Source organism: Rahnella sp. EDr1-12 (assembly GCF_049206505.1).
Classification (GTDB): domain Bacteria; phylum Pseudomonadota; class Gammaproteobacteria; order Enterobacterales; family Enterobacteriaceae; genus Rahnella; species Rahnella rivi.
The window spans coordinates 1-115,343 of the sequence record NZ_JBLZNY010000001.1 but is presented as its reverse complement, the minus strand read 5'-3'; the positions used below and the strand labels follow the sequence as shown (position 1 = coordinate 115,343).

Sequence of the window (115,343 nt, the reverse complement as noted above, 5' to 3'; positions counted from 1 at the left end):
GCTGGTGCTGCACATGGCGAAACGTTCATCCGCGCGGTAAAGCGTCTGCGTGTTACTGGCCGTGTCTATCATCGCCACGCCTAACCGCCCGCCGGTGCTTTTTTCCAGTTCAGCGAGTTTTTGTTGTACGGCTTTTGCTTGTGCGGGCGTCTGAGCCCACAGCGGTGCACTGGAAAATAACAAAGGCATCAGCGCCACGGTGAGGCACGCTTTCTGACGAAATGTATTCATGAACATAGAAATCCTTATCGGTGTTGGTGTGGAAGCCGGCAATATCCTTGTTTGGTGCAGGATTGACAAGCGAGAATAATTTCGCGCAGGATAAAGAAAAACTTATGGATAAGTCATTATGCGTACCTCGCTGCCTCTCAATGCATTGCGTGCTTTTGAAGCCTCGGCCAGACATCTCAACTTTACCCGTGCCGCACTTGAACTGAGCGTCACGCAGGCGGCGGTCAGCCAGCAGGTACGTTTGCTGGAAGATCAGCTGGGCACTGCCTTGTTCAAACGGTTGCCGCGCGGGCTGGAACTGACCGATGAAGCGCTGGTGTTATTGCCGGTGTTATCCGAAGCGTTCAGCCAGATTCAAACCGTGCTCAAGCGCTTTGAGGGCGGGTATTTTCATGAAGTGCTGACTATCGCGGTGGTGGGTACCTTTGCCGTAGGCTGGTTATTGCCGCGGCTGAAAGCCTTCCGGGAGCAGCATCCTTTTATCGAACTCAAAATTCTGACCAACAATAACGTGGTTAATTTGGCGTCCGAAGGGCTGGATTACGCGATCCGTTTTGGAACCGGCAACTGGGCGGCGACGGAAAACCGGCTGTTGTTTGACGCGCCGCACACGGTGTTATGTTCTGCGGACATTGCCCGCAGACTTTCGACACCGGATGCGCTGACCAAAGAAATACTATTGCGTTCGTACAGGCCGGATGAATGGGATCAATGGATGATCGCCGCCGGTCTGGATCCCTGGCGTGCTGCCGGGGCGGTGTTTGATTCTTCGCGGCTGATGGCCGAAGCGGCGATGCAGGGGGAAGGCGTGGCGCTGGTTCCCGTGTCGATGTTTACCCGCGAAATGGAGGCCGGATGTCTGGTTCGTCCGTTTGCCACTGAAATCACGCTCGGCAGTTACTGGCTGACCCGGCTTAAATCGAAACGCATGTCTGCCGCGATGCAGGTGTTCGAGGAATGGCTGTTCAGCCAGCTGGTCGAAAGGTCTGAAGAATAAGCGCGCAGTGCAGTGGGCACCGGCAAACTCCCGGTGCCCGCAGCGCTAAAGGGATGGTTTCAGCAGGAAACTGTGATCAAAGGTGCCACTGACATTGAGCGCCACCGGGAGCAATCCCTGAGCATGATAAAAATCAGCGGTTTGCTGTTGCTGCGTCTCAGTTGCCGCATCGATCTGCTGCCAGTAGGATTTGCGGCGCTCAAAAGAGAGTTTCGCCGCATCCAGCGGGAAGCCGATAATCTTCGCCAGTTTTTCACTGTACGCATCCAGATTTTTATACGCCCAGATCTGCGCATCGCTCAGCCGTTGCAGATAATCAGCAATCGCCTGACGTTTACCCTGATCTTTCAGCGCCGTCTCCGTGGCGGCGAGAAAACTGTTCCCTGACCACAACCCCCGGCCATTAATCAGCACGCGCAGATGATCCTGCGTTTCGGCGAATGCCGTGTAAGGTTCCCATGTCGCCCAGACATCCACCGAACCTTGCGTCAGCGCGAGTTTGGCATCGCTGGGTGGCAGGAAGCGGAAGGTGACATCTTTGGCACTCAGCCCGGCAGAGGCCAGTGCTTTCAGCGCCACAAAATGCCCGATAGATCCCCGGTTGGTGGCGATACTCTTGCCTTTCAGATCGGCAGCCGTTTTGATCGGGCTGTCGGGCCTGACCAGCAGCGCCGTGCCGTAAGCATCAGATTTATCCACCGCAATGGCTTTCACCTGCGCACCCGCCGCTTCGGCAAACAGCAGCGGCGCATCGCCGATAATCCCGACATCCACGGCCTGCGCGTTGAGCGCTTCTGCCAGCGGAGCCGCAGCCGGGAACTCCGACCATTCAATTTTGTAGGGCAGATTATCCAGTTTGCCCGCTGCTTCCAGCTGGGCACGCATATTCCCTTTCTGATCGGCCACGCGCAGGGTGACGGAGTCGGCGAATGCCGCAGACGTGCTGGCGATAAGAGACACCATCAACAGCAGATTTTTTACATTGACTCGCATTGCAATTCCTCAGACCAGGCTGGCACGGGCAGGGTGGTGAGCGGCCTGACGTGCAGCGATTTTCTGCTTCGTCAGCGGGATCAGGGATTTACCGTATTCGACGGCATCATTGAGCGGGTCAAAACCGCGGATCAGGAAAGTGGTGATGCCCAGGTCATAATATTTCAGCAGCGCGTCAGACACCTGTTCAGGCGTACCGACCAGCGCAGTGGAGTTCGATCCCCCGCCGATGAGCCCGGCAATACCGGTCCACAGGCAGCTGTCGAGACGATCGCCTTGCGCCACGGCATTCAGTAACCGCTGAGCCCCGACGCTCTGTGGTTTTGCTGCCAGAGTCTGGCCGCTGGTCGCCCGTTGTGCAGTGGCTTTCGCCAGGATCTCGTCGGCCTTTGCCCAGGCTTCTTGTTCCGTTTTACCGAGGATCGGGCGGAATGAGATGCTGAAGTCGATGTCACGCTGATGCTGTGCTGCCGAGGCTTTCACCGCGGCCACGGTTTCTGCCGCGCTTGCCAGCGGTTCGCCCCACAGCGCGAAGACATCGGCATGTTTACCGGCAACACGGATGGCATCTTCAGACGACCCACCGAAGAACACAGGCAGCCGTTGCTGAGAGGGTTTGATGGCTGAGAAGGCTTTCTCCGCCTGATAAAACGCACCCTGATGGTCGAAATCTTTTTCCGAGTACCAGCTTTTTTTCAGAACATCAATGTATTCATCCGTGCGCTGATAGCGGCCTGACTTTGGCACGAAATCCCCGTCGCGACGCTGTTCTGCATCGCTGCCGCCGCTGATGATATGCACTGCCACGCGGCCATCCAGCAAGTGATCGAGCGTGGCGAGTTTACGTGCCGCCAGCGTCGGGGCAACAAAGCCGGGGCGATGGGCCAGCAGGAAATGAATACGGGACGTGTTTGCGCCAGCATGCGCGGTGACCAGAAAGGCATCCGGCTGGTCGGAGGCATAGGCCACCAGAATGCGGTCGAAACCGGCGTTTTCGTGGGCTTTGGCGAAATCGGCGATGTATTTTTTATCAAAAACAGGGCCAGTTGGCGGAATGATTTCAGACGCCAGCCGATGGCCGATCATACCAATAAATTGCACGCTCATGAGCTGTCACTCCTCAGGTCAGAGGCCAGCGAACCAAGACTGCGCTGGCAGGAGTTATCACCATAAACGGGTTTTTACTATGTTAGAAATTCATTATGTGGATAAGTTAATATGAAAAATGCGCATTAAGATTGAGGCGGGTGGGTTGCCACTCACATCGGCCTTAAGGTCAAGACCTTGGGCTCGCCGCCCAAACGGGCCTTAAGGGGGGCTTATCGCCGCCCCCCTTAAGAATCCCGGGCTCTTTTTACAACGCGCTGCCGCTGGCAGGCTATATTCCAGCGGCTCCGGCTATTGCCGCAAACGCCGCCGCTGCGCGGTCCTCTCATTTCAGGTTCGGACCCGCTCGGAAAACACCCTCGCGGTTTCTCACCGTTCATTCGACGTCGTTTTGAGCGCGGCCAGAGGCTTTTTAAAGCGCAACCTCACCCTTTTTGACTCTATAAATCAAAAATTTAAGTCTCAATAATCTTTTGAATGACACAGTCATTGGCCGCACTCAAAAATCACGCTGGAGGGAGTGGTGGAAACCCGCGCATGTTTTTGCGCGGGTTGTAACCCGACCGGAGGGCACCGCGAAGCGGCGGGATTTTGCGGCAATAGGAGGAGTTTCTGGAACATAGCCCGCGAGCGGCAGCGCGCAGTTAAAAAAACGCAGGATACCAAAGGGTTTCGTTTAAAACCCTTTGGGCCCGTTTGGGCGGCGAGCCCAAGGTCTTGACCTTAAGGCCGGTGTGGGTGGCAACCCACGGTTTTGACGTTAGAATCCCCTGAAATCCCCCCACCTCGCCCACGAGAATCTAATACTCTATCCCCGTCTGCACCGGTAAATCCAGGCCGTGCGCGATGGCGGCGGCGAAGGCATCAATGGCGGGGATCTGGCTGGCAGGGACATTGGGATAGACCAGCCATAACTGGCTGCGCGGGGCGAAATCTTTCAGGGCATACAGCGCCAGCTCAGGGCGCAGGGGGTGATGTTCCACCAGTGCGCGCGGCATCAGGCCGAGGCCGCGGCCTTCGGCGATGAGGGAGAGTTGCAGCGTGACGCCAAAGGCTTCGAGATTGATCAACAGTGGCAAACCCTGTTCGATTAATGCCCGTTGCAGCGCCGCGCGAAAACCACAGCCTTCCGGATTGAGGATCCACCCGTGCTGATAACACTCCTCCAGCCGCTGCGGCAACGCTGCCGTGGCTTTCGGGCCGACCACCACCAGATCTACGGCGCCGAGAGGCTGATTCTCAATGCCTGCCGGAAATTGTTTACTGGCGGGAAACAGCACCACCGCCGCCTCAAGCTCCTGACGCTGTACGCGCAGCAATAATTCTTCGCCCCAGCCGCTGGATAAACGTGGCTGAATTTCCGGGAACTGGCTGGAAAGCATCTTAAGCGCGGGCAGCAGGCTGCTTTCGCTCAGGCTTTGCGGAACCGCCAGACGCAGCAGGCCGGACGGCGGGCTGTCGGCGGCCACCAGATCGCTGAGCGCATCCACTTCACGCAAAATATGGCGGCATTGCTGATAAACACGTTTACCCATCAGCGTCGGTTTCAGCGGTTTGGTTTGCCGGTTCAGCAACGGGATGCCCAGTGATTCCTCGAAATTCTGTACGCGGCGGGTAATGGCCGGTTGCGTGAGCCCCAGCTCATCGGCGGCCAGACGCGTCGATTGCAGGCGAATGACCGCAACAAACGCGGTTAAATCTTCAATTTTCATGGCATCCGGTATCCGTAAGAAAATCAACATCAGTCCGCGCAGCATAAAACAATTTGAAGTATGACGCTGGATCGCACCGCACATTTTTATGTGTTAAATGCATATTAGCTTATCCATAAAATGAATTTTGGTTGAGTTTGACCAGTGCTAGCCTGTCCTGAATGTTGATCAAAAGGGGAAGGCGATGACCGCTTTACATACCGCGCCACTGCGCCAGTTTCTGGCCGACTTCACGCGGCTGATTCAGGAACCGCATGGTCAGACCGAGGTTCTGGCGCAGGGCAGCACACTGCTGGCGACACTGATCGGCCAGGATAACTGGCTGCCGGAAGCCTTTGCTGAGCCACATGCCGAACACTATCAGCAATATTTGCTGTATGCCGATCCGCTGTCGCGATTTTCCGTGGTCAGTTTTGTCTGGGGACCTGGGCACACCACGCCGGTGCATGACCACCGCGTCTGGGGGCTGATCGGGATGCTGCGCGGGGGAGAAACCAGCCAGAATTATGTACGCCACCACGACGGCACCCTGCAACCCGAAGGACCCGCCGTGACACTGCATCCGGGCGATGTAGAGAAAATCGCGCCGGATGTGCTGGATATTCATCAGGTCAGTAATCTTTACGCCGATCGCGTTTCGGTCAGTATTCACGTTTATGGCGGCAATATCGGCGCAGTGTCACGGGCGGTTTACTTGCCCGACGGCAGCGAGAAAACCTTTATTTCCGGCTATTCCAACTCACTCCTGCCCAATGTCTGGGATCTGTCAAAAGAGAATCCATATGTCTGATGCTCAAACCTTACCGCTGCGTCATTTTTCGTGGCTGCGACAGGCGTTGATCGCCGGGCAGGAAGTCGCGCTGGTTGATGTTCGTGAAGAAGCCGCGTTTGCCACCGGCCATCCGTTGTTTACGGTCAATCTGGCACTGTCAAAACTGGAGCTGGAAGTGCTGGATCGCATTCCGCAGCGTAAAACGGCGGTGACCCTGTATGACAACGGCGAGTTCTATGACGCCGCGCGCGGCGAGCGCAAAACCACGCGGGCGGCGGCGTTGCTGCACGCGCTGGGGTATCAGGATGTCGCCGTGCTGGCGGGCGATCTGGCAGGCTGGAAAGAGGCCGGCGGGGAAATCTTCATTGATGTGAATGCGCCGGGCAAAGCGTTTGGTGAATGGGTGGAACATCATTACCAGACGCCTTCACTGAGTGCAGAACAGGTGCTGGCACTGCAACAGCAGGGCGCGAATATCGCGGTGCTGGATGTGCGCCGTTTTGATGAATTTCAGACCATGAGCATTCCCGGCGGCGTCAGCGTACCGGGAGGGGAGCTTGTGCTGCGCTTGCGTGATGTCGTACCTGATGCAAGTACACAGATTATTGTTAACTGCGCAGGCCGAACACGCAGCATTATCGGTACACAATCTCTGATCAATGCCGGTTTCAGTCAGCCGGTAGCGGCTTTACGCAACGGCACCATTGGCTGGACGCTGGCGGGCCAGACACTGGCGCATCAGCAACAGGCGCAGTTTCCGCCGCTCAGTGAGAAGTCACGCCAGGCGGCGCGGGAAGGTGCGCAGGCTCTGGGAATTCGTGCGGGCGTTCGCGCTGTGACGTTGTCACAAATCCGCGACTGGCAGCAGGACGATTCCCGCACGTTATACCTTTTTGATGTCCGCACGGCAGAGGAGTTTCGCGCCGGTCATTTACCGGGTGCGCGACATGTTGCGGGCGGCCAGCTGATTCAGGAAACCGATCATTACGCCAGCGTGCGCGGTGCGCGGGTAGTGCTGGCCGATGACGACGGCGTGCGCGCCACCCTGGCCGCATCCTGGCTGGCGCAGATGAACTGGGAAGTGTACGTTGCGGACGTTAGCGCGGAAGACTTCACCGGGCAAGGCGACTGGAAGGCCAGCGTTGCCCCCGCGCCGGCGGTGGAATCGGTCACTGCGCAGACAGTGCAACACTGGCTGGCAGAGGGCGACACCGGGGTGATTGATCTCACCACCAGCGCGAATTTTCGCAACCGCCGCATTCCGGGCGCAGTGTGGACCACACGCGGCAACATCCCCCAGATCATCGCTTCACAGCCTGAGAAACAGCGCTGGGTGGTGACGTGCACCAGCGGTCTGCTCGCACGTTACGCTGTCACAGAAATAGCTGCGCTGACGGGTAAAAATACTTTTTTGCTGGAGAAAGGAACGGTGGGCTGGATTGATGCCGGTCTGCCGCTTGAGCACGGTGATTCGGTCTGGCTGGAGGATCCACAGGATCGCTATCGCCGCCCGTACGAAGGTACTGATGTAAGCCCGCAGGCCATGCAGGATTATCTCGACTGGGAATATGGTCTGGTGGCGCAACTGGAAAAAGACGGTACGCACGGTTTTGTATTATTGACGTCGTGAAATGACATTAAAGCAGCGCGGGGCTGACGCCTCTGCGTGAAGAACGCAGAGGATCAGTTAATGCTTAACGACGGCCACGCGGATGGGTGCGGGCAGTCCAGTCATAGGTTGCAGAGGTACTTGGCACGGCTTTATTACGGCGTTTTTCCGCACGCGCTTTAGCCGCGACCTTTTCCTTCTCTTCCATCAACTTATCGATGTAATCATCTTTAATGCGGTTATTTTCAGAATTGGTCAACTCACGGCCCTGTGCTTTACGAGCCCGGTCCAGCAAGGTTTTCAGCTCGCGCTGTTCGCTTTCCGTCATATCTTGTTGTGTCAGTCTTTTCATTTTTAACGCGTCCTGTGAGGAAAGTGGCAACCAGTGTAGTCGTTAACGGGGGGAAATGCCCGCAGAATGCGTTTTAACGTCAAAACCGTGGGTTGCCACCCACACCGGGCTTAAGGGTTCTGTGTAAGCCTTTTAACGTCAAAATCGTGGGTTGCCACCCACACCGGCCTTAAGGGGGGCTTATCGCCGCCCCCCTTAAGAATCCCGGGCTCTTTTACTGCGCGCTATCGCTCGCGGGCTATGTTTCAGGGGCTTGCGCTATTGCCGCAAACGCCGCCGCTGCGCGGTTCTCTCATTTCAGGTTCGGACCCGCTCGGAAAAACACCCTCGCGGTTTCTCACCGTTCATTCGACGTCGTTTTGAGCGCGGCCAAAGGCTATGTAAACAGGATTATTTTCTAATACCCTTTCGCAGGGTGAGGATAAAAGCAAAGCCAAAACCATAGTCAAAACCAAAACCAAACACATCGTTTCGGCTTTAAAAATGCCATTGGCCGCGCTAAAAAATCACGCCGAAGGGAGAGGTGGAAAACCGCGCGTCTGTTTGCGCGGGTTGTAACCCGACCGGAGGGCACCGCGTAGCGGCGGGATTTTTCGGCAATAACGCAAGCCGCTGAAACATAGCCCGCGAGCGATAGCGCGCAGTTAAAAAAACGCAGGATTCCAAAGGGTTTCGTTTAAAACCCTTTGGGCCCGTTTGGGCGGCGAGCCCAAGGTCTTGACGTTAAAACGCATTCGCAGCCCTTAAGTCCGGTGTGGGCGGCAACCCACATTTAGCTCTTATTTGCGGAACCTAACGATAATCATTATCATCCTCGCATTCCGTTTCTCCCCGAGGTGTTATGCGTAAGTTCTCTCCTTTATTACTGATTTCGTGCCTGCTGATGGCTGCTGGCGTGCAGGCTAAAACCGTTACGGACATTTCCAACCGTACGGTCACGGTGCCTGATAACCCGCAGCGGATTGTGGTGGGGGAAAGCCGTATGCTGTATACGCTGGCGTTGGTGCAGGACGGCAACCCGGCGCAGCATGTGGTGGGGTGGCCGGGGGATATGGCGACGCTGGATGCGCAAAGCTGGGCAATCTATCTGAAAGCCTTTCCTGAAATCGGCAATATCCCGCTGCTGGGGCAGAACAACTACACCCAGATGAGCGTAGAAAAGGTCATTGCGCTCAAACCGGATCTGGTGATTCTGCCGATCTACGCCAAAAAGCAGGATAACCAGGATCTGATGCAGGAAGCGCTGACCCGCGCGGGGATCCCGGTGATCTACGTCGATCTGCGTGTCGATCAACTGCATAACACGCTGCCGAGTGTGAAACTGCTGGGCGATGTGATGAATCACCCGGAAAAAGCGGCGCGGTTTATCGCTTTTTATCAGCAACATATGAACCGCGTGCAAGAAAGAATAGCCGCGTATCACGGAAAAAGACCCACGGTGATGTTGCAGCTGCATCTTGGCCGCCGCGAGACGTGCTGCACCACGGTGTCACACGGCAATCTGGCAGATCTGCTGGCGTTCGCCGGCGGAGATAATATTGCGAAAGGGGCGTTCAAAAGCGTCTACGGCGATCTGAACCCGGAAGCGGTGATCGTCGCCAATCCGGATGTGTATATCACCACCGGCATGGCGGGGCCGGAAGGCAAAAGAGTGTCAAACCTGATGCTCGGGCCGCAGGTGACGCAGGAGGAAGCCGCGCAGAGTTTCCGTCAGGTGATGGACAAACAACCGGTGCTCTCCACGCTGAAAGCCGTGCGGGAAGGGCGAGCGTACAGCGTCTGGCATAATTTCTACCTCAGCCCGTACCACCTGGTGGATGTCGAGGTTTTTGCTAAAGCGATGTATCCGCAGCTGTTCAAAGACGTTGACCCGCAACAGACGATGCAGGATCTCTACGCTCAGTTCCTGCCGGTGCCCTTCAGCGGCACTTACTGGAGTTCCTTGCCAGCCAGATGACGCCATCTGAAAACCTTCCCTGACGCGCAGGATTTTTAAGTCCACAAGGATGTGCAGACAGGCTACCCTGAGTTCAGTGAACCTTGCCCGCAAGCCCTGCACGGACTGATTACACAGGAATCTGAATGCGTCGAAAAAATGTGAATGATTATCAGGCTTTTATCGCCGTTGCGCGTGAGCAAAGCTTTACCAAAGCGGCAGCACAGCTCGGCGTTTCGCAGTCGGCGCTGAGCTACACCATCAGAACGCTGGAAGCCCATCTCGGGCTGCGGTTGCTGACCCGCACAACGCGCAGCGTCTCGGTCACCGAGGCGGGTGAACGTTTGCTCAGCCGCATCGGGCCTCATTTTGACGAAATCGAAAACGAGATCGCCGCCATCAGCGGGATGCGTGAAAAACCCGCTGGCACCGTCCGCATCACTGCAATTGAACATGCCGCTGAGTCCATTCTCTGGCCGAAACTGACGCCAATGCTGCTCGAATATCCGGATATTCACATTGAGATCATCAGTGAATACGGGCTGAAAGATATCGTCGCTGAACGCTATGACGCCGGTGTCCGGCTCGGCGAGCAGGTGGATAAAGACATGATTTCCGTGCCCGTTGCCCCGAACTTCAGTTTTGCGGTGGTCGGATCGCCGTCTTATTTCGAAGGCAAAACGCGACCTGTCACGCCACGGGATCTGAATGAACACAGCTGCATTAAACTCCGGCTGCCCACCCACGGCGGCTTTTATGCCTGGGAATTCAGCAAGCAGGGCACCGAACTTAAGGTGCGCATTGACGGGCGATGTACTTTCAGCAGCATCGGGCTGATGCGACAGGCCGCGCTGGACGGGCTGGGGCTGGCCTATCTGCCCAAAGATGTGGTGGAACCGGCGCTGCAATCCGGTCAGCTGATTCAGGTATTAGCCGACTGGTCGCCGCCGCGCACGGCGTATCACCTTTATTACCCCAGCCGTCGCCAGCATTCTCCTGCTTTTGCGCTGGTGCTCGAGGCACTGCGCTACCGTCCGTAATATTCCTCCCGCAAACCCATTGGGCTGATGGTTTCAGCTCAATGCCTCCTGATTAAGAAAATAGCCTTCTAAGCTCATGCAGATTTATCCCTCTAATCACTTAATACCAAAGAGATTATGATCAGCCCCCTGAACCCGTCACGGCCCCGTGAGTCGCGGCGCCGTGCATCTCCACATTTCTTAACGACTAAGGTAAACCTCTCATGACACCACGCGCTCTGCTTGAAGCATTTCCCTTTGCACCGGGGCTTACCCTGCGTAACCGTATTGTGATGGCGCCGATGACCACCTGGGCAGGTAACGATGATGGCACCGTCTCTGCTGAAGAAGAGGCGTATTACCGCCTGCGGGTAAAAGACGTGGGGCTGGTGATCACCGGATGCACGCATGTTCAGCAAAACGGGATCGGCTTCACCGGCGAGTTTGCTGCATATGATGACACTTTCATTCCCGGTTTAACGCGGCTGGCCGCGGCGGCGAAAAGCGGGGGCGCACCGGCAATCCTGCAGATTTTCCATGCCGGTGTGAAAACCCATCCGGACCTGGTGTCCGATATTGTGGCCGCAAGCGCCGTTGCCGGTGAGGCGGGGCCATTTGCGCCTGCGGTGGTACCGCGTGAACTGGCGGATCATGAAGTGGAAGACATTGTTGAGGCGTTCGGCGAGGCGACCCGTCGCGCCATTGCAGCCGGTTTTGACGGCGTTGAGCTTCATGGTGCCCACGGTTTTCTGTTGCAGAATTTCTTTTCTCCCCATTTTAATCAGCGCAGCGATCGCTGGGGCGGTTCGCTGGCGCACCGGATGCGCTTCCCGCTGGCCGTTGTTTCCAAAGTGCGTGAAACCATTGCCCGCTATGCCACGCAACCTTTCCAGCTGGGTTACCGGATCACGCTTGATGAACATGAAGAGGACGGGCTGCGCATCGGGGAGTCACTTAAACTGGTGGATAGTTTGATCGACAGCGGGATCAGTTATCTGCATGTCTCGCTGGGCAATGCATTAGAGGCGCGCCCGGTTGATGCGCCGCAAGGCCCGGCGATTATTGCTATCGTGCGCGATCATCTCGCCGGACGGATCCCGCTTATCGCCGCGGGTCAGATGAGAACGCCTGAACAGGCAGAACAGGCGCTGGCTGCCGGCGTTTCTCTCGCGGCAATCGGGCAGGGGCTGGTGATGAATCCGGACTGGGTGAAATATGCCAAAGGCGAGGCGCAAAGCCCGATTGCGCTGGACGTTGCCGCCCCGGACGTCGTGCCACTCGCCATCCCTGAAAAGCTGTGGCGCGTCATCGAAAATACCCCCGGTTGGTTTAACGTGCGACCGGCCACCGGGTCTGTCTCGTAAGCGGAAAGTGAGAAAACACGCAGGCGCCTGGTGTGGCTGACGCCTGCGTGAAAAGATCAGAAATCCACTGCCGCCGAAAGCACCACATTGCGCGGTTCGCCTTCGATAACGCGTAAATTACCGGCACTGGAAGAGTAATACTCTTTATCGAACAGGTTATTCACGTTTAATTTGATCTGCGTATGTTTGCCCAGCAACTGATTATCCCAGGCGACAAACGCATCCGCCACGGTGTAATCCGGCAGGGTGAAGCTGTTTTCCGGATCGCCCGCACGGGAGCCCATATAACGCGCACCGCCACCGATGCGGAAATCACCCGGCACCTGCGACCAGCGCAGAGTGTGGCTCAGATACAGGCTGCCCATGTTGGTTGGCGCATTCACCAGGCGGTTACCGACGTTGGCGGAATTCACGTCATCTTCGGTGATTTCGGTTTTGTCATAACTGTAGCTGGCCGTCAGATCCCAGTCCTTAGCGACTTCCCCGTTAATCTCCAGCTCCGCACCGGTCGAACGCGCTTTCGGAATGTTACGCGTCACGCCGTTGATGAACACCGACATGTCCTCTTCATCGATGCGGTACACCGCCAGCGTCGCGTCCAGACGCGGTGAAATCTGCCATTTGGTGCCGACTTCATAGGTTGTGCCGCTTTCCGGCGAAGCCACATTACCGTTGTCATCCACATCGGTGGACGGCGTAAACGACTGGCTGTAGTTGGCGTAGAACGACAGATCGTCAGTCAGTTTGTACACCACGCCCACCTGCGGCAGGAATTTATCATCGGTATCGTCCAGACTTTGGGTTGGATTAACGAAACCTGAGGTCTGTTTCTGGTTGTAATGCTGATAACGCCCGCCGACCACGCCAATCCATTTATCCGTCAGATGAATGCTGTCTTTCAGATAAATTGATTTGTTGTAGAGGGTGTTTCGAAGATTGCTGTTGCTGTCGGAATAGGTGCTGCTGTTGGTGATCGGCTCAACGCCGTACACCGGCGCATACATATTGAAGGTGCTGAAGGTTTTGCCACGGTAAGAATACTGTTTGTAGGTTTCGTTTTTCTCGTAATCGACGCCAATCAGCAGGTCATTCATTATCCCGAAGATCTCCTGATTGCCGATCCAGTCCCAGGAAGTATAGCTGGTCTGATGGTTGAATCCCCGGTTGGCATCCGCACGACGCGTCACTGCGCCGGTATCGGTGTTGACGGCGGTGGCGCGGACTTCATTGCTGTCATAGCGGCGTTGCTGCCAGGCGTAGGTCAGACGGGTTTTCCAGTCCTCATTCAGCTGATATTCCCAGGTGGTGTTCAGGCGCTTTGTTTTGCCCCACGCGTGGTTGGCCAGTTCGTCAAGACGACGGTTGTAAGGGATATCCAGCGGTTTACCGTTGCTGAATACCGTTCCGCGATCGTAGGGAATGTCGTATTTATATTCCTGATAACTGACGTTAAAACTGGCTTTTTCACCGAACCAGCTCAGCGAAGGGGCGAGCAGGGTGTGCGAATCGCTGCCAAAGTTACGCCAGTAATCTTCGTACTGACGTTCGGCGATCATGCGAAACGCGAAACCGTTCCCCAGCGGGCCGGTGACATCGAGCGTGCCAGCACCGCCGCCAAATCCGCCGGTCCGGCCACTGACGCGGGTATTCCATTCATACTGCGGCTTTTTGCTGATCATGTTGATCACGCCGCCAGGATTTTGAATACCGTAAAGCAGGGAAGCGGAACCCTTGAGCACCTCGATGTGATCGATGGTGGAGTCAAAGCCCAGCCCCTGATTACTGCGCACGCCGTCGATCAGGATTGAGCCGTCACTGTTGGCGCCAAATCCGCGTTTGACGAAGCCGTCTTCCGTGCCACCCAGCGTATTCCCCTGAGCCACGCCGCTGACGAACTTCATCGCGTCATTCAGCGAGGTGACGTCGTAATCCTGGATCATCGACTGCGTGACGACGCTGACTGACTGCGGAGTTTCACTGAGCGGAGTCTCACTTTTGCTGGCGGTGGAACTCTGCGTGGCGCTGTAATCGGTGGTGTCCGGGGTATCCGCCTGTGCATTGACGGTAATGGAATCTTCAGAAGCAGGCTGCGCCGCGAGCAGCGGCGAACAATGGAGCATAGCTAACGCAATGACGGATTTTTTGAATCCGCCGTGAGCCCCGCGCGGGGCGTGCTGGTAAGACATGTGAGTAATTCCCTGAAAGAAAGTCGAACAAAGTAAATACAAATGATAACGGTTTGCATTCTAATTTGTGGCGCGGGTAAAGGGAATCAAATTGATGATGACAATAATTACAATTGAACGCGCAGGGAGAGGGAAAGGGCACCAATGCAGGTCAATGATCAGCCTGATACCGCGACTTTTCTGGCGACCGGAATGACAGGTAATTTCCTTTAATTCTCTTAATTAATCTCAATGTTAGAAATGTTAGCTACCAATTCCAACAAAATATAACAGAACATTGCCTGCTGAAATTATATTCCCGTCGATCACGGCCTGAGATTACATAAGATATTTCAGGGTTTTATTGCTAATTATCTTAGGTTTTTGATAAATGAGTAATTAAATTAACCTATTGTTTATTAATTGTTTTTAAGTCATTTTTATTGATGTGAAAAAGGTTTCCTCATAATCGGTAAGGAAATTATCGTTTATTTTTGATGTTGCGGTGATATTATAAATTTGTACCTAAATAATAATAAATACCAACCCAAACTTAACATCAGGCATGTGAGAGTCGTAATTCTATGCTCCTTCAAAAGAAAACTACCCGTCGCAAGTTTTTACTTGGGTCGCTGATGGCATTGCCTGTCGGCACCATCATGATGAAAGGGCTGTCAGCAGCAGAAGCGGCTGAGATGGCTGCCCCGGATTTACTCGATTATAAACCCGTGTTTTTCAGCGCAGAGGAATGGCAATTCATTATGGCCGCCGCTGACCGTCTGATCCCCGCCGGTGGCAAAGGCAAAGCGCCGGGCGCGCTGGAAACCAATGTGCCGATCTTTATCGATCAGCAAATGCATGGCGATTTCGGTGAAGAAATCTACATGCAGGGGCCGTTTAACGTCCACGCACCGGCCACGATGGGGTATCAGATCCCGTTCCGTCCGCAGCAAATCTACAAAACCGGTATTCGCCTGGCGAACAGCTGGTGCCAGCAAAATCATCAGAAAGCCTTCCATGAACTTTCCGATCAGGACAAAGAGCAGGTGCTGACGAAGTTGCAGAAGAACGACATCCGCTTTGCCGATTTGGGCGAAGAGAGTCTCGTGGCCTCGCAATTCTTCAGCGAACTGCTGTCAGACACCAAACACGGTTATCTGGCGGATCCAATCTACGGCGGTAATAAAGGGATGAAGGCGTGGATCGCCATCGGGTTCCCCGGCGCGCGCGCGAGTTTCACGGAATGGGTGAAACAGCACAACGTCCCTTACCCGCTGGGGCCTGTGAGCCTGCAAGGCGCGCGTGCCTGAGGGCCGCGTCTTATTACCGTTTCTGAAGAATGACAGGATAAAAGATGGCACAAGTAACTAAACCAGAAGTCGACGTTGTGGTTGTCGGCCTCGGCTGGGCGGGCTCGCTGATGAGCATCGAGCTGGCGATGGCGGGCCTGACGGTGCGTGCGCTGGAACGCGGCGGCGACCGCGGCTATGAAGAATTTGCCTACCCGAAGCCGGCGGATGAATACGCCTACGCGGTACGAAACAAAGTGATGGCGACCCCGGCGCAGGCCGCGGTGACCGTGCGTTACAACATGAGTGAAACCGCACTGCCGACCCGTAAATGGGGCGCATTTGCGCCAGGCACCGGCGTTGGCGGCTCGGGTCTGCACTGGACTGCGGTGCTGATCCGCCCGACACCGACCGATTTAAAACTCAAAACCTACGCCGACGAAGCTTACAAACCCGGCATTTTGCAGGAAGACATGCGGATCATGGATTTCCCGTTCAGCTGGGATGAAATCGAGCCGTATTACACCAAGTTTGAGCACATCTGCGGGCAATCTGGTAAAACCGGCAACCTGCGCGGTCAGATTATGGAAGGCGGCGATCCGTTCGAAGGTCCGCGTTCTGAGCCATACCCGCTGCCTGCGCTGGAAGACACGCTCAACAGCAGCATGTTTGCTGAAGTCACTAAGAAGATGGGCTATCACCCGTTCCCGAACCCGTCGGCCTGCGTCTCCCGCGCGTGGACTAACCCGTACGGCAATCAGATCGCACCCTGTAACTACTGCGGTTATTGCAGTAAATACCCGTGCCTGAACTACTCGAAAGCCTCGCCGCAAACCGCCGTGATGGACGCGCTCAAACGTATGGAGAACTTCTCGTATGAAGTTCACGCCAACGTGATGAAAGTCGAGCTGCACGATGACAAGAAAACCGCCAAAGGCGTGATCTATATTGATGCCGACGGCAACGAGTGTTTCCAGCCCGCCAAAATCGTGGTGCTGAGCAGCTTCCAGTTCTGCAACGTGCGCCTGATGTTGCTCTCCGGCATCGGCAAACCTTACAACCCGATCACCGAAGAAGGCGTGGTTGGGCGTAACTATGCGTTCCTGAGTAACGGCGGTTCGACGCTGTTCTTCAAAGACAAAAACTTCAACCCGTTTGCCACCGCGGGCGCCACCGGCCAGATGTTCAACGACATTTCTCCGGGCAATTTCGATGGCGCATCTCTGGGCTTTATCGGCGGCGCGAAGATCCACAGTTCTCAGGCCACCGGCACGCCAATCAGCACCTCGCTGCCAAAAGGCACGCCTGCGTGGGGCACCGGCTGGAAAGAAGGGATGGAAGAGTGGTACGGCCATTCGATGAAAATCAGCATCACCACCACCTGCCAGTCTTATCGCGACATTTATCTGGATCTCGATCCGAACTACAAAGATGAATACGGTTATCCGCTGCTGCGCATGACGTTCGACTGGAAACAGAACGAACTCAAATTGCAGCAATACCTGAAAGGCATCGTCGGCAATATCACCAAAGAGCTCAACCCGGACAGCTACAGCGAAAGCTTCCTGCCGATGGACGCGCACTTTGACCTGACCAAATACGTGTCCACGCACAACGTGGGCGGCGCGGTGATGGGCGATAACCCGAAAACCTCGGCGCTGAACAAGTTCCTGCAAAGCTGGGATGTGCATAACGTCTTTGTGCCGGGCGGAAACGCGTTCCCGCAAAACTTCCAGGCCAACCCGACGGACACCATCGGCGCGATCACCCTGATGGCGGCGCAGGCGATCAAAGATCAGTATCTTAAAAATCCTGGCCCACTGGTTCAGGCATAAGCGGAGATGAACAGAATGAAACTCAAACGTTTATTTATCGCTAACGCCTTGCTGCTGGGTGTCGGTTTTATGGCGAATGCGCAGGCGGATAACAGTTCACCGCCTGACAACGCGGCGCTGATTAAGCAGGGCGAATATGTGGCGCGTCTCGGCGACTGCGGCGCGTGCCATACGGCGGCGGGCAAACCGGCGTTTTCCGGCGGCCTGGCGATCAATTCGAATCTCGGGACGATTTATTCCACCAATATCACCCCGGACAAAGACCACGGTATTGGCGGCTACACCGAAGCGCAGTTCTCGGATGCGGTGCGCAAAGGCGTTCTGCCGGACGGCACCCGTTTGTACCCGGCGATGCCGTATCCTGATTACGCCAAAATCAATGATGAAGACATGCACGCGCTCTACGCTTACTTTATGCAGGGCGTAAAACCGAGCGCAGAACAGCCGCCGGAAACGGATCTGAGCTTCCCGTTCAGTCAGCGCTGGGGCATGCGTTTCTGGAACTGGGTGTTTGCGTCTGATAAACCATTCCAGCCAATCGGTGGGGCATCAGAGCAGGTAAACCGTGGCGCGTATCTGGTGGAAAGTCTGGGGCACTGCGGCAGCTGCCACACGCCGCGCGGATTCGGCATGAACGAAAAAGCGCTCGACAGCAGCGACACTGATTTCCTCGCGGGCGGCAGCCTGAATAACTGGGATGTGCCTTCCCTGCGCGGCGTCGCGCACTGGAACGAACAGGAAATCGTCGATTATCTCGGGACAGGGCGTAACGATAAAGCGGCAGTGGGTGGCGAAATGACGTCGGTGGTCGAGAACAGTACCGCGCACATGACCGATGACGATCTCAAAGCCATTGCCGCGTACCTCAAATTCCTGGGCGGCAATCCGCCGGTTCCGGCAGAGGACACGCAGAAAGCCAGCGCGACAGAAGCGAAACTGACGGCGGCGAAAAACCTCAGCGAAGGCGAACGTCTTTATCTGGATAACTGCGGTGCCTGCCACTTTGTAACCGGAAAGGGCGCGCCGGGCGTGTTCCCGCAGCTGGATCAGGCCACAATTGTGAACTCACAGGATCCGACCGGGCTTATCCATACCATCCTCGCCGGTGCACAACAGCCGTCCACGGCCCGCGCGCCTTCAACGCTGGTGATGCCTGGTTTTGCAGCGCGTCTGAGCGACGAAGAAGCCGCGCAGCTTGCGACCTTTATCCGTCAGGGCTGGAGCAACTCTGCGCCAGCGGTATCGGCGAAAGACGTAAGCGAAGTGCGTAAAACACTGGCGCACTGACGTTTAGAGCGGCAAGTCTGACAGCAAAACGGCCTTCCGAAAGGGAGGCCGTTTTTTTTATCAGTTTAAGTATCAGTTTAAATATCAGGTTAAACAGTGCAAGGGATTAACCCGTTGTCGGATCAGAACATCAGCACCATCCACGGATAGCCGATCAGCATCAGGCCGCCGAGGAAGATAGCGCCGAAGATGGTGCCCAGACGCCAATAATCTTTCGTCGGCAGGTAGCCGCTGCCGTAGTAAATCGGGCTCGGGCCGGTACCGTAAGGGGTGATGATGCCCATCACGCCCAGCGAGGTCACCATCATCAGGCAGTAAACCGGCATGTTGATGCCGGGGATCGCCGCCGCAATGGTCAGCATCGCCGGTAACAGGGCGGTGGTGTGCGCGGTGGTACTGGCAAACAGATAGTGCAACAGGAAGAAGGCAATCAGGAGCATGACGGCGGCGACCTGCGGATCGAAACCGTCGAGCAGTTGCCCGCCTTCTTTACCCAGCCAGGCGATAAAGCCAACGCGGGCCAGACCATCCGCCAGCGCGACCAGCGTGGCAAACCAGGCGAAGGTATTCCAGGCCGGTTTGTTGCTGATAATGTCGTTCCAGTTCAGCACGCCGGTCCACAGCATCAGCACCACCACCAGCAGCGCGGCCAGCGCCGGTTCGATCCAGGCGGCGGCGAAAATCCACATCAGCAGCGCAGAACAGACGAAGACCAGCAGCAGGATTTCGTTACGCGACAGCTTGCCGAGTTTTTCCAGTTCACTTTTGGCCCAGCGCGGCACTTCATCATTGATCTTCACTTCCGGCGGATAGAACCAGTAAGCCAGTAACGGCATGGTGAGGATCAGCAAAACGCCGAGCGGCAGGAAGGCGAGGAACCACATGCCCCAGGAGATTTCGAATCCGGTAATGCTTTTCACCAGCGCCAGCGCCAGCAGGTTTGGCGCAAGCGCCGACAGGAACATCGAGCTGGTAATACAGGCGGCGGTAATCGCGACCCACATCAGGTAGGAACCGATTTTACGGGCGCTCGGGTCATTGGGTTTGGAGCCGTAAAGCGGCGGCAGGTTGGCGATGATCGGGTAGATGGTCCCGCCGCTGCGCGCGGTGTTGGACGGCGTGAACGGTGCCAGCAGCAGATCGGCGAAGGTGATGGCATAACCCAGCGTCAGGCTGCGACGGCCAAGGTATTTCACCAGAATCAGCGCCAGACGGCGGCCAAACTGGGTCTTGTCATAGCCTGCGGCGAACATAAATGCGCCGAAGATCAGCCAGACCGTGGAGTTACCAAAACCGCTCACCGCCCATTTAAACGACTCGCTCGCCATCTTAAATTTAGGATCGGCGATTTCCGCCGGGCTGAACAACAGCCACTGGCTGAACAGGGCGATCACCACCACACCGGTCAGGCCGATCACCGCGCCAGGCAGGGGTTCAAAAATCAGCCCCACAATGACCCCGACAAAAATGGCAAAGAAATGCCAGGCATAGGGCTGAAGGCCGGAAGGCACCGGCGTGAGCAGCAGGATAATTGCCACCAGCACCGGAAGGAACAGCATGATCAAACGTTTTTTCACTCCGGCAGAGGCAGGAGCGGCCTTTGCGGGGTCATTCAAAGTGGATGTGGGTTTCATAGTTTTTTCTGCCAGTTATTGAAAATGAGCATCGCGCCCCCGGATATCTATGATGTTTTTTACGCTTGCGTTTTGGTAATAAATGACTGCTGTGGATATTTCACGATGACAATTGAAATACATTAATGTTTCTTCGCGAACAGGGAGACGTAATACTCTCATTCAGGCGTTATGGCACCCGGCGGATATTATCCTCAGCCAGAATGACGCCCGGATGAATTCCTATTTAACTCAGTAGTATTACATTGTGTAGGGTTATTATTTTGACCAGAAAACCTGCTCTATGAAATGTAGAGTAAATTTTGGCAAAAGCCAAACTGAGGGCATAACCTGCTGATTTTGTTCGTGGGTTTTTCCATGTTAATCAAAAGTTGATTTTTGTCAACTCATGGTTAACAATTGGAGGGGATATTCGCATTAACGCTGGGTAATTAAACAACTCCCGTCCATCAGACCTTTTACATCACATTATTTCTGCTATATGAGCAGAAAGCAGCAAAGCATTTCTATATTTATCACCTGCACCGGATAACTTATTTTAGCGGTAAGTCATTCGCCCACGAAAAGAAATCCAGGCGTTTACATTTTGGAGTTGATTACAATGAATAAGCTCACCCCGGTTCTTAAACCGCTCACGTTGCCCAACGGCGCTGTGCTGAAAAACCGTTTACTGATGGCACCGATGACCACCTGTACCGGCTTCTACGACGGCACGGTGACCAGTGAGCTGGTCGAGTATTACCGCGATCGCGCTGGCAGCATCGGCACTATCATCGTTGAGTGTTGCTTCATTGATCGTCTGGGACCGGCGTTTCCCGGCGCGATTGCCATCGACAGCGACAACAAAATCGCCGGTCTGAAAAAAATCGCCGACGCCATCAAGTCAAAAGGCTCTAAAGCCATTTTGCAAATTTACCACGGCGGCAGAATGGTGGAGCCGGAGCTTATCGGCGGCAGAACGCCCGTCGCACCCAGCGCCATCGCCGCGCCGCGTGAAGGCGCGACCACGCCTAAAGAGCTGTCCGGTGAAGAAGTTGATGTGATGATCACCAAATTTGGTGATGCGGTGAACCGCGCCATCAAAGCCGGTTTCGACGGCGTGGAGATCCACGGCGCCAACACTTACCTGATCCAGCAGTTTTACTCGCCGAACTCCAACCAGCGCACCGACAAATGGGGCGGCGACCGCGATAAGCGAGCCACATTCCCGCTGGAAGTGCTCGAGATCACCCACAAAATGGCGAAGCGTTTCGCCGACGACAACTTCATTATCGGTTACCGTTTCTCGCCGGAAGAGCTGGAAGTGCCCGGCATCCGGTTTGACGACACACTGTATCTGCTGGAAAAACTCGCTGCGCGCGGGCTGGACTACGTGCATTTCTCCGTCGGCCAGTTGCTGCGTCCTTCTATCGTAGACACCACCGACCCGACACCGCTCATCACTAAATACCGCGCCATGCGTTCTGAAACGCTGGCAAAAGTGCCGGTGATTGGCGTCGGCGGCGTGGTTAACAAAGCGGATGCGGAGAAAGGGCTGGAGTACGGTTTTGATCTGGTCGCGGTAGGCAAAGCGTGCATCGCCTATCCGGACTGGGCCGACCGTATTATTAACAACGACCATCTGGAACTGTTCATCGACAGCAACAAGCGCGAGGCGCTGAACATTCCTGAGCCGTTGTGGCGCTTCTCACTGGTTGACGCCATGATCCGCGACACCAGCGTGACAGGCCGTAAATATAAAGCCGGCGTATATCAGGAAAAAGTGGAAGCCGAAGCGCTGAAGCTGAAAATCAGCGTTACGCTCGATACCGACCGTATTACCGATATAACTTTGGTGAAAGATGACACCCTCGACGTCGATTTCACCACCACCTTTGAACAGTTGCGCACACGTATTCTGGTTGCCAACAGCCCGCACGTTGATGCCATCACCGGCGCGACGACCCAGAGTGAGGCGCTGAAAAAAGCCGTTTCCCGCGCCTTAACCACCTCCAGCAAAGAGCACGTGATTGAAGAAGGCGGTAACCCTCAGGCACCACAGAACTTCGATGTGGTGATCGTCGGCAGCGGCGGCGCAGGTCTGGCGGCCGCCATTCAGGCGCATGATGAAGGCGCGCACGTCGTCATTATCGAGAAAATGCCCACCATCGGGGGCAACACCATCAAAGCCTCTGTGGGGATGAACGCGGCAGAAACCCGGTTTCAGAAACTCAAAGGCATCGAGGACAGCAAAGAGCTGTTCTATGACGAAACCCTGAAAGGCGGCAAGTTCAAGAACAACCCGGAACTGCTCAGGGAGTTCGTTGAGCTGGCACCGGAAGCCATCGAGTGGCTGGCGGCGAAAGAGATCGAGCTGAACGATATCACCATCACCGGCGGGATGAGCATTGACCGTACCCACCGTCCGCAGGATCGCTCCGCCGTCGGCGGCTTCCTGATCAGCGGTCTGGTGAAAAACGTCAATAAGCGCGATATCGAAGTGCTGCTCGAAACCTCCGTGGCGGAAATCCTGTATGAAAACGGCGCAGTGACCGGCGTGAAAGTGGTGGATGAATACAACGACAGCCGTATTCTTAATGCCAAAAGCGTGATTGTGGCGACCGGCGGTTTCAGTGCTAACCGCGAAATGGTGGTGAAATATCGCCCTGAGCTGGACGGCTTTGTGACCACTAACCATAAAGGCGCCACCGGCAGCGGCATTGCCATGCTGCAAAAAATCGGGGCGGATACCGTCGATATGGGCGAGATCCAGATCCACCCGACCGTTGAACAAACCACGTCCTACCTGATTTCTGAATCCATTCGCGGCGGCGGGGCGATCCTGGTGAGCCAGGCGGGCAAGCGTTTCTACAATGAAATGGAAACCCGCGACAAAGTGTCGGCAGAAATCATCGCGCTGCCGGAGAAAAGCGCGTGGGTGATCTTTGATGAACAGGTGCGGGCAAACAACAAAGCGGCTGACGAGTATATCGCCAAAGGCTTTGTACTCAGCGCGCCGACGCCGGAAGAGCTGGCGGTGAAGCTGAACATGAACCCGCATGATCTGGCCGAAACGCTGGAACGCTACAATCTGTTCGTGGTGGCCAAAAAAGACGAAGATTTTGGGCGTACCACTGCGCTGCGTCATCCGCTTAATCAGGGGCCATTCTTTGCCATCCGCATCGCGCCGGGCGTGCATCATACGATGGGCGGCGTGGTCATCAACACTGACACGGCGGTGCTTGATAGCCAGAAACAGCCGATTACCGGAGCCTGGGCGGCCGGTGAAGTGGCGGGCGGTATCCACGGTGCAAACCGCATCGGCGGCAACGCGGTGGCCGATATTATCATCTTCGGTATTCTGGCGGGACGAAACGCGGCCGCGCTGGCGCGGGGATAAATTGATAAGGTGAACAATGAAAAACCACGCTTCGGCGTGGTTTTTTTATGACGGGCCAAAACTGCCAGTGCCTGCCGCACAAACAAAAACGTCCACCCGGAAGGGCGGACGTTTTCAGACGTTCCGGGCGTTTATCTTAACCGCTTAACGGTAGACCAGACCCACGATGGACGCCGACAGCAGGCTGACCAGCGTCGCGCCGACCAGCAGGCGGAAAGCGGCACGGGCCACCATGTTGCCCTGAACTTCTTCGATACTTTTCACCGCACCGGCAATAATACCGACGGTAGAAATGTTAGCGAAAGACACCAGGAAGACGGACAGGATCGCCACGGTACGGGGCTCGAGATGCGCAACCAGATCTTTCATCTGCAACATCGCCACGAATTCGTTGGCGACGATTTTCGTCCCCATGATGCTGCCTGCGGTGAGGGAATCCTGGCTGACAATGCCGGTTAACCAGGCGATCGGGTAGAACAGATAACCGATGATGTCCTGGAAGCTCTTACCAAAACCGCCCATGAAGATGGCATTGATCATCGCCAGCAGGGCGTTGAAACCCACCAGCATGGCCGCCACGATCATCGCCATTTTGAAGCCCGCCATGATGTACTCGCCCAGCATTTCTACGAAGCTGTGTTTCGGTACATTGAGTTTAGGCATTTCGTTATCGGCTTCATCCGAATACGGGTTTACCACCTGTAAAACGGCAAAAGTGGACAGCATATTCAGGATCAGCGAAAGCATGACATAACGCGGCTCAAGCAGGGTCATGTAGGAACCGACAATCGACATGGACACGGTGGAAATGGCGGTCGCCGATAATGTATACATGCGGCGTTCATTCAGGTGCGGAACAATATCTTTAATAGCGATAAAGTTTTCAGACTGCCCGACCAATAAAGAACTCACGGCATTAAATGATTCCAGGCGTGGCATTCCGTTAATCTTAGATAAGAGATAACCGATCCCTTTAATCATTAGCGGTAATATACGCAGGTGCTGGAGAATACCAATCAGCGCGGAAATAAAGATGATTGGACATAATACGAATAAGAAGAAGCTGAACTGATTATCATTAACCAGACCGCCGAAGACGAAATCAGTCCCTACACGCGCATAGCTCATCAGGTTAGTGAACACGCCGGAGAGGCCGGAAATCAGGTAAACGCCTGCCTGGCTGTACAGCAGAACCCAGGCCAGCACGATTTCGATCACCAAAATTTGCACGACGTAGCGCAGCTTAACACCGCGTTTGTTGTAGCTAATCAACCAGCCAATACCGAATATCATTATAAGGCTAAGTAAAAAATGCAATATATTTGACGTCATCGAGATTCCAATGGATGTGAGTGGTGTTTTAAAGCGCGAACTATAACAGCAACCTCACAAAACTCATTCTGTTTTTTCATTCCGTTGCGCACAGGCAATCGATTGCGTTCAAAAAAGAAACAATCGGCGTCGGCTATTTAAAATAACGCACCGAAGTGGTGAGATTTTTATTACCACGCACTCATTTGGTGACAGGAATTATATTATGCGGTGCAATTTTCCCTGAAATACTGCCGGCACACCGCGGGGCTGGCCTTCTTATTTTACAGGCATATCAGCGTGCCGCGCGCTTTTGCGAATCAGCCAAACGCAGCGTTTAATGCTTTGATAAAACTGCGTATTTTTACCGTCTGCCGTAAGCCGGGTGATGTCAGGACGTGCATCGGGCGCGAAGGGCATGCGTAATCTGGCAGCACCTGAATCAGCCGTCCGGCACTGATTTCACCTCTTAATACGTCTTCCGGCCCCTGCGTCACGCCATAGCCTTTGATTGCGGCGTGCAAAAGCGCCCGCCAGTCGTTGGACCTGAAGCGGCCTTCAGGGTGAACTTCCCAGGTTTTTCCGTCTTTTAAAAACAGCCAGCGGCAGGGCGATTGCGGCGACCAGACGCCATACACCAGGCAGGCGTGAAGCGCCAGGGCATCCGGTGTCGCCGGTGTGCCGTGCTGTGCGAGATATTCCGGCGAGGCGCAGGCAATCAGGCGGTAAGGGCGCAGGGGATGGGCAATCAGCGGGCTGTCTTGCAGTTCACCGATGCGCACAATCACCTCATAACCCTCCTCGATCGGATCCACCCGGCGATCGGTCAGCGTCAGCTCGACCTGCGTGCCGGGATACTGATCCAGATATTGCGTAATAAAAGGCGCCAGCATGGAGGCGCCAAACGTCACCGGAGCATTGACGCGGATAATACCGGAGGGGGTGGCCTTCATTTCCATCGCGATGGCATCCGCTGCCTCGGCCTCCGCGAGCACGATTTTACAGCGTTCATAATAACTGCGGCCAATGTCCGTCAGGCTCTGGCGACGGGTAGTGCGATTGAGCAGCGTGGTCCCCAGCCGCAACTCCAGCCGGGAAATATGCTTCGCCACCATCTGCGGGGAGAGGCGCAATGCCTCCGCCGCCGAAGCGAACGAGCCCAGTTCGGCGGCTTTGACGAAAACATTCATGCTGGTCAGTCGGTCCACGATTCACTCCTATTTGTTGTTTGTCTGTGCCGATAATGAGTATTTATCAACTCCGGGTGTCGAATTATTCTTAACCTTCTGACCAACAATTGAAAGGTGAAATCATGAAAATCGGCATTATCGGCGCAGGGTTCGTAGGACGTGCGGTGGCAAAACTGGCGCTCAAGGCCGGCCATCAGGTCATGCTCAGTAATTCACGGGGGCCACATACGTTGTTCAGTCTCAGGCCAATGCTCGGATGCGAAATTGGCACAACCACGCAAGCCGCGCTCTTTGGTGACATTGTGGTGATTGCCGTGCCGCTGACCGCCATCGGGCAACTTCCGGCAGCAGAGCTTGCGGGGAAATCACTCATTGATGCAGTGAATTATTATCCTGAACGCGACGGGCAGGTGCCTGAACTTGATTCGCAGTCCACAACGACCAGTGAATATCTGCACAGTTTTCTGCCACTTTCACACATCACCAAGGCCTTCAACGCCATTCAGATGACGGATCTTGAAAGCGACGGTCTGCCTGCCGGTGCCCCGGCACGTCGCGCATTGCCGCTGGCCGGTGACGATGAGGCAACGAAACGTCTGGTCGCCGGGCTTTACGATGAATTTGGTTTTGACGCCTTCGACGCAGGTGCACTTTCCGAAGGCTGGCGCTTTCAGCGCGGCATGCCGTGTTATTGCGTGCGGATGACCACAACGGAACTGAAAAAAGCCATAGAGAATGCGCAGCGGCCAGAGCCGGTTTAACGGGAAATGAGGGAGAGTGTGCCGGGCAGGCAGTGATGTGCGCTGGTTATTTCCGGGGTTCTTAATTCATTAGCTTAATAAAAATCCACGCCCAGACGTGGATTTTTATTTTCAACCTGTACTCTGGTTTACTTAATTTCAGTCACGAAGTTTTCACGGCTGCGACGGACTTTTTTCAGGTTTACCAGCCAGTCACCTTCGTGGGCACGGTATCCCAGCGGCAGCATGACGACGCTGCGTAAGTTCTTCGATTTCAGATCAAGGATTTCATCAACGACGGTAGGATCAAACCCTTCCATCGGCGTGGCGTCGACTTCTTCAAACGCGGCGGCGATCAGCGCAGCACCCAGCCCGATGTATGCCTGACGGGCAGCAGCCTGATAGTTGGCTTCGGTTCCACGATCGGCGACGATGCCTAACAACATCTGACGATAGTTCTCCCACCCTTCATTTTTGAAACCACGGATGTCATTGGTCAGATCGAACATCATATTCACCCGCTCTGCGGTGATATCGTCCCACGCCGCAAACACCAGCAGGTGAGAACAGTCGGTGACCTGCGCCTGATCCCAGGCCACGGTTCTGATTTTTGCGCGGATATCCGGGTTGGTCACCACGAAGAGTTCAAAGGGTTGCAGCCCGCTTGAGGTTGGCGCCAGGCGCACGGCTTCTACGATACGGTCGATTTTTTCGTCAGAGACACTTTTCGTCGCATCAAATTTTTTGGTCGCGTAGCGCCATTCCAGTCTTTCGTTTAAGGTCGTCATCTTGTTTTCCTGAGGGATAAATGCAGAAGCAGTGCGTTGATACGATGGGGGTTTCAGTCTCCCAGCGCGTGGAAGATAATCGCATGATCCGATGGCGAAATTTTATGAATTTGAGCCCTGCGGCGGTAACACCGGGCAAACCGAATTATCTTCCTAAGCTGCTGAATAATGTCGCGCTAATTCACTGTGCCCCTTTACATTGACACCAGGTGGGTCTGTTTAATTTTCAATGTCTGTTGATACAATGAGATGAATTATCCCGGTAATAACGTATGGGTAATTTATCTGAAAGAACGGCGGCTTTTCTTTTGTGATAAGGGATGTTGTCACCCGCGGCAGTGAGCTATTTATTTCAAAAAGTTGATGAGTTTACCATGGCGTTTTGCTTTCAATTTTATGTAGCTTGCTTCCTTTCAGATGCGGCCTGAACGCGGCTCTTGTGTTGAATAATATCGAATGATCGTCTAAACGTTTAAGTGCAGGTTAAGCGCTATTTGAGTCTTAATACAAAACAAAGGTGAGTTATGGTTAATAATACGCAACAGGATATCTCTGACGATCTTTCTGCGTTCGTTGGAACCCATTTCGTATATACCTATGATAATGGGTGGAAATATGAATGGTACGCACGTAACGATAATACCTGCGATTATCGTATTCATCAGGGGCTGGTGGGTGGCCGTTGGGTCACCAATCAAAAGATGAATGCCGTGCAGTTCGCGCCGGGGATTTACAAGGTTGACTGGCACGAGCCTACAGGAACGTGCGTCAGCTTGCTGTTTGATCTGCAAAGAGAAATTGTTCATGGCACTATCTTCTTCCCGCAATGGATCGCAGGTGAAGGTCAGCATCCGGAAAAAACCATCTGCTATCAGAATGAATTTATTGAAGATATGCACAGATTCCGTGATGAAGGCCCGGCATATCCTTATGTCGTTATCCCGGAATTTGCCACGGTGACCTACATGAAAAATGAAGGCCCTGATAACGATGCCGTTATCAACATGCCACCGGGGCAAATGCCTGCCGATTTCTTTGATGGCAAATAATTTCCCCAATCAAACGTTTGGATATGTCCTCTTCTGAACGTCAGAGTGACTCAGCAGCGTTTCGCACTGTCTGAGCGGGCATTACCGTCCTGGACGGAAATGCCCGGCTAATTGAATTTACGTCCTCAAAATCCAGTACACATACTATTTCCCTTCGGCAGACGGGTATGACCTAAATAATAATGTGTGCGGGCTCCGCGTCCCCTTCAGCATTTCCAGGGAGAGGGCTTCTTTGTATTCATGCCGCAGAATGGCAACAGAAAAATCTTATTCTATACAATGTAGTGAATATGTTTTTTGCCATGATAAGGGGAGATCTCAATTCTGGTTTCAACCCGAAAAACATCCCGCAGAAGTGACTCTGTCAGTATTTCATCCGGTGTTCCTCTGGCAACAATTTCGCCTTGTTGCATAACAATCAATGCATCGCAAAACATCGACGCATGGTTGAGATCGTGGATAGCAACAAGGCTGGTCACCGGTAATTCGCTGATCAATTTCATCAGCTGAATCTGGTGGTGAATATCCAGATGATTTGTCGGTTCATCCAGCAGAATTTCGGTGGGTGACTGTGCCAGTGCTCTGGCGATGTGCACGCGCTGACGCTCGCCACCGGACAGACTCTGCCAGCCCTGATCACCGTGATCCAGCATACCCACTCTTTCCAGTGCGCCATTGACGGTTTCATCATCATGGGCGCTCCAGTTAGAAAAGGGTGTGTGGTGGGGGATACGGCCCAGTTTTACGACATCGCGAACGCGCATATTCGCTTCCGTCATCCCGTGCTGCTCTACGAAGGCAATGCGGCGGGCCAGCTGTTTTTTCGCGATCAAACTGATGTCTTTGCCATCCAGCGCGACACATCCGGAGTGAGGACGGCGTAATCCTGCCAGGAGGCGCAGCAGTGATGATTTTCCCGAACCATTCGGGCCAAGTAAACCCACGGTTTCGCCACGGTTAACCCTGAGAGACACGTCGTTGACGATGATTTTTTTCCCTACCTTCCAGGTCACGTTTTCCGCGCTGATACTCATCACTTACTCCTCGAGCGGTAGATAATAATGGCAAAGAACGGCACGCCAACCAACGCAGTGACCACGCCGACAGGCAAGCTTTGCGGCGCAATCAGGAGCCGCGAGGCGATGTCCGCCAGCACCATCAGAATGGCGCCTGCTAACGCACTGGCAATCAGCAATACTCTGTGCAGCGGGCCAAAGAAGAATCGCATAACGTGGGGGACAACCAGGCCGACAAAGCCAATGGAGCCCGCCATACTGACAATGGTTGCAGTGATAAGCGCAGTGGTGGTGAACAGGATAAACCGAACCCGCGGGACGGAAATACCCAGCGAGGCCGCCGCGTCATCACCAAAGGTAAACGCGTCCAGCGCGCGGGAATAGAAGAGGCAGAGCGCTAAACCCAGCATGACAACGATCAGCACTAACTGAAACTCCGGCCATCTCACGCCGCTAAAGCTGCCCAGCAACCAAAACATGACGTCGCGTGCCTGTTGAGCACTGGCGGAAGTGCTGATGGTGTAAGCGGTAATCGCGTTAAAAAGCTGCGAAGCGGCTACGCCCGCCAGAATGGTGCGATCGTTGCCACCGCGTGCGCCGTTGCTCAGAAAGGTCACAAAGGCAAAGGCCGCGAAGGCCCCGGCAAAGGCGCCCATGGAAAGGGAGATTGACCCGGTGCCGATGCCGAGCACGACCACAGACACCGCGCCGGTTGAGGCACCGGCTGAAACGCCCAGCACATAAGGTTCTGCCAGGGCATTTTTCAGCAGGCTTTGCAGTACCGCACCGCAGATGGCCAGCCCGGCCCCACAGCAGGCAGCCACCAGGGCTCTGCTCAGACGAAAATCCCAGATGACGCTTTCATAAATGCGACTCAGCGGGACATCGGTCATCCCGGTTTTATTCCCGATAGCCTGGAACACGCTGGTCATCGGGATCGACAGCTCGCCGACGCTGACCCCAAAGGCAATCACCAACACCAAAAGCAGCACGGAGAGAACACACGAGGTCGTCAGGATCAGCCTTTGTCGTGTGGGATGAACTGCTGAAGCCATTAATTCAGCCCCATTTTTTTAAGCTGTTCGCCAACCTGCTCAGCGCCGTAAAGCGTGCGGATAGTCGGGTTCATTGCCTGCCCGTCCATGACGACAATATGATTTTTTCGCACGGCATCCAGCTGGCTGACGGCAGGATCGCTTTTGAGGAATTTGATTTTTTCCTGTGCGTTATCAAGCGCCCAGCGGTTACGGTCGAGGCTTGAAACAACAATCACATCCGGGTTTGCCGCAATAATGCTTTCCCAGCCGACGGTCGGCCATTCCGTTTCCGATGTGATGGCGTTATGGCCGCCTAACACATTGGCGATAAATCCTGATGCGCTGTTTTTACCGCCAACATACGCATCAGAGGAAGGTGAGGCGCTGGAAAACCAGAAGACAAAAGAGAGATCTTTAGGGTTTTTACTGAATGCCTGACGCAGGGTGGCTTCCCGGTTTTTAAAGTCGGCGATGAGCACCTGACCGCGATCTTCAACGTTGAAAATAGTGGCCATATCCTCGATTTCTTTATACAGATAGGTCATGTCCCACAGCTTCTGGCGGCTGCCATACATATCGCCAATGTCTTTTTTGGTCGCACACATTCCCGGAGACATATAGCTATTTACGCCGACGGCATCAAAATCTGCTCTTTTGGCGACTTTACTTTCCGGCCCCAGCAACAAGGGTAACTGCGCGGGGACAAAATCAGGATCCTGAGCCAGGATGGATTCCAGTGTAGGAATTTCTACCGTCAGGGTTTTCACTTTAGCGTTTTTTTCAGCCAGCGACGGCAGGACTTTTGATGGCCAAAATGCGCTTGCGATGACCTTATCCTGTAATCCTAACAGCAGCAGAATTTCAACGGTGTTTTGACCTAACGCGACAACGCGCTCAGGGGCTTTGGTGAAAGTGAGCTTATAACCACAGTTGTCGAGGGTTAACGGGTAGGTGGTCGCGAAAGCGGGGCTTAACGAGGCGCACAGCATAACCGCACCGCAGAGGATTCTTTTCATGCAACATATTCCTTCACTGAAATCATTTATTTGAATGGTGTGATAGTTACCGCTCGCAATGATAATGAAAATTATTATTGAAGCGATACTTATTTGAGTTCAGTGAAGTGACAACCCGCCGGGAGGGAACACTTGGCGTAAAAAATAGCCTTAGCGGAGGCTGTTTCCCTTTACCAGACGGCCTGATAATTTGACGAAGAGTCTGCCTGTGCGGCGTTATCCGTTGAGAACCAGAGACATGTCCGGGTACCGGGCGCACATAAAATCGACGAATGCGCGAACCTTTGGGGACGCAAGCCGCCTTGAGGTATGCAATACCCAGAGTGCGCGATCCGGACCCGACACGATGCCCCACTGAACCAATTCGCCGCGGGCAAGCTGGCTCCATGCGATGGACTGCGGGATCAGGGCCGCACCGCCGCCGGCGATAGCGGCATCCCGGACCATCAGTAATGATGAGAAACGCAGTCTGGGAACCGGCTCCAGCATCAGTTCGCCTTCATCCAGCGCCCAGTGAGTGGGCTGAAAACCCGACGTGACAATGGCGGGCACTGACCTTATTGCACCGGGGAGTGGTCTGGCGAATTGGGGCGCTGCCACGACAACTAACCTGTCTCTGGCGAAACACCGCCCGACTAAATTGCTGTCGGGGCTCGGGTTGATGCGGATCGCGACGTCAAATTGTTCCTCGACGAGATCTACCATGCGATCTTCCGCCACGATTTCAATTTCAATTTCAGGGTAGGCCGCACAAAATTCGGCTCCAATGCGTCCCATCGCAAGGTGGGAAAATAGGGCGGGAGCGGCGACGCGCAAACGTCCGCGAGGGGTCGATACACCGTCACCGACCGCCGTCATGGCTTCGGTCATCTCACTCAGCAGGCCTTCAGTCCGTGACATCAGCGTCGCGCCGGCTTCGGTAAGCTTCAGACCGCGAGCGCTGCGCTCGATCAGCCTCACACCCAGTTGCTCCTCAAGATCGGCGATGCGTCGCGATAATGTGGCTTTGGAAATGCCGCTCGCACGGCTTGCCTTCCCCAGCCCCTCATTGGTGGCGACGAGTATAAAATCGGACAGCGCGTTCAGATTCATGGTGTTCCATTTTTGAGACAAGGTATCTCTGTTTTAAGGTATTTGTTTATTTATTGCAACGGAATACTGTCTCGTTATCAAAACCTGAAACGAGGAACTGCAATGAACAATACACAACGCGCTGTACTGATCAGACGCCACGGCGGGGCTGATGCGGCGGAAGTGGCCGGGATCGACATACCCGCACCGGGAGAAGGTCAGGTTCTGATTTTGGCCGCGGATGGCGTCATCACGGGCACCACCTCACCGGACATTCTGGCCCGCAAACCGGCTAATCGCCGGGGACTCTGGTTTATGAATAAGCCGGACCCCGTATTGCTGGAGACGCTGGCGAAAGAAGTCGCCAGCGGCACGCTTCAGTCCAGAATTGGCGGCATCGTGGGATTCGCTGATCTTCCCGACGCCATCGAACGTCATCGCACGGCCTCCCGGACCGGGAAAGTTGTTGCAGATTTTTCACGTTAATCTTTCTTTGTATTTACAGGAGTCAACTATGAGCATTCTCGTTACAGGTGCCACGGGCACGGTGGGTTCACTGATCATTCAGAGGCTGGCTGACGCCGGTGTCGACGCTAAAGCCCTTGTCCGTCGGGCAGGTAAACGTGAATTCCCCGCAGGGGTCACGGAAGTCGTTGCAGATCTGAGCGATGTCGCTTCAATGCGCGCGGCATTGTCATCCGTACGCACGCTATTTTTGATCAATGCGGTCACGCCCGACGAGGTGACGCAGGCCCTGATCGCGCTCAATCTGGCTCGCGAGGCGGGCATCGAGCGTATCGTGTATCTGTCTGTCATTCATTCTGACAAGTTCACTAACGTGCCGCATTTCACCGGCAAGCATACGGTTGAACGCATGATAGAAAGCCTTGATATGCCTGCCACCATTCTGCGTCCGGCTTACTTTATGCAAAACGACCTTATGGTTCAGCAGACCATTCAGAGCTATTCAGTCTATCCAATGCCGATCGGATCGGCTGGCGTCTCAATGATTGATGCACGGGATATCGCGGATGTCGCTGTGGCTGAGTTGCTGCGACGCGACAGTGCCACGTCTGCGCTGGAACGCGTCACGCTGGAACTGACCGGGCCGCAGCCGCTCACCGGCGCATCCGTTGCGCAAATCTGGAGTTCCGTTCTGGGCAGAGAGATCACCTATGGCGGTGATGATGTCGCCGCTTTTGAAGAACAGCTCACCTCATATTCTCCGGGCTGGCTGGCCTACGACATGCGCCTGATGATGGCAGGTATCCAGATGCACGGCATGCACTCAGCAGAGGGAACGGCCGCAAAGTTACAATCCATCACAGGGCATCCGCTGCGCACCTATGAAGACTTCGTACGCGAATCTGTGGCAGGGAACTAAAACAGCAGGCACCGGGGCGGTTAACTGCCAGGCAGATAGCCGCCCCGATCTGATTATGCCTGTCTGCGTTTCAGGCCAGTAATGACGGCCAAAAGTAAGGCTGCAATCGCTAAGGCACAGGCCAGCCAAAGGGTGTCTGTTAACGCGAATGTATCGACGATGTGGCCTCCAGCCCATGATCCCAGCGCAATCCCTGCATTGAATACACCGACATACAGCGCAGCCGCAATTTCCACGGCGCGGGGTGCGGCTTTTATCATCCAGGTCATCAGTCCGACAGAAAGCCCGCCGTAAGCCAGCCCCCAGAAGACGAGAACGGCACCTCCGCCCTTGACTGATTGCCCGGCGATAATGAACAGCACCGGGGTTAACACCAGTCCTGTCGCCATCACCATCAGCGTGATTGTGGTATGGCGCGCGGCGGTGATACCCGCCAGAAAGTTACCGGCGATACCGGCAATACCGTAGGCAAACAGGATGGCTCCTGTCCATTGCGCATCAAATCCTGACACGTCGATCAGCAGCGGGCGCACAAAGGTAAAGGCCGTGAAATGGCTTGTCACCAGCAACAACGTCAGGAGCAAGCCCGCTTGTATTTTGCGGTTGCTAAGTTGATCAATGAACTGGCTGATGTTAGCCGAACCCGCAACGGGCAGCGCCGGAATGACGGCAAGGTGGAGTGCCAGCACCAGTGCGCTGAAAATTGCCATGATGGCAAACGCCCAGCGCCAGCCGATGACGTCGCCAATAAATGCCCCCAGGGGCACGCCCAGTACCGAAGCCGCAGCAACACCGCCAAAGATAATGGATGTCGCCAGGCCAGCCGCGCGCTCCGGAACCAGACGCGATGCCAGACCGCCCGCGATGGCCCATACTCCGCCCATGCAGAAGCCAACCACTATCCGGGCGGCCAGCATGATCATCAGATTCGGTGCCAGCGCGCAGGCAAGGTTTGCTATCACCAGCAACGCCAGCAGACCGCAGAGTATCCGGCGACGATCTATTCCGCCCGAGGCAATGACCACAAAAGGGGCGAATAAAGCGGCCAGCAATGCTGGCAGGGAAATCATCAAACCCGCATGGCCAGTGGTGATACTGAGCGCCCCGGCGATAGACGTCAGTAAACCCACCGGCAGCATTTCGGTCGTGACCACAGAGAATGTTGCCAGACCCACAGCGAGGACGGGCGTCCACGATGCGCGAACAGATGTCATGGTGGAAAATGTATTCATCATTCAGATCCTGTAATGTGCGCCGCGCTCAGGCGCGACTGCTCTGCTTGAGCAGAGTTAAATGACTTAAAAATGCCATAAGCACCACCCCGGCTCCGGCACATAAGGCGACGTAGGATCCTGCCCGCGCTCCGGCGTTATCCACAACCTGACCGGCGATGACGGCACCCAGCGCAACGCCCACGTTCAGCCCGGCCAGCAGCCAGGTCATGCCTTCTGTTAACTGATTTTCTGAAACCTGGCGTTCAACCAGCGACATCGCCACGATCATGGTCGGGGCGAAAAACAGGCCAGCCATCAGGAGGGCCATCGCTAACGCCGTAAGATTCGTGACCAGTATCAGCGGGAGAGTGGTGGCGGCGGTGGCCAGCCCGCCCAGCCACAACAGCCGGTGAAGTGGAGTTTTCAGCCTGAGTGAGCCATACAGCAACCCGGACACACACGACCCCGCGGCATAGGCTGATAACACCAGGCTGGCCGCAGCCGAGCGGCCGAGCTGTTCCGCGAAAGCGACGCTGACGATATCAACCGTACCGACAATGACCCCCATCGCCACCATCAGCAGCGTCAACAGTTGCACGCTTGTCATACCGATGACCGAACCCGAGCCAGATATGGCGGAACCGGCCGCGACAAGGGGAGGCTCTGTCCTGCGCTGCATCACCAGAGCAAACACGCCCACAAACAGCAAAAGCGCAGCGAGCAGCAGACCCGCCTGGGGAAACAGCGTAACGGAAAGGCCGATTGAGAGGGGCGGTCCCACAATGAACGTCAGTTCATCAAGCACCGTTTCAAGTGAATAGGCTGTCTGCAAACGGGGCTGCCCCCGGTACAGCGCCGTCCAGCGGGCCCGTACCATGGCAGACATGCTGGGCATAAATCCGGCCAGTAGAGCGCCTAAAAACAGGAGCACGCCAGTGACGTTCCAGTGAGAACCCGCCATCAGGATAAATAACCCGGTGATGCTGATCGCCGTAGCCGCAGGCAAAACGCGGCGTTGCCCATAACGATCGACATACCGGGAGATCTGCGGAGACAAAAGGGCGTAGGTCAAAACAAAGGTGGCGGAAACCGCACCCGCCAGGGCATAGCCGCCGCGCTGCTGGGATAACAGCGTGATAATGCCGATCCCCGCCATCGGCAACGGGATCCGTGAGAGGAGTCCTGCAATCACAAAATTGCCGGTTCCAGGTTCAGTAAAAAGGTGTCGGTACAGAGTAGCCATCTTCTTCTCCGGTAGTATTTGCTTGCCATGACAACCACGCGCAGTGACAATACATACAGCGCGTATGAATAGAATCCTATATACATACGCGGTGTTTGTAAATAATCATTCATTCCGTATGTAAGGAGCAAAACATGGTTCGCCGTACCCGTGCCGAGATGGAAGAGACACGAGCCACATTGTTAGCGACGGCCCGTAAAGTCTTTTGCGAATATGGCTATGCTGAAACCTCGATGGATGATCTGACTGCGCAGGCAGGGCTGACCCGTGGGGCGCTTTATCATCACTTTGGTGACAAAAAAGGGTTGCTGGCGGCGGTTGTGGAGCAGATTGATGACGAGATGGATCAACGCCTGCAGGCGATTTCCAATAATGCCGGGGAGCCGTGGGAGGGTTTTTGCCACCGCTGCCGGGCTTACCTTGAGATGGCGCTCGAACCTGAATTTCAGCGCATTGTTTTGCGCGATGCAAAAGCGGTGCTGGGCGGTTCCTCACCTGAATCGCAACGCCATTGTGTTGAATCCATGCAAAGCCTGATTCGCAATCTGATTCAGCAAGGTGTCGTTGAGGACGTTGACCCGGAGGGACTGGCTTCGCTGATATACGGCAGCCTGGAAGAAGCGGCGTTTTGGATTGCCGACGGTGATGGGAGCAAGACGAGGTTGCAACAAGGCATTATCGCGCTCAACCTGCTGCTTCGCGGATTGCGACGTGTCGGCTGAAACGCATTTTCATTGGGTTCTGCGCGTTCACGCGACAATCTCAATTAGATCTAATAGAATGATATGATTGAAAAATTTGTAATTAAAGAGTAAGTGAAATAAATTAGAGTGGAAGAGTTAAATATTAATAAGAGGTTAAGATGAATGTGACATTAATTACGAGCATTATTGGTGGAGTTTTTGCCATAGCTTCTGTTCTGATTTCTGTTGGAATTACCACATATAATCAGAACAGAGCCAACAAAATTAACAATTCCATGGAGGTAAAGAGAAGACATCAATATTACCTTGAGCCATTGATTAGGTCGGCCGCTGACTTGCAAAGTCGAATTTATAACATACTAGAAGGTAGATTCATTGAAAGGTATTATCATAACGGAAGTGATCGAAATAAAAACTATGTTATAAACAATACTGTTTTCCTTGTGGCTCAATTTTTTGCATGGACCGAAGCCGCTCGCATTGATGTTCAGTTTCTTAACCTTGAAAATGATTTAAAGACTCGTAAGCTATCCGAACTGCAGAGTAAAATATATTCATTGATACAAACAGATAGCCTTGGCCCTCATTTTGTTTTTTTTGCAGGAGAGCAAAGAGCTATTGGTGAGCAGATGTTAATCAAAATGGACAAGGGTTACAACTGTATAGGTTATGGTGAATTCATAAAAAAAAATGCATTCTGTAACGAATTTTTATTTGAAGAACTGAAAAGTGAAGTCGTTAAAATGACGGAAAACATACAAGGTTATCGCGTTCGATTACATAAATTACAGCATGCACTGATTGATTTACTTGATTATCTTGATCCCAATGAGGTCAGGATCAATAGTAACGAGCGTTCTAAAATATAAAGTTAAACCCCTAATATCAAAGACCATGTTACATAGAAATAGATTACTTAAGAATTAGTGAGAATTCTTATTCCTTGAAAAATAGGCAATGAAACTCGGGGCTCTCTTTGGCGGCATGAATGTCCGCTCCTTGCACTCAGCAGACGTTCAGGCCCATCAAGGTTCCTGCTTTGCTGGCGGAAGCAATTTTTTAGCTTCTTGAATGAGCTTTTCAATCTCTTCCAGAGGGATGCATCCTTCGTAGCAAGAAAAAGAGAACTCATGAGTTGCATCGGAATAGAAGACTTCAGCAATTTGCCGGAGCGGGGATGTTCCAGCCTCAGAAAGTTCGAGGTACATCCCATCACGGATGACATCGCTTCCACGGGGTAGGTTGCATTGGATCTTAGCCATAGATTTAATTTTCCATTATTCCTATTAACGAGGCCTCTGTTCGAGCGCAATAAAACAGAAAAAATACCCCAGAAGATAATTTGCACAGGTCCGCAAAGAGCGAAAAGCGGAAGTTGCACGTGATCATCAATGGACATGGAGCGGAGTAACCAGCTGAAAGGATAACAGCCAAAGCAGAGGTTACTAACAACATTCACCTCATGAGCCGGATATCTATCGCCTTTCATACCCTCTGAGCATATTAGTATCAACTATTTGCGAACCATGCCGATACTGACAGAATGACTATCATTTGATGATAATGAAAGAAGGATACTTGAATTGAACAGAATGACAGGAATTGCTGTTTTATGTCTTGCGCTGATGGGATGTAGTTCTATGCCCTCAGAAAACAGAACGCAGTACCTGAGAACGGAAATGCAGTCACCAGTTTCAGGGCCAACCACAGTAACTGTAACCGCGGACAGCCTTCTGAAAAAAGACAATACCCGTAATTTGCTATTGTACGCACTCCGCCCGTTGCCTGGAAAAGTATTCACCTCTGATCTGGACAGAAAGTTTGCAGCAGCGACGATCTATATCGATTTGTACGCAGATAAAGGAAACAGTATGGCCGAGATCAGTGGTGAGATAAATTACTATGATCACGAGCAATATGTGAATGCCCGCCTGGTAGGAGGCATTGTCAGGACAATACCACTTGCACCACAGGGCATCCCGCTGACACTCAATAAGCCTTTATCAATCAGTCTGCCACATGGGATCCACTATTCCGTCATGCTGACGGACAGCCAGCCTTGAACATAGCTCCGCTTAAAAAAGCGCATGAGGACGTAATGGCGAATATATGGCACAAAATTAAATCTTTTTTCATAGCAGAACCGGAAGATGCATACTGGGATCAAAGAGCGACCAACCTGGACTATCTGGTGAAGCGGCATACGGGTGAAATTGTAGTTGATCCGACCACCGCTTACTTGTCTCTGGATGACCGGGCCAAAATGGCAGTCGATACGGTAGACTTCGAGACGATGCTTGCCGACCTGGAGATATCGACGGATTATCGTGCACTCAATTCCAATGATATTGTTGTGGCAGTCTGCATTGGGATCATGGGGGTTGGCGCTGCGCATATGACAAATCACTATGCCGATGCACTGGAAGAAAAGTTCGTAAAGCTGCATGAGTATTTTAAGCCTGAGGATACAGGTGCCAGTCCCTTAGACTACCGGGCAGGTGCTAACCATCGATCTATCTTTGGGCACGACTTTAATCTCAATCAGAAACTGCCAGACGGTTATATGTATGGAGGGCAAGATGTCGGTGGGCAAACTGTATATTCACTGGTGCTAAAATACCTCGAAAGTAACTTTCCCGGGAGCAGTGGACTCGGCCTGCACCTTAAAGCAATCCTGCATATTCTGACCCACTATCTTTCCGATTTACCCACAACGAAAGGGTTACCTTTACCCTTTTCTTCTTTTTTTACAGAATGGAAAGAGGACCCCACCAAATCATCAGGCTATGCGGCTTCTAACCCTTTGATGGAAGCTCTGGGAGATGAGTACGGAACTATAAACGCAGCTGATACATCCAGCTACGCTGTTATGAAATTGCTTTTACTCTCTTATGGCGCTTTTGCCCATAGGGGACTGGATACTCCGGAAGATGAAAAAGAGCTACATAAGACGCAACTTGCGGTGATCGCTTATGGCACTGCGCTTGTTATACAGATGCTTCTGCTGGTAACAGGAACTCTTGGACGAACCGGAAAGCTGAACTACCTTATTGCCGGTCCGTTCCTCTGGAACAGTGCCCGCTCCGTGTTGATAGTCCATAAACAGCATCGGCAGGTCATGACTCATTACGAGAAATCTATTGCCGTACTTAATGACAGCGAATCAAATTTTGACGATTGGGTAAAAACTGTATGCGTTTAGTAAACCATGCCACTAAAACAAAAAACTTTTATCATTTTGAAGACTCCGATGATTGTTGCGAGCCTGCTGTAGTAACAGCAGCAGCTGAGCGTTTGCGGCAAAGCAAAGATCTTAATGCTGCTGATGCCGCCCAACTCGAAACGATTGTCTCGCTTGAACTGCTGAGGTATGAGTACGCTTCTGGCGAAATGCCGGTGGATGATTTAAAGTCGCAAATACAAAAACTGCGTAATACTTTAATCGATGTCCATGGCCGGGAACCTTTCGATAACGGCAATATAGACAAAGGTTTCTACAGATTTCTGAACGAGGAATATGGTCTTGTCACAAAGTAAAAACATCCTGGCCGCTGTTGGGTTATTAGTGACTGCTATTTCATCAGCTTTTGCAGGGAAAAAGGCTTCGGACCATCTTGAAAAACGTCGTAAAAAAGCGCTTGAAAAGGAAGAGGGTGGGATTGATAAAAAACTGAAAAAGGACGGCAAATGATTATTTTATTTATTGTTATTGCATTAATTGCTTTTGTTATTATATTTGGCGCCAATGAGGTGCCCAGACGAAGAAGGCATCAGGCGATGCAGGAGGCAAAAAAGAAAAGGTTTCGTGATAGTGACCAGAGATGAATGACGAAATATTACGATCAAGCATATTTAGCATATTGATGATGTCCACTTCCCCTTATCTGATATGTATTAGCTCAGACCTGATCTGACAGTTACCGGTTATTTATACAGGTGTCTGTCAGATTACATCTGGCTTAAATTTTTATCAGACCAGATGCGTTTTCCATCAAGTAATGTATCAATTGGCGTCCGCCCACAGCACATTTTTCCTGGTGGGTTCGCTCATTATTATAGTGAGTTAGCCATTCTGACCTACTTCCCGTAGATTAGTACATCATGATGTTAGCCGTGTCCGCTTTTGGCACAGAGCAGTCCATGGCAACGGCCAAGAGCGGCAATAATGAGAAGTAATTGTTGCCACAATTGATGTCTAGTCCTGATCAATGGGAAGCAGTTCAGCGTGTTTTTACAGGCTTTATTAGTTTCGGTTATGGCCAAACTCCCGCGAGAGCAGTATTTGTTTCCAGTGAGTTTCGCGGCGGTCAATTTCACCTTTTTCGGCATTAAGATCCATGACTTCGAGGATCGCGAAAGTGATATTCTGCAGTCGGTTTTCATCGCCTGTGCCGAAAGCTTCCTTAAGCCCTACATTGCCGCCATGCCCGGAACCAAAATAATATTCCCATCGGCCCCATATCCCCTCGATTCCATCGGCTTTTCCAACGTAGAGTTTTCCGCCGTCCCGATCAGTTAATACATAGATGCCTTTAACCATGGACAGTGCGGTACGCCAGGATTGCAGATTAAGTCTGAGGATCGAGCCGATGCTGTTCCGGTCCAGCACGACGTTGCGGTAGCCTGGAAACTCGCCGAAGGTCAGACGTGCCGGGGTGATGGCGCTGATAACCAGTTCGCTCTGAATATTTTCACCGAGGCGAATGAAGTTACGGACTGTATTTTTAAAGCTGATATACATCCTTCCAGCATATTCTTCAGTCTCTGGGATTTTCTGGAGGTTGTACTGATAATACAGTTCCTCACGATCAGGGTAGGCTTTCTTTCCCGCGTTGCCTATCTGCTGAAATGCTCCAGCAAATAGCCAAGTTTCAGTCCCCGGGATCCTGATCAGTGAAACGACATATCTGCGGCTAAACTCCTGTCGCTTTTGCCAGCACTGCCAGTCGTCGAAAGTGCCTCCACGGAATTTAACAAGCGGATCCTCTTTATAATCATTTAATTGCGCAAGATGGACCTTGGTGGCTTCAGGCGTCAGATCCGGAAACTCCATCTTCAGATAATCAAAAAGCTTCAATTCCTCTCCTTAATAATCAGCTGAGTCTGTTAACTTTTTGCCGTGGCTTCACGTTACATGCCCGCATTCCACTAAGCTGTTGCTTACAAATTAACACGATTCGATTTCAGCAACGTTCTCTTCTGGCAGGTAACTTACTGACGGCTTAATAAGATACTGACCTGCTCTCATTAAATTGACATAGATGACTATATTGGCAACGTCCGCTTTTGGCACACAGCAGACAAACACGTGACGCTGAAGGTCTGCTGAGAGCGAGGAGCTGAAGCTCTGGGCATAACTCAAGCAGCACAGCTTTTGACAATCCTTTAGAAGTTGTGATTAAGAGCTGGCGGTGAGTTCGTTCTTCTTGGCGAAAGATATAATCACCGGGCTTTAACGATAGCCATGACGAAACCATCCCATCCTTTTTCACCAACAGTCTGTACTGCTGTAGCTTCAAGTCGCTCATCCTCAGAAATCATCTGAACAAACTCTCGCAGACCTTTAACGTTCGGATCATCACTGCTGGAGTCGATTACACCGCCACCGCGCACAGTGTTATCCCCAACGATAACAGTACCTTGTTGCGACAGTTTGATAGCCCATTCAAGATAGTGTGGGTTATTCACTTTATCAGCATCGATAAAAATCAGGTCAAAGGGGGCTTTTAGTGTTGGCAAGACATCAAGAGCTGCCCCAATATGCAACGTAACGCGCTCAGCCAGCCCCGCTTTGTTTATATTCTGGCGAGCAACCTCTGCATGATGCTCGTTGAATTCAATTGTCGTTACGCTTCCATGTGGTGGGAGAGCCCTGGCCATCCATATAGTGCTATAACCCCCAAGCGTGCCTATTTCAAGAACACGGACAGCACGTGACATACGAATGAAAATGGCCAGCATTTTCCCCTGCAAAGCAGATACATCGTGTGCGGGCAATCCTTGATCTATGTTATTAGCGAGAGTGTATTTTAAATCTGAGTCTTCAGGGGCGAGCTTTTCAGAAAACCAGGCGTCTACCTGTGCCCATTTATCAGAATCTCGCGAAGGATAATCAGGAATTCGCATATGAAATCTATTCTCCTTAAAAAAACCATATGAAATTTTAGCAGACATTTGTTACATGGGTTGGTACGCCTAACGTACTCACTTAAAATGAAGATGGATGAATATGGTACTCATCAATGTACTCATTTTTGACAGCGTTTTTACGAGATGAGTTGAGACTCTGGGAATAAAAAAATCCACGCAATTGCGTGGATTTTTGTCGGAGCATCAGAGCAATGTTGCCCTGAAGCAGAGGTTAGACGTTGAACAGGAAGTTCATTACGTCGCCATCTTTGACGATGTAGTCTTTGCCTTCTGAACGCATTTTGCCGGCTTCTTTCGCGCCTTGTTCACCTTTGTAGGTGATGAAGTCTTCGAACGCGATGGTTTGTGCGCGGATGAAGCCTTTTTCGAAGTCGGTGTGGATTTTACCTGCGGCTTGCGGGGCGGTTGCGCCGACAGGGATAGTCCATGCGCGAACTTCTTTTACGCCAGCGGTGAAGTAAGTTTGCAGGTTCAGCAGTTCGTAACCGGCGCGGATCACGCGGTTCAGACCCGGCTCTTCGATGCCCAGTTCTGCCATGAATTCTTCACGGTCAGCGTCGTCGAGTTCTGCAATGTCAGACTCCACGGCGGCACACACTGCTACCACCACTGAACCTTCGGCGTCTGCGATTTTACGCACGATGTCGAGGTAAGGGTTGTTCTCGAAACCGTCTTCGTTGACGTTCGCGATGTACATGGTAGGTTTCAGGGTCAGGAAGCTCAGGTAGCGGATGGCCGCTTTGTCTTCTTCGGACAGATCCAGCGCACGCAGCATGCCCGCGTTTTCCAGCTGTGGCAGACATTTTTCCAGAGCGGCCAGTTCTGCTTTCGCATCTTTGTCGCCGCCTTTGGCGCGTTTCTGCACACGGTGAATTGCACGTTCGCAGGTATCGAGGTCAGACAACGCCAGTTCGGTGTTGATAACGTCGATGTCATCAGCCGGATCCACTTTGTTGTTAACGTGAATGATGTTGTCGTTTTCAAAGCAACGTACCACGTGGCCGATAGCTTCGGTTTCGCGGATGTTGGTCAGGAACTGGTTGCCCAGGCCTTCACCTTTAGACGCGCCTTTCACCAGGCCCGCGATGTCCACGAATTCCATGGTCGTTGGCAGGATGCGCTGCGGTTTTACAATCTCGGCCAGCTGGTCGAGACGCGGATCGGGCATTGGTACCACACCGGTATTCGGTTCGATGGTGCAGAACGGGAAGTTTGCTGCTTCGATACCCGCTTTGGTCAGCGCATTGAACAGAGTTGATTTACCGACGTTCGGCAGGCCGACGATACCGCATTTGAATCCCATGTTTTTATCACCTTAATATCTTAATAATCAAACGATTAAGTATAACCGCACGATGTAATGACCACAATTCCCCGCATTATACACGAGAACCACATTTATCTCGATCCGCTTGTGACCGGCCCGCCGCGGTGCAGCGGATTAAACCTTGCCTCGGTTCCGTCATTTTTAGATACTTGTCACAATTTTTTAACTGAACTGGAAATGTACCGGATGTTTTATGTTTAGCCCGCGTGGTCTGAAGTTATCGCAAGTGAAGAATGAAACGCTGGCCGGATTTGTGGTGGCCGTGTCGATGATCCCGGAAGCGGTGGGTTTTTCGCTGGTGGCCGGATTGTCTCCTATTGTCGGTTTGCACACGGCGTTTATTATCGGGCTGGTGACTGCGCTGTTCGGCGGCAAGCCGGGCATGGTGTCGGGCGCGGCGGGTTCCATCGTGGTTGTGCTGATGAGTCTGGCGGCGCAGCACGGCATGGGATATGTGCTGTGGGCGACGATTTTTGCCGGTGTGATCCAAATTCTGATTGGCGTATTTCGCCTCGGGAAGTTTATCCGCCTGGTGCCGCTGCCTGCGGTACACGGCTTTGTGAACGGTCTGGCGATTGTCATTATGCTGGCGCAGTTGCACATGATTGCCGGGCAGGGGCCGCTGATGTACGGGCTGGTGCTGCTGGCGATTGCCGTCGTCGTGCTGTTCCCGAAACTGACCAAAATTATCCCGTCTTCGCTGGCAGCGCTGATTGTTGTCTCCGCCGTGGCGATTGGTTTTAACCTGCATACGCTGCGCGTCGGGGATCTGGCGGATATCTCCGGTGCCTTGCCGCACTTCAGCCTGCCGGTGGTGCCGTTCAGCGTGGAGATGCTGAAAGTTGTTCTGCCTTACGCCGTCGTTATCGCCCTGGTCGGGCTGATTGAATCGCTGCTGACCATGACGGTGCTCGATGAAATGGGCAATCAGAAAGGCAACGGCAACCGCGAAAGTATCGCGCAGGGCGCGGGCAATACGATTTGCGGGCTGTTCGGTTGTTTCGCCGGTTGCGCGATGATCGGGCAATCGATCATCAATTTCACCTCCGGCGGTCGCGGGCGGATTTCCGGTACGGTCGGCGCGATTTTGCTGATCCTGTTTGTGGTCAGCCTTTCCGGTTACATCGGTCTGCTGCCGGTGGCGGCGCTGGCGGGCATTATGCTGGTGGTCTGCTACAACACTTTTGAGTGGAGTTCGCTGCGTCGTCTTCGCCGTATGCCAAAAGCCGATGTATTGGTGATGCTGATTGTTACCGTCATCACCATCTTTACCGATCTGGCCGTGGCGGTGATCAGCGGCGTGATTATTTCGGCGCTGGTCTTTGCCTGGCAACAGGCGCGTATCCGTATCCGTGAGCACAAAACCAAAGGCGATCTGGCGGTGTATAAGCTGGACGGGCCGCTGTTCTTCGGCTCTGCCGCGACCTTTGCCGAACTGTTCAACCCTGAAAATGATCCGCAAAACGTGGTGCTGGATTTTGCCGGTACGCGGGTGATGGATTCGAGCGGCGTGGAGGCGATCGATAAGCTGACCGCGCGTTATCTCGACGCCGGTAAAACCATTCGTCTGCGCCATCTGAGCAATGACTGCGTCAGTCTGCTGAAGAAAGCGGGGCCGTTCTGTTCTCATGAACTCGACGATCCGCAGTATTACGTCGCAGAAGACAGTCTCTGAAATCCCGAAGGTGCCGCTTAATCACGGCACCTTTTTTCATCATGCGTCCCGCCGCTGCGCCTTTAAGATAAACGCTTACAATTCGTGCCAAAAAAGCCACCAAATTCATATCGCTGAAAATTCTGTAATGTTATACCGTTACGCCCGGTTCATTCCGCACACAGGGCTCACCGCCCGCGCTGCGGATGATTATTTCCTCTGCCGGAGCGGACATGAGCATAAACACAACATCTCCTGCTGATGATGCCAGCAAACCGCTGCGCTTTCAGGCCGCCGCCTCCCATACGCGCTGGCTGAACGGGCTGATCACCGGCGTAATGGTGATCAGCAGCGTGATGTACCTGATATTGCTGATGCTGTATATGGTTGCGCCGGCGTCGGTGTGGCCGTGGGTGACCGGCAATATGATGGCGGCGATGTGGGTATGCGCCGCCTCCCTGCAATGCGCGCGGCGTATCTCCCGCTGGCGTGCGCAACAGTTTGCGCCGGGGGGGGAAGACATCACGCCGCCAATGCCCGCCGGATTTTCTCACCGTCTGATTTCCCGCCCGTGGATGCGCCCGGTTTTGCGTTATATCGACGCGCACGTCTTCTTTCAGGCATTCCCCGCGGCAGCCGCCTTGCTGCTTATCGCGCTCTTATGGCAACTGCCGCTGCCGGTCAGTGACACCGGTGACGCGGGCTATTTCGCCGGTTCGGTGTTGCTTCTCTGCGCTTTTGCGGTGCTGGTGCTGGAACGCCACTGGACGTTAAAAAATCCGCTGGAATGGCCGGAGGCGGCAAAACTGGCGCTGATGATGCGCATGATGATTGCCGTCTTTTTACTGAGTGCGCTGGCCCTGATGTTCGCCCGTGGCCCGTTGGTATGGCCGGCACAGCTGCTGCGGCTTACAGGGCTGTTACCGGCGCTGGTGGCGATCGAGCTTTTGCTGCGTGCGCTGATGGCGATGTTTTCGCCGCCGCGTGAGGACAAAGAACCGGAGTTTATTGCGGGCAGCCTGCTGGCCGCGCAAATATGCTGGCCACCGCGTCCGTTACAGTTTGTGCAAAACGAACTGCATCAGCATTTTGGTATCGATTTGCGCCAGATCTGGGCATTCCATTTTATCCGCCGCGCGCTGCTGCCGCTGGCCGCGTTCCTGATGCTGACCGGCTGGCTGCTCACCGGCATCAGCGAAGTGCCGCTGACCCAGCGCGGCATTTATGAATCCTACGGTAAACCGGTGGCGGTCAGACAACCCGGTTTACACCTCGGGCTGCCGTGGCCGTTTGGCCGCACGCAGTTTGTCGATAATGGCGAAGTACATGAACTGACCACCGGTTCTGAAGAGCCGGTAACCGCGGTGCCTGCGCAAGTGGCTGACACCGCCGAAGGCCCGGCGCCGGAAAGTGCCAACCGGTTATGGGATTCCGGCCACAGCAGCGACAAATCGCAAATCATCGCCAGCGCCGCCAGCGACCGGCAAAGTTTTCAAATCATGGATATGGATGTGCGCTTCGTTTACCGCGTGGCGATGAACGACGACGCGGCGATGGCGAGCCTGTATCACACCGAAAATATGCCGGTGCTGATCCGCAGTATCGCCAATCAGGTGCTGGTGCATGATTTCTCCTCGCGCACGCTCGACAGTTTGCTGGGCAGCGAGCAGACCCGGCTTGCCGCTGACATCGGCCAGAAAGTGCAACGCCAGCTGGATCATCTTCACAGCGGCGTGGAACTGCTGGCGACGGTGATTGAATCGATCCATCCGCCTGCGGGCGCGGCGGACGCGTATCACAGCGTGCAGGCAGCACAAATTCTGGCGCAAAGCGCGATTGCCGGTGAGAAGGGACAGGCCGCGCAGCAGCTCAATGCCGCGCAGCAATTTGCCCGTCTGGCGCTCGATGCCGCCAGCGCACAAAGCCACGAAAATATTGTCCGGGCGCAGGTGATGGCGCTGCGCACGAACGCCGATAATCAGGCGTATCAGGCTGGCGGACAATCCTTCCTCACCGAGCGTTATTTCAGCCAGCTGACGCTGGCGATGAAGCCACATCCGAAGGTTCTGATTATCGATCACCGTATCGGTGACGGGACGCCGCCGGTGCTGGATCTGAGAAATTTTACCCTGCCATTTACGCCCGGAGCGGATAAAGCGGCACACCCTGTTAAAGCGGAGACTACCCGGTGAGTGATTCCCAACACCCTGACGGCCACGATCACAACGCACATGGCGGGCATCACCACGCTGCCGGACATCATCACCATCATCATCATCATGGCGGCCCGGCCGCGCCCAAACTCTGGCGGCGGGCGACGGTGGCCGTCGTGCTGGTGGCGCTGATTGTCGCCACGGCCTGTCTGGTGCAGGTGCGTTCCGGTGAAGCGATGGTGATCACGCGATTTGGTGACCCGGTGCGTGTGCTGTTGCAGCCGGGGCTGGCGTGGCATCTTCCGGTGCCGCTGGAAACCGCCATTCCGGTGGATTTACGGATCCGCACCACGTCGAGCGGTTTGCAGGATGTCGGCACGCGCGACGGCCTGCGGATTATCGTGCAGGCGTATACCGTCTGGCAGGTGAAAAACGATCCTCAGCATGTGCAGCGGTTTATCCGTGCGGTACAAAATCAGCCGGATATGGCGGCTGCGCAGATACGAACCTTCATCGGGTCGGCGCTGGAAACCACTACCAGCGGGTTTGCGCTGGCCGATCTGGTGAACACTGACGCCAGCAAAATCCGCCTCTCCGGTTTTGAACAGCATCTGCATGACCAGATTGCCCGTCAGCTGCTCGACAGCTACGGCATCGAATTAGTGCAGGTGGGCGTTGAACGCCTGACGCTGCCGTCGGTGACATTAGATGCCACCGTGGATCGCATGCGGGCAGAGCGTGAAACCATCGCCACCGAGCGTTCAGCCGAAGGAAAACGTCAGGCGGCAGAAATTCGTTCTTCCGCCGAGCGCGAAGCCCGCGTGATGAAGGCCGATGCGTCCGTGAAAGCCGCCAGTATCGACGCGCAGGCGCAGGTGCAAAGTGCAGCGATCTACGCCAGTGCCCGTGCCGGTAACCCCGAACTGTACGATCTGCTGCGCTCGCTCGACACGCTCAGCAGCGTGATCACGTCCGGCACCCAGATGGTGCTGCGCACCGATGCCGCGCCGTTCAAGCAACTGGTGGAAGGTCCGCCGGTTTTACCCGCCGCCACTCACGGGCCGCAGCCATGAATCCGTTAGCCCGTTTTCAGGGGAATGCCTGGTTTCAGGCGGGGCGCTTGGCGTATCTGGCGCTGTTTGCCATGACCCTGATTGCCGCCGCTGACTGGCTGTTCTCCAATGTCCGGCAGATTGAGCCGGATAAACGCGCGGTGGTGATGCGTTTCGGTGCGGTTTCGCGCACGGCGGGCGCCGGGCTTTTACTGGCGTGGCCAGAGCCGCTGGAGCAGGTGGATATTCTGCCCGCCGCTGACCGGGTGATTGAACATCACGTCACCGCCTTGCTGCGCTCAGACATTATCCCCGCCTGGAACAATACCGGCAGCGAGAAAAGTGACGCCGTCGCCGGTGCGGGGTATTTACTGACCGGCGATGCCGGTGTGGTTCAGCTGGATGTGCAGGTGTATTACGTCATCACCGATCCGGTGGCGTATGTGTTGCAGGGCGCGCACGTGCTGCCTGCGCTGGACAGGTTAACCGAGCACGCGGCGGTGGCGATTTGCGCCTCACGGGATCTGGATACCATTCTGGTCGCCAGGCCGGAAATGGCCGGAAACGGCAGCCAGATTGCGCAAAGCCGTGAGCGGTTGCGCGGGGATTTACGTCAGGGTATCAATCAGCAGCTCGCCGCCCTGAGAGCGGCAGGCAGCGATCCGGGTATCGAAGTTCGCCGCGTTGACGTGCAGTCATCGCTGCCCCCTTCAGCGGTGGATGCGTTTAACGCGGTGCTGACGGCCAGCCAGCAGGCGGAACAGAACATCGCCAGCGCCAGCAATGAGGCTGCCCGCGTGCATCAGGACGCCGTGCAGTCTGCGGACCGTGCCTTACAGGTTTCCCATGCCAGAGCCAGCGAACAGATTGCCCGGGCTTCCACCGACACCGCGACCATTGTGCAACTGGCGAACGATCATTCGCCCGAACTGCTGTGGCGTTTATGGCGTGAACGGATGCCGCCGATCCTCGCGCAGGCTGGCAGCGTGACTGCCATTAATCCTCACGACGACGCGCATCTGATCCTGCCGGGGCCAGACCGTCCATCCTCTCAACCCTGAGGTATTTACCCTGTGACTTCGATGTCTTCTGAAGAACCGTCAGCGAAAAGCGTGCTGCTCACGCGCCATGAGCAGCGGAATATGGCGGTGCAGCTGCTTCTGGCGATGACCGCATTCGGCCTGTTGCTGTGCGGCTGGATCTGGCAGTGGGTGTTTCCGCAGCAGCGCGACGTCGGGCAGATTCTGTTTGGCGTGGCGTCCCTGCTGGTGGCGGTGCCGGTATTGCGTTCGGCAATGTACAGTCTGCGCAGCCCGAGTCTGCATGGCGTGACCGATCAGCTGATCGCGCTGGCGATGCTGGGTGCCTGGGCGACCGGCGATCTGATGACCGCCGCCTTGCTGCCGGGCATCATGATTTTTGGTCATATTCTGGAAGAGCGCAGTGTGATCGGTTCGCAGGAAGCCATTGATGCACTGAGCCGTCTGACCCGCAGCCGTGCGCGACGCATTCTGCCGGATGGCGGGATTGAAGAAATCGATAATCATCAGCTGCAAACCGGCGATTGCGTGGAAGTGCGCGCAGGCGACCGTTTGCCCGCTGATGGCCGCGTGTTGTCCGGCAGCGCCAGTCTGGATACCGCGCCAATCACCGGTGAATCCGTGCCGCAGGAAGCCCGCGCAGGGGACGAGGTGTTTGGCGGTGCCATTAATCTGGACGGATTGTTGTCTGTCGAAGTCACGCGAACCGGCGCGGATGCCACGCTGGGTAAAGTGATTGCGCTGATGCAAAAAGCCGAACATGCCAAACCGCCGATCACCCGTCTGCTCGAACGTTATGCCGGGCAATATCTGGTGCTGATTTTGCTGATCGCGGCGGCGACCTGGTTTATTACGCGTGATGCCCACGCCATGCTGGCTGTGCTGGTGGCGGCCTGTCCGTGCGCGCTGGTGCTTTCCGCGCCCGCGACGGCCATCGCGGGTATTGCCGTCGCCGCGCGCCACGGGATTTTGATCCGAAGCTCTGCATTCCTTGAAGAGCTGGCCGATCTCAACGCCATTGTGGTCGATAAAACCGGCACGCTGACCCACGGTGAACTGCATCTGCAACGCACGGTGCTCCAGGAAAACGAATCCCCGGCAGCGGTGCTTGGCCTGGCGGCCAGTCTCGGCGCGGCAAGCAGCCATCCGGTCAGCCGCGCGCTGGCGAAGTTACTGCCGCGTGAGCAATATTTGCCGCTGGAAGAAGTGTCAGAACAACAGGGCATGGGCGTGCGGGCGCACACCGCGCAGGGCGAGGCTTTGCTGGGACGTCCGGCATTTTTCAGCCAGAATAATATCGCGGTGAGTGATGTGCCTGAACATGACGGGCCGCTGGTCGGGCTTTCGCTGAACGGGCATTTTCTCGGCTGGCTGTTGCTGGCAGATTCGTTACGCCCTGAAGCGCAGACCGCGCTGGCCGAACTGCGTCTGCTCGGGCTGCAACGCCAGCTTTTACTGACCGGTGACCGCGCCAGCGTGGCACATCGCATTGCCGGTGAACTGGGCATCAGCGACGTAGTCGCTCAGGCTTTACCGGAAGATAAACTGCATCAGGTGTCTGCGGAAATTGCGCAGGGCTATCGCCCGATGGTGGTCGGGGACGGCATTAACGATTCGCTGGCGCTGAAGGCGGGTGTGGTGGGGATTGCAATGGGCGCGGGCGGCAGTGATATCGCGCTGGCTTCCGCCGATGTGGTACTGATCGGCAGCGATTTGCGCCGTCTCGGCACCTGTGTGCGCCTGAGCCGGGCGTGCCGCAGAACGCTGAAAATCAATGTGTTCATCGGGCTGGGCTGGACGCTGGTGGTGATGGCGGCGGCGGCGATGGGGTTGCTGGGCGTGGCGGGCGTGTTGATCGCCGCTCTGCTGCACAATCTCAGTACGTTGCTGGTGCTGGGCAACGCCGGGCGGTTACTGCGTTTCGACGAGCCGCTCTGAACATTATTGCGTCAGAATAAAGAAAATTGCGTCAGAATAAAGAAAGGTGCCGCTGAAAAACGGCACCTTTTTTTTGACGTTTTTGGATTTATCACACCAGCACAAACATGCCGTACGGATGGATTTGCAGGAAGAAATTGTCACCCGCGGTCGGTTGCAGTTGTGTGGCGTTGACCTGCAACAGCAACGACTGGCCGTGCCATTCCACCGTCACTTCATACTGCGGCCCCATATAGGCCACGTGGGTGATCACGCAGCGCTGGCTGTCGTCGCCCTGCAAACCCAACGTGATCGCCTCAGGGCGGACGCCCACCGTACATTGCTGCATGCCCGGTGCGAACGCGGCGGGTTTCGGGATGTGATAGCCGAAAATCTCCACGGTATCGCGGTGCAAATCCGCCGGGAAGACGTTGGCGTCGCCCATAAAACTGGCCATAAAGCGTGACGCGGGCTGGCGGTAAAGCTCCTGCGGCGCGCCAATCTGCATGATTTTGCCTTTGTTCATCACCAGCACGGTGTCGGAAACCGCAAAGGCTTCGCTCTGATCGTGCGTCACGTACAGCGAGGTAATGTTGAACTGCTGTTGCAGCTCGCGGATTTTCTCGCGCATGCTGCGGCGCAGGTTGGCATCAAGGTTACTCAGCGGTTCATCGAACAGCAGCACTTTCGGTTTGAGGATCAGCGCACGGGCCAGCGCCACGCGCTGCTGCTGACCGCCGGATATCTGATCGACGTAGCGATCTTCAAAGCCCTCGAGATCAACCAGCGACAGCGCCTCGCGCACCCGGTCGCGGATTTCAGCTTTCGGACGGCCAAGCATTTTCAGCCCGTAACCGATGTTTTCCCCCAGCGACATGTGCGGAAACAGGGCGTAAGACTGAAACACCATGCAGATGTCACGCTGCTGAATGGAACGGTCAGTGACGTCCTCGCCGTCGATAAAAATGCGGCCTTCAGAGGGTTTCTCCAGCCCGGCGACCATACGCAGTACCGTGGTTTTACCGCAGCCGGACGGGCCGAGCAGGGTGACCATTTTTCCTTTCGGGATCGCCAGGTTCAGGCCTTCCAGCACCGTATTGCTGCCAAACCGTTTGGCGACGTTTTTCAGCTCAACAAAGCTTTTGGTGGTTTCTGCCGGTGCGGTGTTAACCGGGTATTCAGTGGTCATTGTCATGTCAAAGCGCTCCAGAATTATTGGCCGGTTTTGGCTTTTGAGCGGGAAATTCGCGCTTCGCCAACCAGATAGTCAAAGATGAAAATGATCGCCAGCATCACGACGATAAGGATTGAGCCGTAAGCAATCGCCACGCCGTATTCGCCGTCTTCCACCCGGTTGAGGATGTACGCGGTGGCGACGCGGGTGTCCGGCGTGACCAGGAAAACAATGGCGCTGACGGTGGTGATGGCGCGCACGAAGCTGTAAATCAGCGCCGACAAAATGGCTGGGCGCAATAACGGCAGCAGGATGTACATCACCGTACGCATCGATCCGGCGCGCAGGCTGAGCGAGGCTTCATCCAGCGATTTATCCAGCTGGCCCAGCCCGGCGATCCCGGCGCGGATACCCACCGGCACGTTACGCATCACCATGGAAATGATCACAATGGCCGCCGTACCGGTCAGATACACCGGCGCGCTGTTAAACGCCAGAATGTAGGAGATCCCCGCGACCGTGCCCGGCACCGCAAAGCACAGCATGGTGCTGAACTCGATGGTTTTTTTGCCGCGGAACTGCTGGCGTACCACGATGTAGGCGATGAGCAAACCAAACAGCGCGGTGATCGGCGCGGCAATTCCGGCGTAGAGCAGGGTGTCGAGCAGCGAAGGCCATGCGCCGTCGGAGAAGCCCTGTCCGAACAGTTTGGTGAAGTTGTCGAAGGTCAGGGTGTAATCCACGCCCCAGTTGACGGTAAAACTGCCGTAGAAAATGCTGCCGTAAAGCAGGGCGTTGAAGGCTATCCAGACCGCCAGCAGCGCGGTCACGCCCCAGACCAATGTGACCGGCAACGGCTGAACGTCGCCGCGTGAGGTTTTGCCGGAAATGGTGACGTACGAGCGTTTGCCGATCCACATGTATTGCACGCAGAACACCAGCAGCGAGAACACCAGTAAGATCACGCCGAGCGTACTGGCGGCCTGATAATCGAGCTGTGCGCCGGTGATGTAGAAGTAGATTTGCGTGGCGAGCACGTCGAAATTGCCGCCGAGCACCAGCGGGTTACTGAAATCCGCCAGCGACTGGACGATGACAATCAGAAAGGCGTTCGCCAGCGCCGGTTTCAGCAGCGGCAAAAACACGCGGTGAAAGGTCTGCCAGCGGCTGGCGCGCAGCGTGTAAGACGCTTCTTCCAGCGACGGATGAATGGTTTTGATGGCCCCGTCGAGGATCATAAACGCCATCGGCGTGAACGCCAGAACCTGTGCCAGCCAGATGCCGGTGAAACCGTAAAGCCAGTTGGTGTTGGTCAGCCCGAACCAGTCAACCATCAGTTCGGTGACATAGCCTGAGCGGCCCATCATCAGGGTGACGCCCAGCCCGACGATAAACGGCGGGGTGACAATCGGCAAAATCGAGAAAATACGCCCGATAATCGCCGAGCGTTTGGCGATGCGCGTGGTGTAAATTGCCAGCACCAGCCCGAAGAAGGTACAACCGATCCCGACGGCCACAGAGAGCAGGAACGAGTTCCAGATCACCTGCAAAATATGCGACTGACCGAGTACCGCCATAAAGGCCAGCGGCGCGAAATCTCCGGCGTCGTTGGTGAACATCGGGATGAAAATCGCAATGCTCGGATAAATGATGAACACGCCAATCAGCGCGATGATGCAAATCAGCGAGCCGAGGACGAAGCGGTCACCGCCCAGCCACTCAAGGCGTGACAGCGCCAGCGAGCAAATCGCGCCGAGGGCAATAAACATCACTATGCTGCCGTAGCCCAGACCGCGTCCGATAAGCGTGGCACTGACGATCATAAACAGTGCACAAAACACCGACCAGGCGGCATCAAACTGATGACGGCGGCGCGCTTCCAGCCGTTGTGCATGGCGCGGACGGAACAGTAACGCCATCGGCAGGATCAGCCACAGCAGGCTGAGATTCAGCCCCGACCAGCCGTACGCCGCGAGAATTTCATCCTGCGTGGATTCCAGCAGACCGTAGTCCAGACTCCAGGACGGCAGCAGCACAAAGGCGAGCAGAATAAGCCCCAGCCAGCCGAAAACCGGGTCACGGCGTCGGGTGTCAGGCAGGGTTAATGAATGAGACATAGCGTCTCCTTATTAAGAGAAAAAAGGTGTTGGCGAAAATAATGCTGAGTGCGTTAACTCCCCCTTCGCAGGGGGAGGCGCAAAGCGCGTTCACTCAATAAGTACGCGGGCTTTTATTGAGACTCTTTGCCCATCTTCACTTCGTTGACCCACTTGGTGATGAGCTCTTTACGCATATCGGATGCGCCGTACTTGTCCATGTCGTAATTGATGAGCTTCAGATCGCTCATTTTCAGCGAGTTCGGGGAGGTTTCTGCGGTGGTGTTGGTCAGGATTTGATAAGACTGGCCTTTTTTCCATGCCAGTTCCTGCGCTTCTTTGGACAATGCCCAGTCAACGAACAGTTTGGCGTTATCCAGGTTACGTGCGCCTTTCAGGATGCTGACGCCGCCGATTTCATAGCCGGAACCTTCGCACGGGGAAATCAGTTTCAGCGGTGCGCCGCTCTCTTTTTCCTGAGCGTAATCGTGCAGGAAGCCGATGCCGATGGCGGTTTCACCGCGTGCGGCGTTACGCGCCGGGGCGATACCGGATTTGGTGTACTGGGAAATATTGCTGTTAAGTTTTTTCAGGTAATCGAACGCCTGATCTTCGCCCCACAGCTGCGCGAAGGTCGCCAGCGCGGTGTAGGCGGTGCCGGAACTTTGTGGATCGGCAATCTGGATTTCGCCTTTATAAATCGGGTTGGTCAGGTCTTTCCAGCATTTAGGTTCTGGCAGATTTTTCTCTTTCAGGCGGTTGGTATTCACGCCGACGCCCAGAATGCCGATGTACACGGCGGAAGAGTAGTTACCTTTACGTTTTGCCGGGTCCTGGAAGGCAGGCATGATTTGCGCGAGGTTAGGGGATTTATACGCCTGCAACAGATCCATTTCACCGGCCTGTGACTGCGGATCTAAGGTGCCGCCGTACCAGACGTCAGCCTGCGGGTTCTTTTTCTCGGCTTCCACTTTCGCCAGCGTGCTGCCGGAACCGTTGCGGATGAAGGAGGTTTTGACGTCGTACTTTTCCCCGAAGGCTTTGGTTTCTTCTTCACACATGGCGTTGGTGGCGCTGCAATACACCACCAGACGGCCTTTAGCCTGAGCGGCACCGGTGAACGCCGTCATGGCGACCGCCGCGGCGAGAAGAGAGTAAGTCAGAGTCGTTTTCATGGTGTTTACCTTTTTTTAGTTATGTTGCAGGACAGAGAACCTTGTCAGTTGTCCGGCGGAGCGGACTGTAATTCGCGTTTGCTGATCCCGGCCATCATCATGGGCATCAGCAGCAGCCCGACGAACGCCGAAGCCATCGTCAGCACGGCAAAAAATCCGGACCAGCCGTAGTGTTGCATCACCACCGCCAGCGGCCATCCCGCCAGCGCCGCGCCGAGGTAGGCAAACAGCCCGAGAAATCCGGTCACCGTGCCCGCCGCGTCTTTGTGTGAGTATTCGGTTGCCGCCAGACCAATCAGCATTTGCGGCCCGAACACAAAAAATCCGATGCTGAAGAAACTCAGCGCCAGCAACCCGAAATGATGCACCGGTGCCAGCCACAGGGCGGTGACGGTCAGAAACAGCCCCAGTGAAAACAGTAAAATCATCGGGGCGCGCTGCCCGCGAAACAGCAGGTCAGAGCCCCATCCGGCAAACAACGCGCCGAGCAGGCCGCCGAGCTCGAAAAGTGACAGTGTCGCGTTTGCGCTCAGTAAATTGACCCCGTGATTCTCCGCCAGCCAGATATTCCCCCAGTCGTTGAGCGCAATGCGGATGAGGTACACCAGCACATACGAGACGCCCAGGAGCCAGATTGTCCGGTTCTGCAAAATCGTCTGGCGCAGGATCTGCGTCATACTCATCGGCGGGCTTTGCTGCTCCTGCCGCAGTTCCAGCGGGTCACGCCGCCAGACGCCCACCGTGGGCAATCCTTCCTGCTGCGGTGTGCCGCACAGCTGGCGGCAAAGCCATAACCCGAGAACGATCCCGACCGCGCCCGGCACCAGCAGCGCCGCCTGCCAGCCCCAGGTGGCGGCCAGTAAACCCGAGAGCAGCGGAACCGCCGCGCCACCGATGTTGATCGACGTGTTCCAGCAGCCCCACCAGAAACCGCGTTCGTTGCGCGAATACCAGTGGGTCAGCAATCTGGCGCACGGCGGCCATCCCCAGCCCTGAAAGAATCCGTTCAGCGTCCAGACAATCAGCAACGCGGTCAGCGAATGGCAGAAGGCGAACAGAATATTCAGCACGCCGGTCATCAGTAATCCGACGCCCATAAACCAGCGGGCACCGGTGCGGTCGCTGTAAATACCCGAGATAAATTTCGAGCCGCCGTAGGCCAGATAAAACAGCGTGCCGAGCAGGCCGATATCGCCTTTGGTCAGCCCCAGTTCCAGCTGCATCACCGGCATCGCGAAATTCACGCTGCGGCGGGTGAGATAGAACGCGGCGTAGCCAATGACCATCGACAGCAATAAATGCACGCGCCAGTAACGGTAATTTTTATCCACGTCGGTGGCGGATAACGGCGTTGCTGTCATGGTGTTCTCCAACTTGATGAGGCGAGTGTAGGCGGGTGTTTTGTCGGGCGGATGAGACAAGGTTTTAGATGACTAGGAATTAGTCCTAGTCAGGGCGATGTTCTTTGCAAATCTGTGGGCAACTTAACAATTATGCGGGTGCCATCCTGCTGATGAACCAGCCATTCGCCGCCCAATGCGCGCACGCGTTCCTCGATGCCGCGCAGCCCGAAGCCTTCTTTCACCGGCAGGGCAAAGCCGACGCCGTTGTCACTTACCGTCAGCACCAGCATGTTGTGTTGCACGGTCAGGCTGACGAGCACCTGCGTCGCACCGGCATGTTTATTGATGTTGTTGAGCAGTTCCTGCACCAGCCGGTACAGCGTGAAAATCAGGGTGTCATCGGAGGGCGCGTCGGTCAGGCGGTAATCGAGCTGAAAATCGACGCCCTGTTGCGCGAAGGCAAATTCATCCGCCAGATGATGCAGGGCCACGTCGAGCGACATTTCATCCAGCACCGGCGGGCGCAGCTGACGCAATAACTGGCGGGTGGTGTGGTGAATGCGCTGCGACAGTTCGCCAATCTGTCTGGCGGCGGCGTGGGTGGCCGCACCGGGCGGGCTGCGATCGACCAGCATCGCCTGGATCTGAATGGCGGTAATGTTCTGCCCGATTTCATCGTGCAGCTCGCGGGCGATTTCCTTGCGTACCGCTTCTTCGGTATGCACCAGCCGCTCCGTCAGCTGGCGACGGGTGTGCAACTCCTGCTCAAGCTGCAAACGGTAACGGTTGAGATGCGACGCCAGTTGCTGCTGACGGCTGATGGCAATCCCCAGCCCGATGCCGAGCAGCGCCTGCGTGGAGAGAAACAGTTCCAGCTCGAGCAAATCGTGAAACGCGCCGCTCATCTGCCGCGTGACTGTGATCATCAGGCTGCCCAGCACCGCCGCCAGCACGCCACCCTGCCAGCCGAAGGCGTAAGCCATCACCACGTTGGGCAGAAAAACCAGAATGATCAGCAGCCGTTCCACTTCCGGCGCCAGCGTCATTTGCAGACAGACGGCGAGGGCGAAGAACAGTGAACACCAGATCAGGAGCGACGTGCGCAGCGGCGGATCGGGGATTTCCTGCGCCAGCAGGTTTTGCAGATGCTGCTGTTTAAGATATTCATAAATCAGATAGATAAACGGCGTCAGCAGAATGCCGCCGGTGAAGGAGGCCAGCAGCGTCTGGCTCAGCGGCGAATTCAGCCACAGGCCGGGTACCGCCATCTGCAACAGGCTGTTACCGGCCACCGCGCCAAGCAACAGCAAAAGCCGTTGCCAGTAAAGGGTAAACCGTCGCCAGAAATGCTGCACGAGTGCGGCGGGGATCAGGCTGAGCAGGGGCGAAAGCAGGATGATCCAGTGCGTCTGCAACTGTTCGCTGTGCAGCCAGACGGCAATGCCTAATTCTGACGCCAGCATCACCGGCCAGTAACGGCGCGAAAGCAGCGTCATCAGCGCCAGGCGCAGACCCTGCGGCAGGAGCAGCATCGCCTGCTGACCATTTTGCGTGAGATAAAAACTGATCGACCACAACGCCAGCCAGCACAGGCTGTAGAAAATGGCGAGAAACAGCGTCAGACCAGCCCGGCGCATCAGGCGAGAAGGTGATGCTGTATGGCGAAATGGACCAGTTCGATGGTGGTATCGCACTGGAGTTTGCCAAGGATATTGGCGCGGTGAACGTGCACGGTTTTGTGGCTGAGTTCGAGCTGTTCGGCAATCGCCTTCACGCTCAGCCCGTTGACCAGCAGATCGAAAATCTCGCGTTCACGCGGTGTCAGCGCCTGTAAGGCTTTCGGCGTTTGCTGGCTCTGACGCAGCGCCAGCAGGGCATCGGAACAGAGATAGCGGCCACCGGCGTGCACGGTGCGGACCGCCTGCACCAGCTCTTCAGGGCCGCAGCGTTTGGTGAGATAGCCGCCCGCACCGGCATCCAGCGCACTTTGTACAAACGCGGTGGTGTCGTAAATGCTCAGAATGATGGCGCGGAAATCGGGGCGCTGCTGCCGTAAACGCGACAGCAAACTTAATCCGCTTTCATCGGGCATGGCGATATCCATCACCGCCACGTCAATATTCATTTTCAGCAGCGACGACCACGCATTCGCCGCCGACGCATACTGGCCGACAATCTGGATATCCGGCTCAAGGCCGAGCAACTGGGCAAAACCGGAACGCACCACCACGTGGTCGTCAATCAAAGCAACGTTAATCATTAGGCGTAACTGAATGTAAATGAGATTCGCATAATGCTCATGAATAGTTGCAGTTGGCAACACGGAACGGAGGAATTGCAGGGCAGGTAACGGAATTTGAGTTAGTCAGAAGGGAAGAAAGAAAAGGGCGCGGTGTTCCGCGCCACGTCACTCTTATTTACAGCTCAGCTTTGAAGGTATGCAGGCGGCGCATGGTTTTTTCCAGGCCTTCCTTCATCAGCAGTTCAGTACAGCGCAGGGATTCATCAATCGCATCGTCAATCAGCTTTTGTTCGCTGGCTGGCGGCTTGCCGAGCACGAACCCGACCACTTTGCTTTTATCGCCCGGATGGCCGATACCAATGCGCAGGCGATAGAAGTTCGGGTTATTGCCGAATTTGCTCTGAATGTCTTTCAGACCGTTATGGCCGCCGTTACCGCCGCCCAGTTTGATTTTTGCCATGCCCGGCGGGATATCCAGCTCGTCGTGCGCGACCAGAATTTCATCCGGCTCGATGCGGTAGAACTGCGCCATCGCCAGCACCGCTTTGCCGCTCAGGTTCATAAACGTGGTCGGCACCAGCAGACGAACGTCCTGACCGGCCAGTGACAGACGGGCGGTATAACCAAAAAACTTACTTTCTTCTTTCAGTTGCTGGTTGTGCTGGCGGGCGAGGAGATCCACGTACCAGGCACCGGCATTGTGGCGGGTCTGGGCATATTCGGCACCGGGATTGGCCAGGCCGACAATTAATTTAATGCTGCTCACGGTTTTTCGCTTCTTTATCGGGTGAGGTTTAGGCGCACAGTTTACCTGCCTGTCAGTGCCATGCCAAATAAAGGGCAGGGGAAAAGCCTTAGATACCGTTGGAAATGAATAATGCAGTCGGATAACTATTCACCCTTCGAATGTATCTGACTGGAAAACGTAAAGATTTGTCATCCAATGTTCTCTGTCTGTGATCGTTGCCTCAAAGTGAACCAGATGGGACGTCTATAGTTAAAGCAGAAAAAGACAAGACAGCAATGATGCTAAGACTATCGACGACTGGAGGTGACAAATGAAACGTAAAACCGCAACAGTATTGGGCAATGCCCTGATGGGACTCGGTTTGCTCACAATGGTCGGTGGCGTTGGTTATTCGATTTTAAATCAGCTGCCAGAACTGGGTCTGCCACAATTTCTGGCCCACGGCGCAATCGGCAGTATCTTCATCGGTGCCATCTTATGGCTGACCGGTGCGAGAGTAGGCGGACGCGAACGCGTTGCCGACCGTTACTGGTGGGTACGTCATTATGATTCCCGCTGCAATAAGTCCCATCGCCATTCCTGATTTATCCGGATGGCAGGCATAAAAAAACCGTTGTCGCTCACGCCACAACGGTTTTTTTTGATTTCTGCACAAGCTAAAACATCTGCCGGGCGAAAACAAAACGCCCCTGTAAACAGGGGCGTGATGATTAATGCTCGAACATCGCAGAAATGGATTCTTCATTGCTGATGCGGCGGATAGCCTCAGCCAGCATGCCTGACAGGGTCAGGGTACGCACTTTCTTCAACGCACGAATTTCAGCGGACAGCGGAATAGTGTCACACACAATCACTTCGTCGATGACGGAGTTTCTGATGTTCTCTACTGCATTGCCGGAGAAAATCGGGTGGGTAGCGTAAGCAAATACGCGCTTTGCACCGCGTTCTTTCAGTGCTTCAGCCGCTTTGCACAGCGTGCCACCGGTATCGATCATGTCATCAACCAGAACACAGTCACGGCCAGCGACGTCACCGATAATGTGCATCACCTGAGAAACGTTTGCGCGCGGGCGACGTTTATCGATGATAGCCATGTCGGTATCGTTAAGCAGTTTGGCAACGGCACGGGCGCGAACGACACCACCGATGTCCGGAGAAACCACGATTGGGTTTTCCAGGTTCTGTTGCAGCATGTCTTCGAGCAGGATAGGGCTGCCGAATACGTTGTCTACAGGCACATCGAAGAAGCCCTGAATTTGTTCTGCGTGCAGATCCACGGTAAGAACGCGGTCAACGCCAACGCTGGAGAGGAAATCAGCCACCACTTTCGCGGTGATAGGGACACGGGCTGAACGAACCCGGCGATCCTGACGTGCGTAACCGAAGTAAGGAATAACGGCTGTGATACGACCGGCCGAGGCGCGGCGTAAGGCATCAACCATTACGACCAGTTCCATCAGGTTATCGTTAGTAGGCGCGCAGGTGGACTGGATAATGAAAATATCTCCGCCACGTACATTTTCGTTGATTTGCACACTTACTTCACCGTCGCTGAAACGACTGACGGCGGCGTCACCAAGGCTGGTGTATAAACGGTTGGCAATACGTTGTGCTAGTTCCGGGGTGGCGTTACCAGCAAAAAGCTTCATATCAGGCACGAGAAGAACCTCAGGCTTGCGTCCAGGGAAGACATTGGCTTTTGGTACCACCGGGCGGTGAGCGGTACCAAAGCATTATGCTCACGATACTTCTAAATCTTACTACTTAAATCTGTTGAATAATTGGCTGGCAAAGAACAGACACAAAACTACTGTGACGCTCTACGCTTTGCCCGCAGTTCTCAACCAGACTTCGCGAAAATGATGCAACGGCGAGATATTAACACCTTGCGCGACAAAACCCCGACTCCATGTTGGCATTTTGTCTAAAACCTGACGGGCAGCAGACTCGGTGTCGAATTCGGCAAACACACAAGCACCTGTCCCGGTCAGTCGCGACGGCGCGTATTCTAACAGCCAAGAAAGTAGCTGTTCAACCTCGTAAAAACGTTTTCTCGCAATCGGTTCGCAATCATTTGCGTAAGGCGTGTCCAACAGCACATTAACAGTACGTTTTGGTGTATTTCTGGTCAGTTCAGGATCGCCGAAAATCAGCGGTGTCGCAATGTTCACGCCGGGATGGGCAATCAGATACCATTTTTCTTCCGGTTCAACCGGTTGCAAAATCTCGCCGATGCCTTCTGCAAAAGCGGCATGCCCCATGACAAAGACCGGCACATCAGCACCCAGCGTCACGCCCAGTTGTGCCAGTTCGGTATCGCAAAGGCCGCACTGCCATAACGCATTGAGGGCGATAAGGACGGTCGCCGCGTTTGATGAACCGCCACCCAGACCGCCACCCATCGGGATACGTTTTTGCAGCGATATCTCCGCGCCCTGCGAAACACCTGCATGGGCTTGCAACAAACGGGCGGCGCGCACCACCAGATTATCTTCATCGGCGACGCCGTCCGTTGGCGTAGTCAGCACGATGGCGCTGTCGTCGCGTACGTTAAAACTCAGGCTGTCACCGTAATCGACAAACTGAAACAGCGTCTGCAGGTCGTGATAGCCATTCGGACGCTGTCCGGTGATGTAAAGGAACAAATTGAGTTTAGCCGGAGACGGCCACCATTGCTGCGTCATCTCAGTTCAGCGTCCAGTTATCCATTTTCAGTTTGATGCGTTGCTCGCCCTGGGTCATTTCCAGACGCTGCGGCAGGGAAGGTTTCGCGTCGTCGTCATAACTCTGATAGACCACGGTGCCCGGTTTGCCGTCCTGAGTGAATTTCACCTGAGAAAGACGGTACTGGCTGTCGAGGGTGAAATCGGTGCCGTCACCCGGCAGGCCGAGCATCCATAAACGCAGATTATCCAGCGGGATCGACATACCGGTCAGTTTTTGGATCATGTCATCAGGATTGTCGCTGGTGTAATGCTTGCCTTCATTATTGGTCAGCTGTGCGATACCGCTTTGCACTTTCAGCTCCATTTCGGTGCTGCCCAGCGGATTAGTCAGCAGTAAACGGTAGCTGTCACGGGAATATTGTTGCCAGAAGAAGCGGGCGTACACTTTCTGTTTATCGGAAAGATAGGCAAAAGACCCGCGGGTCTGATAGTGGTCCAGTTGCTTGACCTGCGCTTCGTGTTCACGCCATTGCGGGGACGTCGGGCTGGTCGCCGGGCCTTTCGGCGTATTAAAAGAACACGCCGCAAGGACTAAACTTGCGAGAGGAAGAAGGCGAACAAAATGGGCTTTACGCATTGGCATAACAGATTAAATCCTTTGTGCGATGGCTGAATGAGGTGCCAGGGCAATAATGGCGTGCGTCAGTTTAGCACAGCCAGCGAGGCGGGTGATCTCAACCCTGCGCAGATGATCGGCGATCAATCCGTTTTGGGACAATGCTGATTTGTAATTGGATTTAACCGATGATTACCTATCTGTCTAACATCAATGATGCGACGACTGATGAATTTGACGATATTCCGTGCATCTAAAAAGCCCGGTTTCTAGCCGGGTAAAGATTAATATCCTACGATCTGTATCAGATTGAGTCAGTCATAGAGCCATTTACCTGCACGCGCAGACTCAGCTAGCATTCTTAGCGCGAGCGGTTGAGGCTCATCGTCATCAGCACCTGACGTACACAGTGCAAATAGGATAAAGGTCTCTGCAGGCCAGTATTTATAGAAATCGAATCCTGCCGGGTCTACCCCGAACTTCTCAAAATATTCCTCCATGATTTCAGCACCCGTTTCACTCGCCCACACATAGCGACCAGTTGAAAGGCTCGTCTCAATCGTGACCGGAATCTGTTTTTTTGAGAACAGTACAGGCTTGTTGAACCGCTTGCTGTACCACTCAATGACGTCTTCGTTGCCTACCATAGTTTGTCATTACCCCGCGCCAGGGTGTTGTACTTATTCGTGGCTTTGTACGCTATCGTAGAGACATCAGAAGCAATGATAATAATGCCCAGAATCGGAATCCACCGACCAACGAAAGCACCCAGATTTGTCACATAGCTGAACTTAAGGCGCTTAATACTTCCGGACGTCAGGGTGGGTAAACGCATGGTCTTAACATTCAGTAAATGGCGCAACTGTGAACTAAGTGGTGACGTCCCCTTCGTTGCAGTTCCTGGCTTAGTGCGCGTGTCTATCGTTGGCTGGCCTAATAGAATCAAACCAATTGTCAGGTAGTCATCAACATCAAAGTGTTCAGCTGTAGTGTCCAGGAAAATCCAGAACAGCAATTCTCCTGATGACAGATTAGAGAATCCCCGATAGAAATACGTGTCGTTAAGCTCTTCAACCGTATCCATACTTTTTACCCTGTTATGCGTTCATTCCATGCGTCGCTGTATTTAATATTTCCATCAAGGTAATGCCACGTGACCGTGGACACGTGTACCGGTCAGCTTACCGGTATTACCCTCCGTGGGGATGTAGAGGTTATGGCTGAAGCTGGTGATTTCAATGGAGTGCTCGCGGTCTTTGACATCGACTGAACCTTTGATCAACGCGCCGCCATCATCCTTGAGCCATAAGTAAGCAGGGATTGCCATATTCATAATTCCTTTATAAATGTAAGGAATTACCTTATTCCCGCTGAGTTCAGGAGACAATAACGAAAAGTGGAGGGTGATAATTTTCAGAGGTTTAGTAATAACGGTCGGCTATAGGAATTCGTCGGGGGGCGAAATGGTCTCGACGTCTGGGGCATTTTGGGGGCAATACAGAGCTGAAAACAGATGAATTACTGGAAAATAGGGAGGTGGTAAGGATCTATCAGATCGGGCTCCAACCCGCATTCTGTGCGGTTTTTCCGCAGACTCAGAAATAAACCCACATCATATTTAACCGATGGTGCTGTATGCCTTTTATTGATCTCGCGCATCTTGTAGAATGCGCAGCAGACGTAAACCCATACTAATATAAAGTATAAGCCGATAACCGCCTCCCATATGACCCTGCTTGCATTAGGTATCAACCATAAAACGGCCCCGGTGTCTCTGCGTGAACGGGTAACATTTTCACCCGAGACACTTGATCAGGCGCTCTCCAGTCTGCTCCAGCAACCGCTGGTGCAGGGCGGTGTGGTGTTGTCTACCTGTAACCGGACTGAGTTGTACCTCAGCGTTGAACAGCAGGGGAATTTGCAGGACCAGCTGGTGAAATGGTTATGCGACTATCATCATCTCAGTGAAGATGAAGTGCGTAAAAGCTTGTACTGGCATCACGGCAATGAAGCTGTCAGCCACCTGATGCGCGTCGCCAGCGGCCTGGATTCTCTGGTGCTCGGTGAACCGCAAATACTCGGGCAGGTTAAAAAAGCCTTCGCGGAATCGCAAAACGGTCAGGCCGTTTCCGGCGAACTGGAGCGTCTGTTCCAGAAATCCTTCTCTGTGGCAAAACGTGTTCGCACTGAAACTGATATCGGGGCCAGCGCGGTGTCGGTGGCGTTTGCCGCCTGTACGCTGGCGCGTCAGATTTTTGAATCCCTTTCGGAAGTCAGTGTGTTACTGGTCGGTGCCGGTGAAACCATCGAACTGGTGGCGCGTCATCTGCATCAGCATAACGTCCGCCACATGATGATTGCCAACCGTACCCGTGAACGGGCGCAGGCGCTGGCGACAGAAGTGAATGCAGAAGTCATCAGCCTGCAGGATATCGACTCCCGCCTGGCCGAAGCCGACATTATCATCAGCTCCACTGCCAGCCCGCTGCCGATCATCGGTAAAGGCATGGTGGAGCGCGCGTTAAAAGCCCGCCGCAACCAGCCCATGCTGATGGTGGATATTGCCGTTCCGCGCGATATCGAACCGGAAGTCGGCAAACTGGCCAACGCCTATCTGTACAGCGTTGATGATCTGCACAGCATCATTCAAAACAATCTTGCCCAACGCAAAGCGGCCGCCATCCAGGCGGAAACCATCGTTGAGCAGGAGAGTTCTAACTTCATGGCCTGGCTGCGTTCGCAGGGAGCCGTTGAAATTATTCGTGATTATCGCTCGCGTGCTGATATTATTCGCGCCGACGCAGAAGCCAAAGCCATCGCAGCGATTGCGCAGGGCGCTGACGTCGAAGCGGTGATCCATGAATTAGCCCACAAATTGACAAACCGCCTTATTCACGCGCCAACCCGTTCTCTGCAACAGGCAGCCAGCGACGGTGATGTGGAGCGTTTGCAAATTTTACGCGACAGCCTGGGGCTGGGTCAGCAATAGTTCCTCCTTTTTTCACAGGGTTAAACACCACGCATGAAGCCTTCTATTGTTGCCAAACTGGAAGCGTTACAAGAGCGCCACGAAGAAGTGCAGGCGATGCTTGGCGATGCCAGCGTTATCGCCGATCAGGATAAATTCCGCAGTCTTTCCCGCGAATATTCTCAGTTAACGTCCGTCTCCGAATGTTTTCTGGCCTGGCGTCAGGCGCAGGACGATTTAGAAACCGCTGAAATGATGCTCGATGATCCCGAGATGCGCGAAATGGCGCAGGACGAAATCAAAGAGTGCAAAGCCACCATCGAAGAGCTCGAACAACAATTACAGCTTCTGTTATTGCCTAAAGATCCTGACGATGAACGCGGGTGCTTCCTTGAAATTCGCGCCGGAACCGGCGGTGACGAAGCGGCAATTTTTGCCGGTGATCTGTTCCGCATGTACAGCCGTTACGCGGAATCGCGTCGCTGGCGTGTGGAAATCGTGAGCGCCAGCGAAGGCGAGCACGGTGGCTATAAAGAAGTGATCGCGAAAGTCAGCGGCGACGGTGTTTATGGTCAGTTCAAATTTGAATCGGGCGGCCACCGCGTTCAGCGCGTTCCGGAAACGGAGTCGCAGGGACGTATTCATACCTCGGCCTGTACCGTTGCCGTGATGCCGGAAATTCCGGAAGCCGAATTGCCGGAAATTAACGCCGGTGATTTGCGTATCGATACCTTCCGTTCCTCCGGCGCGGGCGGTCAGCACGTTAACACCACTGATTCCGCCATCCGTATCACCCACATTCCAACGGGTATCGTGGTGGAATGCCAGGATGAACGTTCGCAGCACAAAAACAAAGCCAAAGCGATGTCTGTGCTGGGCGCGCGTATTCGCGCTGCCGAAGTGGCAAAACGCCATGCCGAAGAAGCGTCAACGCGCCGTAACCTGCTGGGCACCGGCGACCGTTCAGACCGTAACCGCACCTACAACTTCCCGCAGGGCCGGGTCACCGATCACCGCATCAACCTGACGATTTATCGTCTGGATGAAGTGATGGAAGGCAAGCTGGACACGCTGATCCAGCCGATCGTGCAGGAATATCAGGCCGATCAGCTCGCCGCGCTTTCTGAGCAGGATTAATGGATTTTCAGTGCTGGCTGCGTGATGCCACCCGCCGTCTCGCGGCGGGTGAAAGCCCGAAACGCGACGCGGAAATCTTGCTCGGTTTTGTGACTGGCCGGGCAAGAACTTTCATTATGGCGTTTGGCGAAACCCTGCTGACCGCTGAACAACTTCAGCAACTGGAGACTCTGCTTGCGCGACGCGAGCAGGGTGAGCCGGTTGCCTATCTGACCGGTGAACGTGAATTCTGGTCGCTGCCACTCTCGGTTTCTCCCGCTACCTTAATTCCCCGTCCTGATACTGAATGCCTGGTCGAGCAGGCGCTGGCGCATTTACCGCCTGAGCCGGTCCGCGTGCTGGATTTAGGCACCGGCACCGGCGCGATTGCCCTGGCTGTTGCCAGCGAACGCCCCGACTGCCAGTTAACCGGCGTTGATGTGCAACCCGATGCCGTCAGCCTGGCGCAACACAATGCCCGAAAACTGGCAATTCCGAATGCGCGATTTTTACAGGGCAGCTGGTTTGCGCCGGTTACCGGTGAAACCTTTGCGCTGATCGCCAGTAATCCTCCTTATATTGATGCAGCCGACCCTCATCTGGCGCAAGGTGACGTGCGTTTTGAGCCCGCGAGCGCGCTGGTGGCAGATAATGCCGGTCTGGCTGATCTGGCTCATATTATTCGCAGCGCACCCGCGTATCTTCAGGATCGCGGCTGGTTACTGCTCGAACACGGCTGGCAGCAGGCGAATGACGTTCAGGCGTTGTTGCACCAGGCCGGTTATCAGCAGATTTCCACCGTGAAAGATTACGGTGATAACGATCGCGTCACGCTTGGACAGTGGATGCTGCCAGCGTTGTGATCGCCTGACCGCATAATAATGAACCCTATCTGAGGAAGCGGGTAATGGCATACGTCTGGATGAAAAATCTGCATCTGCTAACTATTACGCTGAGTATTACGCTGTTTGTTTTACGTTTTTTCTGGAAATGGGCGGGTTCTGCTATGATGCAGAAACGCTGGGTGAAGATCGTGCCGCACATGGTGGATACGCTGTTGTTAATAAGCGGTATTTCACTTATCTTCATCACCCACTTTTATCCGTTCAGCCCACAGGGAACCTGGCTGACCGAAAAGCTTTTCGGCGTTATTATCTATATTGCGTTGGGTTTTGTAGCCCTGAGCAAGCGACCTCTTAGCCAGAAAACACGCTGGCTGGCCTTTATTCTGGCGCTCGCTTGTCTCTATCTGGTTCTCAAACTGGCCCTGACGAAAATACCGCTGCTATTGGGATAACTATGAGTACGCTTGCTGATTTTGAATTTAACACGGCCCCTCTGAGTACCGGAGTGATCAAAGTGACGGAATCCGTGCGCTTTGATTTCAACGCGGAGGATGTCCGCCGCCAGTTACAAGTGCTGGTGGATGAAGCGCGCAGTGTCGTGCCTGAAAATCTCGATCAGGATCAGCAACTGGAAGTCCTGATTGAACTGTTTTATCGCACCTGGGGATTTGGTGGCGCGGGCGGTGTCTATCGCCTGTCGGATGCTATCTGGATCGACAAAGTGCTGGCTTCACGGCAGGGCACGCCGGTGTCGCTGGGTGTGATTTTCCTGCATATCGCCCATGAACTGAATCTGCCACTGATGCCGGTGATTTTCCCGACTCAGCTGATTTTACGCGCTGACTGGCTGGATGAAGAGATGTGGTTACTTAACCCCATCAACGGCGACACGCTCAACGAGCACATGCTCAGCGTCTGGCTGAAAGGCAATCTGGGCGTGACGGCAGAAATCGAAGACGACGATCTGGAAGAAGCGGAAAACACGGTGATCGTGCGCAAAATGCTCGATACGCTGAAAGCCGCGCTGATGGAAGAAAAGCAGTTTGAAATGGCTTTGCGGGCAAGTGAAACCGTGTTGCAGTTCGACCCGGAAGATCCTTATGAAATCCGCGACCGCGGTCTGATTTACGTTCAGCTCGACTGTAATCAGGTGGCTATTTCCGATCTCAGCTACTTTGTCGAACAATGCCCGGAAGACCCGATTTCAGAAGTCATCAAAGTGCAGATCCATGCGATTGAACACAAGCAGGTTACGCTGCATTAATTTATTATTACCTTACATTATCATCTGATGCGTGTTGAGAAACTGCCTGTTGAGGCTGCCTCAGATGAAGGATTTATCACTAAAAAGGCCAAAGCATGAAACATAAAGTGGTTAGCATTCAGGACATCAAAGTCGCCAACGATCTGCCGTTTGTGTTGTTCGGTGGGATGAACGTACTCGAGTCGCGTGAAATGGCGATGCGCGTGTGCGAACACTACGTCACTGTGACGCAGAAACTGGGTATTCCTTACGTGTTTAAGGCGTCTTTCGATAAAGCCAACCGCTCGTCGATTCATTCTTACCGTGGTCCGGGTCTGGACGAAGGCATGAAGATTTTCCAGGAGCTGAAGCAGGCGTTCGGCGTGAAAATCATCACTGACGTGCATGAATCCTGGCAGGCACAGCCGGTTTCAGAAGTGGTTGACGTGATCCAGTTACCTGCATTCCTGGCGCGCCAGACTGATCTGGTCGAAGCAATGGCGAAAACCGGCGCCGTCATCAACGTGAAAAAACCGCAATTTGTCAGCCCTGGGCAAATGGGTAACATCGTTGATAAATTCAAAGAAGGCGGCAACGACCAGGTGATTCTGTGCGATCGCGGCAGCAACTTTGGTTATGACAATCTGGTCGTCGACATGCTGGGTATGAACGTGATGATTAACGCCACGGGCGGTCATCCGGTGATCTTCGACGTGACTCACGCACTGCAAACCCGCGACCCGTTTGGCGCAGCGTCCGGCGGCCGTCGTGCACAGGTAGCAGAACTGGCGCGCGCAGGCATGGCGGTAGGTATCGCAGGTCTGTTCATTGAAGCGCACGAAGATCCGGCTCACGCGAAATGTGACGGCCCGTCTGCGTTGCCATTAGATAAACTGGAACCTTTCCTGGTGCAGATGAAAGCCATCGACGATCTGGTGAAAAGCTTCCCGGCGCTCGATACCAGCAAATAAGCGCAGCAATCAGATAAAATAAAGGCGACCCGAGGGTCGCCTTTTGCATTTCTGCGTGAGTATTTCTGAGTGAGTATTACAGCGCGTCCTGCAACGAACTGTGGAAGCTCAGTTTTCCTGCCACCGGTTGCATTCTGGCGCGGGCCAGGGTTTTGAGCGGCTGGTAAGGGATCTCAGCGATACGCAATTCGGTGCCTTCAGGCAGATTCGCGATGAAGGTCCGTAATGCATTGACGCCACCGGCATCGAGCACCGCAACGCGATCCCACAACAGAACGATCACTTTTTTACCGGCACTGCGCACCTGCAATTCGCTGAAGATGCGCTCTGCGGCGGCGAAGAACAGCGGGCCGTTAATGCGCATGACCAGAGTGTCTTCCGCCGCCTCCGCAGGCACCTCGGTCAGACGGGTGAGTTTGGCGATGCGTCGCATAAATAGCAGCGAAGCCATCACGATACCGGCAGTAATGGCGATCACCATATCAAACAGCACGGTCAGGCTCATGCAGGTCAGCATCACCAGAATGTCGTCTTTGGGCGCGCGGCGCAGCAAATCCACCACTTTATGCGCTTCACTCATGTTCCAGGCGACCATCAACAACAACGCCGCCATGGCGGCAAGCGGGAGCCAGGACAGCCACGGCGCGAGCACCAGCAGGGCGAGGATCACCAGCAACGAGTGAATAATCGCAGACACCGGTGAGGTTGCACCGGCACGCACGTTGGCTGCCGAGCGGGCAATGGCCGCCGTCGCTGTGATGCCGCCAAAGAACGGACTGACGATATTACCGATACCCTGACCGATCAGTTCATTGTCAGAATGATGTTTTTTGCCTGTCATCCCGTCCAGCACCACTGCGCAGAGAAGCGACTCGATGGCGCCAAGCATCGCCATCGAAAAGGCTGCCGGTAACAATGCCTGAACCAGTGTCCAGCTCAGGCCGCTGCCGCCGGATGCACTCCACGGCAACGTGAACTGTGGCAGGATCGCCGGAATGCCGTTGCCCTGCGAACCATCGGGCAACAGATAATGAAAGCGTGAGCCGATAGTAGCCACCGGGTGCCCGGCCTGCATGAAAATCGCCATCACCGCGCAGCCTGCCAGCAGCGCAGGAAGATGCCCCGGTACGCGTAAACCGAGTTTCGGCCAGCCGATCAGAACGGCAAGCGTCACAATGCCAATAGCCGCATCACCGTAATCCAGCGTCGGCAGCGCCATCACCAGCGCCGCCACTTTGCTCAGATAATGTTCCGGGACTGAAGCCATCGACAGCCCGAAGAAATCCTTGAGCTGCATGGTCCCGATGGTAATGGCAATCCCCGAGGTGAAACCCAGCGTCACCGGCAGGGGAATGTATTCGATAAGCCGGCCAAAACGCGCCAGCCCCATCAGCAGCAACATGAAACCGGACATCAGCGTCGCCAGCAGCAAGCCGGAGAGGCCGTACTGTTGCGACACCGGGAACAGGATCACGACAAATGCCGCGGTCGGCCCGGACACGCTAAAACGCGAACCGCCGCAGATGGCGATCACAATCCCTGCGATAGCTGACGTATAAAGCCCGTACTGCGGCGGCACACCGCTGGCAATCGCCAGCGCCATGGCAAGCGGGATCGCGATGATCCCGACGGTGACACCGGCAATAGCGTCTTTAAGTAAACGCGGGAGAGAGTATTTTTCAAGGATACAGGCTTCAATCAGCGCACTGAACAGCCTGACACGGCGACTTCCTGAGGTATTCATACGACGTAAACCACCTGACGAAAAAGGATTGAAAAGAACACAGGTCTTCCTTTACCCGAAAGCACTCAGCCTACGCCGATTCGCCTGAGGGTATCTAGATATAAATCAAGGAGTGAACGGCCTTTGGTGTGTAGTCTGTGCGCCAGTTTAATTCCCGACAATGTGACACGTCCCGCTATATTTCACGGTGAGAAACTTTCGGGGCATTGATCATCTATATTTAAGTTAAAACCCGTAATCTGGAGGGAAAACCGTAAGGGGACGCATTTATCTATGCCGGATATCTTATCGCTCAGAAGCTTGTATGGGGATATTTGTGTTACCTATGCCACGCTGTCGATCATCTTTTTTCTCCTGAGCCGCAGCGAACCTTTTACCTTCAAAGGCTCACACTGGAAGCGGATGGTTTTCGGCGTGGTGGCCGGGATGACTGCCTTATATTTACGCAGTAATCGTCTGGTACTGGTCGACGATTTATCTTTCAGTCTTGAAATGTTGCCGATGATTTTAGTGACGTTTTTCGGCGGCTGGCTGAGCGGGCTGTGCAGTTTTATTGTGTCTTTTGTGTTCAACGGCATGTTTACGCTGAACAATCTGTTTATCGCCATCATTATTGGCACGCTGTTTTTATTCCGCGTCTGGCGCAGGCGCAAACACCGTGAACTGTATATCACCATTATCCTGATCGGTGCTTTCCGGCTGGCGTTAATTTCCAGCATTCATGGCATTCAGGTTCCCTGGTCAGAACTGCTGGTTTATCAGCTCATTTCTGCCGGCTGCATGATCCTGTGTTATCACGCCCTCAATTATAAAGAAATTTATATGGGCAAAGTCTTCACTATCCGCGTGAAGGCGGCGACCGATGAACTGACGCAGATAAACAACCGTGCCAGTCTCGATTACTGGCTGGATCAGAGGCAGTTACAGCGCGAAGCCTGCGGACTGATTTTGCTGGATATCGATAACTTCAAACAGGTTAACGACACTTTTGGTCATCTGGCCGGAGACAGAGTGCTGACCGAAGTGGGGCGGTTATTACGCCACCTGACGCGCAGCGATGATTTCGCCGGGCGTTACGGCGGTGAGGAGTTTCTGGTGATGACCTCGACCTGCGACCCCGGCACGCTCATGGCGATTGCCGAACGCATCCGTAAGGAAGTGGAGGATTGCGCCATTATTCTCGAGGATGGACGGGTGCTTAACGTGACAGTGTCACTGGGCGTATCCCTTTACCTGCCGGGTATGATTATCCGCAAGTCGCTGAAACTGGCTGATTTATCATTATATGAGGCAAAGCGGCAGGGCAAAAACCGTGTGGTGGCCAGTTCGATCCTGACGCTCTCGTCGCTGGGCGCTAAACGAGATTATCCCGGAATGTAAAAGGGAGCCTGACAACGGCTCCCTGAATTGATTTTACCCTGACAGATTATTTCTGCGTGCCTTCTTCGATTTTTGGCGGAGAGGGCAGATCAGCAGCTTCACGCATCTTCGCCACCTCTTTTGCCGTGACCGTCGCGCCCGCCGGATTACCAAACTGCGTGCTGACATAATTGCTCAGCGTGGCAATCTGCTGGTCATTAAGCTGATCGGCAAACGACGGCATCATGATTTCGCCTTTATCCATATGGCGCTGCACGCCGTTGAGGATAACGGACACCTGATTACGGCTGTCGTATGAACCGGTGCTGGTATGACTGAACAGCGACGGATACGCATGGAACCCTTCACCGCTGCCTTCGCCGCCTTTGCCGTGACAGGCTGCGCAGCTGGCATTAAAGAGTGCCGCTGCCGACTGGTCAATAGTCAGCCCCTCTGCACGCAGGGGGTACACATCCTGATTCTGACGGCCCCACGCATCACGCGGTTTCGTCTGTTTGTCATCACCGATGGCCGGAACGGAACGGATATAGGTGGCGATGGCATTCAGGTCGCTGTCGGAAAGATGCTGCAAACTGTGCTCTATGGCTTCTGCCATCGCCCCGGACGCCGACGCCTTACCGGCCACAAAGCCCGTTTTCAGGTAAGTCACCAGATCCTGCTGCGACCAGGTGCCTATCCCGGCATTTTTATCCGGCGTGATGTTGAAGGCCACCCACGCGCCCAAATCCCCGTCCGAAAACGCTTTGTCGGTGTCCATGCCCATGGTCAGCGTGCGCGGTGTATGGCAGGTGCCGCAGTGTTCCAGTGCCTCCACCAGATACGCGCCGCGATTCCAGTCAGCAGATTTTGACGGATCGTTTTTCAGTTCGCCTTCGTCAAAGTTAAACATCTTCCACACGCGCATGCCCCAGCGCTGGTTGAACGGAAATGACAGATCCGTTTGCGGCCCCGCGGAATTCACCGCTGGCAGAGACATCAGGTACGCTTTGATCGCCAGCACATCTTCACGTTTCATTTTGGTGAAAGAGTCATAAGGCATGGCCGGATAAAGTTGCTGGCCGTCTTTGCCCACACCGTCACGCACCGCACGCACGAATTCGTCGTCCGTCCAGTTGCCGATGCCAAACTGTTTGTCAGAAGAAATATTGGTGCCGTAAATCACGCCAAAAGGCGATGCCAGCGGATAACCGCCGCCGAATTTCGCGGTTTTATCCGCGCCCGGCGCGGTATGGCAGGCGGTACAGTCACCGGCTGTCGCCAGATATTCACCGCGCTTGATTAAATCGGTATGACCCGCGGCGTCATCAGCCCGTGCGCCAGCCACTACCAGTAACGGCAGCAATGCCAGCATGAATTTCATTTTCATTACTCAGTCCTCAGAAAATCAATCAGGCCAGGCTTTTCAGCACCGTATCAGCCATACGCAATGCCAGAGCGGTACCCGACAACGTGGAGTTCACCGTTGAAGCGGAAGGCATAATGCCGGTACCGGCGATAAACAGATTCGGGTGATCGTGCGTACGGCAGTCGCCGTCCACCACCGAATCCCGCGGATCGCTGCCCATGATCATGGTGCCGGTGATGTGCTGGTTGTTGTCGTACACGCCACGCTTGCTGTACACCACCTCAGTGCCGCCCATTTCTTTGACGATTTTCTGGAAATCAAGCATCGACTGGTCATAACCGCGGTGCACGTATTCCGGGAATTTGTAGTGCACTTCGAGGCGCGGAATACCCCATTCATCTTTTTTGGTTTTGCTGAGAACCACACGGTTTTCCGGCTCAGGCAGCATTTCCAGCAGACATTTCAGCTGAATAAAACGCTCCGACTGATAGGTCAGTTTGTCGTTCAGCGCTTTGCCGTAATAGCCCTGACGCACCAGGCGCTCGGTCAGATAACGCACCGGGGACGTGTTGGCGACGTCGATACGTAAGGCCGAGCGGTCGCTGCGGAAATCGCCGTCGCGCAGGTTATTGATACTGCCCGGACGCATCGGCCCGCGGCCAAAATACACCGGTTCATCGGCATAAAACTCCACCGAGGTGCCCGGATGATCCATCAGGTTACGGCCGACCATGCCGGAGCTGTTGGCGATGCCGTTCGGGTATTTATCGCTGGTGGACATCAGCAACAGTTTTGGGCTTTCGATGCCGTTTGCGGTCAGCACGAAGCGTTTGCCGGTGACTTTATGTGCCACTTTATCGGCATCGAGATAATGCACGGCGACGATGTCGCCGCTGTCATTGGCTTCGATGTTGTACACCACGGCGTTGGCAATCACCCGCACACCGGCGTCGATGGCTTTGCGCGCGGAAATGCCACCGTGATACTGCGCATCAATCGGGCACACCGGCATGCAGTTATTGTTACCGCAGCAGGCCGGGCGGCCATCGTAAGGAATGCTGTTACGCGCCTGCGGGCCGATCCCCAGTACGTAACCGAGTTTGGCGATGCGTTTGCTGATGCGATCGAACCCGTACGGCAGCGGAATACCCGGCAACGGATAGGGCTGCGATCGCGGGGAATCCAGCGCATCGTCACCGGAAACGCCCATCTGAATTTCGGCTTCTGTGTAATAGGGTTCCAGATCCTCATAACCGATCGGCCAGTCGCGGCCCACGCCGTAAAGCGTTTTGATCTTCATGTCGTTAGGCAGCAAGCGGAACGCCTGTCCGGCCCAGTGCCAGGTGGTGCCACCAACGCCGCGCAGATACTGGGCGGCATAAATATCCGGGCCTTTCTGGATCAGATAGTTGTTATCTTTTGGCTGGAATTTCGGTTGCGGCGCCCACGGCTTCGGCGGATAGGGTTCGGTGAAGTCGCCTTTGAGCGGTGACTGGCGGAACAACTCAACCGCTTCGTCGCGTTTGATGACCGGTCCGGAATCCAGCATCAGCACGGAAACCCCGGCTTTCGCCATTTTCAGTGCAGCAAGAGAACCGGCAATACCGGCGCCAATAACAACGACATCTGCATTCAGTGCATCAGCCATGAGCCATCACCTCCGTGGAAAGTTGTTGCGAAGCAGCAGGTTTATTGACCCAGAAATTCGGTTCACCCGGTGCGTAGCTCGGAGGCAGCAGGTTATTTTTCAGCAACTGATAGCTGACGATATTTTCGAATCCGATACATTTTTGGCTGCCGGGCTGACCGACCACGCCGAGATACCAGCCGCTGACCAGTTGCTGATACAGCTGCGCCAGGTCGGCCGGTTGCTGCGCCAGCAACTGATGCAAATCATCACCGACCACGCCGCTGTGCGCGGTGATCAGTGCGGAAAGGGCATCGAGCTGAGTATCAAGTTGGGCATTTTGCTGTGACTGATGCAGCCAGCTGTAAAGCGCCTGAGCCAGATGCGGTTCAAGGGAGTTCATGCCGGTGAGCTGTGCTGAAAGTGTCATAAAACTGGCCGGCATAGTCACTGCCGAGGCCAGTGGCGGGGCGGCATGCGCCAGGGTGGCAAAGACGCCGCCGCCAAGTATCTGGCTGCCGATCCCCGCAGCCAGTGCGCCCGCCGTGCCGATAACCAGCCGGCGACGAGAAAGATTGATCATGACGAGATGTTCCGTGAACGAATTATTATGAGTGTTACGTCGTTATTTCAGGACGGCAGCCGCTTTCTCAGAAGACTGGTTATCGATTTCCTGTTTCGGTGTGCTGACACCGACTGCGCCCACGACTTCACCGTTAAGTGTCAGCGGGAATCCGCCACCCAGCGGCACAGCATGCGGGATCGCCAGCACCGTGGTTTCGCCACCGGCAAGGCGTTGCATGAATTTCAATGAGGGGGCGTGATAGAGCGCAGACGTGCGCGCTTTACCGATCGAGGCATCCACACACCCCGCCGGAGAACCGTCAAGGCGCTGGAAGGCCAGTAATGAACCAGATGCATCAACAACCGCCACGCAACCGGTGCTGTGTTGTTCCGCAAGAGTGGATTTCACACTGTCGATCACGTTGGCGGCCTGCGCGTTATCCAGCTGCGGGTGTTCAGCGGCGAAGGCGGAAGTGGCCGAAAATAACAGCGTGCTGGCACACAGCAACGCTTGTGCGGTGATATTTTTAACAGACATAGACTCATCCCTTGTAGCAGTAGAAAAACATGGCTTGACGTATTTTTCGAATAAGATTTCAAAAATAAACGTGTTAAATCAGAAAGATTAAAAAGCAGTAACGTTAACGGGCGGAACACTCAGAGGTGTTTCTTATTGCCACACTAACTGGGGCGTTATTGCTCTTTGTTTCGCGGATGTTAATTCAATTAACAAAACGGCAAAAGTGACGATTGCGGCAGGAAATTAATTTTCAGGCGGGTTTGAGAGGGAATTATGCACAAATCAGGCTGGCAGGCCTTATGACATAAGGGGTGAACATTTTGTGCTTTTATGAACCAGATGATCCGTTTGTATTAATGCAATGTGATCGGGTTAACAAAAAAAACCTCCCTGAGCGGGAGGTTTTGGACTGGGCCGGTGTCGTTAACTCTGGGGCTGCCAGCTGCTGCGGCATTCATCACGGCGGAAATTCAGAACGCGGCTGCGGTTAGAAATTAGTTTCACGTTGTACCCCTGGAAGTACAGACAGAAGTTCTTTTTCCACGGGCCGTCGGGCAATTCGACCAGCAACCGTCCCGCGCCCAGAGACGTCAGCTGACCGCTGGCGCGCAATGTCCCCACACCCATCAGGAACTTATCGCCTTCAATATCAAACGCCGCTTTTGACGCCGGATGATACCAGCGGCCCTGAACCATTTTCAGGCAATCGTTAGGCTCAACCGGCGTGAAGTAACGCGGTGCATGGCCGATTTCTCCTTTAATGGCTTTACCGTCCCAGCGCAGGCGCATCGGCATATGCGCGGAAAGGGTGATCGCTTCATCTGCGTCTGCGCCCTGATACAGATTATCTGCCGAACCCAGATAACTGGCCGTGCCGTTGCTGACTTTCAGCCAGTAAGGTTCCGCCGTGCTGGCATACAGCCCGTCAGGCAGAGCGTGGCTGCGCGGAGGAAGCGGGGCGTCTAACAGCGCTGACATGACGTCCAGCGCATGGCTGTACGCGGCGGTGTCTTCTCGGTTGGACACCAGCGCGACCCCTGCATCCCGCTCAGGATGCAGCAGGAAATAGGCTTTGTAACCGGCGTGAGAACCGCCGTGCCCGTAAACCGTATGCGGTCCTATTTGCGTCGAGGTGGTGCCCAGCCCGTAAGCGGAAGGGATATCGCCGTGCAGGTAACGTTGCGCTGTCAGGGTGTTTAATACGCCCGCGCCGGGGCCGGTTTGCGAAAGCAGGCTCTGCAACCAGACGGAAAGCGAACGGACGCTGCCGGTCAGGCTGCCGGAAGCGGAAAGATGCAGACCGGCGAGGGCGGTTTTCCAGCCGCTGGTGTCCAGCCAGTAACCCGGTGCCAGGCCGGGCACAATATCGAACCAGGTTTCCGGCGCGTGAAGCGCGATGTCCAGCGGTTGCGCGATATGCTTTTGCAGCAGATCTTCAAACAAGATGCCTTTCTGTTTGAGGATTTCTTCCACCAGCCGGTAGCCGGTGTTGCTGTAGGAAATCTCGCTGCCGGCCGGGAAATTCAGCGCGCCATCTTGTGCCAGAAACGTCATGATCGCTTCTGCGTCGCTGACGTTGTAAACCGACACGCCAAGCAGCGAAAGGGTTTCACGGACATCCGGCAGACCGCCGGTCATGTCCAGTGCCTGACCTATCGTCACCTGAGCCATCGGGGCTTTCAGCTGAGGTAAATGCTTGCCAAGAGGGTCATTCACCGAAAGACCGGCATCGCTTTTCAGCAACGCCAGTGTGGCGAAAATATGTTTGGTGACCGAGGCGTAGCGGACAACGGAGTCAATGCTGAAAGGGGTTGCGGTGGTGAGGTTTTCCAGGCCACCGGTGGCAAAACCGCGCAGGGTTTTACTGTCGAAGAGGGTGATGGCGCCGCCCGGTTCGCCGGGTTTATTCCAGTTACCGGTAATACGTTTAGCCGTCGCTTCTGCGGCGTGCCACTGTAAATCAGAGGTCATTTGCGTCTCCACAAACTGTCTATCAGTGAGAAAGTGGGCAGCCGGAGCTGCCCGTGAAACCTGAACCTGTGCCGCGGGAAAACGGTTATTCGGGTTCCTCTAAACTGAGACTCAACGATCGTAATTCTGCGGTATGCGGATGGCTGACGTTGCCCGTCCGTAAATCGTCTGCGCTCAGAAGCTCGACCATTTCACCACCAATCATCACGCCAATGCTGGTGCAAAGGTGCGTTACCACCGCCAGATTGTGGCTGACCAGAATATAAGTGAGGTTGCGGCGTTCACGCAGGTCGCAAAGCAGGTTGAGGATTTCCGCCTGCACCGAGACGTCCAGCGCCGAGGTCGGCTCATCGAGCAGTAAAATTTCCGGTTCTGAAATCATTGCCCGGGCGATGGCCACGCGCTGGCGTTGCCCGCCGGAGAGCTGATGCGGGAAACGAAAACGCACGGACTGCGGCAGACCGACTTCGCTCAGTGCGTCGGCAATGCGCTTCTCAATATTCAAAAAACCATGAACGATCAGCGGTTCGCTGAGAATACGGTCGATGGTCTGGCGCGGATGCAGGGAGCCGTAGGGATCCTGAAAAACCATCTGCACGCGGCGGAAAAAACGCTTCTGCCGGACGGGCGTCTGGTCTTCACCGCCGATGACCATTTCACCGGACCATGACTGATTCAGCCCGGCCAGCGCGCGCAGAATGGTCGATTTCCCCGAGCCGCTTTCACCGACAATGCCAAAACATCCGCCGGGGGCGACGCTGAAACTGACGCCTTTCACCACTTCGGTATCGCCGAACGCAATGCGCAGATTGTTGAGGATAATCTTACTGTTATCAAAAAAATCAATGTGTGTTGAGGCGTGTTCTGTCATGAGGTTTTCCATGCTTCATCACGTACCAGCACCGGCAGCCTGTCCCGCGGATGTTTCAGAGACGGCAGGCATTCCAGCAGCCCGCGCGTGTACGGATGCTGCGCGTTGAGTAAGTCACCGGCCTGTAAGGTTTCCACAATGCGCCCGGCATACATCACCGCCACCCGGTCGCAGAATTTTGACACCAGCGGCAGGTCGTGGCTGATCAGAATCAGCCCCATTCCCCGGCTGGACACCAGATCGTCGAGCAGGCGTAAAATCTCGGCCTGCACCGTGGCATCCAGCGCGCTGGTGGGTTCATCGGCAATCATCAGCTCGGGGTCGGGCGCCAGCATCATCGCGATCATCACGCGCTGGCCCATGCCGCCGGACACTTCATGCGCATAACGTTCGGCCACTTTATGCGGATCACGGATACGCACCTGATCGAGCAGTTCGATGGCGGCGTTCATCGCCTGTTTTTTCGTGCCGCCTTTGTGAGTCAGCCAGGCTTCCGCCACCTGTTTCCCCACCGGCATCACCGGATTCAGCGAGTATTTCGGGTCCTGTAAAATAAAGCCCACGCGTTTACCGCGAATTTGCCGCATCTGCTTTTCACTGGCATGACGCAGGTCTATGCCATCGAAAGAGAGCGTTTCGGCCCGGCAATGGGCGCTGGAAGGCAGCAGGTTCATCAGGCAACGGGCGGTCAGGGATTTCCCTGAACCGCTTTCGCCCACGATGCCAAATTTTTCTTTACCCAGTGACAAAGAGACGCCGCGCACGGCATCAAAACTGCCGCTGTTGGTTTTAAACGTAATGTGCAGATCTTTGATATCAACCAGCATCATTGCTCCTTAGGATCGAGAACGTCACGCAGCCCGTCGCCGAGGAAGTTAAACGCCAGAGATGTCACAAAAATGGCAATCGCCGGAATTAACGGCACCCACCATTCGCTGAACAGGAACCGGCGGGCGGTGGCAATCATCGCGCCCCATTCCGGTGACGGAGGCTGTGCGCCCATGCCCAAAAAGCCCAGGCTGGCGGCGGTGATAATGATAGAACTCATGTCGAGCGTGATACGCACCACCAGGCTCGGAACGCACAGCGGCATGATATGACGCAATACAATACGCGCCGACGTTGCGCCGGTCAGCCGGCAGGCGGCGATGTAATCAGTGCCGCGCACCTGCATGGTTTCCGCGCGCGCCAGACGGGCATACGGCGGCCAGGCGGTGAGGGCGATGGCCAGAATGGCGCTTTCAATCCCCGGCCGCAGTGCGGCGACAAATGCCAGCGCCAGAATCAGACGCGGGAAGGCGAGGAAAATGTCGGTGACGCGCATCAGCAGGCGATCTACCCATCCGCCCGCATAACCGGCCACGCAGCCAATCAGCAGGCCGAGCGGAGCGACGATCGCCACAACGATGATCACCATGCCCAGCGTGATGCGACCGCCGTAGAGAATCCGGCTCAGGGTATCGCGGCCCAGCTCGTCGGTGCCCAGCCAGTGCAGGGAGGACGGTTTGGCTAAGCGGTGCGCCAGATCCTGCGCGCCCGGATCATACGGCGTCAGCCAGGGCGCAAAAATGGACAGCAGCAGAACAATCAGCACCGTGAAAAGACCGGTGACAGCGAGTGGATTTTTGCGCAGGCCGAGCCAGATGCGGTAACGGCGTCCCCACACGGCCTGCGTGCGGGTCAGCGGCGTATCCGCCAGCAACCAGGCGCGGCTACCGGCGCGGGGTGGCGATGTAACAGGGAGTGAGGTCATTTTACGCGGGGATCCAATAGTCGGTAGAGAAGGTCGGCCAGCAGGTTGAGCAGCACATATATCGCGCCGATCAGCAGCGTGGAGCCGATCACCGGGTTCATATCCGCATTCATCAGTGAGACGGTGAGATATTGTCCAAGACCCGCCCAGGAGAAGACGTTTTCAGTGACCACCGCACCTTCCAGCAAACCGGCATAGGTCAGTGCCAGAACGGTGATGAGCTGAACGCCGACGGTCGGAAACGCGTGTTTCCAGATCACACGCTGCGCCGACAACCCTTTGGCGCGGGCAGTGATCACATACTCGCCGCTCAGCGCGTTCAGCATAAAGGTGCGGGTCATGCGGGTGATGTAGGCCATGCTGAAATACGCCAGGATCAGCACCGGTTGCGCCATGTGCGCCAGTGCATCGCGGAACGCCCCCATGTCCCCGGCAATCAGCGAGTCAACGGTTAACAATCCGGTGACCTGAGGGATCATGTCCTGATAAATGATGTCCTGACGTCCCGGCCCCGGCGCGATACCGAGCACGGAGTAGAAAATCAGCAGGCTGAGCAGGGCCAGCACAAACACCGGCAGCGAGTGACCGGCCAGACATACCACACGGATGGTCTGATCGATCCAGCTGCCCTGACGGGTTGCAGCCCAGACGCCCAGAGGAATGCCGATCACGGCGGCGATAATGATCGCTGCCGTGGCCAGTTCCAGCGTTGCGGGGAAGAACCGGGCGATATCGGTGGTGACCAGATTGGAGGTCAGGGCGGAACGGCCTAAGTCACCGTGAAACACCTGACTGATGTAATGGAAGAACTGCAACCAGAGGGGCTGGTCCAGCCCCATTTCATGACGAACCCGTTCGACGACTGCCTGCGGGGCGTTATCGCCAACCGCAGCCAGAACCGGATCTGTCGGCATCACGCGACCGATAAAAAACGTCACCACCGACAGACCAAACAAAGTAAGACAAACGCTGATGCAGGTACTCAGATAGCCATTGAGTCTCTTGCTCACGCTTTCACAACCTTCTCGTAAGGGCTGGTGTTCATGACAGTTAATGCCACGCCGGAAATCACATTACGGCAGGCGGCGGTATTGGTCGGTTGCAGCATGATGATAAACGGGCTGTTTTCCATATGTCTGGTCTGCAATTCTTCATAGAGTTTGATACGGGTGGCCGGATCGGACTCTTTCAGCGCTTTGGTGCTGAGATCGGAAATGCTTTTGTCCTGCCAGCTGCAACGCCACGCCAGCGTGCGGCTCTTGGCAGCATCGGTGTTATCCGGGTTGCTGCAGAACGCTTCGGCATTTGAGTTCGGATCAAAGTAATCCGCGCCCCATTGGGTCAGCGCCAGTTGCTGCTGACGCGCACGCATCTTGGTCAGCACCTGACGGCTCTCGGCGGCCAGTAAGGTCACTTTGATGCCCACTTCGGCGAGGTTCGACTGCAAAGCCTGCACGATGTCTGAGGAAGGTGAGGCGGAATAGTGATCCAGCGTGATTTCAAATCCGTTCGGGAAACCGGCTTCGGCCAGCAGGGCTTTCGCTTTAGCAACATCACGTTTGTACATAATGGTGTTCACCGCCGCCGGGAAACCTTCAGGCAGGAAACTTTGATGGATTTTGTGCGTCAGCGGCACGATGTGCTGCTGAATATTTTCGTAATCCACGGCCCACTTAAGCGCCTGCCAGACCTGCGGTTTAGCCAGGTTCGGGTGCGCCGTGTTAGCAGAAAGCATGTAAGTGCCGGCGATACCTTTGCGCACCAGGGTGAAGTTTTTGTCGTTCATCAGCGGACGTAGCTGTTCTGTGGTCAGGTTGCGTGCGATATCCACATCACCTTTTTGCAACATCAGCAGTTGCGCAGAAGGATCGACGATGTGACGCATGATGATGCGCTGGATGTTACCCGCGTGCGGGTTGTTTTTATTGCTTTCAAGAATGACGGATTCGCTGACTTTCCAGTCGCGCAGCTTGAAAGCACCGGAACCGGCACTATTTTTCTTCAGCCAGGCGTTGCCCAAATCGTCACCTGCCTGATTCGCCAGACAGGCCGATTTCTGCACGATGCTGCCAACGTTGGCGGTCAGGCAGTACAGCAGGAAAGATTCAGACGCAGGTTCAGCGGTTTTGATCACCAGCGTTTCGGCATCAGGCGCGGTGACCATGCTGTCTACGTTGTCTTTGGTGTAGCCAAACTGATTAATGATATAGGCCGGGCTCTTGTCGAGTTTCACCACACGTTGCAGGGAGAACGCGGCATCTTCTGCGGTGACCGGTTTGCCATCGGCCCATTTGGCTTTTGGATCCAGTTTGAAGGTGAAGGTTTTTTTGTCGTCAGACGCGGTCCAGGACAGGGCAAGATCGCCTTCGATTTCGTCCGGGGAGGCCAGCTTTGGTTTCACCAGTTGCTGATACATATTGCCGGTAATTTCACTGCCAACAGATTCGAAGCTTTCATGCGGATCCAGACTGGTAATGATGTCGAGCTGGATAGCCATCACCAGTATCGAGGCTGGCGTGGCAGCAAACACCGAATCAAATTTCAGGTAAGACAAAGCGGGTATTGCGGAAAAACCGGTAACGAATTGACGCCTGGTAACCATAACTACTCCCATCGTGTTGATATATAAAAGTAAAATTAAATATTACAGTGGCTAACCCTTGACTTCACCGCAGGCAACTGGCTTAAATGAAAAACCGTTGCTTTGCACCCTTCGACGTTTCATATCGAAAAAACTAATGTGAATGACGACAGACTTGTTCCTCTTTAGTGCAACATCGCAGTGGTGATGCACTTCCTGCGGGCAACCCGCCGTTGTCTCAGTCACGCTCAATCAAAGGTAGACCTTTTTTATGAATAACGTAGCGCACGGATCTGAAGAGCTCATGCCAGTTTTTGATGGACATAACGACGTTTTGCTACAACTTTGGACAGAACATCGTCAAAATCCTGAGCATGCATTCCTCCAGGGCCCGGCCAGCGGACAAATGGATCTGCCTCGCTGCCGTAAAGCAGGCTTTGCTGGCGGGCTTTTCGCCGCCTGGGTACCGACTCCTGATGTCGATCTTGCAAAGACCGTGCCCGATCGCTCGGTGGATACGCAATTTCTGCTGGAAGGTACTCAAAAACATCCCGATTTTTCTCCGACACCTTCTTTCGATTTTGCACGCGATGTCACGTTTGGCATGATGGCGTTTCTGTTGCGCATCGAAGAGCAGTCACAGGGAAAGGTGAAAATTTGTCGCACGGCGCGGGATATTCGACATTCAATCGATAACCACGCATTAGCTGTGGTTATGCATATTGAAGGCGCGGAAGCGATTGATGCCGATCTCTACAATCTCGACGTGTTGTACAGCATGGGATTGCGGTCACTGGGGCCGGTGTGGAGCCGCCCGAACATCTTCGGGCACGGTGTGCCGTTCAAATATCAGACCTCGCCGGATATCGGGCCGGGTCTGACCGATGCAGGCCTCCGCCTGATTAAAGCCTGTAATCAGAAACGCATCATGATTGACCTCTCGCATCTGAACGAAAAAGGGTTCTGGCAGGTCGCGAAACTCAGCGATGCGCCGCTGGTGGCCAGCCATTCCAATGCGTTCAGCATTTGTCCGCAATCGCGAAATCTGACTGATAAACAACTCGGCGCAATCAGGGAGAGCCAGGGTTTTGTGGGGCTGAACTTTGCTGTGCCGTTCCTGCGGGAAGATGGCAAACGCAGTGATGACACCGGCACCGAGATCATGGTGCGACACGTGGATTATCTGGTGGAACATCTGGGTGAGGATGGGGTGGGCTTTGGTTCAGATTTCGATGGTGCGTCAATGGCGCCGTTTATGTCTGACGTTGGCGGTCTGCCGGTGCTGGTGGAGGCATTAAGAAAAGCAGGGTACGGGCAGGCATTGCTCGAGAAGATTTGCTACAAAAACTGGATCAACGTGCTGGAAAGGACCTGGGGCGAGTAATGCCCCGGCATCGGCATCCCGTTCGTGTCGCACAATGAAGTATAAAAAAGGCAGCTATCAATAGCTGCCTTTTTGCTGTGTGCTGGCGTCAGACTTATTTGAAGAAGTCAGCGCTCACGGTCAGGTTACCACCGCTCTTGTTCTGCCACTGGCGGGTAATGTGGTAGAACTTGGCACCTTTCGCCGCAGCACGGTTCGCAACTTCCTGCGAAACATCCGTCGTGCTGTTGAAGTGCCCGGTGAAGGTAGCGGAATCAAACGGAACCATCTGTGCTGCGGTAACGTCGTTCACTTCCTGAATTTTGGCACCGTTAGTCGCGGTGACAGTGTAACGTTTACCGGTAGACGTCTGGGTTTCAAAGAAACGACCCACTTCGCGGCTTGGGCTGCCTGAAGAGGCAACGCCAGGGATTTCTACTTTCTTCGCGGCTGCACCACCGGCGGCCAGTGCGGCTTTACCTGCTTCAGAATCTGCAGGGATAGCATCCGGATCCTGAACAACACGTTTCGCGGCATCTTTTTTGTAGATGAACGCGGTGATGTACTGGTTGCCGCCGCTGTTGGCATCAATCTGGCGAACGATGAAGAAGGAGTAAGCCCCTTTGTCTTTCGCTGCTTTGGTGATGGCATCATTTACGTCTGGCTGGCTGCGATAAAAACCGCTGACCGTCACGGTGTCAAAAGGCTCAAGCTGATAGGCCACATCTTTAGGCAGCTCGACCACGCCGTTGATCACACGGTAATTTGTGTTCTTGCTCACTTCTGGCGCATCTTTTTTATAGATATCTGCAACGACGCGCCAGTTGCCGCTATTGTTAGAAGAGTTGGTGTCCTGAATATAGAAATAATCCGCACCCAGTGTATCGGCGCGGCGTGATACGGCATCAGCCGCATCGCCAAGCGTGTTAAAACGCCCGGAAATAACAATGCGATCAAAGGGTTTGATGGCTGCTGCTTTCTGCGGGCTTATTTCCTGCGCGGCGTGAGCAGCAGACAGCGCAGAAACAGAAAACAGGGCCGATACGATGATCGTTTTTGTCAGCTTCATAAAAAATCCTTTCACCTTGCGCAGTAATGTTGAAACGTGCTGAATTCTTGATGTGTAACAGGTTAGCGGCCGATTATTGCATGTAACAATGCTGAGTGTCTCAGTAATTTATGGCAATTATGCGAGCGTCAACGCGGTGACACGGTTCTTTTTTTGCTGACCATAACTTATATAAGTTTAAGGAATAATCCAAGTAGTGAAATTAATGTTAATTATTCACTATTTTCTAACTTTTATGCCCATCCGGAGCGGTCTGCAAGCGTGAAGGGCAGAGTGATAGATCTGGTTTCACTGGCGGATTAAAGAGAATTAAACACGTGTTTCTCAGGGTTTGCAGCAGGTTTGCGGACCATATCAATTTTTTTATTATTAATTACCTGACTATCGCTGCGATACGTAGATTATTGATTAGATATTCAGTAGGTTATAACCAGCCTGAAAAAATACTCTCCGGCGTTCTTCATAAGCCAGCAGGCTGGTAAATAAAATGTTATGACGATGACACAAATCATCAATGAAAAGGGTGAAGGGAATACTATGCGTATTGGTGTACCAAGAGAGCGGTTGACCAATGAAGCCAGAGTCGCAGCCACACCGAAAACGGTGGAGCAGTTGCTGAAACTCGGCTTTACGGTCGCTATCGAACAAGGTGCCGGGAAGTTAGCCAGCTTTGAGGACGCCGCTTATGAACAAGCGGGTGCGTCTGTGGTCAGCGGCGAAGAAGTATGGCATTCAGATATCGTTTTAAAGGTGAATGCACCTGAAAACGACGAAATCGATAAATTACAGGCAGGTACCACGCTGGTCAGCTTTATCTGGCCTGCACAGAACCCTGAGCTTATTCAGAAACTGGCTGACCGTCAGGTCACCGCCATGGCAATGGATTCCGTGCCGCGTATTTCCCGCGCACAATCTCTGGATGCCCTGAGTTCAATGGCTAACATCGCCGGTTACCGTGCGATTGTCGAAGCCGCTCACGAATTCGGTCGTTTCTTCACCGGGCAGATCACCGCCGCCGGTAAAGTGCCACCGGCCAAAGTGATGATTATCGGTGCCGGCGTGGCTGGCCTGGCTGCCATCGGCGCAGCAGGCAGTCTCGGTGCCATCGTTCGTGCTTTTGATACCCGCCCTGAAGTGAAAGAGCAGGTACAGAGCATGGGCGCAGAGTTCCTGGAACTCGATTTTGAAGAAGAAGCAGGCAGCGGCGACGGTTATGCCAAAGTCATGTCAGAAGCCTTCATCAAAGCCGAGATGGCGCTGTTTGCCGCTCAGGCTGAAGAAGTGGATATCATCGTGACCACCGCGCTGATCCCTGGCCGTCCTGCACCGAAGCTCATCACCAAAGAAATGGTGGCTTCCATGAAGCCGGGCAGTGTGATCGTCGATCTGGCGGCCCAGACGGGCGGTAACTGTGAACTGACCGTGGCGGATAAAATCACCACGACAGAAAACGGTGTGAAGATCATCGGTTATACCGACTTACCCAGCCGTCTGCCGACGCAATCCTCCCAGCTTTACGGAACCAACCTGGTCAACCTGCTGAAACTGCTGTGCAAAGAGAAAAACGGTGAAATCGAGATCGATTTCGAAGATACCGTGGTTCGCGGCGTGACCGTTGTGAAAGCCGGTGAAGTGACCTGGCCTGCGCCAGCCATTCAGGTGTCTGCGCAACCTCAGGCGGCGAAAGCCGCAGAACCAGTCGCCAAAGTGGAAGCCAAACCGGCCTCTCCGTGGACCAAGTTCATCATCATGGCCGTGGCCATTGTGCTGTTTGGCTGGCTGGCGAACGTTGCGCCGAAAGAGTTCCTGTCTCACTTCACCGTGTTTGCGCTGTCCTGCGTGGTGGGTTACTACGTAGTCTGGAACGTCAGCCATGCCCTGCATACACCGCTGATGTCGGTCACGAACGCCATTTCCGGGATCATCGTGGTGGGCGCAGTGCTGCAAATCGGTCACGGCGGCTGGGTCAGCTTCCTGTCCTTTATTGCCGTACTGATCGCCAGTATCAATATTTTTGGCGGATTCACCGTCACTCAGCGCATGCTGAAGATGTTTCGTAAGAATTAAGGGGTAGCATATGTCTGGGGGTTTAGTTACAGCAGCATATATTGTTGCCGCTATTCTGTTTATTTGCAGCCTTGCGGGGCTCTCTAAACATGAAACGTCAAAACAGGGGAACATCTTCGGCGTGACCGGGATGGCGATCGCGTTAATCGCGACCATTCTCGGCCCTGATTCCGGTAACGTTGGCTGGATCATCGTTGCGATGGTGATCGGTGGCGCAATCGGTGTTTATCTGGCGCGCAAAGTCGAAATGACTGAAATGCCGGAACTGGTGGCGATTCTGCACAGCTTCGTCGGTCTGGCTGCGGTTCTGGTTGGCTTCAACAGCTATCTGGATCATGGTTCAGTGCCGATGGAAGGCGTGATGGAAAATATCCATCTGACGGAGGTCTTTCTCGGTATCTTCATCGGTGCAGTGACGTTCACCGGTTCCATTGTGGCTTTTGGCAAACTGCGCGGGATTATCTCTTCCAAACCGCTGGCGTTGCCACATCGTCATAAATTGAATCTGGCTGCGCTGGTGGTGTCTTTCCTGCTGATGGTGACGTTCGTGCGTACCGAAAGCGTGGGTCTGCAAGTGCTGGCTCTGCTGATCATGACTCTCATTGCACTCGGCTTCGGCTGGCATCTGGTGTCGTCGATTGGCGGCGCGGACATGCCGGTTGTGGTGTCCATGCTGAACTCGTATTCTGGTTGGGCAGCGGCGGCGGCGGGCTTTATGCTCAGCAACGACCTGCTGATTGTGACCGGTGCGCTGGTCGGTTCTTCCGGTGCGATCCTGTCTTATATCATGTGTAAAGCGATGAACCGTTCGTTCATCAGCGTGATTGCAGGCGGCTTCGGCACAGACGGTTCATCAACCGGCAATGCTGAAGAGATGGGCGAGTATCACGAAGCGAGCGCGGAAGACGTGGCAGACATGCTGAAAAACGCCAGCTCAGTGATCATCACCCCTGGCTACGGCATGGCGGTGGCACAAGCTCAGTATCCGGTTCACGACATCACTGCGAAACTGCGTGCGAAGGGCATCAAAGTGCGTTTCGGTATTCACCCTGTTGCAGGGCGCTTGCCGGGCCACATGAACGTTCTGCTGGCAGAAGCGAAAGTGCCTTATGACATCGTGCTGGAAATGGATGAAATCAATGATGATTTCAGCGATACCGACGTGGTGCTGGTTATCGGTGCCAATGACACCGTGAACCCGGCAGCGCAGGAAGATCCACGCAGCCCGATCGCCGGCATGCCGGTGCTGGAAGTGTGGAAAGCGCAGAACGTGATCGTGTTCAAACGTTCCATGAACACCGGTTATGCCGGCGTACAGAACCCGCTGTTCTTCAAAGAAAATACGCAGATGCTGTTTGGCGATGCAAAAGAAAGCGTTGAGAAGATCCTTCGCGCGCTCTGATAGTTATCAGTTCTATCGTTAACAGTAATGAAAAAGGCCAGTCAGATGACTGGCCTTTATTTTTTTGTGGAACCCCGGCGGCTCTGACGTTACTCGTCGTCGTCCTCTTCATCATCGTCCTGTGTGATCGGGCATTCGAAATCATCAGGTTTAATCGCCAGCAAATCGCACTTAAGATGGTCGATCACCTGTTCAGTGGTATTACCGAGAAATGCGGCTGACAGACCGGTACGGCCAATCGCGCCTAACACCACCACACCGGCTTGCAAATGTTCAGCCAAATCGGGGATAACTTCTTCCGGCAGGCCTTTTTCTACGTGAGTGAATTTTTCATCAATCTGGAATTTCTGCCGTAACGCTTTCATGGCAATCAGATGCTGACCACGGATGGCGTCGTTGTAAACGCTGGGATCAAAGTCCGGCAGTTCAATGGCGATATTGATCGGTGTGACAGGGTATGCGCCGACCAGATGGACTTCCGTCTGATTAACGTGAGAGGCCAGTTCGATACTTTCTTTCACCAGTTTGATATTAAGCGGATCGTGGTAGGGCTCTTCGCTGGAAAGGTTCACCGCGACGACGGCTTTACCGCCTTCTGGCCACGGCTGGTCTTTCACCATCCACACCGGACACGGGCACTTACGCAGCAAATTCCAGTCAGTAGGGGTGAAGATAACGGATTCGAGGCGGTCGTGCTGATGGGCCATTTTTAACAGCAGGTCATGCTGGGCAGAAATGACTTCCTGAATAATCGCTTCAAAGGGTTTGTTATGCCAGACCACTTTAACTTCAATCTGGATACCGGCCTCAATATAGTAGCGGCACTGCTCTTTAATCCATTCCGCCCGTTCGTTGATCACACTTTGTCGCATGCTCGTCCGTTCATCAGGCGACAGCATGGTGGTCATCTCATAGGAGAAATCATAAATAGACAGGAAAGCTTTGATCCGTCCACCGTTACGCTGCACCAGATAAACGGCGCGTCGCAGTGCGGGTTGATCATCCTGATTGGGGTCTATAGCAACGAGTAAATTCTGATACTTAGCCATGGGGACTCCTTAACACCTGTGAGAGAACAGCATTTCACTGTATTAAGTACAGAGTAAACCAAGATTAAGCAATCGGACAGCGGAGAAATTGAGTCGGATCAACAAATTATTCACTGATGATCCGACACAAAAATTTAAGCAGAGACGGGAGCAGACTGACCGGCTAATTGAGAAAGCATTTCATGATTCTCAATGGTGATGTATTTCCCTTTCACACTCAGCATTTCTGATTTCTGGAAACGGCCTAACAAGCGGCTGATGGTTTCCACGGTCAGACCGAGGTAGTTACCGATGTCGCCACGGGTCATCGTCAGGCGGAATTCACGCTGAGAGAAACCACGCTGTGCGAAACGGCGGGAGAGGTTGTAGATGAAGGCAGCCAGACGTTCTTCGGCATTTTTCTTCGACAACAGCAGGATCATATCCTGGTCGCCTTTGATCTCACCGCTCATCAGACGCATCATTTGCTGACGCAGATTCGGCATTTTCCCGGAGAGATCATCAAGTGTCTCAAACGGGATTTCACACACCATGGAAGTTTCCAGAGCCTGTGCGAAACTCGGGTGCTGCAAACCGCCGATCGCATCAAAGCCGACTAAATCACCCGCCAGATGGAAACCGGTGATTTGCTCGTCACCTTGTTCGGTGATGGTGTAGCTCTTGATGGTGCCGGAACGGATGGCGTAAAGGGATTTCAATTCATCGCCAGCTTTGAACAGTGCCTGGCCTTTTTGAATCGGTTTTTTCCTTTCGATGATGTTGTCGAGCTGGTCGAGTTCATGCTCGTTCAGCGTGAAAGGAATGCAAAGCTGACTAATGCTACAGTCCTGACAATGGATCGCACAGCCACCAGATTGGATACGTCGAATAATACGCTTTTCCGGGATCATAAGAGTCACTCAGGCAATATTGATATGGGTCAATTTTAACATCTTTTGCGGCGAGTGATAAGTAGCAGAATGGGGCTAAAAGGGCGAAATGTTAAAAAACCACGATTTTTAACGGGTTTTTTTTCTAATTGTTTTGATCTGAACGAGGTATTTCGACGAATTGAGAATCAATGAGATTTAGATGTGGGTCAATTTATTCATAAAAATTATATAATTTTTTTAAGAATAATTTGTTTGAATCTAAACAAACCCATCTTAGAGTTATCTGCAGGCCGTTTTTTGATTATCTGCGTCTTAACTTAATCTTTAAGAATACTGACAAAAGCGCACGGATTATGCCATAAATCCGGCTACCCGGCGATTATTGCGCATCCTCCGATTGTTTGTTTTGTTCGCGAATAAAGCCGGTGATTGGAAAGCAAAAAACGCTGCCAGGGCAGCGTTGAGATTTTTGGTTTTTTGGAAGCGAGGGCGGTTACACGTCACCTTCGTTATCTTTTTCCACCGCTTCATGAAGGCGATCCAGCATATCGGGAAACGCCGACTGCACGCGACTCCAGCTTGGGATAAAAGGTTTTTCACTCGGCGTATCCACAAACGCCTGACCGGCTTCAATAATGGCGCCGGAGAACAACTCCACGGCGGATTCCTCGCTGTGCCGGTCGAAAGACAAACCGTTCATGCGCGCGTCATTCTCAAACCCGTCAATCATATCCAGCGCATTGCGATAGTAGGTGGCTTTCAGAATGCGGAAAGACTCGCTGGTGATATTCACGCCCAGGATCGCCATCTTACGATACAGCGCTTTAGTGATGTCGATGCTCATACGCTGCAAACCGTTAGTGGCATCATCTTCTGACATCGGCTGATGTTTATGGTCGTAATTATCGGCGATATCCACCTGGCAGATGCGTCGGGTCGCCGTATTGCGGTGCAGTTCGGAAAGCACGCCAATCTCCAGCCCCCAGTCACTCGGGATACGCAGGTCGTTGAGAACGTGGGTACGCATGGCGAATTCGCCGGAAAGCGGATAACGGAAAGTGCGCAAATACTCAAGGAAATCGGAGTGGCCGTAGACAATCTGCAGGGATTTCAGCAGCGGAAACACCAGCAGGCGGCCAACGCGGCCATTGAATTTCCCGTCCGCCACACGGGCGTAATAGCCTTTACAGAAATCATAATGGAAATTAGGGTTTGCCACCGGGTACATCAGGCGCGCCAGCATATCGCGGCTGTAGGTGACAATGTCACAATCATGCAGCCCGACGACCGAGGTGCGCCGCGAGGCCAGCGTATACCCGACGCAAAACCAGACGTTGCGGCCTTTACCCGGTTCCATTGGCGAAAGATTTTCTTTTTTAAGCTCTTCATCCAGCGCTTTCAGACGCGGACCATCGTTCCATAAAATACGGTGGCGCTGTGGCAGGCGGGAGAAAAATTCGCGGGCAAATAAAAACTGATCGCGGTCTGCGCGATCAAGACCAATAACAATTTCTTCCAGATAGGGGACTTTTGTCAGCTCATCGACAATTTTGGTCAGCGCCGGACCTTCAAGTTCTGAAAATAATGAAGGCAATATTAACCCCATTGAGCGGCGTCCCGAAAAAACCTGTAAATCGTATTCCAGTTCTTCGACTTTTCGGTTGGTCAAATTATGGAAATTAGTAATCACACCATCCTGATAAAAATCACTCATTCGATATTCTCCAATTTTAGAATTGATAAAATTATTGGAAACAAACAATTATCTGAAACGCACTCCCGCGACACTCTTTCCCTTATTTTTCATTTAGCATTTCCCGCTGGCGGGACGAAATAAAATGATCTAAACCCTGAACCCAGCCGTGCGGGCCAAATTCCGTGGTGCGATAAACCTGCGCGGGGTGATGACGGCTCAGCGGCATCTCGTGGTGGTGATGGCCTTTAATAACCACGGCGTGATCGACCACTTCCAGCATCGAGAGATCGTTAGGCCCGTCCCCCAGCCCGATACTGATCGCCGGTTTACCGCGCTGGCGCTGATACTCAGCGGAAAGCCATTGCACCGCCGGGCCTTTCCCCGCATCAACGCCCATCACGTGCCAGAAACGTCCGCCACGCGTCAGCGCCAGCCCTTCACGGGTGAGGCATTTTTTGAAATGTGCGAAATCCAGATCGTTACCAAACCAGATCAGGGGTTCGGAAGCTTCGCGCAGCATCGCCAGCGCAGCATCCGCTTCGGAAAGTCCGGTCCAGAGGGCGACCTGCTTTGGCGTAACATCCCCGAAACCGCGAAATTCAAAATCGTAGCGGTGGCGTAATTCCTCCAGGGTGCGGCGAATATCCGCATAGCGCGCACCCATCATCGGACCCTGACCTCGCCAGTCTGGCGGAAGGTGGATCATGGCGCCGTTTTCAGCAATAAAAGGGAGATGCGTCAGCTTGAGATCTGACTGCAATGCCGCCACTTCGGCAGACGTTTTACTGGTGGTCAGGATCAGCGGTATCTGCGCCGCGGCAAGCCTGTCCAGCCAGGGCTTCGCCGGTTGCCAGCTGTAATCATGGTGGTCGAGCAGCGAACCATCGAGGTCAGTAAAAATAATTAAGGGATCATCAAGGTACGGCATTCTTTCTCCTCAATTTTGTGGCAGAACAGACGTGCATTTTTGTTAACCCACTTCTGCTCCAGTAGCTAAGTATAGATTCAAAAATGATTTTTATGACCGGGCTAACCATTTCAGGATTATTTACCGGCAAGGGTAACGGGCAACATCAAAGCCGCAGACGGCTTTACCCGCAGGCGGTTTATGCGGATAATTTACGTCAGTTCCACTGCGGTTTAGATGTCATCCTTTACCATTGCGTTTTCTTTTTTTGCCCGGTTTCGGGCAGTCAGACGAGTCTTTCCTCATGTCTTTAACACCGGTTTTAACGCGCACCGCCTTTGTGCTTTGCGCCGTCAGTTTGTTATCTGCCTGCGATGGCAGCTCCACCGCGCAGGAGAGTGCGCTGGTCATTGAAGGTAAAACCATGGGCACGTTTTATCGTGTCAGTCTGGCGGGCGTGGATAAAAACCGGGAAGCGGCGCTGCGGGAGCAAATTGAAGCGCAGCTCAAAGAGGACGACCATCAGTTATCGACTTACAAAGAGGATTCGGTGCTGTCGCGTTTCAATCAGTATCAGGGCAACGTGCCCCAGCCGATCAGTGTCGGGATGGCTGATGCGATCGTCACCTCAATGCGTATCGGCACCTTAACCGGTGGCGCGATGGACATCACCGTCGGCCCGCTGGTGAATTTGTGGGGATTTGGCCCGGACAAACAGCCGGTGAAAACGCCGACGCCGGAACAGATCGCCGCAGCGCGTCAGCGTATCGGGTTACAGCATCTGAAAGTGATCCAGCAAAATGACGGGCAGTATCTGCAAAAAGATTTGCCGGGCATGTACGTTGATCTCTCCACCGTCGGCGAAGGTTATGCAACCGATCACCTGGCGCGGCTGGTTGAGGGCAACGGCATCAGCAATTATCTGGTGTCGGTGGGCGGCGCGGTGGTTTCCCGCGGGCACAATGCGCAGGGAAATCCGTGGCAGGTGGCAATTCAGAAACCAACGGACAAAGAAACTGCGGTACAGGCGATTGTTGATTTGCAGGGCATGGGCATCAGTACCTCCGGCAGTTATCGCAATTATTACGAACTGAACGGCAAACGTCTTTCGCACATCATCGATCCGGCCACCGGTTCGCCAATCACCCATAAGCTGGTATCGGCGACGGTGATCGCCCCGACCGCGCTGGAAGCAGACGGCTGGGACACCGGTCTGATGGTGCTTGGCACGAAGAAAGCGCTGGCGCTGGCAGAACAACAACATCTTGCGGTGTATCTGATCACCAAAGAGGGCGACACCTTCAAAAGCTATATGTCGCCGCAGTTCAAAGCCTATCTGAAAGATCCGCAGTAAACGTTATCGTCTTAAAGCGTGCCGTGAATTTTTTCACTGAGATAATCGGGAAATGCACGTAACGCCGAAGATGCTGCTTCAGATCCTCAATGCCTGAAGCAGCGCCGTGGTTCAGTGTTTCGCGGTACTGATCAGTTCAAACAGCACCACCGTGCGCGAAGTACAGATGTACTCGCGTCCGAAATCGAAATTATGCTCGTTCACATCATCAGGCTGAAAGGTATCGAAAATATGCCGCCAGCTCTCGCCATGCGCCACCGAAGGCAACACAAACATCACGTCTTTGTGAGATGCGTTAAACAGCAGCAGCACGGTACTCAGGGAACCGTGGCGCAGCAGGCCGGTGGGCTGGGCGCGGCCATCGAGCAGCATGGCGATGCATTTTGCGTGCGGATCTTTCCAGGCAGCATCGGTCATTTCCGGCCCCTGCGGCTGGAACCAGCTCACGTCTTTGACGTCGAGCTTTTCATGGATTGCACCGGTCAGAAAGCGCCCGCGATGTAAAATCGGGAATCGCTTGCGCAGGGCGATCAGCCGGTAGGTGAACAGCAGCAGGGACTGACCTTTATCGCCGATGTTCCAGTTGACCCAGGCAATCTCGGTGTCCTGACAATAGGCATTGTTATTGCCGTTTTGCGAACGGGCAAACTCATCACCGGCCAGCAGCATCGGGGTGCCTTGTGAGAACAGCAGCGTCGCCAGCATATTGCGCATCTGGCGCAGGCGAAGTTCGCTGATCTCCGGATCGTCGGTCGGCCCTTCCACGCCATAGTTGGCTGAAATGTTGTTATCGCTGCCGTCTTTGCCGTTTTCCCCGTTGGCTTCGTTGTGTTTCTTCTCGTACGACACCCAGTCGTTGAGCGTGAAGCCGTCGTGCGCGGTAATAAAGTTGACTGACGCGTAAGGCTTACGGCCGCGATGATTGAACAGATCGGCAGAACCGGAAAGCCGCGTGGCGAACTGCGCCAGCTGGCCTTCGTCACCGCGCCAGAATTTGCGCACCGTATCGCGGAAACGGTCATTCCACTCCATCCAGCCTGGCGGGAAACCGCCGACCTGATAACCGCCGGGGCCGCAATCCCAGGGTTCAGCAATCAGTTTACACTGGCTGAGGATCGGGTCCTGACGGCAGGTATCGAGAAAACCGCAGCCTTCATCAAAACCATAGCTTTCACGCCCGAGAATGGTCGCCAGGTCGAAGCGGAACCCATCCACCTGCATTTCTGTCGCCCAGTAGCGCAGCGAATCCGTGACCATCTGCAACACACGCGGGTGGCTGAGATTGAGCGTATTGCCGGTGCCGGTATCATTAATGTAATAGCGTTTATTGTCCGGCATCAGCCGGTAATAACTGGCGTTGTCGATGCCTTTAAAGGACAGCGTCGGGCCGAGCTCATTGCCTTCCGCCGTATGGTTGTAGACCACGTCCAGAATCACTTCGATGCCCGCCGCGTGGAAAGTGGCGATCATCTGCTTGAATTCATTGACGGTGTGCGTCGCCATATATTGCGGATGCGGGGCAAAGAAGCTCAGCGTGTTATAGCCCCAGAAGTTATGCAGACCTTTATCCTGCAGGTGCCGGTCATCGGTGAAGGCGTGGATCGGCATCAGTTCAACGGACGTTACCCCCAGCGAGCGGATGTACTCGACGATGTGCGGGGTGCTCATCCCGGAAAATGTGCCGCGCAGATGCTCCGGCACAGCCGGATGGCGCATGGTGTAACCGCGCAAATGCGTTTCATATATCAGCGTTTTTTCCCACGGAATATGCTTTTTGCGCGAGCGCGCCCAGGAGAATGCCGGGTCAATCACCCGGCATTTTGGCAGGAAAGGGGCGCTGTCCGTATTGTCGAGGTGCAAATCCTTCTTGTCGCTTTGCATGTCATAGGCGAACAGGGCGTCATCCCATTTCAGGTCGCCGACAATTTGTTTGGCATACGGGTCGAGCAGAAGTTTGGCCGGGTTAAACCGGTGGCCGTCGTGTGGCGCATAGGGCCCATGCACGCGATAGGCGTAAAGCAGGCCGGGGCGGGCATCCGGCAGATAGCCATGCCAGACTTCATCGGTATATTCCGGCAGTTCAATGACGTCGTATTGCTCTCCTTCATCATTAAACAGGCACAGCTCCACTTTGGTGGCATTGGCGGAGAACAAGGCGAAGTTCACGCCCAGGCCGTCCCAGGTTGCGCCGAGCGGAACCGGTAATCCTTCGCGCACGCGGGTGGTATGGCCGGAATCAAAGCTTCGGACGATTTCACCGTCACTGTAAGGATGCATGATGCGCACGCCCAGCTCATCAACAGCGATGTTGACCTGAGCATTGGAGGGTACGCTGCGGACTTCTTCCGTGGTGGCCGTCGGTTGGGTGACTTTGCCGGATCGAGGTTTTGCCATTCGTTTCACACTCCTGAGCAGGTCAGTCAGAATAAATCCTGAAAAATTGAGCGAAAAATATCCGCAGCTCAAGGGGCTGCTTGTCTGTTGCTACCAAACCAGTGTAGTTGCACTTGCGCCATTTCCCCCACCGGTAGCCGATTAACCGCAAAATCAGTGACCGCGGCGTGACAAAAAAGAGGGGTATCACGTCCTGCGCACAAGCATCAGCGTGCGGCAAACATTCCTGAATGAGTTTTTTTTGCCTCTCACCGGCAATCACTCACAGAGGCTTTACTGACTGATATTAAAGCCTTCATTCCTCACGAAAATTTTTGATGAAGTGTGATTTTCTCTTTTGAAATCAGGCTCCGATACTGGCCTCAGAGAAAGCAGCGGTGAGCGATGAGACAACGAATTTTACCCCGCGCCTGCCGTTTGCTTTCCGTCACTTACCCCCATCTTCATTACTAATCGGAGTTATGATTTATGAGCACCACCAAACAAAAATATATGGTTTCTGCTGCATGGGAAAATGCAGATGATGTCTGGTCATCGGCGTGTTTCATTGACGTATTTAATATGACGGACACCGATCTGGCGTCCGGAAAAGTAGAATTCACCATCGACAATACCCAGAGCGCTTCGGCAAACCAAAATTTCGAATTTGAAACCTGGAGCAGCCCGATCAAAGGCAAGCTGATTGACGATTGCAGCGTGATCCCGGCGGGCGGCAAAGGCCGTTTTGCTATCATGATTGGCTGTAATACCGGTGTCAGCATCGGTAATCTGCCGCGCAGCTTTAAAGTGAACGGCGAAGCCGCCGATCTGGTAGCGGATACTCAGGCGCCGACGGTGCCGGCTGACGTAAAAGCCGTTGCCGCCGGGGCCGTGACCCTCAGCCTGGTCTGGACGCCTTCAACGGATAACGTGATGGTCAGCGGTTACGAAGTCACTTATACCGATACCAAAACCAAAGTCGCCAAAACGCAAAAAACCACCAGCAGCTCCATCACCCTGGGTGGCCTGACCGCGCAAACGGCTTACAGTGTTCAGGTTCGTGCTTACGATCTGGCCGGTAACTTCTCGGCGAAATCCTCTGTACTGAATGTCACCACGGATAAAACGCTGCCGGATGCGGGAGATTACTCCTTCAACCATGCTCCGTTTATGGATTTCACCGGCTGGCCAACGCCGCGTCCGAGCGTTTTCGGCAAAGACTCCGGCCTGAAAGCTTACACGCTGGGCTTTATCACGGCTGCCGACATGAATGCCGGTGAGGGGACGCCAAATTACCGTCCTTGCTGGGGCGGCCTGGTTACCATCACCGATGGTAATGTTTCTGATTACGGTCAGGAATTTACCGGTGATGCCACTGTGTCTGATTACGGCAAAGCAGATATCGCTGCATTCCGCGCCGCAGGTGGCGATGTGGCGATTTCCTTCGGCGGGGCGAACTCCAACTTCCTCGAAGAGCACATCACGGATGTCGGCGCACTGGCTGAACTCTATCAGGGCGTGCTGGATAACTATGCCGTGACGCATATCGATTTCGATATCGAAGGCGGCGCGTTGCAGCAGACTGAAATGCTCAAACGCCTGCTGGCAACCATGGCGGTGGTGCAGAAAAACAATCCGCAGTTGCAGATTGCGTTCACGCTGCCGGTAGACGGGCAAACGTCTGATGATTCACAGGGCCTGACGTCGTTCGGTATTGATTTCGTCCGGATGGTGCATGAAAACGGGATTTCTCCGTCCCTGTTCAACGCCATGTCGATGGACTTCGGCGACGTGGCACCGCCACCGGATATGTATACCGGCGTGGAAATGTCGATGCTGGCGATGCACCGTCAGATCAAAACCGTGTTCACCGAATGGTCGGATGCCAAACTGTGGCGTCGCATTGGTGTCACCCCGATGTTTGGCATTAACGACACCGGCCCGAGCTTCACTGTCGATCACATGAAAAAGCTGATCACGCTGGCGAAGAAATACAACTTCGGCACCATCTCCGGCTGGGATGCGACCCGCGATTACAACCAGGGGCTGGAAATGTGCCATACCAGCGACCACAACAACCTGTATCAATGTACTTATGAAGGCACCGAGTCTTACGCCTACAGCAAGATCATTGCCACGTATCAACATAAGGCGGTCTGAACCGCCAGTCAGGTCAGAGGTCAGTCATTTTTTCTGTGCAGTGTAACTTCGCCGGTGTGAACTCTTCACACCGGCTTTTTTTGTCTGCATCATTCTGCAAAGCTTAACTGCTGTACATGGCCGCAGCATTGGCTGATATTCATGCTGACCCGCCGCCAACAGGGCGGGCGCTGACACTTTTTGTCGTCTTTGCCGCAGAGAAAGGAGCCTTAATGACTATCGCGTTGCTCAGCCACGTCCCGCTGGATGCTGGTTATCCTGAACGATTTGAAGCTGCCGGTTTTACCCTGCATTTCGCCACCACGCCCGCACAGCGCGAGACGCTGGATCCGCATATCGCGCAGCAGATCCGCGCCGTACTCACCATCGGCAGTATCGGCCTGAGTGATGCGCAGATGGCAGCGTTGCCACAACTCAGTATCATCTGTGCACAGGGAGTGGGATATGAGCACATCGACGTGGCGGCGGCGAACGCGCGCGGTATTCACGTCACCCACGGGCCGGGCACCAATAATGCGTCAGTGGCTGACCACACGCTGGCGCTGATGCTGGCGATCACCCGGCGCATTCCGCAGTTTGATGCGGCGGTTCGCGGCGGAGAATGGAACAAGTCACGCTGGAACGTGCCGGGCATGGCGGGCAAAAAGCTCGGCGTGGTGGGGCTTGGCAATATAGGTGCGTTGATTGCGCGACGTGCCGCCGCCGGATTTGATATGGCCGTCGGATATCACAATCGCTCGCCGGTGGAAGATTCGCCGTATAGCTATTTCAGCAGCGTACGCGAACTCGCGGGCTGGGCGGATTATCTGGTGGTGGCCACGCCGGGGGGAAAGAATACCGTCAGGCTGGTGGATGCGGATGTCCTGCACGCGTTAGGGGCTGAAGGTTTTCTGATTAACATTGCACGGGGCAGCGTGGTGGATACGGCGGCGCTTATCGCCAGCCTGAAGCACCATCACATTGCCGGTGCGGCGCTCGACGTGGTGGAGGGCGAACCGCAGGTGCCGCCTGAATTACTGCGGCTTGATAATCTGGTGATCACGCCGCACGTGGCGGGACGTTCGCCGGAGTCGGTCGAAAACATGCTGTCGCTGGTGCTCGCTAACCTGAACGCGCATTTCGCCGGAAAACCGGTGCTGACCGCCGTGCCTGAGTAAATCCGCCCCTGCGCCGCCGCGCTCTATAGTCGTAAAAAGCATAAGTAACCGCTTTTTCTTATTTGGCTGGCATAGCCCGAGGCCGTAACAATAGGGTTTTAGAACAGACAGAGGCGACGGCGGTGAATTTTCAACAACTCAAAATTATCAGGGAATCAGCGCGATGCAATTACAACCTGACCGAAGTGTCGAACATGTTGTTCACATCGCAGTCAGGGGTCAGCCGTCATATTCGTGAGCTGGAAGACGAGCTGGGCGTCGAGATATTCATCCGTCGCGGCAAGCGTTTGCTGGGGCTGACCGAGCCGGGTAAAGAGTTGCTGGCCGTGGCCGAGCGTATTCTCAATGAAGCGCAGAATATCCGGCGGCTGGCCGATGTGTTCTCCAAAGAGGACGCAGGCGTACTGACCATCGCCACCACGCATACGCAGGCGCGTTACAGCTTGCCGAAAGTCATCAAGGCCTTTCGCGCCATTTATCCGGGCGTCCGGCTGGAACTGCATCAGGGTTCTCCTCAGGAAGTGCTGGCGATGTTGCTCGGCGGGCAGGCGGATGTGGCGATCGCCAGCGAAAAGCTGATGAACGATCCGTCAGTCGCCGCGTTTCCGTATTACCGCTGGCATCACGCCATCGTGGTACCGCAGGGGCATCCGCTGACCTTACAGCACCCGATCACCTTGCAGCATCTGAGTGAACAACCGCTGATCACTTATCGTCAGGGCATTACCGGCCGTTCGCGTCTTGATGAGGCTTTCAGCCGCGCGGCGCTCAGCCCGGATATTGTGCTCAGTGCGCAGGATTCTGACGTCATCAAAACCTACGTTGAACTGGGGCTGGGCGTGGGGATTTTGGCCGATAAAGCCTACGAAGCGGCGCGTGACACCGGGCTGCAACTGATCAACGCCGAGCATTTGTTTGAAGCCAATACGGTCTGGCTCGGGCTGAAAAGGGCGCAGCTTCAGCGTAATTATGTCTGGCGGTTTATCGAGCTGTGTAATCCGGGGCTGTCGGTGAATGACATTAAGGAGAAGGTGTTTGCATCGGGGCAGGAGAGCGAGACGGTGATCGATTATCAGATTTAACGCACCGGCGTTAAAGGCAGTATCAGGCGGGGCGCCATCACACGCCCCGCAGGATTTTACTCAGTCAACCGTCGAATACTTCACATAGTGATTTGAGCAGTTGAAGTGCGCCACATAGCTCAGCGTTCCGTTCGGACCTTTCGCGCTGAACGGAATGTGATAGGTCCCCTTATCCTCTTTCGCATCATCACTGATAAAGCTCAGCACCGGCACGGAAGTACCCATATTGTCTTTATCGTTGCCCCAGTTCGGGATGCGGTTTTCCATGTAGTCACGGGTGACGGTATCAATGGCGTTGCTCTTGCTGATCTGGGCGCAGGCGCCTTCCGTTGAACGCTGCATCCACCACGGATAGACATAAACTGAGCCGAGCATTACGACCATCATCAGGAAGATAACTGAAATAATTCCGATCAAAACAACTTTACTCATAGTGCTTCCTACTCCTGAAAATTCTCAGCCAAATCATAGACTGCGCAGAACATTCGATGTTATTTATCGAAGGAAAGCGCGTATGTTACGCCAGTTGGTCAGCAGAGGTTAAGTATTATCAGCCCTTCTGTTGCATTCCGTTACAGAAGCCGGTCCCGCCACGCCCTTCGCGGTGTTAGCCTTTGAGCATACCGTCATTGCACACATTGATAGCAAAAGGAGTTACACATGAGTCAGCAACCTGTTGTTCAGCCATCCACCGTTGTTGCGGTACTTGGACTGGGCGCGATGGGCCATGCGTTTGCCGCAAATCTTATCAAAAAAGGGTTTACCACCCGCGTTTGGAACCGTACGCCATCCCGCGGGGATGATCTGGTGGCCGCCGGAGCAACGCGCGGTGCAACGCCCCGTGACACGGTGGAAGGGGCCGACGTCGTTATCACGATGCTGTCCGACGGCAAGACGTCGCTGGACGTATATCAGGGGGACAACGGTGTGCTTGCCGGGCTCAAGCAGGGCGGGATTATCGCGCAGATGGGCACGCTCGGCGTGGACGCCACCGAAAGCCTGATCGCCCTGATCACACAGCTTCGCCCTGACGTGGTGTTCTTTGACGCGCCGGTGTCCGGCACCAAAGGCCCGGCAGAGCAGGCGCAAATCGTGGTGCTGGCCAGCGGTGACCGGGAAGCCGGCGCGGCGATCGAACCGGTATTTGCGGCGATCTCTAAAGCAACCAAATGGCTGGGAGAAGCCGGTCGCGCCTCTAAAATGAAGCTGGTGGTGAATGCCTGGCTGATTGCCATGATGGAAGGCATCGCCGAAACCACGCAACTGGCCGAAGAACTGGGCTTTTCTACCGACGATTTGTGGAACGTCCTGGAAGGCGGCCCGCTGGCTGCGCCTTACATCAAAGGCAAAATGGACATGTTCAAAAGCGACGATTACACCCCGCAGATGCAACTGACCTGGGCGCTGAAAGACATCAATCTGGCGCTGGACGCCGGCAGTCAGCTGAATTTGCCGGTGATGAAACGCATCAGCGAAACCTGGCAGGGCGCGGTGGGTGCCGGTTACGGCGATCAGGATCTGGCGGTGGTGTACCGTTACCTCGGCAATCACTCTTTTGAATCATAACTTCGCAGTATAAATCAGAGCATCTGGCTATTGGTCACCCGCAACAGCGCTGTGTTAGCGTCACAAACAGATATCTTCTTTTCACTGATGCGGAGTGAGCAATGAGCCAGCCTTCAAGCACTATCCCTCTGATCGACTTCAGCCAGTTCTCCGGCTCACCGGAACAGCGCGAAACCTTTCTGTCAGAGTTGCGTTATGCCGCCCGCGAGATCGGCTTCTTCTATCTTAAAAACCACGGCGTTGATGCCACGTTATTGAGTGATGTGCAAAACGCCTCACGCCAGTTCTTCGCGTTGCCGGAAGAAGAAAAGCTCTCCGTGGCGATGATCAACTCTTCACATTTTCGCGGCTATAACCGCGCGGCGTCTGAAATTACCCGCGGCCAGCCGGACTGGCGGGAACAGTTTGATCTCGGCGCAGAGCGGCCAGTATTGCCGGTCAGTGAACGCACGCCGGCATGGGCCAGATTGCAGGGGCCGAATCAGTGGCCACAGGCGTTACCTGAGCTGAGGCCGTTGCTGCTGCGCTGGCAGCGTGAAATGACGGCCATGTCATTGCGTTTACTGCGCGCTTTTGCCCTGGCGCTGAAACTGCCGGAAAACGCATTTGATCCGCTGTATGGCGAAAAACCCAATGAACATATCAAGCTTATCCGCTATCCGGGGAGGCCGGAGGGTGAAGGCAATCAGGGCGTCGGTGCACACAAAGATTCAGGATTTCTCAGTTTCTTATTGCAGGACGATCAGCGCGGATTGCAGGTCGAAGTGGAAGAAAATCAGTGGGTAGACGCCTTGCCGGTGCCGGGTACGCTGGTGGTGAATATCGGCGAACTGCTCGAACTCGCCACTAACGACTATCTGCGCGCCACGGTGCACCGCGTGGTGTCTCCGCCTGCTGCCGGTGAACGTTTATCGCTGGCCTTTTTCCTCGGCGCGCAGCTTGATGCCGTGGTACCGCTGTTTCCGTTACCGGCGGAACTGGCGAAAGAAGCGCGCGGTGAGGCCAGCGATCCCCTCAATCCGCTGTTCCGCGATGTGGGCTTCAACTATCTGAAAGGGCGGCTGCGCTCACATCCCGACGTGGCGCAGCGCTATTATGCCGACGTCACTGGCTGATCAGATTTTCGGGGCACGTGCCGTATCAATACTGACCACCGCTGACATCCCCGGCCGCAGGCGCTCGCTCTGTGGCTGACCAGGCTCCAGCTCAATCCGCACCGCGATGCGCTGGGCGATTTTGGTGAAGTTACCGGTCGCGTTGTCGGCTTTCAGTACGCTGAATTCCGACCCCGCCGCCGGAGCAATGCGCACCACATGGCCTTTAAACGCATGATCGTCAAGCGCATCCACGGTAAACGAGGCCGGCGTGCCGACCGTCATCGCGGCCAGCTGACGCTCTTTAAAGTTGGCGGTCACCCAGACCATTTTGGGTGTGATCGAGGTCATTTGCGTCCCGGCTGTCACATACTGGCCTAAACGGGCGCTGATCTCGCCGAGCTGACCATCAGAGGGCGCAACAATCCGGGTGTGCAGCAGATTGATTTTCGCCACTTCCACCTTAGCCTGCGCGGCCTTCAGGGCGGCGGCCAGCGACGCTTTATTAGCATCCACCAGAGACAGATCCTGACGGGCGATATTGACCGATGCCCGCGCTTTGGCGACGCTGGCTTTGCTGGTCAGCAGGGCCGCATGTAACTCATCACCGAGGGTTTTGGACACCAGACCTTTTGCCAGCAGGGAACTGTTACGGCCGGTATCCAGTGCGGCTTTGCTTTCGCCCGCCATTGCGCTTTGCAGTTCGGCCTCGGCCAGTTGCAGGCTTGCGGCGCTGGAGGCACGATTTTGCTCAAAATTCTGCAAGGTCACCTGTTGCTGTGCGGCGGCAGCCTCAGCCTGCAATAACTCCTGACGGTAGGTGCTGTCGTCGATCATAAACAGCAGATCGCCTTTTTTTACCGGCATGAAATCCTGTACCTTGACCTCGGTAATGTACCCCGAAACCTGCGGGCTGAGCAGGGTGACATTGCCCCGCACGTAGGCGTTATCGGTGGATTCCACCTGGGAGCTGAACGGAAACAACTGCCAGCTGTACAACACCAGCATCACGCCCGCCATACCAAGACAAAGCACTACCCAAATCGACGGATAACGAAATACATTTTTCATCACTTTTCCCGCATTACTCTTATAGTTCGATAATAGAAACGAATGAATTACGCCACCGCTTCAGCGGCTTCGCGTTTTTTGTCCTGGATCCGGCCGGCAATAATGTGCGCGCAGAGAATCGCAAAGCAGCCGAGCGACATATAAAACACCACCATAAACACATCGTTGTAGGCCAGCAGCCCGGCCTGCTGGCTTACTTTCAGGCTCAGTTGCATCACCGCTTCGGCGCTCAGTTGTGTGCCATCATTGAGCGACGGTTTCAGCAAATGGCTGTATTGCGAAAGCCGCTCGACCACCAGCGGGTTTTGCAGCGATATTCCTTCGGTCAGTACGCTGGAGTGAAACTTCTCCCGCAGAATTTGAATGGTCCCCAGAAACGCGCCGCCCACCTGCGCACCGACGTTTTGCGTCGAGAGAAACACCAGCACGAAGCTGATGATCTGGCTCTGACCGTATTGCAGTGCGCGGATAAAACCGAGCCACAAAGAGGTCGGCAGGAAGATCGCGCCGCCAAACGCAATCATGCCCTGAGTCAGATAAAACTGTTCGGGGCGGGTGTCCGTGGTCGAATGGGCGTCCAGCCAGGCCGCAACGGCAATCAGCGCGATTGAAAACAGATGGATGTAAACAATCCGGTTCGCCTTGTGGATGATGCTGACGAACACCAGACCGGCAAAGGTCGCGGCCAGAATGATACAGAACAGCGTCACCAGCTGATCGTTAAGCAATCCGAACAGATTCAGAAAGCCCACCATGCCGGTGGTTTGTTCGGAAAGCAGCATGCGCACGAACAGCATTGAGCCGGTAAACAGCAACATTTCCGGCGTCATCAGCCAGCGTAAATCGATAATTGGATTCTTACGGCGCAGCTCGACCATAAACGACAGCGTCAGTGCAATGATCCCGACCACCAGCACTTCGCCAATCCACGCTTTTTCCTGCCACCAGTAATAGCGGCCCATGGTCAGCACCACCGACATACAGGCCACGGCGGTGGCAATCAGCGGATAACTGATCCAGTCGGTGCGCTCGAACACTTTCACCCGTGGCGGATGCGTCAGCGGCAGGATCCAGATGATCGCCAGACAGATCAGCGACAGCCCGGATTCCAGCATCGTCAGCTGGTGCCAGTGCCCGAGATCGAGCAGATGAGGCGAAATGATGCGGGAAATGGGTAACGAAATCTGGCTGCCCGCCAGCCCGAAACATAATCCCGCCGTAAGCTTTTTGGCGGGCGGGAAAATTTCAAACATGTAAAACAACGCCAGCGGCCCGAGCGATGCCATCGCAAAACCCATCACGGCGCGCACGGCCACAGCCGTCTGAAAGTCATGGGTAAACATCTGCGCCATCGACGCAAACGCAAAGAACAACAGGCCGTATTCCCCAAAACGACGGAACCCGAACTGGGTGCGGATTTTGTACAGCAGAATAGTGCCGGTGACGCTGGTGGCGGTGTACGCGGCGATCAGCCAGTAACTCTCCACGTTAGAAATGCCCAGCGAGCCCTGTATCCCCGGCAGATTGGAGCCGACAAGATTGATGCCAAGCCCCTGCGTCATACCGATAATCAGCGACGCCATCACGTAAACCGCAATCCGCAGACGCGGAAAACGCATCAGCCAGTGGCTGACCTGCACCGCAAAAGGATGGTGCGTGGAGGGCGGAACCGAGGCGGTTTCCGGTGGCGCAGGTGTCTCTTGTGCAGCGGATGCATCCTGTTGAGTCAATTCACCGGCGTCCTGTCGGATATCAGAATCAGAACGCTTCGTCATCGTTGTGCCATGTAAGTCGTTACCCAACTAGTTTGTAGCTTGCTACATAATGTAGTGAGGCATTTCAAATGTGTCTAGCTCAATTATTCATATCAGTGATATTTACAAATGCGAATAGCGAATAACCAATCAATGACAGGCGTGATTATTGCGGAGAAAACGACGGGGCAGGAAAGGGGAAAACGCCACTCAAAGCGCGGCGATATTGGCAGTAATAGCAGCGAGAACGTCACGGGCGACGGCGATGTTGTTTTCAGGAATGCCTTCCATCACGCGAATTAAAATGTCATCCGTCATACTGCGCACCTGATTCGCCAGTTCGGTCCCGGTTTCAGTCAGTTTGATGTCTTTTGAACGGCGATCGTTTTCGCCAGGGCAACGTTCCAGCAGACCCAGTTGTGCAAGGCTGTCAAACAGGCGGATTGCAGTAGGGTGCTCAACTTCCAGCAACGCCGTCAGCTCGCCCTGTGGCAAACGTCCTTTGGCGGCTTCGAGATGCAATAAAACCTGCCCGCGCGCGAGAGTCAGCCCGATGGTTTTAAAGCGGGCATCGCAGTAAGTGCGTAACTGACGGCCAATATGAATGGTTTCCGGGAGGAAGCGCAGGGTAGGCGAAGCGGCTTCCGGGCGGGGGTGTAATGTGGTCACAGGATCCTCACAGTCGGTACTTTTGATGGCGTCAGGTTAGCAGGATATGTGACTTTTGCCACAAAAGAGAGGAATGAGGTGAAAATTTGAGACAACAGGAAGGCATAAAACCGCGACGATAATCTGTGTTTATCAGTTTCAGAAAGGTATTATTTTTAAAGCAATAAAAAACACATATGACCTACTCTGGAGAATAAATCATGCAACCTGTCATCAATATGATCACGCTGGGCGTTAAGGATTTGGCCGTCGCCACGGAGTTTTATCAACACGGATTAGGCTTTCCAAAAGTCGTTATCGATTCGGACGGAGTGAGTTTCTTTGAGCTGGCAGGGGCGTGGTTATCACTGTTTCCGTGGGAGGAACTGGCGAAAGATGCGCAGGTGAGTGCCAGCGGTGAAGGTTTTCGCGGTATGGCGCTGGCGCAAACCGTTGCCAGCGAAGCGAAGGTGGATGCAATCCTCAGGCAGGCAGTCAAAGCCGGAGGCACGTTAATCAAGCCAGGCCAGAAAGTGTTCTGGGGCGGATATTCCGGTTATTTCGCCGATCCGGACGGACATCTGTGGGAAATAGCCTATAACCCGTTTATGAATATCGGGCCGAAGGACGAGTAAACGGACAGGGCTTCCATCAGCGCATTTGAAGAAAACGCACCCACTTAGTTACAACATACAAGTGTTGGCTTTTAAAATTATCATCATCGTCTGTGATATCAGGCAACACACTTATCCCATGGTGTTGCCTGATAAAGTTTAGCAGAAACAGAGGGTTATAAACCGCGTTTTTCCATCAATACCGCCAGATCGACCAGGCGGTTTGAGAATCCCCATTCGTTATCGTACCAGGCCAAAATTTTCACCAGTTTGCCGCCGATAACCAGGGTGGAAAGCCCATCGATGATGGAAGAGCGCGGATCTCCACGATAATCGCTCGAGACAAGCGGTTCATCACTGTACCCGAGGATGCCTTTCAGCGGGCCGGATTCAGCCGCCTGACGGAACGCCGCATTGATTTCTTCAACCGTCGCTTCACGTTTCAGGTTCACCGTCAGATCGACAATCGATACCACCGGAACCGGTACGCGCAGGGAATAACCGGTCATACGCCCGGCGAGTTCCGGGATCACTTTACCGATTGCCTTCGCCGCGCCGCTGGAATACGGCACAATCGAAACAGCTGCGGCACGCGCACCGCGTAAATCTTTTTCCGGCTGGTCGTGAAGCGCCTGACTGTTCGTGTAAGCGTGGGTGGTATTCATTAAACCATGCTCAATCCCGAAGGTCTGATGAAGAACCTGCGCCGCCGGAGCCAGACCGTTAGTGGTGCAACTGCCATTGCTGACGACTTTATGTTTAGCCGGGTCATACTGATCATCATTAACGCCCAGTACGAGAGTGATGTCCTCATCCTTACCCGGTGCGGAAATGATCACACGCTTTGCGCCGCCGTGGGTAATGTGCACTTCGGCTTTGGCTTTATCCGTAAAGAAACCGGTGGCTTCAATTACGATATCCACCCCTGCGCTGCTCCACGGAATCGCGGCCGGATCTCTTTCTGAGAATACGCGAACCGTTTTGCCGTCCACCCGTAACTCGCCTTCGCCTGCTTCGACGGTGGCGTTTAACGTGCCTGCGAGAGAATCATATTTAAGAAGATGGGCAAGGGTTTTACTGTCGGTGAGATCGTTGATCGCCACCACCTGAAAGTCATCGCGTCCCAGAGCGGCGCGCAAGACATTTCGACCAATTCTGCCGAATCCATTGATACCAACGTTGACCATGATGCACTCCTTAGTTTACGGAACTGCATTCACTGTATGCCGCTGGTACGATGGCGTAAATGACAATAAAAGATCTATTTACGCCAATTTGCGCGAACAGAAACGGTCGCGATATTCTGAAGGGGTGAGTTGCAAATTTCGTTCGAAAACTCGGCGCAGATTCAGCCCGCCACCGAAACCGGTCATCAGGGCAATCTGCTCAATGCCGAGGGTGGTTTGTTCCAGTTTCTGTCTGGCGGCATTCAGGCGGATCTCCTCGACATATCTGGCCGGCGTGATGCCGGTTTCACGGGTAAAGACGCGGGTGAAATTACGCGGGCTCATGGCGACACGTTCAGCCATTTTCTCCACGGACAAATCCGCCGTAAGATTCTCCGGTAACCAACATTGAAGATCGCGGACAGGGCCTTCAGCAGCCTCGTTTAACAAGTACCGGCTGAACTGAGCCTGATTGCCAGGCCTGCGCAGAAACATCACCAGATCCTGTGCCACGTCGCGAGCCAGGCTGAAACCGTGATCATCCTCGATAAGGGCGAGGGTGAGATCAAACCCTGAACTGACCCCGCCGGACGTCCAAACGTTGCCGTCCTGAACATAGATCGGCCCGCGTTCGACAATGATGGAAGGGTATGTCGACTGTAAAGTATCGAGTAGCCGCCAGTGCGTGGTTGCGTGGCGACCATCAAGAAGCCCGGTTTGAGCCAGCAACATCGCGCCGCCGCAAATAGACACCACGCGTCCGGCATGAGGCGCCGCACGCTTCAGCCACTGAACCACATCCGAACCTTCTTCTTCGGTCAGGCCTTTGCCGGTGATAAGGACAGTATCGCGCGGAACCTGCGGGTCGAGATCGCACAAACGATGATCGGCCAGCAGATTTAGCCCTGAAACCCCATGAACGACGCGGTGCGGTTGCGTTGTTGCCACCGTGACCTGATAAGCCGGTTTTGGATCGTCTTCAGACCTCAGGCGATTTGCCTGCATCAGAATATCGGCGATACCGGCCGCTTCAAATAACATGCCCCCGTCGGGGACGATAATCAGAAATGTATGCATGGCATTAAAAATACTTTCTGTACTAAATAAGTCAAGGAACGCTGCCTGAAAATCAAAAAGAGCAGGGCGCAGCGAGGAACATTTCGCGGACAATCACCCGTCAGTCAGGCGCAATTTCTGTAAAAACGCCAATTAATACATGACCCTCCGTGGCGATAGAGGTATCTTGTCTGCGCTATTAATCCCTCCAGCTAAACACGGGTATTTCATGACGTCATTACTCAAAAATCCGACCCGCGCAGGCATACTGATTATGCTGATGATCCTGGCTGGCTGCTCGGAAAAACCACACTATAAAAAATATGACTCGCACGCTTTTGACGATGAAATTGAAGATGCCGCTGACAAATACAAAGTTGACCGAAAACTGGTGAAAGCCATTATTCAGGTCGAGTCCAGTTACAATCCGAAAGCGGTAAGCCCTTCAAATGCCATCGGTTTGATGCAACTGAAAGCCTCTACCAGCGGCTGCGACGCTTACCGTTATAAAGGAAAACGGGGTTGCCCGGACGATGATGATTTGCTGGATCCTGAAACCAATATTGATTTGGGCACGGCATATATCAGCGCATTACAGCATCAGCAACTAAACTGGATTAATGATCCGGTCACACGCCGTTACGCCACAGAAGTGGCTTATGCCAATGGTGCGGGCGCATTGCTGCGGACATTTTCCAGCAACCGCCAGACCGCCATCAGCCTGATCAATCAGCTTTCACCGGAAGCATTTCACTGGCATGTCCGTCAGTACCATCCGGCAGCGCAGGCGCCAAGATACATGGCGAAAGTTGAAAAAGTTTACGCAGGTTTATAGCGAATAACACATCACATCAGAGAGTGCGCTACGTAAAATCTGCAGCATTATGATACTGCTCATTTCTCAGATTTCACGTAGCGCGATCATTTCACATGGCGAATTTTTGCCGATAAAGAGGAAATCTCATGACAGGTAATATGTTTGCTGATTTTCCCCATGATGTCGCCAGCCGAAATGCCGAATCCTTCGAAGCCTTGTTAACGCATCAAGACGTACGCATAGAACGGATCATTTCAACCGGTCAGTCGAGCCCCCCGGATTTCTGGTATTGCCAGCCACAAAGCGAGTGGGTGATGCTGCTGCAAGGTTCGGCAGGTTTGCGACTTGAGCACGAACCGGATGAACGTGTTTTACAAGCCGGGGACTTTATGAATATTCCCGCATACTGTAAACATCGCGTCGAATGGACAGACGCGAAAGAAACCACGATCTGGCTGGCCATTCATTATGGTGATGAAAAACCAGAGAGTAAGGCAGGTGAGGTGTCACGGTAACGGGTTAAAGGATGGAAAGCGATAATGCAGTTACTATTTAACATAATCATGATTATGCGCACCGAAGCTGTAAGTCCCATTTGATAATGTCACTTTTGGAGATGCGGATGTTTTGTTGGACTGATTATGTTGTGATCCCCAGATGCTTCCGGTACTTAACCGGACTCATTGCACCCAATGATAATTTAATTCGCT

General features: G+C 54.4%; 100 protein-coding genes and 2 pseudogenes (1 of these 102 running past the window's edge). 45 read left to right on the top strand and 57 right to left on the bottom strand.

Features of this window, described 5'->3' with window-relative positions; all coding sequences use genetic code 11:
• Positions 1-237 carry the beginning of a class A beta-lactamase gene (bla, locus tag ACO0U8_RS00510; protein ID WP_421670057.1) on the bottom strand. 651 nt of this gene lie to the left of the window's left edge, so only the first 237 of its 888 coding nucleotides appear in the window; the start codon lies at positions 235-237; its stop codon lies beyond the left edge, outside the window.
• A 112-nt stretch (positions 238-349) separates the two neighbouring features.
• On the opposite strand from bla, the gene ACO0U8_RS00505 reads away from it, so the two are divergent.
• Positions 350-1,228, top strand: a complete 879-nt coding sequence (locus ACO0U8_RS00505; RefSeq protein WP_421670056.1) for a LysR substrate-binding domain-containing protein — start codon at positions 350-352, stop codon at positions 1,226-1,228.
• Between the two features lie 45 nt (positions 1,229-1,273).
• Here ACO0U8_RS00505 and ACO0U8_RS00500 read toward each other — a convergent pair whose 3' ends face one another.
• From ACO0U8_RS00500 to ACO0U8_RS00490, 3 genes are all read right to left on the bottom strand, one after another.
• Positions 1,274-2,221 (bottom strand): ABC transporter substrate-binding protein, encoded by a 948-nt coding sequence (locus tag ACO0U8_RS00500; protein WP_390975464.1) that lies wholly within the window; start codon positions 2,219-2,221, stop codon positions 1,274-1,276.
• 9 nt (positions 2,222-2,230) lie between these two features.
• On the bottom strand, positions 2,231-3,328 hold the full coding sequence (locus tag ACO0U8_RS00495; RefSeq protein WP_414071088.1) for an LLM class flavin-dependent oxidoreductase: 1,098 nt from the start codon (positions 3,326-3,328) through the stop codon (positions 2,231-2,233).
• A gap of 800 nt (positions 3,329-4,128) precedes the next feature.
• Entirely contained in the window at positions 4,129-5,040 is a 912-nt protein-coding gene (locus tag ACO0U8_RS00490; RefSeq protein ID WP_217202889.1) for a LysR family transcriptional regulator, read from the bottom strand.
• 184 nt (positions 5,041-5,224) lie between these two features.
• On the opposite strand from ACO0U8_RS00490, the gene ACO0U8_RS00485 reads away from it, so the two are divergent.
• Complete coding sequence (locus tag ACO0U8_RS00485; protein WP_421670055.1) at positions 5,225-5,830, top strand: cysteine dioxygenase; 606 nt, start codon at positions 5,225-5,227, stop codon at positions 5,828-5,830.
• Positions 5,823-7,442, top strand: coding sequence for a rhodanese-like domain-containing protein (locus tag ACO0U8_RS00480; protein ID WP_421670054.1), 1,620 nt, complete (start codon positions 5,823-5,825; stop codon positions 7,440-7,442). Before ACO0U8_RS00485 ends, ACO0U8_RS00480 begins: the two co-directional genes overlap by 8 nt.
• 64 nt (positions 7,443-7,506) lie before the next feature.
• Here the strand turns inward: ACO0U8_RS00480 and ACO0U8_RS00475 are convergent, their stop codons facing one another.
• Positions 7,507-7,773, bottom strand: a complete 267-nt coding sequence (locus ACO0U8_RS00475) for a DUF3811 domain-containing protein (RefSeq protein WP_056779328.1) — start codon at positions 7,771-7,773, stop codon at positions 7,507-7,509.
• 841 nt (positions 7,774-8,614) lie between these two features.
• Between ACO0U8_RS00475 and ACO0U8_RS00470 the strand changes: the two genes are divergently transcribed.
• The 3 genes from ACO0U8_RS00470 (at position 8,615) to ACO0U8_RS00460 (ending at position 12,092) form a co-directional block, all read left to right on the top strand.
• Positions 8,615-9,730 (top strand): ABC transporter substrate-binding protein, encoded by a 1,116-nt coding sequence (locus ACO0U8_RS00470; protein ID WP_421670053.1) that lies wholly within the window; start codon positions 8,615-8,617, stop codon positions 9,728-9,730.
• Positions 9,731-9,855: 125 nt separating this feature from the next.
• Positions 9,856-10,749, top strand: a complete 894-nt coding sequence (locus ACO0U8_RS00465; RefSeq protein WP_183846988.1) for a LysR family transcriptional regulator — start codon at positions 9,856-9,858, stop codon at positions 10,747-10,749.
• A 203-nt stretch (positions 10,750-10,952) separates the two neighbouring features.
• Positions 10,953-12,092, top strand: coding sequence for an NADH-dependent flavin oxidoreductase (locus ACO0U8_RS00460; RefSeq protein WP_421670052.1), 1,140 nt, complete (start codon positions 10,953-10,955; stop codon positions 12,090-12,092).
• Positions 12,093-12,148: 56 nt separating this feature from the next.
• On the opposite strand, the gene ACO0U8_RS00455 is transcribed toward ACO0U8_RS00460, so the two are convergent.
• A complete protein-coding gene (locus ACO0U8_RS00455; protein ID WP_390975831.1) occupies positions 12,149-14,212 on the bottom strand; it encodes a TonB-dependent siderophore receptor in 2,064 nt (687 codons plus the stop codon).
• 629 nt (positions 14,213-14,841) lie between these two features.
• Here ACO0U8_RS00455 and ACO0U8_RS00450 point away from each other — a divergent pair.
• The 3 genes from ACO0U8_RS00450 to ACO0U8_RS00440 are packed head-to-tail and all read left to right on the top strand — an operon-like array spanning position 14,842 to position 18,668.
• Complete coding sequence (locus ACO0U8_RS00450; protein WP_136377543.1) at positions 14,842-15,567, top strand: gluconate 2-dehydrogenase subunit 3 family protein; 726 nt, start codon at positions 14,842-14,844, stop codon at positions 15,565-15,567.
• Between the two features lie 44 nt (positions 15,568-15,611).
• A complete protein-coding gene (locus tag ACO0U8_RS00445) occupies positions 15,612-17,381 on the top strand; it encodes a GMC family oxidoreductase (protein ID WP_122095352.1) in 1,770 nt (589 codons plus the stop codon).
• A gap of 15 nt (positions 17,382-17,396) precedes the next feature.
• On the top strand, positions 17,397-18,668 hold the full coding sequence (locus ACO0U8_RS00440; protein WP_421670051.1) for a c-type cytochrome: 1,272 nt from the start codon (positions 17,397-17,399) through the stop codon (positions 18,666-18,668).
• Positions 18,669-18,790: 122 nt separating this feature from the next.
• Here the strand turns inward: ACO0U8_RS00440 and ACO0U8_RS00435 are convergent, their stop codons facing one another.
• Positions 18,791-20,302, bottom strand: a complete 1,512-nt coding sequence (locus ACO0U8_RS00435; RefSeq protein ID WP_122095350.1) for an anion permease — start codon at positions 20,300-20,302, stop codon at positions 18,791-18,793.
• 601 nt (positions 20,303-20,903) lie between these two features.
• Here ACO0U8_RS00435 and ACO0U8_RS00430 point away from each other — a divergent pair.
• The gene (locus ACO0U8_RS00430; RefSeq protein WP_414071080.1) at positions 20,904-23,681 is read left to right on the top strand and encodes a flavocytochrome c; all 2,778 of its coding nucleotides are present in this window, start codon (positions 20,904-20,906) and stop codon (positions 23,679-23,681) included.
• A gap of 144 nt (positions 23,682-23,825) precedes the next feature.
• Here ACO0U8_RS00430 and ACO0U8_RS00425 read toward each other — a convergent pair whose 3' ends face one another.
• Complete coding sequence (locus ACO0U8_RS00425; protein ID WP_274388796.1) at positions 23,826-24,974, bottom strand: NupC/NupG family nucleoside CNT transporter; 1,149 nt, start codon at positions 24,972-24,974, stop codon at positions 23,826-23,828.
• A gap of 338 nt (positions 24,975-25,312) precedes the next feature.
• Positions 25,313-26,200 carry a LysR family transcriptional regulator gene (locus ACO0U8_RS00420; protein WP_056777769.1) on the bottom strand — a complete coding sequence of 296 codons (888 nt, stop codon included), beginning with the start codon at positions 26,198-26,200 and terminating at the stop codon, positions 25,313-25,315.
• A 104-nt stretch (positions 26,201-26,304) separates the two neighbouring features.
• On the opposite strand from ACO0U8_RS00420, the gene ACO0U8_RS00415 reads away from it, so the two are divergent.
• On the top strand, positions 26,305-26,943 hold the full coding sequence (locus ACO0U8_RS00415; RefSeq protein ID WP_421670050.1) for an NADPH-dependent F420 reductase: 639 nt from the start codon (positions 26,305-26,307) through the stop codon (positions 26,941-26,943).
• A gap of 128 nt (positions 26,944-27,071) precedes the next feature.
• On the opposite strand, the gene ACO0U8_RS00410 is transcribed toward ACO0U8_RS00415, so the two are convergent.
• Positions 27,072-27,710, bottom strand: coding sequence for a nitroreductase family protein (locus ACO0U8_RS00410; RefSeq protein ID WP_183847005.1), 639 nt, complete (start codon positions 27,708-27,710; stop codon positions 27,072-27,074).
• Between the two features lie 524 nt (positions 27,711-28,234).
• Here ACO0U8_RS00410 and ACO0U8_RS00405 point away from each other — a divergent pair.
• A complete protein-coding gene (locus tag ACO0U8_RS00405; protein ID WP_056777759.1) occupies positions 28,235-28,759 on the top strand; it encodes a phenolic acid decarboxylase in 525 nt (174 codons plus the stop codon).
• A gap of 272 nt (positions 28,760-29,031) precedes the next feature.
• On the opposite strand, the gene ACO0U8_RS00400 is transcribed toward ACO0U8_RS00405, so the two are convergent.
• From ACO0U8_RS00400 to ACO0U8_RS00385, 4 genes are all read right to left on the bottom strand, one after another.
• Positions 29,032-29,793, bottom strand: a complete 762-nt coding sequence (locus tag ACO0U8_RS00400) for an ABC transporter ATP-binding protein (RefSeq protein ID WP_056777756.1) — start codon at positions 29,791-29,793, stop codon at positions 29,032-29,034.
• Complete coding sequence (locus ACO0U8_RS00395) at positions 29,793-30,830, bottom strand: FecCD family ABC transporter permease (RefSeq protein WP_421670049.1); 1,038 nt, start codon at positions 30,828-30,830, stop codon at positions 29,793-29,795. Before ACO0U8_RS00395 ends, ACO0U8_RS00400 begins: the two co-directional genes overlap by 1 nt.
• A complete protein-coding gene (locus ACO0U8_RS00390; RefSeq protein ID WP_421670048.1) occupies positions 30,830-31,828 on the bottom strand; it encodes an ABC transporter substrate-binding protein in 999 nt (332 codons plus the stop codon). The genes ACO0U8_RS00395 and ACO0U8_RS00390 overlap by 1 nt, the downstream gene beginning before the upstream one ends.
• Before the next feature lie 216 nt (positions 31,829-32,044).
• Entirely contained in the window at positions 32,045-32,920 is an 876-nt protein-coding gene (locus tag ACO0U8_RS00385; protein WP_421670047.1) for a LysR family transcriptional regulator, read from the bottom strand.
• A 102-nt stretch (positions 32,921-33,022) separates the two neighbouring features.
• On the opposite strand from ACO0U8_RS00385, the gene ACO0U8_RS00380 reads away from it, so the two are divergent.
• Both ACO0U8_RS00380 and ACO0U8_RS00375 read left to right on the top strand, forming a co-directional pair.
• A complete protein-coding gene (locus ACO0U8_RS00380; RefSeq protein ID WP_421670046.1) occupies positions 33,023-33,385 on the top strand; it encodes a zinc-binding dehydrogenase in 363 nt (120 codons plus the stop codon).
• Positions 33,386-33,413: 28 nt separating this feature from the next.
• Entirely contained in the window at positions 33,414-34,283 is an 870-nt protein-coding gene (locus ACO0U8_RS00375) for an NmrA/HSCARG family protein (RefSeq protein ID WP_421670045.1), read from the top strand.
• A gap of 53 nt (positions 34,284-34,336) precedes the next feature.
• On the opposite strand, the gene ACO0U8_RS00370 is transcribed toward ACO0U8_RS00375, so the two are convergent.
• Together ACO0U8_RS00370 and ACO0U8_RS00365 are read right to left on the bottom strand one after the other, a co-directional pair.
• The gene (locus ACO0U8_RS00370; protein ID WP_421670658.1) at positions 34,337-35,515 is read right to left on the bottom strand and encodes an MFS transporter; all 1,179 of its coding nucleotides are present in this window, start codon (positions 35,513-35,515) and stop codon (positions 34,337-34,339) included.
• Positions 35,516-35,543: 28 nt separating this feature from the next.
• Entirely contained in the window at positions 35,544-36,740 is a 1,197-nt protein-coding gene (locus ACO0U8_RS00365) for an MFS transporter (RefSeq protein ID WP_421670044.1), read from the bottom strand.
• Positions 36,741-36,874: 134 nt separating this feature from the next.
• On the opposite strand from ACO0U8_RS00365, the gene ACO0U8_RS00360 reads away from it, so the two are divergent.
• Positions 36,875-37,462 (top strand): TetR/AcrR family transcriptional regulator, encoded by a 588-nt coding sequence (locus tag ACO0U8_RS00360; protein ID WP_421670043.1) that lies wholly within the window; start codon positions 36,875-36,877, stop codon positions 37,460-37,462.
• A gap of 140 nt (positions 37,463-37,602) precedes the next feature.
• Positions 37,603-38,313, top strand: a complete 711-nt coding sequence (locus ACO0U8_RS00355) for a lysogenic protein (protein ID WP_217202905.1) — start codon at positions 37,603-37,605, stop codon at positions 38,311-38,313.
• Between the two features lie 156 nt (positions 38,314-38,469).
• Here the strand turns inward: ACO0U8_RS00355 and ACO0U8_RS00350 are convergent, their stop codons facing one another.
• Positions 38,470-38,706: a hypothetical protein gene (locus tag ACO0U8_RS00350; RefSeq protein ID WP_421670042.1), complete on the bottom strand. Its 237-nt coding sequence runs from the start codon at positions 38,704-38,706 to the stop codon at positions 38,470-38,472.
• 321 nt (positions 38,707-39,027) lie between these two features.
• On the opposite strand from ACO0U8_RS00350, the gene ACO0U8_RS00345 reads away from it, so the two are divergent.
• Genes ACO0U8_RS00345 through ACO0U8_RS00330 form a run of 4 tightly spaced genes read left to right on the top strand, consistent with a single transcriptional unit; the run spans position 39,028 to position 41,135 of the window.
• Entirely contained in the window at positions 39,028-39,507 is a 480-nt protein-coding gene (locus tag ACO0U8_RS00345; protein WP_421670041.1) for a hypothetical protein, read from the top strand.
• A 35-nt stretch (positions 39,508-39,542) separates the two neighbouring features.
• Positions 39,543-40,646, top strand: coding sequence for a hypothetical protein (locus tag ACO0U8_RS00340; RefSeq protein ID WP_136374804.1), 1,104 nt, complete (start codon positions 39,543-39,545; stop codon positions 40,644-40,646).
• A complete protein-coding gene (locus ACO0U8_RS00335) occupies positions 40,637-40,981 on the top strand; it encodes a hypothetical protein (RefSeq protein ID WP_421670040.1) in 345 nt (114 codons plus the stop codon). The genes ACO0U8_RS00340 and ACO0U8_RS00335 overlap by 10 nt, the downstream gene beginning before the upstream one ends.
• Positions 40,968-41,135 carry a hypothetical protein gene (locus ACO0U8_RS00330; RefSeq protein ID WP_168734051.1) on the top strand — a complete coding sequence of 56 codons (168 nt, stop codon included), beginning with the start codon at positions 40,968-40,970 and terminating at the stop codon, positions 41,133-41,135. Before ACO0U8_RS00335 ends, ACO0U8_RS00330 begins: the two co-directional genes overlap by 14 nt.
• Positions 41,136-41,392: 257 nt before the next feature.
• Here the strand turns inward: ACO0U8_RS00330 and ACO0U8_RS00325 are convergent.
• From ACO0U8_RS00325 to ychF, 4 genes and pseudogenes are all read right to left on the bottom strand, one after another.
• Positions 41,393-41,517 (bottom strand): annotated as a pseudogene (locus tag ACO0U8_RS00325) (IS481 family transposase); the annotation flags it as partial.
• Between the two features lie 170 nt (positions 41,518-41,687).
• Complete coding sequence (locus tag ACO0U8_RS00320; protein WP_421670039.1) at positions 41,688-42,521, bottom strand: GIY-YIG nuclease family protein; 834 nt, start codon at positions 42,519-42,521, stop codon at positions 41,688-41,690.
• Between the two features lie 365 nt (positions 42,522-42,886).
• Positions 42,887-43,570, bottom strand: coding sequence for an O-methyltransferase (locus tag ACO0U8_RS00315; protein ID WP_056770766.1), 684 nt, complete (start codon positions 43,568-43,570; stop codon positions 42,887-42,889).
• 235 nt (positions 43,571-43,805) lie between these two features.
• Positions 43,806-44,897, bottom strand: coding sequence for a redox-regulated ATPase YchF (gene ychF / locus ACO0U8_RS00310; protein WP_056770762.1), 1,092 nt, complete (start codon positions 44,895-44,897; stop codon positions 43,806-43,808).
• A gap of 217 nt (positions 44,898-45,114) precedes the next feature.
• Here ychF and ACO0U8_RS00305 point away from each other — a divergent pair, with 217 nt between their 5' ends.
• The 5 genes from ACO0U8_RS00305 to ACO0U8_RS00285 all read left to right on the top strand — a co-directional run bounded on the left by ACO0U8_RS00305 (position 45,115) and on the right by ACO0U8_RS00285 (position 52,758).
• A complete protein-coding gene (locus ACO0U8_RS00305) occupies positions 45,115-46,596 on the top strand; it encodes a SulP family inorganic anion transporter (RefSeq protein WP_122095326.1) in 1,482 nt (493 codons plus the stop codon).
• A 212-nt stretch (positions 46,597-46,808) separates the two neighbouring features.
• Entirely contained in the window at positions 46,809-48,767 is a 1,959-nt protein-coding gene (gene hflK / locus ACO0U8_RS00300) for a protease modulator HflK (protein WP_421670038.1), read from the top strand.
• Positions 48,764-49,801 carry a protease modulator HflC gene (hflC, locus tag ACO0U8_RS00295; protein WP_421670037.1) on the top strand — a complete coding sequence of 346 codons (1,038 nt, stop codon included), beginning with the start codon at positions 48,764-48,766 and terminating at the stop codon, positions 49,799-49,801. The genes hflK (ACO0U8_RS00300) and hflC overlap by 4 nt, the downstream gene beginning before the upstream one ends.
• The gene (gene hflK / locus ACO0U8_RS00290; RefSeq protein ID WP_421670036.1) at positions 49,798-50,841 is read left to right on the top strand and encodes a protease modulator HflK; all 1,044 of its coding nucleotides are present in this window, start codon (positions 49,798-49,800) and stop codon (positions 50,839-50,841) included. Before hflC ends, hflK (ACO0U8_RS00290) begins: the two co-directional genes overlap by 4 nt.
• A gap of 21 nt (positions 50,842-50,862) precedes the next feature.
• Positions 50,863-52,758: a heavy metal translocating P-type ATPase gene (locus ACO0U8_RS00285; protein ID WP_421670035.1), complete on the top strand. Its 1,896-nt coding sequence runs from the start codon at positions 50,863-50,865 to the stop codon at positions 52,756-52,758.
• 91 nt (positions 52,759-52,849) lie between these two features.
• On the opposite strand, the gene fbpC is transcribed toward ACO0U8_RS00285, so the two are convergent.
• The 7 genes from fbpC to pth all read right to left on the bottom strand — a co-directional run bounded on the left by fbpC (position 52,850) and on the right by pth (position 61,533).
• A complete protein-coding gene (gene fbpC / locus ACO0U8_RS00280) occupies positions 52,850-53,926 on the bottom strand; it encodes a ferric ABC transporter ATP-binding protein (protein WP_421670657.1) in 1,077 nt (358 codons plus the stop codon).
• A gap of 23 nt (positions 53,927-53,949) precedes the next feature.
• The gene (locus tag ACO0U8_RS00275) at positions 53,950-56,028 is read right to left on the bottom strand and encodes an ABC transporter permease (protein WP_122095321.1); all 2,079 of its coding nucleotides are present in this window, start codon (positions 56,026-56,028) and stop codon (positions 53,950-53,952) included.
• A gap of 113 nt (positions 56,029-56,141) precedes the next feature.
• Positions 56,142-57,182 (bottom strand): ABC transporter substrate-binding protein, encoded by a 1,041-nt coding sequence (locus tag ACO0U8_RS00270; RefSeq protein WP_056770744.1) that lies wholly within the window; start codon positions 57,180-57,182, stop codon positions 56,142-56,144.
• A gap of 44 nt (positions 57,183-57,226) precedes the next feature.
• Positions 57,227-58,543: an MFS transporter family glucose-6-phosphate receptor UhpC gene (gene uhpC / locus ACO0U8_RS00265; protein ID WP_056770741.1), complete on the bottom strand. Its 1,317-nt coding sequence runs from the start codon at positions 58,541-58,543 to the stop codon at positions 57,227-57,229.
• Positions 58,544-58,632: 89 nt separating this feature from the next.
• Complete coding sequence (locus tag ACO0U8_RS00260; RefSeq protein ID WP_421670034.1) at positions 58,633-60,162, bottom strand: MASE1 domain-containing sensor histidine kinase; 1,530 nt, start codon at positions 60,160-60,162, stop codon at positions 58,633-58,635.
• On the bottom strand, positions 60,162-60,785 hold the full coding sequence (locus ACO0U8_RS00255) for a response regulator transcription factor (protein ID WP_056770737.1): 624 nt from the start codon (positions 60,783-60,785) through the stop codon (positions 60,162-60,164). Before ACO0U8_RS00255 ends, ACO0U8_RS00260 begins: the two co-directional genes overlap by 1 nt.
• Positions 60,786-60,942: 157 nt before the next feature.
• On the bottom strand, positions 60,943-61,533 hold the full coding sequence (pth, locus tag ACO0U8_RS00250) for an aminoacyl-tRNA hydrolase (RefSeq protein WP_037034067.1): 591 nt from the start codon (positions 61,531-61,533) through the stop codon (positions 60,943-60,945).
• Between the two features lie 292 nt (positions 61,534-61,825).
• Between pth and ychH the strand changes: the two genes are divergently transcribed.
• Positions 61,826-62,098 (top strand): stress-induced protein YchH, encoded by a 273-nt coding sequence (ychH, locus tag ACO0U8_RS00245; protein WP_056770734.1) that lies wholly within the window; start codon positions 61,826-61,828, stop codon positions 62,096-62,098.
• A gap of 127 nt (positions 62,099-62,225) precedes the next feature.
• Here ychH and prs read toward each other — a convergent pair whose 3' ends face one another.
• The 6 genes and pseudogenes from prs to ACO0U8_RS00215 all read right to left on the bottom strand — a co-directional run.
• Positions 62,226-63,173, bottom strand: a complete 948-nt coding sequence (prs, locus tag ACO0U8_RS00240) for a ribose-phosphate diphosphokinase (RefSeq protein ID WP_104921955.1) — start codon at positions 63,171-63,173, stop codon at positions 62,226-62,228.
• A gap of 162 nt (positions 63,174-63,335) precedes the next feature.
• On the bottom strand, positions 63,336-64,199 hold the full coding sequence (gene ispE, locus ACO0U8_RS00235) for a 4-(cytidine 5'-diphospho)-2-C-methyl-D-erythritol kinase (RefSeq protein ID WP_217202915.1): 864 nt from the start codon (positions 64,197-64,199) through the stop codon (positions 63,336-63,338).
• Position 64,200: 1 nt separating this feature from the next.
• On the bottom strand, positions 64,201-64,824 hold the full coding sequence (gene lolB / locus ACO0U8_RS00230; protein WP_056770726.1) for a lipoprotein insertase outer membrane protein LolB: 624 nt from the start codon (positions 64,822-64,824) through the stop codon (positions 64,201-64,203).
• Positions 64,825-65,111: 287 nt separating this feature from the next.
• Positions 65,112-65,444, bottom strand: a complete 333-nt coding sequence (locus tag ACO0U8_RS00225; protein ID WP_421670033.1) for a DUF1493 family protein — start codon at positions 65,442-65,444, stop codon at positions 65,112-65,114.
• Positions 65,438-65,881 carry an STM2901 family protein gene (locus tag ACO0U8_RS00220; protein ID WP_217202917.1) on the bottom strand — a complete coding sequence of 148 codons (444 nt, stop codon included), beginning with the start codon at positions 65,879-65,881 and terminating at the stop codon, positions 65,438-65,440. Before ACO0U8_RS00220 ends, ACO0U8_RS00225 begins: the two co-directional genes overlap by 7 nt.
• Positions 65,882-65,956: 75 nt before the next feature.
• Positions 65,957-66,124: pseudogene (locus ACO0U8_RS00215) on the bottom strand (type VI secretion system tube protein Hcp); the annotation flags it as partial.
• Positions 66,125-66,523: 399 nt separating this feature from the next.
• On the opposite strand from ACO0U8_RS00215, the gene hemA reads away from it, so the two are divergent.
• The 6 genes from hemA to kdsA all read left to right on the top strand — a co-directional run bounded on the left by hemA (position 66,524) and on the right by kdsA (position 71,940).
• A complete protein-coding gene (gene hemA / locus ACO0U8_RS00210) occupies positions 66,524-67,786 on the top strand; it encodes a glutamyl-tRNA reductase (protein ID WP_136375965.1) in 1,263 nt (420 codons plus the stop codon).
• A 33-nt stretch (positions 67,787-67,819) separates the two neighbouring features.
• The gene (prfA, locus tag ACO0U8_RS00205) at positions 67,820-68,902 is read left to right on the top strand and encodes a peptide chain release factor 1 (RefSeq protein ID WP_056770715.1); all 1,083 of its coding nucleotides are present in this window, start codon (positions 67,820-67,822) and stop codon (positions 68,900-68,902) included.
• Positions 68,902-69,744, top strand: a complete 843-nt coding sequence (gene prmC / locus ACO0U8_RS00200) for a peptide chain release factor N(5)-glutamine methyltransferase (protein ID WP_421670032.1) — start codon at positions 68,902-68,904, stop codon at positions 69,742-69,744. The genes prfA and prmC overlap by 1 nt, the downstream gene beginning before the upstream one ends.
• A gap of 44 nt (positions 69,745-69,788) precedes the next feature.
• A complete protein-coding gene (locus ACO0U8_RS00195; protein WP_122095318.1) occupies positions 69,789-70,178 on the top strand; it encodes a SirB2 family protein in 390 nt (129 codons plus the stop codon).
• A 2-nt stretch (positions 70,179-70,180) separates the two neighbouring features.
• Positions 70,181-70,990, top strand: coding sequence for an invasion regulator SirB1 (gene sirB1, locus ACO0U8_RS00190; RefSeq protein ID WP_122095317.1), 810 nt, complete (start codon positions 70,181-70,183; stop codon positions 70,988-70,990).
• Positions 70,991-71,085: 95 nt separating this feature from the next.
• Positions 71,086-71,940, top strand: a complete 855-nt coding sequence (gene kdsA, locus ACO0U8_RS00185) for a 3-deoxy-8-phosphooctulonate synthase (RefSeq protein ID WP_056770704.1) — start codon at positions 71,086-71,088, stop codon at positions 71,938-71,940.
• Between the two features lie 76 nt (positions 71,941-72,016).
• Here the strand turns inward: kdsA and dauA are convergent, their stop codons facing one another.
• The gene (gene dauA, locus ACO0U8_RS00180; protein WP_421670031.1) at positions 72,017-73,684 is read right to left on the bottom strand and encodes a C4-dicarboxylic acid transporter DauA; all 1,668 of its coding nucleotides are present in this window, start codon (positions 73,682-73,684) and stop codon (positions 72,017-72,019) included.
• 273 nt (positions 73,685-73,957) lie between these two features.
• On the opposite strand from dauA, the gene ACO0U8_RS00175 reads away from it, so the two are divergent.
• Positions 73,958-75,064 (top strand): GGDEF domain-containing protein, encoded by a 1,107-nt coding sequence (locus tag ACO0U8_RS00175; RefSeq protein ID WP_421670030.1) that lies wholly within the window; start codon positions 73,958-73,960, stop codon positions 75,062-75,064.
• A gap of 46 nt (positions 75,065-75,110) precedes the next feature.
• Here ACO0U8_RS00175 and ACO0U8_RS00170 read toward each other — a convergent pair whose 3' ends face one another.
• The 10 genes from ACO0U8_RS00170 to ACO0U8_RS00125 all read right to left on the bottom strand — a co-directional run bounded on the left by ACO0U8_RS00170 (position 75,111) and on the right by ACO0U8_RS00125 (position 86,317).
• Entirely contained in the window at positions 75,111-76,430 is a 1,320-nt protein-coding gene (locus ACO0U8_RS00170) for a c-type cytochrome (RefSeq protein ID WP_421670029.1), read from the bottom strand.
• Between the two features lie 22 nt (positions 76,431-76,452).
• Positions 76,453-78,057, bottom strand: coding sequence for a GMC family oxidoreductase (locus ACO0U8_RS00165; protein ID WP_421670028.1), 1,605 nt, complete (start codon positions 78,055-78,057; stop codon positions 76,453-76,455).
• Positions 78,050-78,619 (bottom strand): sugar dehydrogenase complex small subunit, encoded by a 570-nt coding sequence (locus tag ACO0U8_RS00160; protein ID WP_421670027.1) that lies wholly within the window; start codon positions 78,617-78,619, stop codon positions 78,050-78,052. Before ACO0U8_RS00160 ends, ACO0U8_RS00165 begins: the two co-directional genes overlap by 8 nt.
• Before the next feature lie 42 nt (positions 78,620-78,661).
• Positions 78,662-79,138, bottom strand: coding sequence for a GlcG/HbpS family heme-binding protein (locus tag ACO0U8_RS00155; RefSeq protein ID WP_421670026.1), 477 nt, complete (start codon positions 79,136-79,138; stop codon positions 78,662-78,664).
• A gap of 405 nt (positions 79,139-79,543) precedes the next feature.
• Complete coding sequence (locus ACO0U8_RS00150; RefSeq protein ID WP_056770685.1) at positions 79,544-81,091, bottom strand: serine hydrolase domain-containing protein; 1,548 nt, start codon at positions 81,089-81,091, stop codon at positions 79,544-79,546.
• 85 nt (positions 81,092-81,176) lie between these two features.
• On the bottom strand, positions 81,177-81,962 hold the full coding sequence (locus ACO0U8_RS00145; protein WP_056770682.1) for an ABC transporter ATP-binding protein: 786 nt from the start codon (positions 81,960-81,962) through the stop codon (positions 81,177-81,179).
• The gene (locus tag ACO0U8_RS00140; protein ID WP_056770680.1) at positions 81,959-82,789 is read right to left on the bottom strand and encodes an ABC transporter ATP-binding protein; all 831 of its coding nucleotides are present in this window, start codon (positions 82,787-82,789) and stop codon (positions 81,959-81,961) included. Before ACO0U8_RS00140 ends, ACO0U8_RS00145 begins: the two co-directional genes overlap by 4 nt.
• Positions 82,789-83,715 (bottom strand): ABC transporter permease, encoded by a 927-nt coding sequence (locus tag ACO0U8_RS00135; protein WP_183847070.1) that lies wholly within the window; start codon positions 83,713-83,715, stop codon positions 82,789-82,791. The genes ACO0U8_RS00140 and ACO0U8_RS00135 overlap by 1 nt, the downstream gene beginning before the upstream one ends.
• Positions 83,712-84,725, bottom strand: coding sequence for an ABC transporter permease (locus ACO0U8_RS00130; protein ID WP_421670025.1), 1,014 nt, complete (start codon positions 84,723-84,725; stop codon positions 83,712-83,714). Before ACO0U8_RS00130 ends, ACO0U8_RS00135 begins: the two co-directional genes overlap by 4 nt.
• Complete coding sequence (locus ACO0U8_RS00125) at positions 84,722-86,317, bottom strand: ABC transporter substrate-binding protein (RefSeq protein ID WP_056770667.1); 1,596 nt, start codon at positions 86,315-86,317, stop codon at positions 84,722-84,724. Before ACO0U8_RS00125 ends, ACO0U8_RS00130 begins: the two co-directional genes overlap by 4 nt.
• Positions 86,318-86,567: 250 nt before the next feature.
• On the opposite strand from ACO0U8_RS00125, the gene ACO0U8_RS00120 reads away from it, so the two are divergent.
• Complete coding sequence (locus tag ACO0U8_RS00120; RefSeq protein ID WP_421670024.1) at positions 86,568-87,680, top strand: dipeptidase; 1,113 nt, start codon at positions 86,568-86,570, stop codon at positions 87,678-87,680.
• A 94-nt stretch (positions 87,681-87,774) separates the two neighbouring features.
• Here the strand turns inward: ACO0U8_RS00120 and ydgH are convergent, their stop codons facing one another.
• Positions 87,775-88,728, bottom strand: coding sequence for a DUF1471 family protein YdgH (gene ydgH / locus ACO0U8_RS00115; protein ID WP_056770662.1), 954 nt, complete (start codon positions 88,726-88,728; stop codon positions 87,775-87,777).
• Between the two features lie 537 nt (positions 88,729-89,265).
• Here ydgH and pntA point away from each other — a divergent pair.
• Both pntA and pntB read left to right on the top strand, forming a co-directional pair.
• Entirely contained in the window at positions 89,266-90,795 is a 1,530-nt protein-coding gene (pntA, locus tag ACO0U8_RS00110; RefSeq protein ID WP_183848169.1) for a Re/Si-specific NAD(P)(+) transhydrogenase subunit alpha, read from the top strand.
• A gap of 10 nt (positions 90,796-90,805) precedes the next feature.
• A complete protein-coding gene (gene pntB, locus ACO0U8_RS00105; protein ID WP_056770657.1) occupies positions 90,806-92,197 on the top strand; it encodes a Re/Si-specific NAD(P)(+) transhydrogenase subunit beta in 1,392 nt (463 codons plus the stop codon).
• A gap of 89 nt (positions 92,198-92,286) precedes the next feature.
• Here the strand turns inward: pntB and uspE are convergent, their stop codons facing one another.
• From uspE to ACO0U8_RS00085, 4 genes are all read right to left on the bottom strand, one after another.
• Positions 92,287-93,246 (bottom strand): universal stress protein UspE, encoded by a 960-nt coding sequence (uspE, locus tag ACO0U8_RS00100; RefSeq protein ID WP_056770655.1) that lies wholly within the window; start codon positions 93,244-93,246, stop codon positions 92,287-92,289.
• 134 nt (positions 93,247-93,380) lie between these two features.
• The gene (locus ACO0U8_RS00095) at positions 93,381-94,136 is read right to left on the bottom strand and encodes an FNR family transcription factor (protein ID WP_013575564.1); all 756 of its coding nucleotides are present in this window, start codon (positions 94,134-94,136) and stop codon (positions 93,381-93,383) included.
• Positions 94,137-94,611: 475 nt separating this feature from the next.
• A complete protein-coding gene (locus tag ACO0U8_RS00090; protein WP_056770652.1) occupies positions 94,612-95,832 on the bottom strand; it encodes a hypothetical protein in 1,221 nt (406 codons plus the stop codon).
• A gap of 82 nt (positions 95,833-95,914) precedes the next feature.
• Positions 95,915-96,742, bottom strand: coding sequence for a mannosyl-3-phosphoglycerate phosphatase-related protein (locus tag ACO0U8_RS00085; protein WP_217203587.1), 828 nt, complete (start codon positions 96,740-96,742; stop codon positions 95,915-95,917).
• 283 nt (positions 96,743-97,025) lie between these two features.
• Here ACO0U8_RS00085 and apbE point away from each other — a divergent pair, with 283 nt between their 5' ends.
• Positions 97,026-98,075 carry an FAD:protein FMN transferase ApbE gene (apbE, locus tag ACO0U8_RS00080; RefSeq protein ID WP_421670023.1) on the top strand — a complete coding sequence of 350 codons (1,050 nt, stop codon included), beginning with the start codon at positions 97,026-97,028 and terminating at the stop codon, positions 98,073-98,075.
• A gap of 111 nt (positions 98,076-98,186) precedes the next feature.
• On the opposite strand, the gene glgX is transcribed toward apbE, so the two are convergent.
• Positions 98,187-100,469 carry a glycogen debranching protein GlgX gene (gene glgX, locus ACO0U8_RS00075; protein ID WP_056770644.1) on the bottom strand — a complete coding sequence of 761 codons (2,283 nt, stop codon included), beginning with the start codon at positions 100,467-100,469 and terminating at the stop codon, positions 98,187-98,189.
• Between the two features lie 468 nt (positions 100,470-100,937).
• On the opposite strand from glgX, the gene ACO0U8_RS00070 reads away from it, so the two are divergent.
• The 3 genes from ACO0U8_RS00070 (at position 100,938) to cbl (ending at position 104,847) form a co-directional block, all read left to right on the top strand.
• Positions 100,938-102,608: a fibronectin type III domain-containing protein gene (locus ACO0U8_RS00070; protein WP_390975548.1), complete on the top strand. Its 1,671-nt coding sequence runs from the start codon at positions 100,938-100,940 to the stop codon at positions 102,606-102,608.
• Positions 102,609-102,820: 212 nt separating this feature from the next.
• Positions 102,821-103,765 carry a 2-hydroxyacid dehydrogenase gene (locus ACO0U8_RS00065; protein ID WP_217203589.1) on the top strand — a complete coding sequence of 315 codons (945 nt, stop codon included), beginning with the start codon at positions 102,821-102,823 and terminating at the stop codon, positions 103,763-103,765.
• Positions 103,766-103,887: 122 nt separating this feature from the next.
• The gene (gene cbl, locus ACO0U8_RS00060; RefSeq protein ID WP_056770637.1) at positions 103,888-104,847 is read left to right on the top strand and encodes an HTH-type transcriptional regulator Cbl; all 960 of its coding nucleotides are present in this window, start codon (positions 103,888-103,890) and stop codon (positions 104,845-104,847) included.
• 60 nt (positions 104,848-104,907) lie between these two features.
• On the opposite strand, the gene ACO0U8_RS00055 is transcribed toward cbl, so the two are convergent.
• On the bottom strand, positions 104,908-105,279 hold the full coding sequence (locus tag ACO0U8_RS00055) for a YebF family protein (RefSeq protein WP_056770632.1): 372 nt from the start codon (positions 105,277-105,279) through the stop codon (positions 104,908-104,910).
• A 228-nt stretch (positions 105,280-105,507) separates the two neighbouring features.
• Here ACO0U8_RS00055 and ACO0U8_RS00050 point away from each other — a divergent pair, with 228 nt between their 5' ends.
• Together ACO0U8_RS00050 and ACO0U8_RS00045 are read left to right on the top strand one after the other, a co-directional pair.
• Positions 105,508-106,413, top strand: a complete 906-nt coding sequence (locus ACO0U8_RS00050) for an NAD(P)-dependent oxidoreductase (protein WP_421670022.1) — start codon at positions 105,508-105,510, stop codon at positions 106,411-106,413.
• Between the two features lie 101 nt (positions 106,414-106,514).
• A complete protein-coding gene (locus tag ACO0U8_RS00045; RefSeq protein ID WP_421670021.1) occupies positions 106,515-107,528 on the top strand; it encodes an isopenicillin N synthase family dioxygenase in 1,014 nt (337 codons plus the stop codon).
• On the opposite strand, the gene ACO0U8_RS00040 is transcribed toward ACO0U8_RS00045, so the two are convergent.
• The 3 genes from ACO0U8_RS00040 to ACO0U8_RS00030 all read right to left on the bottom strand — a co-directional run bounded on the left by ACO0U8_RS00040 (position 107,529) and on the right by ACO0U8_RS00030 (position 111,001).
• Positions 107,529-108,578, bottom strand: a complete 1,050-nt coding sequence (locus ACO0U8_RS00040) for an HlyD family secretion protein (protein ID WP_421670020.1) — start codon at positions 108,576-108,578, stop codon at positions 107,529-107,531.
• Positions 108,579-108,625: 47 nt separating this feature from the next.
• On the bottom strand, positions 108,626-110,353 hold the full coding sequence (locus tag ACO0U8_RS00035; protein WP_421670019.1) for an MFS transporter: 1,728 nt from the start codon (positions 110,351-110,353) through the stop codon (positions 108,626-108,628).
• 189 nt (positions 110,354-110,542) lie between these two features.
• Entirely contained in the window at positions 110,543-111,001 is a 459-nt protein-coding gene (locus ACO0U8_RS00030; protein ID WP_122095299.1) for a MarR family winged helix-turn-helix transcriptional regulator, read from the bottom strand.
• Between the two features lie 200 nt (positions 111,002-111,201).
• On the opposite strand from ACO0U8_RS00030, the gene ACO0U8_RS00025 reads away from it, so the two are divergent.
• A complete protein-coding gene (locus ACO0U8_RS00025) occupies positions 111,202-111,615 on the top strand; it encodes a VOC family protein (protein ID WP_217203592.1) in 414 nt (137 codons plus the stop codon).
• Positions 111,616-111,770: 155 nt separating this feature from the next.
• On the opposite strand, the gene gap is transcribed toward ACO0U8_RS00025, so the two are convergent.
• Both gap and ACO0U8_RS00015 read right to left on the bottom strand, forming a co-directional pair.
• Positions 111,771-112,781, bottom strand: coding sequence for a type I glyceraldehyde-3-phosphate dehydrogenase (gap, locus tag ACO0U8_RS00020; protein ID WP_056770608.1), 1,011 nt, complete (start codon positions 112,779-112,781; stop codon positions 111,771-111,773).
• 78 nt (positions 112,782-112,859) lie between these two features.
• Positions 112,860-113,837: a GlxA family transcriptional regulator gene (locus ACO0U8_RS00015; RefSeq protein ID WP_056770604.1), complete on the bottom strand. Its 978-nt coding sequence runs from the start codon at positions 113,835-113,837 to the stop codon at positions 112,860-112,862.
• Between the two features lie 208 nt (positions 113,838-114,045).
• Between ACO0U8_RS00015 and ACO0U8_RS00010 the strand changes: the two genes are divergently transcribed.
• On the top strand, positions 114,046-114,651 hold the full coding sequence (locus ACO0U8_RS00010; RefSeq protein WP_421670018.1) for a transglycosylase SLT domain-containing protein: 606 nt from the start codon (positions 114,046-114,048) through the stop codon (positions 114,649-114,651).
• 128 nt (positions 114,652-114,779) lie between these two features.
• Positions 114,780-115,148: a cupin domain-containing protein gene (locus ACO0U8_RS00005; RefSeq protein WP_217203594.1), complete on the top strand. Its 369-nt coding sequence runs from the start codon at positions 114,780-114,782 to the stop codon at positions 115,146-115,148.
• Positions 115,149-115,343 lie beyond the last annotated feature (195 nt).

Coding starts and splice junctions, on each gene's coding strand:
- ACO0U8_RS00450 (WP_136377543.1), top strand. CDS start 14,842: ATGCTCCTTCAAAAGAAAACTACCCGTCGCAAGTTTTTACTTGGGTCG.
- glgX (WP_056770644.1), bottom strand. CDS start 100,469: ATGGCAAAACCTCGATCCGGCAAAGTCACCCAACCGACGGCCACCACG.
- ACO0U8_RS00045 (WP_421670021.1), top strand. CDS start 106,515: ATGAGCCAGCCTTCAAGCACTATCCCTCTGATCGACTTCAGCCAGTTC.
- ACO0U8_RS00305 (WP_122095326.1), top strand. CDS start 45,115: ATGTTTAGCCCGCGTGGTCTGAAGTTATCGCAAGTGAAGAATGAAACG.
- sirB1 (WP_122095317.1), top strand. CDS start 70,181: ATGAGTACGCTTGCTGATTTTGAATTTAACACGGCCCCTCTGAGTACC.
- prmC (WP_421670032.1), top strand. CDS start 68,902: ATGGATTTTCAGTGCTGGCTGCGTGATGCCACCCGCCGTCTCGCGGCG.
- ACO0U8_RS00315 (WP_056770766.1), bottom strand. CDS start 43,570: ATGCGAATTCCTGATTATCCTTCGCGAGATTCTGATAAATGGGCACAG.
- ACO0U8_RS00160 (WP_421670027.1), bottom strand. CDS start 78,619: ATGATCAATCTTTCTCGTCGCCGGCTGGTTATCGGCACGGCGGGCGCA.
- ACO0U8_RS00365 (WP_421670044.1), bottom strand. CDS start 36,740: ATGGCTACTCTGTACCGACACCTTTTTACTGAACCTGGAACCGGCAAT.
- ACO0U8_RS00440 (WP_421670051.1), top strand. CDS start 17,397: ATGAAACTCAAACGTTTATTTATCGCTAACGCCTTGCTGCTGGGTGTC.
- ACO0U8_RS00040 (WP_421670020.1), bottom strand. CDS start 108,578: ATGAAAAATGTATTTCGTTATCCGTCGATTTGGGTAGTGCTTTGTCTT.
- uspE (WP_056770655.1), bottom strand. CDS start 93,246: ATGGCTAAGTATCAGAATTTACTCGTTGCTATAGACCCCAATCAGGAT.
- ACO0U8_RS00135 (WP_183847070.1), bottom strand. CDS start 83,715: ATGACCTCACTCCCTGTTACATCGCCACCCCGCGCCGGTAGCCGCGCC.
- ACO0U8_RS00015 (WP_056770604.1), bottom strand. CDS start 113,837: ATGCATACATTTCTGATTATCGTCCCCGACGGGGGCATGTTATTTGAA.
- ACO0U8_RS00485 (WP_421670055.1), top strand. CDS start 5,225: ATGACCGCTTTACATACCGCGCCACTGCGCCAGTTTCTGGCCGACTTC.
- ACO0U8_RS00170 (WP_421670029.1), bottom strand. CDS start 76,430: ATGAAAATGAAATTCATGCTGGCATTGCTGCCGTTACTGGTAGTGGCT.
- lolB (WP_056770726.1), bottom strand. CDS start 64,824: ATGCCAATGCGTAAAGCCCATTTTGTTCGCCTTCTTCCTCTCGCAAGT.
- ACO0U8_RS00025 (WP_217203592.1), top strand. CDS start 111,202: ATGCAACCTGTCATCAATATGATCACGCTGGGCGTTAAGGATTTGGCC.
- hemA (WP_136375965.1), top strand. CDS start 66,524: ATGACCCTGCTTGCATTAGGTATCAACCATAAAACGGCCCCGGTGTCT.
- ACO0U8_RS00095 (WP_013575564.1), bottom strand. CDS start 94,136: ATGATCCCGGAAAAGCGTATTATTCGACGTATCCAATCTGGTGGCTGT.
- ACO0U8_RS00125 (WP_056770667.1), bottom strand. CDS start 86,317: ATGGTTACCAGGCGTCAATTCGTTACCGGTTTTTCCGCAATACCCGCT.
- gap (WP_056770608.1), bottom strand. CDS start 112,781: ATGGTCAACGTTGGTATCAATGGATTCGGCAGAATTGGTCGAAATGTC.
- ACO0U8_RS00380 (WP_421670046.1), top strand. CDS start 33,023: ATGAACAATACACAACGCGCTGTACTGATCAGACGCCACGGCGGGGCT.
- ACO0U8_RS00035 (WP_421670019.1), bottom strand. CDS start 110,353: ATGACGAAGCGTTCTGATTCTGATATCCGACAGGACGCCGGTGAATTG.
- fbpC (WP_421670657.1), bottom strand. CDS start 53,926: ATGACCACTGAATACCCGGTTAACACCGCACCGGCAGAAACCACCAAA.
- ACO0U8_RS00390 (WP_421670048.1), bottom strand. CDS start 31,828: ATGAAAAGAATCCTCTGCGGTGCGGTTATGCTGTGCGCCTCGTTAAGC.
- ACO0U8_RS00195 (WP_122095318.1), top strand. CDS start 69,789: ATGGCATACGTCTGGATGAAAAATCTGCATCTGCTAACTATTACGCTG.
- ACO0U8_RS00005 (WP_217203594.1), top strand. CDS start 114,780: ATGACAGGTAATATGTTTGCTGATTTTCCCCATGATGTCGCCAGCCGA.
- ACO0U8_RS00145 (WP_056770682.1), bottom strand. CDS start 81,962: ATGACAGAACACGCCTCAACACACATTGATTTTTTTGATAACAGTAAG.
- ACO0U8_RS00490 (WP_217202889.1), bottom strand. CDS start 5,040: ATGAAAATTGAAGATTTAACCGCGTTTGTTGCGGTCATTCGCCTGCAA.
- ACO0U8_RS00255 (WP_056770737.1), bottom strand. CDS start 60,785: ATGATTAACGTTGCTTTGATTGACGACCACGTGGTGGTGCGTTCCGGT.
- ispE (WP_217202915.1), bottom strand. CDS start 64,199: ATGACGCAGCAATGGTGGCCGTCTCCGGCTAAACTCAATTTGTTCCTT.
- ACO0U8_RS00140 (WP_056770680.1), bottom strand. CDS start 82,789: ATGCTGGTTGATATCAAAGATCTGCACATTACGTTTAAAACCAACAGC.
- ACO0U8_RS00425 (WP_274388796.1), bottom strand. CDS start 24,974: ATGATATTCGGTATTGGCTGGTTGATTAGCTACAACAAACGCGGTGTT.
- ydgH (WP_056770662.1), bottom strand. CDS start 88,728: ATGAAGCTGACAAAAACGATCATCGTATCGGCCCTGTTTTCTGTTTCT.
- ACO0U8_RS00470 (WP_421670053.1), top strand. CDS start 8,615: ATGCGTAAGTTCTCTCCTTTATTACTGATTTCGTGCCTGCTGATGGCT.
- ACO0U8_RS00355 (WP_217202905.1), top strand. CDS start 37,603: ATGAATGTGACATTAATTACGAGCATTATTGGTGGAGTTTTTGCCATA.
- ACO0U8_RS00155 (WP_421670026.1), bottom strand. CDS start 79,138: ATGTCTGTTAAAAATATCACCGCACAAGCGTTGCTGTGTGCCAGCACG.
- apbE (WP_421670023.1), top strand. CDS start 97,026: ATGTCTTTAACACCGGTTTTAACGCGCACCGCCTTTGTGCTTTGCGCC.
- ACO0U8_RS00445 (WP_122095352.1), top strand. CDS start 15,612: ATGGCACAAGTAACTAAACCAGAAGTCGACGTTGTGGTTGTCGGCCTC.
- ACO0U8_RS00055 (WP_056770632.1), bottom strand. CDS start 105,279: ATGAGTAAAGTTGTTTTGATCGGAATTATTTCAGTTATCTTCCTGATG.
- ACO0U8_RS00435 (WP_122095350.1), bottom strand. CDS start 20,302: ATGAAACCCACATCCACTTTGAATGACCCCGCAAAGGCCGCTCCTGCC.
- ACO0U8_RS00065 (WP_217203589.1), top strand. CDS start 102,821: ATGACTATCGCGTTGCTCAGCCACGTCCCGCTGGATGCTGGTTATCCT.
- ACO0U8_RS00400 (WP_056777756.1), bottom strand. CDS start 29,793: ATGAGTATCAGCGCGGAAAACGTGACCTGGAAGGTAGGGAAAAAAATC.
- ACO0U8_RS00475 (WP_056779328.1), bottom strand. CDS start 7,773: ATGAAAAGACTGACACAACAAGATATGACGGAAAGCGAACAGCGCGAG.
- ACO0U8_RS00375 (WP_421670045.1), top strand. CDS start 33,414: ATGAGCATTCTCGTTACAGGTGCCACGGGCACGGTGGGTTCACTGATC.
- hflK (WP_421670038.1), top strand. CDS start 46,809: ATGAGCATAAACACAACATCTCCTGCTGATGATGCCAGCAAACCGCTG.
- ACO0U8_RS00165 (WP_421670028.1), bottom strand. CDS start 78,057: ATGGCTGATGCACTGAATGCAGATGTCGTTGTTATTGGCGCCGGTATT.
- ACO0U8_RS00350 (WP_421670042.1), bottom strand. CDS start 38,706: ATGGCTAAGATCCAATGCAACCTACCCCGTGGAAGCGATGTCATCCGT.
- ACO0U8_RS00480 (WP_421670054.1), top strand. CDS start 5,823: ATGTCTGATGCTCAAACCTTACCGCTGCGTCATTTTTCGTGGCTGCGA.
- pntA (WP_183848169.1), top strand. CDS start 89,266: ATGCGTATTGGTGTACCAAGAGAGCGGTTGACCAATGAAGCCAGAGTC.
- ACO0U8_RS00415 (WP_421670050.1), top strand. CDS start 26,305: ATGAAAATCGGCATTATCGGCGCAGGGTTCGTAGGACGTGCGGTGGCA.
- uhpC (WP_056770741.1), bottom strand. CDS start 58,543: ATGACAGCAACGCCGTTATCCGCCACCGACGTGGATAAAAATTACCGT.
- kdsA (WP_056770704.1), top strand. CDS start 71,086: ATGAAACATAAAGTGGTTAGCATTCAGGACATCAAAGTCGCCAACGAT.
- ACO0U8_RS00090 (WP_056770652.1), bottom strand. CDS start 95,832: ATGAGTGATTTTTATCAGGATGGTGTGATTACTAATTTCCATAATTTG.
- ychH (WP_056770734.1), top strand. CDS start 61,826: ATGAAACGTAAAACCGCAACAGTATTGGGCAATGCCCTGATGGGACTC.
- ACO0U8_RS00430 (WP_414071080.1), top strand. CDS start 20,904: ATGAATAAGCTCACCCCGGTTCTTAAACCGCTCACGTTGCCCAACGGC.
- ACO0U8_RS00405 (WP_056777759.1), top strand. CDS start 28,235: ATGGTTAATAATACGCAACAGGATATCTCTGACGATCTTTCTGCGTTC.
- pntB (WP_056770657.1), top strand. CDS start 90,806: ATGTCTGGGGGTTTAGTTACAGCAGCATATATTGTTGCCGCTATTCTG.
- ACO0U8_RS00275 (WP_122095321.1), bottom strand. CDS start 56,028: ATGTCTCATTCATTAACCCTGCCTGACACCCGACGCCGTGACCCGGTT.
- ACO0U8_RS00175 (WP_421670030.1), top strand. CDS start 73,958: ATGCCGGATATCTTATCGCTCAGAAGCTTGTATGGGGATATTTGTGTT.
- ACO0U8_RS00460 (WP_421670052.1), top strand. CDS start 10,953: ATGACACCACGCGCTCTGCTTGAAGCATTTCCCTTTGCACCGGGGCTT.
- ACO0U8_RS00370 (WP_421670658.1), bottom strand. CDS start 35,515: ATGAATACATTTTCCACCATGACATCTGTTCGCGCATCGTGGACGCCC.
- ACO0U8_RS00270 (WP_056770744.1), bottom strand. CDS start 57,182: ATGAAAACGACTCTGACTTACTCTCTTCTCGCCGCGGCGGTCGCCATG.
- ACO0U8_RS00495 (WP_414071088.1), bottom strand. CDS start 3,328: ATGAGCGTGCAATTTATTGGTATGATCGGCCATCGGCTGGCGTCTGAA.
- ACO0U8_RS00220 (WP_217202917.1), bottom strand. CDS start 65,881: ATGGATACGGTTGAAGAGCTTAACGACACGTATTTCTATCGGGGATTC.
- ACO0U8_RS00360 (WP_421670043.1), top strand. CDS start 36,875: ATGGTTCGCCGTACCCGTGCCGAGATGGAAGAGACACGAGCCACATTG.
- ACO0U8_RS00500 (WP_390975464.1), bottom strand. CDS start 2,221: ATGCGAGTCAATGTAAAAAATCTGCTGTTGATGGTGTCTCTTATCGCC.
- ACO0U8_RS00465 (WP_183846988.1), top strand. CDS start 9,856: ATGCGTCGAAAAAATGTGAATGATTATCAGGCTTTTATCGCCGTTGCG.
- ACO0U8_RS00120 (WP_421670024.1), top strand. CDS start 86,568: ATGAATAACGTAGCGCACGGATCTGAAGAGCTCATGCCAGTTTTTGAT.
- ACO0U8_RS00455 (WP_390975831.1), bottom strand. CDS start 14,212: ATGCTCCATTGTTCGCCGCTGCTCGCGGCGCAGCCTGCTTCTGAAGAT.
- ACO0U8_RS00150 (WP_056770685.1), bottom strand. CDS start 81,091: ATGACCTCTGATTTACAGTGGCACGCCGCAGAAGCGACGGCTAAACGT.
- ACO0U8_RS00070 (WP_390975548.1), top strand. CDS start 100,938: ATGAGCACCACCAAACAAAAATATATGGTTTCTGCTGCATGGGAAAAT.
- ACO0U8_RS00260 (WP_421670034.1), bottom strand. CDS start 60,162: ATGCGCCGGGCTGGTCTGACGCTGTTTCTCGCCATTTTCTACAGCCTG.
- ACO0U8_RS00010 (WP_421670018.1), top strand. CDS start 114,046: ATGACGTCATTACTCAAAAATCCGACCCGCGCAGGCATACTGATTATG.
- prfA (WP_056770715.1), top strand. CDS start 67,820: ATGAAGCCTTCTATTGTTGCCAAACTGGAAGCGTTACAAGAGCGCCAC.
- ACO0U8_RS00395 (WP_421670049.1), bottom strand. CDS start 30,830: ATGGCTTCAGCAGTTCATCCCACACGACAAAGGCTGATCCTGACGACC.
- ACO0U8_RS00335 (WP_421670040.1), top strand. CDS start 40,637: ATGCGTTTAGTAAACCATGCCACTAAAACAAAAAACTTTTATCATTTT.
- ACO0U8_RS00340 (WP_136374804.1), top strand. CDS start 39,543: ATGGCGAATATATGGCACAAAATTAAATCTTTTTTCATAGCAGAACCG.
- ACO0U8_RS00505 (WP_421670056.1), top strand. CDS start 350: ATGCGTACCTCGCTGCCTCTCAATGCATTGCGTGCTTTTGAAGCCTCG.
- ACO0U8_RS00085 (WP_217203587.1), bottom strand. CDS start 96,742: ATGCCGTACCTTGATGATCCCTTAATTATTTTTACTGACCTCGATGGT.
- hflK (WP_421670036.1), top strand. CDS start 49,798: ATGAATCCGTTAGCCCGTTTTCAGGGGAATGCCTGGTTTCAGGCGGGG.
- ychF (WP_056770762.1), bottom strand. CDS start 44,897: ATGGGATTCAAATGCGGTATCGTCGGCCTGCCGAACGTCGGTAAATCA.
- ACO0U8_RS00385 (WP_421670047.1), bottom strand. CDS start 32,920: ATGAATCTGAACGCGCTGTCCGATTTTATACTCGTCGCCACCAATGAG.
- ACO0U8_RS00285 (WP_421670035.1), top strand. CDS start 50,863: ATGTCTTCTGAAGAACCGTCAGCGAAAAGCGTGCTGCTCACGCGCCAT.
- ACO0U8_RS00410 (WP_183847005.1), bottom strand. CDS start 27,710: ATGACGACCTTAAACGAAAGACTGGAATGGCGCTACGCGACCAAAAAA.
- ACO0U8_RS00050 (WP_421670022.1), top strand. CDS start 105,508: ATGAGTCAGCAACCTGTTGTTCAGCCATCCACCGTTGTTGCGGTACTT.
- ACO0U8_RS00225 (WP_421670033.1), bottom strand. CDS start 65,444: ATGGTAGGCAACGAAGACGTCATTGAGTGGTACAGCAAGCGGTTCAAC.
- dauA (WP_421670031.1), bottom strand. CDS start 73,684: ATGAATACCTCAGGAAGTCGCCGTGTCAGGCTGTTCAGTGCGCTGATT.